This is a genomic window from Streptomyces sp. NPDC096048, from assembly GCF_044763415.1.
GTDB lineage: Bacteria > Actinomycetota > Actinomycetes > Streptomycetales > Streptomycetaceae > Streptomyces.
Genome location: NZ_JBIWGG010000008.1, coordinates 112,421 through 227,763, shown reverse-complemented (window position 1 = coordinate 227,763; position 115,343 = coordinate 112,421). Strand labels below are relative to the sequence as shown.

Annotated in this window: 85 protein-coding genes, 1 tRNA gene and 2 pseudogenes (2 of these 88 running past the window's edge); 50 read left to right on the top strand and 38 right to left on the bottom strand. The window is 72.2% G+C overall.

All coding sequences use genetic code 11. From position 1 onward, the window contains the following. Positions 1 to 2,675 carry the 3' portion of an ACP S-malonyltransferase gene (fabD, locus tag ACIQ6R_RS23545; RefSeq protein ID WP_404223162.1) on the top strand. The gene continues 592 nt to the left of window position 1, outside the view, so 2,675 of the gene's 3,267 nt are visible here — the last part of the coding sequence; its start codon lies off the left edge, out of view; its stop codon occupies positions 2,673 to 2,675. A 43-nt stretch (positions 2,676 to 2,718) separates the two neighbouring features. Here the strand turns inward: fabD and ACIQ6R_RS23540 are convergent, their stop codons facing one another. After that, positions 2,719 to 3,534, bottom strand: a complete 816-nt coding sequence (locus tag ACIQ6R_RS23540) for a helix-turn-helix domain-containing protein (RefSeq protein ID WP_404223161.1) — start codon at positions 3,532 to 3,534, stop codon at positions 2,719 to 2,721. A gap of 172 nt (positions 3,535 to 3,706) precedes the next feature. Here ACIQ6R_RS23540 and ACIQ6R_RS23535 point away from each other — a divergent pair, with 172 nt between their 5' ends. The 3 genes from ACIQ6R_RS23535 (at position 3,707) to ACIQ6R_RS23525 (ending at position 6,730) form a co-directional block, all read left to right on the top strand. Then, positions 3,707 to 4,012, top strand: a complete 306-nt coding sequence (locus tag ACIQ6R_RS23535) for a 4a-hydroxytetrahydrobiopterin dehydratase (protein ID WP_404223160.1) — start codon at positions 3,707 to 3,709, stop codon at positions 4,010 to 4,012. 5 nt (positions 4,013 to 4,017) lie between these two features. After that, positions 4,018 to 4,758 (top strand): class I SAM-dependent methyltransferase, encoded by a 741-nt coding sequence (locus ACIQ6R_RS23530; protein ID WP_404223159.1) that lies wholly within the window; start codon positions 4,018 to 4,020, stop codon positions 4,756 to 4,758. 97 nt (positions 4,759 to 4,855) lie between these two features. After that, complete coding sequence (locus ACIQ6R_RS23525) at positions 4,856 to 6,730, top strand: rhamnogalacturonan lyase (RefSeq protein ID WP_404223158.1); 1,875 nt, start codon at positions 4,856 to 4,858, stop codon at positions 6,728 to 6,730. Positions 6,731 to 6,745: 15 nt separating this feature from the next. On the opposite strand, the gene ACIQ6R_RS23520 is transcribed toward ACIQ6R_RS23525, so the two are convergent. Next, entirely contained in the window at positions 6,746 to 6,991 is a 246-nt protein-coding gene (locus ACIQ6R_RS23520; protein WP_404171271.1) for a hypothetical protein, read from the bottom strand. 203 nt (positions 6,992 to 7,194) lie between these two features. Further along, positions 7,195 to 10,116, bottom strand: a complete 2,922-nt coding sequence (locus tag ACIQ6R_RS23515; protein ID WP_404223157.1) for a glycoside hydrolase family 48 protein — start codon at positions 10,114 to 10,116, stop codon at positions 7,195 to 7,197. A 512-nt stretch (positions 10,117 to 10,628) separates the two neighbouring features. Here ACIQ6R_RS23515 and ACIQ6R_RS23510 point away from each other — a divergent pair. Next, positions 10,629 to 12,359 (top strand): glycoside hydrolase family 6 protein, encoded by a 1,731-nt coding sequence (locus ACIQ6R_RS23510; protein ID WP_404171265.1) that lies wholly within the window; start codon positions 10,629 to 10,631, stop codon positions 12,357 to 12,359. Between the two features lie 161 nt (positions 12,360 to 12,520). Beyond that, entirely contained in the window at positions 12,521 to 13,453 is a 933-nt protein-coding gene (locus ACIQ6R_RS23505; protein WP_404223156.1) for a class I SAM-dependent methyltransferase, read from the top strand. Positions 13,454 to 13,579: 126 nt separating this feature from the next. On the opposite strand, the gene ACIQ6R_RS23500 is transcribed toward ACIQ6R_RS23505, so the two are convergent. The 3 genes from ACIQ6R_RS23500 to ACIQ6R_RS23490 all read right to left on the bottom strand — a co-directional run bounded on the left by ACIQ6R_RS23500 (position 13,580) and on the right by ACIQ6R_RS23490 (position 17,459). Continuing rightward, the gene (locus ACIQ6R_RS23500; protein ID WP_404171259.1) at positions 13,580 to 14,416 is read right to left on the bottom strand and encodes an aldo/keto reductase; all 837 of its coding nucleotides are present in this window, start codon (positions 14,414 to 14,416) and stop codon (positions 13,580 to 13,582) included. Positions 14,417 to 14,499: 83 nt separating this feature from the next. Continuing rightward, the gene (locus tag ACIQ6R_RS23495; RefSeq protein WP_404223155.1) at positions 14,500 to 16,326 is read right to left on the bottom strand and encodes an AMP-dependent synthetase/ligase; all 1,827 of its coding nucleotides are present in this window, start codon (positions 16,324 to 16,326) and stop codon (positions 14,500 to 14,502) included. A 251-nt stretch (positions 16,327 to 16,577) separates the two neighbouring features. After that, complete coding sequence (locus ACIQ6R_RS23490; RefSeq protein ID WP_404223154.1) at positions 16,578 to 17,459, bottom strand: LysR substrate-binding domain-containing protein; 882 nt, start codon at positions 17,457 to 17,459, stop codon at positions 16,578 to 16,580. A gap of 153 nt (positions 17,460 to 17,612) precedes the next feature. Between ACIQ6R_RS23490 and ACIQ6R_RS23485 the strand changes: the two genes are divergently transcribed. Beyond that, complete coding sequence (locus tag ACIQ6R_RS23485) at positions 17,613 to 18,716, top strand: bile acid:sodium symporter family protein (protein ID WP_404223153.1); 1,104 nt, start codon at positions 17,613 to 17,615, stop codon at positions 18,714 to 18,716. Positions 18,717 to 18,731: 15 nt separating this feature from the next. On the opposite strand, the gene ACIQ6R_RS23480 is transcribed toward ACIQ6R_RS23485, so the two are convergent. The 6 genes from ACIQ6R_RS23480 to ACIQ6R_RS23455 form a co-directional block, all read right to left on the bottom strand. Continuing rightward, entirely contained in the window at positions 18,732 to 20,681 is a 1,950-nt protein-coding gene (locus tag ACIQ6R_RS23480) for an exo-alpha-sialidase (protein ID WP_404223152.1), read from the bottom strand. Between the two features lie 217 nt (positions 20,682 to 20,898). Next, positions 20,899 to 21,747 (bottom strand): formate dehydrogenase accessory sulfurtransferase FdhD, encoded by an 849-nt coding sequence (fdhD, locus tag ACIQ6R_RS23475; protein ID WP_404223151.1) that lies wholly within the window; start codon positions 21,745 to 21,747, stop codon positions 20,899 to 20,901. A 20-nt stretch (positions 21,748 to 21,767) separates the two neighbouring features. Continuing rightward, a complete protein-coding gene (locus ACIQ6R_RS23470) occupies positions 21,768 to 22,628 on the bottom strand; it encodes a 2Fe-2S iron-sulfur cluster-binding protein (RefSeq protein ID WP_404223150.1) in 861 nt (286 codons plus the stop codon). Next, the gene (locus tag ACIQ6R_RS23465; protein ID WP_404223149.1) at positions 22,625 to 24,463 is read right to left on the bottom strand and encodes an NADH-ubiquinone oxidoreductase-F iron-sulfur binding region domain-containing protein; all 1,839 of its coding nucleotides are present in this window, start codon (positions 24,461 to 24,463) and stop codon (positions 22,625 to 22,627) included. Before ACIQ6R_RS23465 ends, ACIQ6R_RS23470 begins: the two co-directional genes overlap by 4 nt. Beyond that, positions 24,444 to 26,366, bottom strand: a complete 1,923-nt coding sequence (locus tag ACIQ6R_RS23460; protein ID WP_404223148.1) for a molybdopterin oxidoreductase family protein — start codon at positions 26,364 to 26,366, stop codon at positions 24,444 to 24,446. The genes ACIQ6R_RS23465 and ACIQ6R_RS23460 overlap by 20 nt, the downstream gene beginning before the upstream one ends. Next, a complete protein-coding gene (locus ACIQ6R_RS23455; protein WP_404171233.1) occupies positions 26,363 to 27,334 on the bottom strand; it encodes a 2-dehydropantoate 2-reductase in 972 nt (323 codons plus the stop codon). Before ACIQ6R_RS23455 ends, ACIQ6R_RS23460 begins: the two co-directional genes overlap by 4 nt. A 221-nt stretch (positions 27,335 to 27,555) precedes the next feature. Between ACIQ6R_RS23455 and ACIQ6R_RS23450 the strand changes: the two genes are divergently transcribed. From ACIQ6R_RS23450 to ACIQ6R_RS23360, 19 genes are all read left to right on the top strand, one after another. Next, a complete protein-coding gene (locus ACIQ6R_RS23450) occupies positions 27,556 to 28,896 on the top strand; it encodes an OFA family MFS transporter (protein WP_404171230.1) in 1,341 nt (446 codons plus the stop codon). After that, a complete protein-coding gene (locus tag ACIQ6R_RS23445) occupies positions 28,865 to 29,008 on the top strand; it encodes a hypothetical protein (protein WP_404171227.1) in 144 nt (47 codons plus the stop codon). Before ACIQ6R_RS23450 ends, ACIQ6R_RS23445 begins: the two co-directional genes overlap by 32 nt. A 146-nt stretch (positions 29,009 to 29,154) precedes the next feature. Beyond that, positions 29,155 to 30,102: a beta-ketoacyl-ACP synthase III gene (locus ACIQ6R_RS23440; protein ID WP_210961133.1), complete on the top strand. Its 948-nt coding sequence runs from the start codon at positions 29,155 to 29,157 to the stop codon at positions 30,100 to 30,102. A gap of 166 nt (positions 30,103 to 30,268) precedes the next feature. After that, on the top strand, positions 30,269 to 30,946 hold the full coding sequence (locus ACIQ6R_RS23435; RefSeq protein ID WP_404171221.1) for a GntR family transcriptional regulator: 678 nt from the start codon (positions 30,269 to 30,271) through the stop codon (positions 30,944 to 30,946). Positions 30,947 to 31,185: 239 nt separating this feature from the next. Further along, on the top strand, positions 31,186 to 32,367 hold the full coding sequence (locus ACIQ6R_RS23430) for an ROK family protein (RefSeq protein WP_404171218.1): 1,182 nt from the start codon (positions 31,186 to 31,188) through the stop codon (positions 32,365 to 32,367). 167 nt (positions 32,368 to 32,534) lie between these two features. Beyond that, the gene (locus ACIQ6R_RS23425; protein ID WP_404171215.1) at positions 32,535 to 34,052 is read left to right on the top strand and encodes a sugar ABC transporter ATP-binding protein; all 1,518 of its coding nucleotides are present in this window, start codon (positions 32,535 to 32,537) and stop codon (positions 34,050 to 34,052) included. Continuing rightward, a complete protein-coding gene (locus tag ACIQ6R_RS23420) occupies positions 34,049 to 35,068 on the top strand; it encodes an ABC transporter permease (protein WP_404171212.1) in 1,020 nt (339 codons plus the stop codon). Before ACIQ6R_RS23425 ends, ACIQ6R_RS23420 begins: the two co-directional genes overlap by 4 nt. 17 nt (positions 35,069 to 35,085) lie before the next feature. Continuing rightward, the gene (locus ACIQ6R_RS23415; protein WP_404171209.1) at positions 35,086 to 36,129 is read left to right on the top strand and encodes a substrate-binding domain-containing protein; all 1,044 of its coding nucleotides are present in this window, start codon (positions 35,086 to 35,088) and stop codon (positions 36,127 to 36,129) included. Positions 36,130 to 36,217: 88 nt separating this feature from the next. Then, positions 36,218 to 37,495: a Gfo/Idh/MocA family protein gene (locus ACIQ6R_RS23410; protein WP_404223147.1), complete on the top strand. Its 1,278-nt coding sequence runs from the start codon at positions 36,218 to 36,220 to the stop codon at positions 37,493 to 37,495. A gap of 16 nt (positions 37,496 to 37,511) precedes the next feature. After that, positions 37,512 to 38,510: a sugar phosphate isomerase/epimerase family protein gene (locus ACIQ6R_RS23405; protein ID WP_404171203.1), complete on the top strand. Its 999-nt coding sequence runs from the start codon at positions 37,512 to 37,514 to the stop codon at positions 38,508 to 38,510. Positions 38,511 to 38,868: 358 nt separating this feature from the next. Beyond that, positions 38,869 to 42,501: a ThuA domain-containing protein gene (locus ACIQ6R_RS23400; RefSeq protein WP_404223429.1), complete on the top strand. Its 3,633-nt coding sequence runs from the start codon at positions 38,869 to 38,871 to the stop codon at positions 42,499 to 42,501. 109 nt (positions 42,502 to 42,610) lie between these two features. Next, complete coding sequence (locus ACIQ6R_RS23395; RefSeq protein ID WP_404223146.1) at positions 42,611 to 43,786, top strand: inositol-3-phosphate synthase; 1,176 nt, start codon at positions 42,611 to 42,613, stop codon at positions 43,784 to 43,786. Next, a complete protein-coding gene (locus ACIQ6R_RS23390) occupies positions 43,783 to 44,850 on the top strand; it encodes an SCO3242 family prenyltransferase (protein ID WP_404223145.1) in 1,068 nt (355 codons plus the stop codon). Before ACIQ6R_RS23395 ends, ACIQ6R_RS23390 begins: the two co-directional genes overlap by 4 nt. Continuing rightward, the gene (locus ACIQ6R_RS23385; RefSeq protein ID WP_404223144.1) at positions 44,847 to 45,833 is read left to right on the top strand and encodes a sugar phosphate isomerase/epimerase family protein; all 987 of its coding nucleotides are present in this window, start codon (positions 44,847 to 44,849) and stop codon (positions 45,831 to 45,833) included. Before ACIQ6R_RS23390 ends, ACIQ6R_RS23385 begins: the two co-directional genes overlap by 4 nt. A 14-nt stretch (positions 45,834 to 45,847) precedes the next feature. Further along, on the top strand, positions 45,848 to 46,615 hold the full coding sequence (locus ACIQ6R_RS23380; protein WP_404223143.1) for an EboA domain-containing protein: 768 nt from the start codon (positions 45,848 to 45,850) through the stop codon (positions 46,613 to 46,615). Then, the gene (locus ACIQ6R_RS23375; RefSeq protein WP_404171192.1) at positions 46,615 to 47,463 is read left to right on the top strand and encodes a TatD family hydrolase; all 849 of its coding nucleotides are present in this window, start codon (positions 46,615 to 46,617) and stop codon (positions 47,461 to 47,463) included. The genes ACIQ6R_RS23380 and ACIQ6R_RS23375 overlap by 1 nt, the downstream gene beginning before the upstream one ends. 3 nt (positions 47,464 to 47,466) lie before the next feature. Beyond that, positions 47,467 to 48,639, top strand: a complete 1,173-nt coding sequence (gene eboE, locus ACIQ6R_RS23370; protein WP_404171189.1) for a metabolite traffic protein EboE — start codon at positions 47,467 to 47,469, stop codon at positions 48,637 to 48,639. Then, entirely contained in the window at positions 48,636 to 50,033 is a 1,398-nt protein-coding gene (locus ACIQ6R_RS23365; RefSeq protein WP_404223142.1) for a nucleotide pyrophosphatase/phosphodiesterase family protein, read from the top strand. The genes eboE and ACIQ6R_RS23365 overlap by 4 nt, the downstream gene beginning before the upstream one ends. 114 nt (positions 50,034 to 50,147) lie before the next feature. Next, on the top strand, positions 50,148 to 51,359 hold the full coding sequence (locus ACIQ6R_RS23360) for a sugar phosphate isomerase/epimerase family protein (protein WP_404171183.1): 1,212 nt from the start codon (positions 50,148 to 50,150) through the stop codon (positions 51,357 to 51,359). Positions 51,360 to 51,437: 78 nt separating this feature from the next. Here ACIQ6R_RS23360 and ACIQ6R_RS23355 read toward each other — a convergent pair whose 3' ends face one another. The 4 genes from ACIQ6R_RS23355 to ACIQ6R_RS23340 form a co-directional block, all read right to left on the bottom strand. Next, positions 51,438 to 52,817, bottom strand: coding sequence for an OFA family MFS transporter (locus tag ACIQ6R_RS23355; RefSeq protein ID WP_404223141.1), 1,380 nt, complete (start codon positions 52,815 to 52,817; stop codon positions 51,438 to 51,440). Positions 52,818 to 52,940: 123 nt separating this feature from the next. Further along, a complete protein-coding gene (locus tag ACIQ6R_RS23350; RefSeq protein ID WP_404223140.1) occupies positions 52,941 to 55,088 on the bottom strand; it encodes an acetate--CoA ligase family protein in 2,148 nt (715 codons plus the stop codon). 1 nt (position 55,089) lies between these two features. Then, the gene (frc, locus tag ACIQ6R_RS23345) at positions 55,090 to 56,322 is read right to left on the bottom strand and encodes a formyl-CoA transferase (RefSeq protein WP_404223139.1); all 1,233 of its coding nucleotides are present in this window, start codon (positions 56,320 to 56,322) and stop codon (positions 55,090 to 55,092) included. Between the two features lie 11 nt (positions 56,323 to 56,333). After that, positions 56,334 to 58,016, bottom strand: a complete 1,683-nt coding sequence (locus ACIQ6R_RS23340) for a thiamine pyrophosphate-binding protein (protein WP_404223138.1) — start codon at positions 58,014 to 58,016, stop codon at positions 56,334 to 56,336. 143 nt (positions 58,017 to 58,159) lie between these two features. Between ACIQ6R_RS23340 and sucC the strand changes: the two genes are divergently transcribed. Genes sucC through ACIQ6R_RS23325 form a run of 3 tightly spaced genes read left to right on the top strand, consistent with a single transcriptional unit; the run spans position 58,160 to position 61,772 of the window. Further along, on the top strand, positions 58,160 to 59,302 hold the full coding sequence (gene sucC, locus ACIQ6R_RS23335; RefSeq protein ID WP_404223137.1) for an ADP-forming succinate--CoA ligase subunit beta: 1,143 nt from the start codon (positions 58,160 to 58,162) through the stop codon (positions 59,300 to 59,302). 14 nt (positions 59,303 to 59,316) lie between these two features. After that, positions 59,317 to 60,219 carry a succinate--CoA ligase subunit alpha gene (gene sucD, locus ACIQ6R_RS23330; RefSeq protein WP_404223136.1) on the top strand — a complete coding sequence of 301 codons (903 nt, stop codon included), beginning with the start codon at positions 59,317 to 59,319 and terminating at the stop codon, positions 60,217 to 60,219. Further along, the gene (locus tag ACIQ6R_RS23325) at positions 60,216 to 61,772 is read left to right on the top strand and encodes an aldehyde dehydrogenase family protein (RefSeq protein WP_404223135.1); all 1,557 of its coding nucleotides are present in this window, start codon (positions 60,216 to 60,218) and stop codon (positions 61,770 to 61,772) included. The genes sucD and ACIQ6R_RS23325 overlap by 4 nt, the downstream gene beginning before the upstream one ends. 102 nt (positions 61,773 to 61,874) lie before the next feature. Here ACIQ6R_RS23325 and ACIQ6R_RS23320 read toward each other — a convergent pair whose 3' ends face one another. Continuing rightward, positions 61,875 to 63,206, bottom strand: a complete 1,332-nt coding sequence (locus tag ACIQ6R_RS23320; RefSeq protein ID WP_404171160.1) for a DUF2254 domain-containing protein — start codon at positions 63,204 to 63,206, stop codon at positions 61,875 to 61,877. A 140-nt stretch (positions 63,207 to 63,346) separates the two neighbouring features. On the opposite strand from ACIQ6R_RS23320, the gene ACIQ6R_RS23315 reads away from it, so the two are divergent. The 3 genes and pseudogenes from ACIQ6R_RS23315 (at position 63,347) to ACIQ6R_RS23305 (ending at position 66,257) form a co-directional block, all read left to right on the top strand. Next, positions 63,347 to 63,431, top strand: a tRNA-Leu gene (locus ACIQ6R_RS23315). A gap of 140 nt (positions 63,432 to 63,571) precedes the next feature. Further along, positions 63,572 to 63,784: pseudogene (locus tag ACIQ6R_RS23310) on the top strand (carboxylate--amine ligase); the annotation flags it as partial. Positions 63,785 to 64,109: 325 nt separating this feature from the next. After that, positions 64,110 to 66,257: an elongation factor G gene (locus tag ACIQ6R_RS23305; RefSeq protein ID WP_404223134.1), complete on the top strand. Its 2,148-nt coding sequence runs from the start codon at positions 64,110 to 64,112 to the stop codon at positions 66,255 to 66,257. 232 nt (positions 66,258 to 66,489) lie between these two features. Here the strand turns inward: ACIQ6R_RS23305 and ACIQ6R_RS23300 are convergent, their stop codons facing one another. The 5 genes from ACIQ6R_RS23300 to ACIQ6R_RS23280 all read right to left on the bottom strand — a co-directional run bounded on the left by ACIQ6R_RS23300 (position 66,490) and on the right by ACIQ6R_RS23280 (position 74,097). Continuing rightward, positions 66,490 to 69,522 carry a hypothetical protein gene (locus ACIQ6R_RS23300; RefSeq protein WP_404223133.1) on the bottom strand — a complete coding sequence of 1,011 codons (3,033 nt, stop codon included), beginning with the start codon at positions 69,520 to 69,522 and terminating at the stop codon, positions 66,490 to 66,492. After that, entirely contained in the window at positions 69,471 to 70,595 is a 1,125-nt protein-coding gene (locus ACIQ6R_RS23295) for an AAA family ATPase (protein WP_404223132.1), read from the bottom strand. The genes ACIQ6R_RS23300 and ACIQ6R_RS23295 overlap by 52 nt, the downstream gene beginning before the upstream one ends. 138 nt (positions 70,596 to 70,733) lie before the next feature. After that, entirely contained in the window at positions 70,734 to 72,170 is a 1,437-nt protein-coding gene (locus ACIQ6R_RS23290; protein WP_404223130.1) for a VWA domain-containing protein, read from the bottom strand. Next, positions 72,167 to 73,591: a hypothetical protein gene (locus tag ACIQ6R_RS23285; RefSeq protein WP_404223129.1), complete on the bottom strand. Its 1,425-nt coding sequence runs from the start codon at positions 73,589 to 73,591 to the stop codon at positions 72,167 to 72,169. Before ACIQ6R_RS23285 ends, ACIQ6R_RS23290 begins: the two co-directional genes overlap by 4 nt. Further along, positions 73,591 to 74,097, bottom strand: coding sequence for a hypothetical protein (locus tag ACIQ6R_RS23280; protein ID WP_404223128.1), 507 nt, complete (start codon positions 74,095 to 74,097; stop codon positions 73,591 to 73,593). The genes ACIQ6R_RS23285 and ACIQ6R_RS23280 overlap by 1 nt, the downstream gene beginning before the upstream one ends. Before the next feature lie 232 nt (positions 74,098 to 74,329). On the opposite strand from ACIQ6R_RS23280, the gene ACIQ6R_RS23275 reads away from it, so the two are divergent. The 3 genes from ACIQ6R_RS23275 to ACIQ6R_RS23265 all read left to right on the top strand — a co-directional run bounded on the left by ACIQ6R_RS23275 (position 74,330) and on the right by ACIQ6R_RS23265 (position 77,820). After that, complete coding sequence (locus ACIQ6R_RS23275; protein ID WP_404223126.1) at positions 74,330 to 75,955, top strand: phosphodiester glycosidase family protein; 1,626 nt, start codon at positions 74,330 to 74,332, stop codon at positions 75,953 to 75,955. Between the two features lie 66 nt (positions 75,956 to 76,021). Beyond that, a complete protein-coding gene (locus ACIQ6R_RS23270) occupies positions 76,022 to 77,047 on the top strand; it encodes an alpha/beta hydrolase (protein WP_404223125.1) in 1,026 nt (341 codons plus the stop codon). A 200-nt stretch (positions 77,048 to 77,247) separates the two neighbouring features. Beyond that, entirely contained in the window at positions 77,248 to 77,820 is a 573-nt protein-coding gene (locus ACIQ6R_RS23265; protein WP_404223124.1) for a dihydrofolate reductase family protein, read from the top strand. 59 nt (positions 77,821 to 77,879) lie between these two features. Here the strand turns inward: ACIQ6R_RS23265 and ACIQ6R_RS23260 are convergent, their stop codons facing one another. Continuing rightward, positions 77,880 to 78,995, bottom strand: a complete 1,116-nt coding sequence (locus tag ACIQ6R_RS23260) for a hypothetical protein (protein ID WP_404223123.1) — start codon at positions 78,993 to 78,995, stop codon at positions 77,880 to 77,882. 334 nt (positions 78,996 to 79,329) lie between these two features. On the opposite strand from ACIQ6R_RS23260, the gene ACIQ6R_RS23255 reads away from it, so the two are divergent. The 6 genes from ACIQ6R_RS23255 to ACIQ6R_RS23230 all read left to right on the top strand — a co-directional run bounded on the left by ACIQ6R_RS23255 (position 79,330) and on the right by ACIQ6R_RS23230 (position 86,761). Further along, positions 79,330 to 79,800, top strand: a complete 471-nt coding sequence (locus ACIQ6R_RS23255) for a GNAT family N-acetyltransferase (protein WP_404223428.1) — start codon at positions 79,330 to 79,332, stop codon at positions 79,798 to 79,800. Between the two features lie 115 nt (positions 79,801 to 79,915). Further along, a complete protein-coding gene (locus tag ACIQ6R_RS23250) occupies positions 79,916 to 81,418 on the top strand; it encodes an ABC transporter substrate-binding protein (RefSeq protein ID WP_404223122.1) in 1,503 nt (500 codons plus the stop codon). Between the two features lie 15 nt (positions 81,419 to 81,433). Further along, entirely contained in the window at positions 81,434 to 83,212 is a 1,779-nt protein-coding gene (locus ACIQ6R_RS23245) for an ABC transporter permease subunit (protein WP_404223121.1), read from the top strand. Continuing rightward, positions 83,209 to 84,441, top strand: coding sequence for an MDR family MFS transporter (locus ACIQ6R_RS23240; RefSeq protein ID WP_404223120.1), 1,233 nt, complete (start codon positions 83,209 to 83,211; stop codon positions 84,439 to 84,441). Before ACIQ6R_RS23245 ends, ACIQ6R_RS23240 begins: the two co-directional genes overlap by 4 nt. Before the next feature lie 233 nt (positions 84,442 to 84,674). Beyond that, positions 84,675 to 85,484, top strand: coding sequence for an alpha/beta fold hydrolase (locus ACIQ6R_RS23235; RefSeq protein WP_404223119.1), 810 nt, complete (start codon positions 84,675 to 84,677; stop codon positions 85,482 to 85,484). Next, positions 85,484 to 86,761, top strand: coding sequence for a PP2C family protein-serine/threonine phosphatase (locus ACIQ6R_RS23230; RefSeq protein ID WP_404223117.1), 1,278 nt, complete (start codon positions 85,484 to 85,486; stop codon positions 86,759 to 86,761). The genes ACIQ6R_RS23235 and ACIQ6R_RS23230 overlap by 1 nt, the downstream gene beginning before the upstream one ends. A 330-nt stretch (positions 86,762 to 87,091) precedes the next feature. Here the strand turns inward: ACIQ6R_RS23230 and ACIQ6R_RS23225 are convergent, their stop codons facing one another. Beyond that, positions 87,092 to 87,865: a CDP-alcohol phosphatidyltransferase family protein gene (locus ACIQ6R_RS23225; RefSeq protein WP_404223116.1), complete on the bottom strand. Its 774-nt coding sequence runs from the start codon at positions 87,863 to 87,865 to the stop codon at positions 87,092 to 87,094. 109 nt (positions 87,866 to 87,974) lie between these two features. Between ACIQ6R_RS23225 and ACIQ6R_RS23220 the strand changes: the two genes are divergently transcribed. From ACIQ6R_RS23220 to ACIQ6R_RS23200, 5 genes and pseudogenes are all read left to right on the top strand, one after another. Further along, positions 87,975 to 88,955, top strand: a complete 981-nt coding sequence (locus ACIQ6R_RS23220; RefSeq protein ID WP_404223115.1) for a zinc-binding alcohol dehydrogenase — start codon at positions 87,975 to 87,977, stop codon at positions 88,953 to 88,955. Between the two features lie 149 nt (positions 88,956 to 89,104). Continuing rightward, entirely contained in the window at positions 89,105 to 89,503 is a 399-nt protein-coding gene (locus ACIQ6R_RS23215) for a 6-pyruvoyl trahydropterin synthase family protein (RefSeq protein ID WP_404223114.1), read from the top strand. Continuing rightward, on the top strand, positions 89,500 to 90,729 hold the full coding sequence (locus tag ACIQ6R_RS23210; protein ID WP_404223113.1) for a glycosyltransferase family 4 protein: 1,230 nt from the start codon (positions 89,500 to 89,502) through the stop codon (positions 90,727 to 90,729). The genes ACIQ6R_RS23215 and ACIQ6R_RS23210 overlap by 4 nt, the downstream gene beginning before the upstream one ends. Then, the gene (locus ACIQ6R_RS23205; protein ID WP_404223112.1) at positions 90,726 to 91,853 is read left to right on the top strand and encodes a trans-aconitate methyltransferase; all 1,128 of its coding nucleotides are present in this window, start codon (positions 90,726 to 90,728) and stop codon (positions 91,851 to 91,853) included. The genes ACIQ6R_RS23210 and ACIQ6R_RS23205 overlap by 4 nt, the downstream gene beginning before the upstream one ends. A 158-nt stretch (positions 91,854 to 92,011) precedes the next feature. Next, positions 92,012 to 92,761 (top strand): annotated as a pseudogene (locus tag ACIQ6R_RS23200) (YbhN family protein); the annotation flags it as partial. Between the two features lie 140 nt (positions 92,762 to 92,901). On the opposite strand, the gene ACIQ6R_RS23195 reads toward ACIQ6R_RS23200, so the two are convergent. Then, positions 92,902 to 93,660 carry a creatininase family protein gene (locus ACIQ6R_RS23195; RefSeq protein WP_404171104.1) on the bottom strand — a complete coding sequence of 253 codons (759 nt, stop codon included), beginning with the start codon at positions 93,658 to 93,660 and terminating at the stop codon, positions 92,902 to 92,904. A 64-nt stretch (positions 93,661 to 93,724) separates the two neighbouring features. Between ACIQ6R_RS23195 and ribA the strand changes: the two genes are divergently transcribed. After that, on the top strand, positions 93,725 to 94,387 hold the full coding sequence (gene ribA / locus ACIQ6R_RS23190; RefSeq protein ID WP_404171101.1) for a GTP cyclohydrolase II: 663 nt from the start codon (positions 93,725 to 93,727) through the stop codon (positions 94,385 to 94,387). Positions 94,388 to 94,401: 14 nt separating this feature from the next. Here ribA and ACIQ6R_RS23185 read toward each other — a convergent pair whose 3' ends face one another. From ACIQ6R_RS23185 to ACIQ6R_RS23175, 3 genes are all read right to left on the bottom strand, one after another. Then, entirely contained in the window at positions 94,402 to 95,637 is a 1,236-nt protein-coding gene (locus ACIQ6R_RS23185) for a serine hydrolase domain-containing protein (RefSeq protein ID WP_404223111.1), read from the bottom strand. Between the two features lie 156 nt (positions 95,638 to 95,793). Continuing rightward, positions 95,794 to 97,152 carry an MFS transporter gene (locus tag ACIQ6R_RS23180; protein ID WP_404223110.1) on the bottom strand — a complete coding sequence of 453 codons (1,359 nt, stop codon included), beginning with the start codon at positions 97,150 to 97,152 and terminating at the stop codon, positions 95,794 to 95,796. A 162-nt stretch (positions 97,153 to 97,314) separates the two neighbouring features. Continuing rightward, a complete protein-coding gene (locus ACIQ6R_RS23175; protein WP_404171092.1) occupies positions 97,315 to 97,980 on the bottom strand; it encodes a TetR/AcrR family transcriptional regulator in 666 nt (221 codons plus the stop codon). 160 nt (positions 97,981 to 98,140) lie between these two features. On the opposite strand from ACIQ6R_RS23175, the gene ACIQ6R_RS23170 reads away from it, so the two are divergent. After that, a complete protein-coding gene (locus ACIQ6R_RS23170) occupies positions 98,141 to 99,019 on the top strand; it encodes a shikimate dehydrogenase (RefSeq protein WP_404171089.1) in 879 nt (292 codons plus the stop codon). A gap of 15 nt (positions 99,020 to 99,034) precedes the next feature. After that, positions 99,035 to 100,831 carry a bifunctional sugar phosphate isomerase/epimerase/4-hydroxyphenylpyruvate dioxygenase family protein gene (locus ACIQ6R_RS23165; RefSeq protein WP_404223109.1) on the top strand — a complete coding sequence of 599 codons (1,797 nt, stop codon included), beginning with the start codon at positions 99,035 to 99,037 and terminating at the stop codon, positions 100,829 to 100,831. Here ACIQ6R_RS23165 and ACIQ6R_RS23160 read toward each other — a convergent pair. From ACIQ6R_RS23160 to tkt, 7 genes are all read right to left on the bottom strand, one after another. Then, entirely contained in the window at positions 100,818 to 102,278 is a 1,461-nt protein-coding gene (locus tag ACIQ6R_RS23160; protein ID WP_404223108.1) for a membrane-associated oxidoreductase, read from the bottom strand. The genes ACIQ6R_RS23165 and ACIQ6R_RS23160 overlap by 14 nt on opposite strands. 67 nt (positions 102,279 to 102,345) lie before the next feature. After that, positions 102,346 to 103,227: a phosphogluconate dehydrogenase (NAD(+)-dependent, decarboxylating) gene (gnd, locus tag ACIQ6R_RS23155; protein WP_404171081.1), complete on the bottom strand. Its 882-nt coding sequence runs from the start codon at positions 103,225 to 103,227 to the stop codon at positions 102,346 to 102,348. A gap of 1 nt (position 103,228) precedes the next feature. Continuing rightward, positions 103,229 to 104,881, bottom strand: coding sequence for a glucose-6-phosphate isomerase (gene pgi / locus ACIQ6R_RS23150; protein WP_404223107.1), 1,653 nt, complete (start codon positions 104,879 to 104,881; stop codon positions 103,229 to 103,231). Beyond that, positions 104,874 to 105,809 (bottom strand): glucose-6-phosphate dehydrogenase assembly protein OpcA, encoded by a 936-nt coding sequence (opcA, locus tag ACIQ6R_RS23145; RefSeq protein WP_404171075.1) that lies wholly within the window; start codon positions 105,807 to 105,809, stop codon positions 104,874 to 104,876. Before opcA ends, pgi begins: the two co-directional genes overlap by 8 nt. Then, complete coding sequence (gene zwf / locus ACIQ6R_RS23140) at positions 105,806 to 107,584, bottom strand: glucose-6-phosphate dehydrogenase (RefSeq protein WP_404223106.1); 1,779 nt, start codon at positions 107,582 to 107,584, stop codon at positions 105,806 to 105,808. The genes opcA and zwf overlap by 4 nt, the downstream gene beginning before the upstream one ends. Next, positions 107,581 to 108,726 carry a transaldolase gene (tal, locus tag ACIQ6R_RS23135; protein WP_404223105.1) on the bottom strand — a complete coding sequence of 382 codons (1,146 nt, stop codon included), beginning with the start codon at positions 108,724 to 108,726 and terminating at the stop codon, positions 107,581 to 107,583. The genes zwf and tal overlap by 4 nt, the downstream gene beginning before the upstream one ends. A gap of 42 nt (positions 108,727 to 108,768) precedes the next feature. Further along, positions 108,769 to 110,853, bottom strand: coding sequence for a transketolase (gene tkt / locus ACIQ6R_RS23130; RefSeq protein ID WP_404171066.1), 2,085 nt, complete (start codon positions 110,851 to 110,853; stop codon positions 108,769 to 108,771). Between the two features lie 157 nt (positions 110,854 to 111,010). On the opposite strand from tkt, the gene ACIQ6R_RS23125 reads away from it, so the two are divergent. Next, a complete protein-coding gene (locus ACIQ6R_RS23125) occupies positions 111,011 to 111,937 on the top strand; it encodes an AraC family transcriptional regulator (protein WP_404171063.1) in 927 nt (308 codons plus the stop codon). Between the two features lie 198 nt (positions 111,938 to 112,135). On the opposite strand, the gene ACIQ6R_RS23120 is transcribed toward ACIQ6R_RS23125, so the two are convergent. From ACIQ6R_RS23120 to ACIQ6R_RS23110, 3 genes are all read right to left on the bottom strand, one after another. Beyond that, positions 112,136 to 114,241, bottom strand: a complete 2,106-nt coding sequence (locus ACIQ6R_RS23120; protein ID WP_404223104.1) for an MMPL family transporter — start codon at positions 114,239 to 114,241, stop codon at positions 112,136 to 112,138. 146 nt (positions 114,242 to 114,387) lie between these two features. Further along, the gene (locus tag ACIQ6R_RS23115) at positions 114,388 to 115,056 is read right to left on the bottom strand and encodes a response regulator (RefSeq protein WP_404223103.1); all 669 of its coding nucleotides are present in this window, start codon (positions 115,054 to 115,056) and stop codon (positions 114,388 to 114,390) included. Continuing rightward, positions 115,053 to 115,343 carry the end of a sensor histidine kinase gene (locus tag ACIQ6R_RS23110; RefSeq protein ID WP_404223102.1) on the bottom strand. Its footprint extends 906 nt past the window's final position, so the window shows 291 of its 1,197 coding nt (coding positions 907–1,197); its start codon lies beyond the right edge, outside the window; it ends in the stop codon at positions 115,053 to 115,055. Before ACIQ6R_RS23110 ends, ACIQ6R_RS23115 begins: the two co-directional genes overlap by 4 nt.

Sequence of the window (115,343 nt, the reverse complement as noted above, 5' to 3'; positions counted from 1 at the left end):
GCGCGGCCGACGTGCTGCACCAGCGGGTGCCGGTCGAGTACGCGTACCACTCCAGCCTGATGGACGGCGTCCTCGCCGAGTGCCGGGCCGCCTTCGACGGGGTGACCTTCGCCCCACCGCGCGTCCCCTGGGTGTCGTGCGTGGACGGACGGCTCGTCGAGCGGCCCGGTGCCGACCATTTCTGGCAGGTCGCCCGCAGACCCATCGAGTTCGAGCGGGCCATGGCCGCGATGCGGGCCCGCGGCGACTTCCTCTACCTCGACCTGGGCCCCTCGGGCACCCTGCACAACTTCGTCCGCGGCAACCTCCCGGCGGGTGACCGCTCCCGCTCGCTGCCGCTGCTCAGCCCGTTCGGCCACGACCCGCGGTCCCTGGAACAGGCCCGGACACTCGCGGCACCGGCATCGTCCCCCTCCACCACCGCGGTCACACCTGCACATCCGACTCCGGTGACAGCGCAGACGGCAAGGAAGGCACACGGCATGAAGGTCTACGGTTTCCCAGGTCAGGGGTCCCAGCAGCGGGGGATGGGCAAGGAGCTGTTCACCAGATACCCGCGGGAGACCGCGATCGCCGACCGCGTGCTCGGCTACTCGATCGAGGAACTCTGCGTCCACGACCCGGAGCGCCGCCTGGGCCGTACCGAGTACACACAGCCGGCGCTCTACGTCGTCAGCGCCCTGACCTACCTCGACCGGCTCACCGAGGACGCCGAACCGGCCGACTACCTGATCGGCCACAGCCTCGGCGAGTACGTCGCCCTGTTCGCCGCCGGCGTCTTCGACTTCGAGACCGGGCTGCGGCTGGTGCAGCGGCGCGGCGCCCTGATGGCGGAGGCCGGAGGTGGCGGGATGGCCGCGGTGGTCGGCTGCGACGAGGCGACCGTGCTGCGGGTCCTCGCCGACTCCGGCATCGACGAGCTGGACCTGGCCAACTACAACGCGCCCGACCAGTTCGTACTGTCCGGTCCGGCCGAGCGCGTCGACGCCGCCCGCGCCGCCTTCGAGTCGGCCGGTGTCCGCGCGGTCCGGCTCAACGTCAGCGCGCCCTTCCACTCCCGCTACATGCGCGACACCGCCGCGGAGTTCGCCCGCTTCCTGGACGGCTTCACCCTGCGCGACCCGGCCGTCCCGGTGCTGGCCAACGTGGACGCGCAGCCGTACGTCCCCGGCACCGTCAAGGCGACCCTGACCGCGCAGATCGCCTCCCCGGTCCGCTGGACCGACACGGTGCGCCGGCTGATGGGCCACGGCGACTTCGAGTTCATCGAGCTGGGCCCGGGCCGGGTCCTGACCAATCTGGTCGCCAAGATCAGGAAGAACGCCGAGCCGCTGCCCGCGCCCGCGGTGGAAGAGCGGCCCGGCGAGCCGCTGCCCGCCCTCCCGCTGCCGTCCGCCGCGCAGCCCGTGGCCGCTACCGCCCCGACGGCCGACACCCTCGGCGCCGCGACCTTCCGCGAGCGGTACGGCCTGCGGCGCGCGTACCTGCTGGGCGCCCTGTACGGCGGCATCTCCGGCCGCGAGATGCTGGGCGCGGCGGCCAAGGCCGGGCTGCTCGGCTTCCTGGGGACCGGCGGCCTGCCCCTCGACGAGGTGGACGGCAGGCTGCGCGACCTGGCCGGGGAGCTGGGCCTGGGCGGCTCCTTCGGCGTCAACCTGCTGTACCGGCACGGAGCCCCCGAGGAGGAGTCGGCCCTGGTGGACCTGCTCCTGCGACACGGCGTCGACCTGGTCGAGGCGTCCGGCTTCCCGCTGATCACCCCGGCGCTGGTCCGCTTCCGCCTCAAGGGCGGCCGGATCATCGCCAAGGTGTCCCGCACGGACGTGGCCGCCGAGTTCCTGGCCCCGCCGCCGGAGCGGCTGGTGGCCCGGCTGCTGGAGGCGGGCGAGGTCACCGCGGAGGAGGCCCGCGCGGCGGCCGGCCGGCCGATGGCGGACGACCTGTGTGTGGAGGCCGACGGCGGCTGGCTGAGCGGCACGGCCGATCTGCTCACCCTGCTGCCCGCCGTGCTGCGGCTGCGCGACACGACCGCGACGGGCGGCCGGCGGGTGCACGTGGGGTGCGCGGGCGGCATCGGGACGCCCGAGGCGGCCGGGGCCGCGTTCCTGCTCGGCGCCGACTTCGTCCTGACCGGCTCGGTCAACCAGTGCTCCGTGGAGGCCGCCACCAGTGCGGAGGTGAAGGACATCCTCCAGGAGGCCCGCGAGTACGACGTGGACACCGCGCCCTGGGGGGAGCTGTTCGACCTCGGCGTCCAGGCCCGCTACCTCAAGCGGGGGCTGTTCTTCCCGGCCCGGGCGTCCCGGCTGCACGAGCTGTGGCGCCGGCACGGTTCGCTCGCCGAGCTGGACGACGAGACCAGGAGCCAGATCCTCGACCGGTACCTGGGCGGCGAGGCTCCCGCCCCCGCGGCGGCGGGCAGCACCCCCGAGCAGCAGCTGGCGGCTGTGTTCCGCGGCTACTTCACGCGTGGTTTCCGCCTCGCCGTGAGCGGTGACCAGCGTTCACGGGTGGACTACCTGGTGCACTGCGGCCCCGCGATGGGCGCCTTCAACCAGGTGGTCGCGGACACCGAGCTGCACCCGTGGCGGGCCCGCACGGTGGAGGCGATCGCCGACACCCTGATGGACGGCGCGGCCGTCCACCTCTCCGCCCGTCTGCGCAGTTTCGGCTGAGCCCGGTGCGGGTGACCGAGGACGCCGCGTATCCGAAGCGGCGTCAGGACACCAACGTGTGGAGGTACTTGACCGTCGCCCGGTCGGCCGGCAGCAGCGTCTCGATGGCCAGCTCGGCGACGGTCACGTCCATCGGCGTGTTGAAGGTGGAGATGGACGAGATGAAGGACAGGGTCCGGCCCTCGTGCTCGATCTGCATCGGCAGCGCGAAGTACGGCACCGGCTCGGCCGGCTCCCCGCCCGGCGCGCTGTCCGGCACCGGATACGCCGCCACCTCCTCGTACAGCGCCCGCAGCGGCTCCGAGCGGTGCAGGGCGATCTGCCGCTCCATCTGCTCCAGCAGGTGCCCGCGCCACTCGCGCAGGTTGCGGATGCGCGGCGCCAGACCCTCCGGGTGCAGGGTCAGCCGCATCGCGTTCAGCGGCGGCTCGAGCAGATGCTCCGCTACGCCGTCCATCAGCATCAGGATGCCCCGGTTGGCGGCGAGCACCTGGTACGTCGCGTCCACGACCAGCGCCGGATACGGCTCGTAACCCCGGATCAGCCGCTCCATGCCCTCACGCAGGGCGTCCAGCGCCGGGTCGTCCAACGGCGTCTCCGGATAGTGCGGGGCGTAACCCGCCGCGAGCAGCAGCGCGTTGCGCTCCCGCACGGGGACGTCCAGGTGCTCGGCGAGCCGCAGCACCATCTCCTCGCTCGGCCGCGAGCGGCCCGTCTCGATGAAGCTGACGTGCCGGGCGGAGGAGTCGGCCCGCAGCGCCAGTTCCAGCTGGCTGACCCGCCGCCGCTCCCGCCAGGCCCGCAGCAGCGGGCCCACGCCCTGGGCGGTGGGGGCGGTGGGGGACACGAGTGCGGTCATACTCCGAACGGTAGCCGACGGCCGTCGGCGCCGGGCCCCGGTCGGCGCTCCGGACCGTGCCCTGGTCGGCGCTCCCGACCGGGGCCCGGACGGCGCTCCTGACCAGAGCTCGGGTGTCCGCCCTGTGGCAGGCTGGAGAGGCAAACCGCCGCCCAGGACAGGAGCGCAGTCCATGCCCGTCGAACCGCTGTCGCGGAAGGAGATCGAGGAGCGGCTGGCCGAGCTGCCGGGCTGGTCCCTCGACGACGGCCGCCTCTCCCGTTCCTACCGCCTCGCCTCGCACTTCGCGGCGACCGCGATGGTCGTCCACATCGCCCAGGTGCAGGAGGAACTCGACCACCACTCCGACCTGACCCTCGGGTACAACACGGTCTCCCTGGCCGTGCACACCCACAGCGCGGGCGGTGCCGTCACCGAGAAGGACGTCGAGCTCGCCCGCAGGGTGGAGGACCTGGCCGCAGGCCATGCGGCACACTGACGGGTGTGCTCGACTACGACAAGGAAGCGGAACGGTACGACGCCTCCCGCGGCGGCGAACCCCGTGCCGAGGCCGCGGCGCGGGCCGTACTGAGCCTCGTACCCCGGCAGGCGCGCAGCCTGCTCGACGTCGCCTGCGGCACCGGCATCGTCCCCCGGCGCTTCGCCGCCGCCCGGGAGGGCATGCGCGTGACCGGCGCCGACCTCGCGCCCGCCATGACCCGCTACGCCGCCGCCCGGCTGCCCGGCGCCGTCGTGCTGGCCGACAGCCGCCGACTTCCCTTCCGCGACGGGGAGTTCGACGCGGTCAGCAGCGTGTGGCTGCTGCATCTCGCGGGCGGTGACGAGAACGTGCGGGCGATCGTCGGCGAGTGCGCACGCGTCCTGCGGCCCGGCGGGGTGTACGTGACCACGGTCGACAAGGGCGCCTCGCACAACGTGGGCAGCGACATCGACGCGGTGCTCGCCTCCCGCCCGCCGAGCACCGCGCACGACGCCGCCGGACTCGTCGAGTCGTACGCCCGCGCACACGGCCTGGTCCCGGCGGGGCAGGCCCGCTTCACCGGCCACGGGCAGGGCCGCAGCCCTCGTCGTACCGTCGCCGACCTGCGGCGCGGCTGGTTCGTCACGCTGCCGCCGGGCGACCCGCGCGCCGAGCACTTCGCCACCCGGCTCGCGGCCCTCCCCGACCAGGACCGGCCGCGCCCCGACCCGGTCTTCACCCTCAGGGCGTTCGCGAAACCGTAGGAGGCCCCGGGCAACCCGTGGGCCAAGGGCGGCAACCCCGCCGCCCCCGGCGGCGACCCAGAGACGGAATCCATCCGTCCTCCAGGAGGTTCGTCCCGTGAGGCACCCCCACAAGCACCGCAGACGCCCGCTGGCCCTGGGCGCGGCCCTCGCCGCCGCGGGTCTCGTCGCCACCGCTCTGACGACTCTCACCCCCGACACCGCCGAAGCCGCCACCGCCCGGCAGGTCGAGGCCCTCGACCGGGGCGTGGTCAGCGTCCACACCGGCGGCGGCAACCTGGTCAGCTGGCGCTGGCTGGGCACCGACCCGGACAACGTCTCGTTCAACGTCTACCGGGCGGGGACCAAGGTCAACGCCGCCCCGGTCACCGGCTCCACCACCTACTTCCACTCGGGCGCCCCCTCCCACGCCGACTACACCGTCCGCGCGGTCGTGAACGGCACCGAACAGGGCGACTCGGTCCACGCGATCCAGTTCCGGGCCGGCTACAAGGACGTGCCGATCTCCCCTCCCGCCGGCGGGACGACCCCCGACGGGGTCTCCTACACCTACGAGGCCAACGACGCCTCCGTCGGTGACCTCGACGGGGACGGCGCCCTGGACATCGTCCTCAAGTGGCAGCCGACCAACGCCAAGGACAACTCCCAGTCCGGTTACACGGGCAACACGATCGTCGACGGCGTCAAGCTCGACGGCACCCGGCTGTGGCGCGTCGACCTGGGCCGCAACATCCGCTCCGGCGCCCACTACACGCAGTTCCAGGTCTACGACTACGACGGCGACGGCCAGGCCGAGGTCGCCATGAAGACCGCCGACGGCACGCGGGACGGCACCGGCGCGGTCATCGGCAGTTCCTCGGCCGACCACCGCAACTCGTCCGGCTACATCCTGTCCGGTCCCGAGTACCTCACCATGTTCAACGGGCGGACCGGCAAGGCGATGGGCACCGTCGACTACGTCCCCGCCCGGGGCAACGTCTCCTCGTGGGGCGACTCCTACGGCAACCGTGTCGACCGCTTCCTGGCCGGCACGGCGTACCTGGACGGCTCCCGCCCCTCCCTGATCATGGCGCGCGGCTACTACACGCGCTCGGTGATCGCCGCCTGGGACTGGCGCGGCGGCTCCTTCACCCGCCGCTGGACCTTCGACACCAGCTCCTCCACCAACGCCGGCAAGGGCTACGACGGCCAGGGCAACCACCAGCTGTCCGTCGCCGACGTCGACGGTGACGGCAGGGACGAGATCGTCTACGGCGCGATGGCCGTCGACGACAACGGCCGTGCCCTGTGGACCACGAGGAACGGCCACGGCGACGCCATGCACGTCGGCGACCTCGACCCGTCCCGCGCGGGCCTGGAGGAGTTCAAGGTCGACGAGGACAGCTCGAAGCCGTCGTCGTGGATGGCGGACGCGCGCACGGGCCAGATCATCTGGGCCACCGGCGCGAGCGGCGACAACGGGCGTGGAGTCTCCGCCGACATCTGGTCCGGCAGCGCGGGCGCCGAGTCCTGGTCGTCAGCCGAGAGCGGCATCCGCGACCCGAAGGGCACGGTCGTCGGCAGCCGCAAGCCCTCCAGCGCCAACTTCGTGTCCTGGTGGGACGGCGACCCCGTCCGCGAACTCCTCGACGGCACCCGCGTCGACAAGTACGGCACCTCCGGCGACACCCGCCTCCTCACCGGCTCCGGCGTCGCGTCCAACAACGGCACCAAGGCCACACCGGTCCTCGCCGGCGACATCCTCGGCGACTGGCGCGAGGAGGTCGTCTGGCGCAGCACCAACAACACTGCCCTGCGCATCTACTCCACCCCGCACGACACGGACACCCGCATCACGACCCTGCTCCACGACACCCAGTACCGCACGGCCCTGGCCTGGCAGAACACCGCCTACAACCAGCCTCCGCACCCGAGTTTCTTCATCGGCGCCGGAATGGCCACGGCGCCCAGGCCGACGGTGTACACGCCCTGATCCACGTCCGCCCCTTCAGGCGGCCTCGTCCACCGGCGGGGGCTTCCCGCCGGTGACCACCGCCCTGACCCACCTCTGCGTCAGCCGCGTCCGCGACGCGAGCACCTCCACCGGTACGCCCCGCCGGTGCGCGGCGCGCAGAGCGGCGTTCCGCCAGTGTTCGAGTCTTCTCTTCGCGGCCTTGTCCGTGACCGTCCGATGCAGCAGCACCGCCAGTCCGAGCAGCAGCCGCCCTGCCGGCCCCTCCCAGGTACGTGCCACGCAGCGCCCCCTGTCCTCGCACCACTCCCACTGACACAACGGTCGAAGAGGCGCGGCGCGGCCACAAGGGCGTGAAACGGGCGCACTGGACACCGAGAGGACGGGCGGCGGAGGACGCACGGCGGCACGCGCCCTCACACGCGACGACCGGGCGGCTCCTGTGTGGGAGGAGCCGCCCGGCCCGGTACGCGGAGAGCGGGGGACTATTCGAGTAGCTCCGCGTACGAGCCCATGGCGAGGGCTATGTCCGCCTGGGCCCAGAACCGGTGGTACGTGAACGTGGGCGCGGCGCCGCCCGCGAGATAGCTCTCGATCTTCGACCAGGCCGGGTCGTCCTGGTAGAAGGAGCGGATCGAGGAGAAGGTCGACGACGCGTCGATCGTGTCGCCGTTCGGCATGGTCCCGGTCCAGCCGTTCGGCACGTGCACCGGGTCGTCGAAGCGGTTGTAGTCGGCGCGGGTCTCCGGGACGGCGATGCCGAGCGCGGTCTGGTTGTTCTCCCACATGCCGTCGAGCAGCGCCTTGGCGGTCTCGGCCGCCTCCGTGTCGCCCGAGCGGTCGGCGTAGTACGTCAGGGTCTTGGCGTACGCCGCCGCCACGCCGACGTCGTTGGTGTAGTCCGAGACGGTGACGTGCAGTTCGCTGTTGTCACCCGGCGAGGAGGCGTTCCAGGTGTCCGGCTGGCCCGACCACCGCAGCGTCGAGGGGATCCGGAAGCTGCCGTCCGGGTTGACCGTCGTCTCCGACAGCGCCCAGTCGACCCACTTGTCCAGGACCTCCTTCGCGTCGGCGTCGCCGCTCTGCTGGTAGTACTCGGCGACCCGCTCCATGGACCACGCCTGGAAGCCGAACCACTGGTTGGACGGCGGGTCGTGGTACACCGGCTTCTCGTCGTAGTACATGCCGTAGAAGGTCGGCGTACCGGCCGGCGGTGTCGCGTACCGGCCCGCCCAGCTGTTGGTCGCGCCGCCCGCGATGGCGCCCTCGTCGGACTGGAGCCAGCGGTAGAACTCCACCTGCCGGTCGAGGGACTTGGCCCAGTCGGAGGCGCCCGTGGCCGACTTGGGCTTCAGGTCGTCGTAGGTGCTCAGCGCGTAGGCCGCCAGCGGGTTCTGGTAGCCGCCGTGGGTGTGGCTGGAGCCGATGCGCCAGGCCCAGCCCGCCGAGGTGTCCACGGCGCCGCCCCAGGCGTAGTACCAGGACAGCAGGTAGTGCGACGAGTCCTTGCCCGTGCCGGCCGGGCAGCTGGTCGGCCCCACGCAGTTGCCGACCTTCTTGAAGTACTTGTCGAACATGGCGTAGCGCAGGTAGTCGCCCATCTTGGCGGCCTTGTCGAGGGTGCCGGCGATCTCGTCGCCCTTGCCCTGCTCCTCGGCCCACTTGTCCGCCCAGTACGCGGCCTGCACGGCGCGCGCGTCGGCGTCCGGGGCGTTGGTGAACTTCCACTGCTTGGCGTAGGACGCGTCACCGGTGAACAGGTCCAGGTAGCCGTTCGGACCGCCGTACTTGAACGCGTCGCAGGTCGGCTGCGGCACCGTCTCCCACACCGACTCCTGTGCGCCGCGCTGGAAGGTGTTGATGTAGGAGGGGCCGGTGTCCGACGGGCCCGCCTCGCACTTGCCGGGCGAGTTGCCGTAGCCGTAGGTGTTGTCGACGTCCTGGAGCCAGTGCATGCCGTAGACGTCGTCCGTGCCGTACGCCGACTTCAGCTCGGCGGCGATCGGGTCGGGGCCGACGGAGACCGCGCCGTCCAGGGGCGCCGGGTACTCCTCCGGCGTGTCCAGCTCGGGTGCGTAGGTCGCCGGTTTCGAGGCGTTGTAGGCCGAGTTGGTCGGCTGGTCGGCGTGCGTGGGGATCATGTACGTCTCCATGATCTCCCATGCGTTGTTGAACCGGGTCCAGTCGCCGGTCACCTTGCCGTACATGGCCTGCAGCCACAGCAGGTAGCTGTACGCCTCGGAGGTGGTCTCGTGCCCGTGGTCCGGCGCCTCGACGATCAGCGTCTCCACCGAGTGGTACGGGATGCCCTCAGGCGAGAAGTAGCCGTTCGCCGGGTCGGTGATCTTCCCGTACAGCTGCAGGAAGCGGGCGTCGTAGTCCTTGGCGGCGGCCAGCTGGGTCACGTTGACCGTGGCCTTGCCGTGGCCGGGGGCCGTGGACTCGAAGACCGCCGAGCCGGTGCCGGAGGCGTCGGCCGTCACGGTCACCCGCTGGGCGGTGGCCCAGTTCGACGGGGTGAAGGTGAGGGCCGCCCCGCCGGTGACGGTCAGGCCGGTGTTGCCGCTGGTGCGGGCCGTCGTGACGGCCACGTTCGCGGTCGGCTGCTTGGAGAGCTTGACCTCGTACGTCCCCGACTCGCCTTGCTGGACACCCAGTTGGGCGGGTGCCGCCACCACGGTCGGTCCCGAGGCGACCGTGATGCCGACCGGTGTGGAGTCCGCGGAGGCGCCCATGCTGTCGTAGGCCTTGGCCACCAGTGAATGACTGCCCACGGTCAAGCCGGAGGCGGAGTACGCGTAGGGCGAGCTGGTGTCGGTGGCCAGCAGCCTGGTGTCGTCGTAGAACTCCACCTTGCTGATCGTGGCGCCGTCGGCCGCTGCCGCCGTGGCCGCCAGCGGGACCGCCTCGCCCTGCGAGTACACCGCGCCCGCCTCCGGGCTGGTCAGCACGGTGATCGGCGGCTGGTGCGCGCCGAGGCAGGCGGTGCCGTTGATCGCGAAGTTCGTCGGCGCGGCGTTGGTGCCGCTGTACGTGAACTGCCCACCGGTGGAGACGGCGGCCCCGGCGGCGATCCGCGCGTTGTACGAGGCGTTCTGCACGGTGACGGTCCGGCCCGACTGGGACCAGGTGCCGTTCCAGCCGTTGGTCAGCCTCTGGTTGCCCGCGTAGTCGTATGTGAGCGTCCAGCCGTCGATGGCGTCGCCGCCGCGGTTGGTGAGTGTCAGCTCCGCGGTGAAGCCCGCGCCCCAGTCGTTGGTCCGGTAGTCCACGCTGCACTGAAGTGCCGCGGCCTGGGCGGGTGTCGAGCCGGTGGTCATCATCGCGAGAGGCAGCGCGAGGGCCGCCAGCGCGGCCGTCCACAGCCGCCGCGCGGTGCGGCGACCGGGTCTGTGTCGGGGATGCATGGTGCTGGTTCCTCCTTGCGGCTCGGGGAGGGGGCGGGGGAGGAGCAACAAGCCTTGAACCAGTGGGAGCGCTCCCATAGTGATGAGAGGTCCAGGAGCGGTCAAGATGTGTGGCGAGTCGAAAAGATTCGACAGGTGCCGTCGAGAGAAAGTCAGTAACTCCCCTGTTCTTTGCCGTCACTTGGCGCTACCTTCGCTGGCACCAGTGGGAGCGGTTCCATCAGTCGACGCGTCCGTCACGGCGCGCCCGAACTGCAAGGAGTCGCTCATGCGACACCCCCCGCTCCACCTCACGCGTTCAGGACTTTTAGCCGCGGTCGCGGCCCGTCCGACGCCTCTTCGGCCGGCGTGCCGGCCCGCACGATCCCCGGGCGGTCCCACCGTGCCCGCGGGCCGTTCCTGACCTCCGAACGCGACGGCACCCCATGCCGTCCGGCAGCGGGCCGCGCCCGGCATGCGCACGGCCCCGGACGACAGCACCCGCACCCCCACGAAAGAAGGAACCCGCACTCATGACCCGTAGCAGAACCGCGATGCTCGCCGCCCTGGCGCTGGTCGCCGGGGCCTCCGGCACGGCCTTCGCCGCCCAGTCCGCGAACGCCGGCGCGGCGGCCGTCCCCTGCACCGTCGACTACGAGGTGCAGAACGACTGGGGCAGCGGCTTCACCGCCGCCGTGACCGTCACCAACAACGGCGCCGCCACCTCCGGATGGTCGCTGGGGTGGACGTACGCCGGCAACCAGAAGGTCACCAACAGCTGGAACGCGAAGGTCAGTCAGAGCGGTGCCGCCGTCACCGCGGCCAACGAGTCCTACAACGGGACCCTGTCCACGGGCGGTTCGGCGAGCTTCGGCTTCCAGGGCACCTACAGCGGCAGCAACGCGATCCCGGCCACCTTCACCCTCAACGGCGTGACCTGCAACGTCGACGACGGCGGCCCGACGGATCCGCCGGGCCCGACCGACCCGCCGGACCCCGGTGGTCCCTCCGACCGGGTGAACAACCCCTACGACGGCGCCCAGGTCTACGTGAACCCGGAGTGGTCCGCCAAGGCCGCCGCCGAACCCGGTGGCGACCGGATCGCCGACCAGCCCACCGGCGTGTGGCTTGACCGGATCGCCGCCATCGAGGGCGTGAACGGCGGCATGGGCCTGCGTGACCACCTCGACGAGGCGCTGACGCAGAAGGGATCCGGCGAACTCGCCGTCCAGCTCGTCATCTACAACCTGCCCGGCCGCGACTGCGCGGCCCTCGCCTCCAACGGCGAGCTGGGCCCGACGGAGATCGGCAAGTACAAGACCGAGTACATCGACCCGATCGCCGCCATCCTCGCCGACCCGAAGTACGCGGACCTCAGGATCGTCACCACGGTCGAGATCGACTCGCTGCCCAACCTCGTCACCAACGTCTCCGGGCGGCCGACCGCCACGGAGAACTGCGACGTGATGAAGGCCAACGGCAACTACCAGAAGGGCGTCGGCTACGCCCTGAACAAGCTCGGCGACATCGACAACGTCTACAACTACGTCGACGCCGGCCACCACGGCTGGCTCGGCTGGGACAGCAACTTCGGCCCCTCCGCCGACATGTTCAAGACCGCCGCCACCACCGAGGGGGCGACCGTCGCCGACGTGCACGGCTTCATCGTCAACACCGCCAACTACAGCGCCCTGAAGGAGGAGAACTTCAAGATCACGGACTCGGTGAACGGAACCCCCGTGCGCCAGTCCGACTGGGTCGACTGGAACCAGTACACCGACGAGCTGTCCTACGCCCAGGCCATGCGCGACAAGCTGGTCTCGATCGGCTTCGACCAGAACCTCGGCATGCTGATCGACACCTCCCGCAACGGCTGGGGCGGCGCCGACCGGCCCACCGGACCGGGCGCGACGACCGACGTGAACACTTACGTGGACGGTGGGCGCTACGACCGCCGTATCCACCTCGGCAACTGGTGCAACCAGTCCGGAGCCGGCCTCGGCGAGCGCCCGCAGGCCTCTCCCGCCGCCGGGATCGACGCGTACGTGTGGATGAAGCCCCCGGGCGAGTCCGACGGCGCGAGCGAGGAGATCCCGAACGACGAGGGCAAGGGCTTCGACCGGATGTGCGACCCCACGTACGAGGGCAACGCGCGCAACGGCAACAACCCGTCGGGCGCCCTGGGTAACGCCCCGGTGTCCGGGCACTGGTTCTCCGCGCAGTTCCAGGAGCTGATGAAGAACGCCTACCCGCCGCTTTCGTGAGCGGGTTCCCGCGTAGGTGACGCCGTCGGGGTCCGGCCTTCGGGCCGGGCCCCGGTGGTGCCCGGGCGGCGCCCGGGTTTTTGCGATAGCGGCAACAAGATTTGCCCCGGCGCCGTGAGTCGTCGCACCCTGGCGGCATCGCGAACGGGAGGCTGACCACCATGGCGCACGACCACCGACACCAGCAGCACAAGCACGACCACCCCGTACCCGAGCACGGCCACGGACACGGACCCGACCACCACGACCACGACCAGCTCGACTGGGCCGAGATGGCCCCCCTGCTGGAGGCGCAGGCGGAGCTGTACACGCCGCTGTACCGGCAGGCCATGACCTGGCTCGCACGCGAGGTGCCCGAGCCCGGCCTGGTCGTCGACGTCGGCAGCGGCCCCGGCGTCGTCTCCTGCCTGTTCGCCGACACCTTCCCCGGCGCACGCGTCGTCGCCGCCGACGGTGCCGGACCGCTGCTGGACCGGGCCCGCGACCGTGCCGCCCGGCTCCGTGTCGGCGACCGCTTCTCCACCCTCACCGGCGACCTGCCCGGCGTACTGGGCGAGTTGGACTACCCGGCCGACCTGATGTGGGCCAGCCAGAGCCTGCACCACCTCGGCGACCAGCGAGCGGCCCTCGCCGCGCTCGCCGGGCACCTCGCGCCCGGCGGCACGCTGGCGGTCCTGGAGGGCGGACTGCCCGCCCGGTTCCTGCCCCGCGACATCGGCATCGGGCGTCCCGGGCTGCAGGCCAGGATGCACGCCGTGGAGGAGGAATCGTTCGCCGAGATGCGCGCGAGCCTGCCCGGCACCGTGGCCGAGACCGAGGACTGGCCCGCGATGCTGACCGCGGCGGGCCTGAAGCACACCGGCACCCGGAGCTTCCTGCTGGACCTGCCCGCGCCGCTCACGGACGGGGCCCGCGCGTACGTCACCACCTCCCTGTCCCGGCTGCGGGACCGGATCGGGGACGGCCTCGACGCCGTGGACCGGACGCCGCTCGACCGGCTGCTCGACCCGGGGGACGAGGCGAGCGTGCACCGGCGCCAGGACGTGTTCGTGCTGCTGGCGCACACGGTCTACACGGCCCAGCGGACTTCCTGAGCCGCCCTGACCGCGGTACTCGACCGCGAGAGTCGACGCCGTGGTCGTACGGCCGCTGGGGCAGCCCGACCAAGACGCGCGGGGGCCCGGTCGCACCGACCGGGCCCCCGCACGTGGGACGACGTCTCATTCCCCGTTGAACTCCGCGGGGTCGAAGCCCAGGCGCCGGTCCTCGTTCAGCGCGCTGATCGCCGCGAGGTCCTCGGTGTCCAGGGCGAAACCGAACACGTCGATGTTCTCCTTGATCCGGGACGGCGTCACGGACTTCGGGATCACCACGTTGCCGGTCTGGAGGTGCCAGCGCAGCACGACCTGGGCCGGGGTGCGGCCGTGCTTCTGGGCGATCGCCACGATCGCCGGGATCTCCAGAATGCCCTTGCCGGAGCCGAGCGGGGACCACGCCTCGGTGGCGATGCCCTGCTCGGCGTGGTACTCGCGGGCGGCGTGCTGCTGCAGGTGCGGGTGCAGCTCGATCTGGTTGACGGCCGGGACGACCGACGTCTCGCCGATCAGCCGTTCCAGGTGCTCCGGGTGGAAGTTGGAGACGCCGATGGCGCGGATCCGGCCGTCGGCGTGCAGCTTCTCGAACGCCTTGTACGTGTCGACGTACCGCTCCTTGGCCGGCATGGGCCAGTGGATCAGGTACAGGTCGACGTACTCCAGGCCCAGCTTCGCCAGCGAGGTGTCGAAGGCGCGGAGGGTGGAGTCGTACCCCTGGTCCCTGTTCCAGAGCTTGGTGGTGACGAAGAGGTCCTCGCGGGCGATGCCGGAGGCGGCGATCGCCTTGCCGGTGCCCTCTTCATTGCCGTAGATCGCCGCTGTGTCGATGCTGCGGTACCCGGCCTCCAGCGCCTGGGCGACGGCCGTCTCGGCCTCGTCGTCCGGCACCTGCCAGACGCCGAAGCCCAGCTGGGGCATCTCGACGCCGTTGTTCAGGATGATCGGGGGGACCTTGCTGCTCACGAGCTCTTGATCCTTCGGTTGTGGTCAGGTGGTACTCATATCGTCAACGATCGCGGCCGTCGACGCATTCCTGACCGGCGAACTCACGCCGTGTACAGCGCCTCGACCTCGCTGCCGTAGGCCTTCTCGATGGCCTTGCGCTTCAGTTTCAGCGACGGGGTCAGCAGCCCGTGCTCCTCGGTGAACGGCTGGGCGAGGATGCGGAAGGTGCGGATCGACTCGGCCTGCGACACCAGCGTGTTGGCGGCGACGACCGCGCGCCGCACCTCCGTCTCCAGATCGGTGTCGTGCACCAGCTCGGCCGGAGGCATCCGCGGCTTGTTGCGCATCGTCAGCCAGTGCTCGACCGCCTCCTGGTCGAGGGTGATGAGGGCCGCGATGTAGGGCCGGTCGTTGCCGACGACGATGCACTGGTTGACCAGCGGATGGTCCCTCACGCGCTCCTCCAGCAGTCCGGGGGAGACGCTCTTGCCGCCGGAGGTCACCAGGATCTCCTTCTTGCGGCCGGTGATGGTGAGGTAGCCGTCCTCGTCCAGGGCGCCCAGGTCACCGGTGGCCAGCCAGTCGTCCTGGAGGGTCTCGTCGGTGGCCTTGGGATTGTTCAGGTAGCCCTGGAAGACGTTGTCGCCGTTCAGCCAGATCTCGCCGTCGTCCGCGATGTGCACGGTGACGCCCGGGACGGGCACCCCGACGGTGCCGAAGCGGGTGCGTTCGGGCGGGTTGGCGGTGGCGGCGGCCGTGGACTCGGTCAGGCCGTAGCCCTCGTAGATCTGCACGCCCGCGCCCGCGAAGAACAGTCCCAGCCGCCGGTCCATCGCCGAGCCGCCCGACATGGCGTTGCGGATGCGTCCGCCCATCGCGGCCCGCACCTTGGCGTAGACGAGCTTGTCGAAGAGCTGGTGCTGCATGCGCAGCCCCGCCGACGGGCCGGGGCCGATGCCCCAGGCCTTCGCCTCCACCGCCTCCGCGTACTTCACGGCCACGTCGACGGCCTTCTCGAAGGGGCCGGCCTTCCCCTCCTTCTCGGCCTTGCGCCGGGCCGCGTTGAAGACCTTCTCGAAGATGTACGGCACGGCCAGGATGAAGGTCGGTCTGAAGGCCGCGAGGTCGGGCAGCAGGGCGGCGGCGTTCAGCTGCGGCTGGTGGCCGAAGCGGACCCGGCCCCGGATCGCCGCGACCTCCACCATCCTGCCGAAGACGTGGGCGAGCGGCAGGAAGAGCAGGGTGGCCGCCTCGTCGCCCTTCCTGGAGTGGAACACCGGCTCCCAGCGCTCGATGACGGTGTCCGCCTCGTACATGAAGTTGCCGTGCGAGATGACACAGCCCTTGGGGCGGCCGGTGGTGCCCGAGGTGTAGATGACGGTGGCGGGCGTGTCGGGCGTGACCGCCTTCCGGTGCCGGTGCACCACCTCGTCGTCCAGGTGGGCGCCCGCGTCGTACAGCTCCTGGACGGCGCCGGAGTCGAGCTGCCACAGACCGCGCAGGTGCGGCAGCCGGTCGATGACGGTGGCGATCGTCATCGCGTGGTCCTCGTGCTCCACGACCGCGGCCGTCACCTCGGCGTCGTACAGCATCCACATGCACTGCTCGGCCGACGAGGTCGGATAGATCGGCACCACCTGGGCCCCGATCGTCCACAGCGCGAAGTCGAAGAGGGTCCACTCGTAGCGGGTGCGGGACATGATGGCGACCCGGTCGCCGAAGCGGATGCCCTGGGCGAGCAGCCCCTTGGCGAGGGCCAGCACCTCGTCGCGGAACGCGCCGGCGGTCACGTCCCGCCACCGCCCGGCGTCGTCCTTGCGGCCGAGCGCGATGTGCCGCGGATCCTCCTGGGCATGCCGGAAGACGGCGTCGGCCAGACCGCCCACCGGTGGTGCCGACGTCGACGGAGGACTGGTGAACTCGCGCAAACCCCGCTCCCCGCTTCTGGTGACGCCCCGCGCAGCGCGGTGAAAGCTACCCCACCCGGCGTGGGTGCGGGAGGGGCGTCAAAATCGAACAGGGCTCATGTTCGCGCTGGTCAGCAAGGGAAAATGCGCCCACATGGGGAAGGGTCGGACACATTCCTGACCGTTGAGTAAGTTTCGGTGCCGTAATCTCCACGGAATCTGTACGACCCGCTTACCGCCGGTACGGTGGGTGGCTCCGACGGCTGTCCGGGTCACCCGAGGCCCGCGCTCCGAGGCCGGTGCAGCCGGTCGCCGCCCGCCAGGATCGCCGACGCGAGGGCGTCGGCCGCGCCCCGCGCCGAGGGGTGGCGCCTGCCGTGCACCAGCACGAAGTCGACACGGCCCAGTTCGGGCAGTCCGGCCCGTTCCGGCACCCGTACCAGGCCGGGCGGGACGAGCCCGCGCGAGTGCGCCATCACACCGAGGCCCGCGCGGGCCGCCGCGATCAGGCCGTTGAGGCTGCCGCTGGTGCACGCGACGCGCCACTCGCGGCCCTGCCGCCGCAGGGCCTCCAGTGCGAGCGCGCGGGTGATGCCCGGCGGCGGATAGACGATGAGCGGCACCGGACGGTCCGGGTCGACGCGCAGCCGCTCCGCGCCGATCCACACCAGCCGGTCGCGCCGGACCGGCTCGCCCCGCGGGTCCTCGGGCCGTCGCTTGGCAAGCACCAGGTCGAGCTTCCCGGCGGCCAGCTGCTCGTGCAGCGTGCCCGACAGCTCCACCGTCAGCTCCAGGTCCACCTCGGGGTGCTCGTGCCGGAAGCCCTCCAGGATCTCCGGCAGCCGGGTCAGCACGAAGTCCTCGGACGCCCCGAAGCGCAGCCGCCCGCGCAGCCGGGTGCCGGTGAAGAAGACCGTCGCCTGCTCGTGCACCTCCAGGATCCGGCGCGCGAACCCGAGCATCGCCTCGCCGTCCTCCGTCAGCTCCACGGAGTGCGTGTCGCGGCTGAACAGCTGCCGGCCGGTGGCGCCCTCCAGCCGCCGCACGTGCTGGCTCACGGTCGACTGGCGCAGCCCGAGCCGCCGGGCGGCCTGCGTGAAGCTCAGCGTCTGGGCCACCGACAGGAACGTGCGCAGGTGGGAAGGGGCGTACACCACTCCAGCCTATCGCAGAACGCGATGACAGTCAGAGCGGTATACGGGATTCCCGATCGCCCGGTGAGAGAGCAGGATGGACCGGGGACCCGTGACCCGTCCCCGACCTTCGGACGACAGTGCACAAGACAGCGAACGAGCAAGTGGAGCACCGTGAAACGCCTGCGATGGCCGCGTCGGCTGCCGATCGACCCGTACATCCTGCTGCTGCTCGGGACGGTGGGCCTCGCCGCGCTGCTGCCGGCCCGCGGCACGGGAGCGGATGTCGCCTCCGGTGCCTCCACCGCCGCGATCGCCTTCCTCTTCTTCCTCTACGGCGCCCGGCTCTCCACCCGTGAGGCGATGGACGGCCTGCGGCACTGGCGGCTCCATGTCACCGTGCTCGCCTGCACCTTCGTCGTCTTCCCGCTGCTCGGCCTCGCCTCGCGCGGACTCGTCCCGGTCTTCCTGACCGACCCCCTCTACCAGGGGCTGCTCTTCCTCACCCTGGTCCCGTCGACCATCCAGTCGTCGATCGCCTTCACCTCCATCGCCCGCGGCAACGTGCCCGCCGCGATCTGCGCGGGTTCCTTCTCCTCGCTGGTGGGCATCGTCGTCACGCCGCTGCTGGCCGCCGCCCTGCTGGGCGGGGGCGGGGGCGGGTTCTCCGCCGACTCGGTCGTCAAGATCGTGCTGCAACTGCTGGTGCCGTTCGTCGCCGGGCAGGTGCTGCGCCGCTGGATCGGGGGCTTCGTCGCCCGGCACAAGAGGGTCCTCGGCCTCGTCGACCGCGGCTCGATCCTCCTCGTCGTCTACACGGCGTTCAGCGAGGGCATGGTCCAGGGCGTCTGGCATCAGGTCAGCCCGGTCCGGCTGGCCGGGCTGCTCGCCGTCGAGGCCGTGCTGCTCGCCGTGATGCTGCTGCTGACCTGGTACGGGGCGAAGGCGCTGCGCTTCGGCCGGGAGGACCGGATCGCGATCCAGTTCGCCGGGTCGAAGAAGTCCCTCGCCGCGGGGCTGCCGATGGCGAGCGTCCTGTTCGGCGCCCAGGCCTCACTGGCCGTGCTGCCGCTGATGCTCTTCCACCAGATGCAGCTGATGGTGTGCGCGGTCATCGCCAAGCGCCGGTCGCAGGACCCGGAGGCGGTCGCCTCGGAGCAGTCGGAGCAGTCGGAGCAGTCGGAGCAGGCAGGGCAGCCGGGGCAGCCCGAGGAGGCCGGGGCGTCCGGGAAGCCCGCCGCCCCGGCGCGCACCAGGGTCGGCACCGGGAGGCGCTGAGCGGCGAGGGCCCTCTCAGCCGCCCGCCGTCACGCTGTCCATGGGCAGGTGCAGCACGGTGTTCCCGAGGGCCGACGGCGGATTACCGGTGGCGATCTCCTCGTCGGTCAGTGCCCGGTTCCAGACGTGCACCTCGTCGATCGAGCCGGTGAAGCGGGCCCGGCCGTCCACGCGCTCCCCGATGTGCACGCCGAACGGCGAGTTCCGGCTGACCGAGCCCGGCACGTCCGCCGCGTCGACCGTCGTACCGTCGACGAACAGCGTGAGCCTGCCCTCGCCGCGCCGCAGCGCGAGGTGGTGCCAGCGGCCGTCGTTGTGGGCGCGGTCGGTGCGCACCCACGCCGAGCGCGGGGCCGCCCCGCCCTCACGCGTGGTGATCAGCCCCTGGACGCGGCCGTTGCCGGGCTCGGCGCGCAGCCACACCTGGGGCTGCGTGGTGCCGACCCCGCCCATCCACAGCAGCGGCTGCTCCCCGTCGTCCGCCGAGTACCGGAACCACAGCGACGCCGTGAAGTCCCCGGCCCCGAGCGGCAGCCGCTCGTCGTACGGCAGCCGCACCGCGTCGTCGGCCCCGTCGAAGGAGAGCGCGCCGCCCACCGCGCCGCCCACCGCGCCGCCCACCGCGCCGCTCACCGCGCCGTCCGTCGTACCGGCGCCGCCGAGCACGACCGCGGGCGCGGCACCCGCGGCGAGGTCGGGGGTGGTGGGGTCGGCGGCCCGGCGCGGCTGGAGCCAGTCCTCGGTGAAACGGGCGAAGCGGATCTCGTCGCGGGCGTCCACCGCCCCGGCCTCGTACAGCAGGCCCACCGCCGCGTCGTCGACGGCCACCATGTCGGAGTAGCCGGACCAGTCCCGGGTGACGACCGTGCCGCGGTCCACGCTGTCCCAGGTGGCGCCGCCGTCGTAGGAGGAGCGGACCGTCATCGTCCGGCGGCGGTCGGGGTCGGCGGGGGCGGACAGCAGCATCCGGTCGCCGAGGCGGAGCACGGCGCCCTGCACCTGCGGGGTGTACAGGTCCGGGAGGGCCTGGAAGGGCGCGGCGAAACTGTCGCCGCCGTCTCGGCTGACGGCCAGGGTGCGGTGGCCGAGGTCGGTGCCGTTCTCCTCCCGGCCGCTGACCAGGAGCGACCCGTCGGCGCGTTCGGTGAGGGTGACCTCGGACGGCTTCTGCCGGAACGTGCCGTCGGCGGCGACGGGCCAGGTGTCGGTGGCCCCGACCTTCCAGTGCTCGCCCCCGTCGTCGCTGACCACGAGCGCCGCGTGGTTGGCGGTGACCCTCCCCCAGCCTCCGGCCGGGGGGACCCCCATCTCGCTTCGCTCACCGTCCCAGGTCTCGGCGTTGACGCCGACGACGAGCCGTCCGGGGTGGCTGCCGCCGGTGAGCTGGATGCCGTGCACGGGGCCGGTCGCGTACCAGGAGTCCCAGTCGGGCGGCAGGATGTCGGCGCTCAGGTCGCGGGGCGCGGACCAGGTGCGGCCGTCGTCGTCGCTGTACTGGAGGTGGGGGGTGCGGGCACAGGGCACCGCGCAGCCGGCGGCGTCCGTACGGCCGGCGTTGTACGTCTCGACCAGCAGGATCCGGCCGGTGGTGCGGTCCACGACCGGGGCGGGGTTGCCGTGGGTGTCGCCGCCGCCGTCGTTGACGACCTGGAGCGGCCCCCAGGTGCGTCCGCCGTCGGTGGACCGCTTGACGACGATGTCGATGTCACCGGCGTCCCCGCAGTCGAGGACGCGGCCCTCGGCGAAGGCCAGCAGGGTGCCGTCCGTCGTCCGCACGATCGCGGGGATGCGGAAGCAGGCGTAGCCGCCCGGGTCCTGGTCCGCCTTGAAGAGGACCTGCTGCTCGAACTCCGGCGCCCGGACCCCGGATTCGGCGTGGGCGGGGAGCGTGGAGGCGGCCAGGGCGAAGAGGGAGGCGAGGGCGAGCAGGGGGGAGCGCGGGAGCGCGCGGGGAGGTGACGGCATGGAACGGTCTGCCCTTCAAGCGGCTGGTCGGGAGCCGGTCGTCAGGACATCAGTACATCAGGACGTTCCCGCCCGATACGCCCCGTGTGATCCACGCGCGTGTCGCCCGACGGCGCCTGGGAAGGCGCCCGGGAAAAGGCACTCGAGACGGGGCCCCTGCGGCGCAGGGGGCGCTCCCCGCCGGTCGGGGCCCCGCCGCCGTGACGCGGGAACCGGGTCAGCCCCGGGCGGCCGCGGCCCGCAGGGCGACGCGGTCCTCACCCGCGTACACGTTCATGGAGCTGCCGCGCAGGAAGCCCACCAGCGTCAGCCCCGTCTCGGCGGCCAGGTCCACCGCGAGCGAGGACGGCGCCGACACCGCGGCCAGCACCGGGATGCCCGCCATCACGGCCTTCTGCGCCAGCTCGAAGGAGGCCCGGCCCGACACCAGCAGGACCGACCGGGACAGCGGCAGGTCCCCGTTCTGGAGGGCGCGGCCGACCAGTTTGTCGACGGCGTTGTGCCGGCCCACGTCCTCCCGTACGTCCACCAGCTCACCGTCCTCGGTGAACAGGGCCGCCGCGTGCAGGCCGCCGGTCCGGTCGAAGACCCGCTGGGCGGCGCGCAGCCGGTCGGGCAGGTCCGCCAGCAGCTCGGGGGTGACGCGTACCGGGGGAGTGTCGGCGATGGGCCAGCGGGCCGTCGTGCGCACCGCGTCCAGGCTGGCCTTGCCGCACAGGCCGCAGGACGAGGTCGTGTAGACGTTCCGCTCCAGCGTGATGTCCGGGACCGGGACGTCCGGGGTCGTCCGGACGTCGACGACGTTGTACGTGTTGGCTCCGTCGGCCGTGGCGCCCGCGCAGTAGACGATGTTCTGCAGGTCGCCCCGCTCGGCGAGCACCCCCTCGCTGACCAGGAAACCGGCCGCGAGCGCGAAGTCGTCGCCCGGAGTGCGCATCGTGATCGCGAGGGGCTTGCCGTTCAGCCGGATCTCCAGCGGTTCCTCGGCGACGAGCGTGTCCGGGCGGGTGGAGACCGCGCCGTCCCGTACGCGGATCACCTTGCGTCGTTCCGTGACTCGTCCCATGTCCGTGCCCCTTGTGCCGGTCAGTCCCGGTTCTGTACGTGCTGGTAGCCGAAGCGGCCCTTGATGCAGAGGTTGCCGTGGGTCACCGGGTTGTCGTGCGGCGAGGTGACCTTCACGATCTCATTGTCCTGCACGTGGAGGGTGAGGTTGCAGCCCACTCCGCAGTACGCGCACACCGTGGTCGTCTCCGTCTGCCGCCCCTCGTCCCAGGTGCCCGCCGCGCGCATGTCGAACTCGGATCTGAACGACAGGGCGCCCGTGGGGCAGACCTCGATGCAGTTGCCGCAGTAGACGCACGCCGAGTCGGTCAGCGGGGCGTCCCGCTCGACCGAGATCCGGGCGTCGAAGCCGCGACCGGAGACGGAGATCGCGAACGTGTTCTGCCACTGCTCGCCGCAGGCGTCCACGCACTTGTAACAGAGGATGCACTTGCCGTAGTCGCGCACGTACAGGTCGTTGTCGATCCTGGGTTCCTCGTCGACGCGGGCGGCGTCCGGGCCGAAGCGGTCGGGCTTCGCCTCGTACTCCTTGATCCACTGCGCGACGGCGGGGGTCGTGGAGAGGTCGACCGACGAGGCGAGCAGTTCGAGGACGACTTTGCGGCTGTGCCGGGCGCGCTCGGTGTCCGTCCGCACCACCATGCCCGGCTCGGCCCTGCGCGAGCAGGCGGGCGCGAGGGTCCGGGCGCCCTCGACCTCCACCACGCAGACCCGGCAGGCGTTCTTCGGGGTGAGGGTGTCGCCCTCGCACAGGGTCGGGACGTCCGTCCCGGCGGCCCGGCAGGCGTCGAGGATCGTCGACCCCTCGGGGACCCGGGCCTCCTGGCCGTCGAGGGTGAACTCCACCAGCCGGCGCGGCACTCCGAGCGGTATCGCGGTCATTCGTACGCCCCCAGACGGTCGATGGCGGATTCCACGGCGTTCCACGCGGTCTGCCCGAGACCGCAGATCGAGGCGTCCCGCATCGCGCGGCCGACCTCGCGCAGCAGGGCGATGTCGTCGGCCGCGGCGGCACCCGTGCGCTCCACGATCCGGCGCAGCGCCTCCTCCTGGCGCACGGTCCCGACCCGGCACGGCACGCACTGCCCGCACGACTCGTCGCGGAAGAACTCCGCGACGCGCAGCAGCAGCCGGGGCAGCGGGACGGTGTCGTCGAAGGCCATGACGACTCCGGAGCCGAGCGTCGTGCCGGCCTGTCGGGTGCCCTCGAAGGTGAGGGGGATGTCGAGTTCGTCGGGGCGCACGAAGCCGCCCGCCGCGCCGCCGAGCAGTACCGTCCGCAGACCCCCGCGCACTCCGGCGAGCGTGAGCAGCTCGCCCAGAGTGGCGCCGAACGGCAGCTCGTAGACGCCGGGGCGGTCCACGCTGCCCGACACGCAGTACAGCTTGGGGCCGGTGGAGGTCGCCGTGCCGATCGCCGCGTACGCCGGGGCGCCCATGGTCAGGATCGGCAGCACGTTCACCAGTGTCTCGACGTTGTTCTCCACCGTCGGCTTGCCGAACAGCCCCTTCTCCACGGGGAACGGCGGCTTGGAGCGGGGCTCGCCCCGGTAGCCCTCGATGGAGTTGAACAGGGCCGTCTCCTCACCGCAGATGTACGCGCCCGCGCCCCGCCGGATCTCGATGTCGAAGGCGTAGCCCTGACCGAGGACGTCGTCGCCGAGCAGGCCCCGGGTGCGGGCCTGCGCGATGGCGTGGGTGAGGCGGGCGAGGGCGCGCGGGTACTCGCCGCGCAGGTAGAGGTAGCCCTTGTGCGCGCCGGTGGCGTACGCGGCGATCGTCATCGCCTCGACGAGCGCGTACGGGTCGCCCTCCATGAGCACGCGGTCCTTGAAGGTGCCGGGCTCGGACTCGTCGGCGTTGCAGACGAGGTAGTGCGGGTGGTCGGGCTGGGCGGCCGTCGCCTGCCACTTGCGTCCGGTGGGGAAGGCGGCGCCGCCGCGGCCGACCAGGCCCGCGTCGGTGACCTCGCGGATGACGCCGGCCGGGCCCAGCTCGAAGGCGCGGCGCAGGGCCGTGTAGCCGCCGTGGGCGCGGTAGTCGTCCAGGGCGGCGGGGTCGGTGGTGCCGACGCGTGCGAGGAGGGTCAGGGGGGACTCGCCGGTCTGGGGGACCGCCGCGGCGGGCGGGGGTTCGGCGGGGGCGGATTCGGGGGCGGTGGCGGCGCGGACGGCGGTGTCGGGAGTGGCGGGGGCGCATACGGCGGTGGCCCGCTGCCCCGATCGGCCCGCGCGGACCGCCAGAGCCGCCGGGGCCCGCTCGCACAGGCCCAGGCACGGGCCACGCTCGACCCGCACCCCGCTTGCCGGTCCCAGTCGCGTCTCCACGGCCGCGCACAGGTCGCCCGCTCCGGCTGCCGCGCAGGCCAGGTCGGTGCAGAGGTGGAGCACCGTCGCCGGGCGGGGGCGGACCGAGAACATCGCGTAGAAGGTGGCGACCCCGTACGCCTCCGCAGGCGGCACCGTCAGGCGTCGGCACAGGTAGTCCAGGGCGCCCTCGCTGATCCAGCCGACCCGGTCGTTCAACGCGTGCAGCCCCGGCAGGAGCAGGTCGCGGCGGTCCCGGGCCGCCCGTCCGCCGCGCGCCCAGCGCAGGTCGGCGGCGTCCGTCCCCTCGCGGGCGGCGCCCTCCCAGGACGACTCGGGCGGGCCGAGCAGGGCGTCGACGGCCGCGCGTTCCTCGTCCGTCGGCTCGCTGTCACCGAAGCGCAGGTCCACCGGTGCTCACCTTCTCGATCCGGATCGCCGAGGCCTTGAACTCCGCCGTCCCGGCGATCGGGCAGTTGGCCTCGATGGTCAGCTGGTTGGTGTCCACCTCGTCGGGAAAGTGGAAGCTCATGAAGGCGAGCCCGGGGCGGAGCGCGGTGTCGACCCACACGGGCGCGACCACCGAGCCGCGCCGCGAGGCCACCCGCACCTCCTCGCCGACCACCACTCCGTAGCGTTCGGCGTCCTCCGGGCACAGCTCGACGGACTCGCCGCGGCGGAGAGGAGACGAGTAACCACCGCTCTGCACACCGGTGTTGTAGGAGTCGAGCCGCCGGCCCGTGGTCAGCCTGATCGGGTACTCCTCGTCGGTGAGGTCCACGGGCGGGTCGTGCCGGACGATGCCGAAGGGCGCGCGCGGGCCGCGCCGGTCCGGGTCCGGCTCCCACAGCCTGCCGTGCAGGTAGGTCGGTTCCAGCTCCTCGGTGCTCGGGCACGGCCACTGGATGCCCTGGTGCTCCTCCAGGCGCGCGTACGTCATCCCGTGGTGGTCCGGCGACAGGGACCGCAGCTCGTTCCAGACGGCCTCGGCGTCGGCGTACTTCCAGTCGTGGCCGAGGCGGGCCGCCAGGTCGCAGAGGATGTCGACGTCCTCCCGTGCCTCCCCGGGCGGGGTCACGGCCTTGCGGACGCGCTGCACGCGCCGCTCGCTGTTGGTGGTGGTGCCGTCGGTCTCGGCCCAGCCGGCGGTCGCCGGGAGGACCACGTCGGCCAGTTCGGCGGTCTTCGTCAGGAAGATGTCCTGCACGACGAGGAAGTCCAGCGCCCGCAGCCGTCGTACCGCCTGTTCGCCGTCCGCCTCCGACTGCGCCGGGTTCTCGCCGATGCAGTAGACGGCCCGCAGCGTGCCGTCGTCCATGGCCTCGAACATCTCCGTCAGAGTGAGGCCGTGGTGCGGCGGGACGACCGTGTCCCAGGCCGTCTCGAACTTCGCCCGGACCTCGGGGTCGAGCACGTCCTGGAAGCCGGGCAGCCGGTTGGGGATCGCGCCCATGTCGCCGCCGCCCTGCACGTTGTTCTGGCCGCGCAGGGGCTGGAGCCCGGAGCCGTAGCGGCCGACGTGGCCGGTGAGCAGGGAGAGGTTGATCAGCGCGCGGACGTTGTCGGTGCCGTTGTGGTGCTCGGTGATGCCGAGGGTCCAGCACAACTGGGCGCGCTCGGCGCGGGCGTAGGCGTGCGCGAGGTCGCGGATCGCGGCGGCCGGTACGCCCGTCACCTTCTGGGCGAGGGAGAGCGTCCACGGCTCGACCAGGGCCCGGTACTCCTCGTAGCCGGTGGTCGCGCGCCCGACGAACGCCTCGTTGACGAGCCCGGCGTGGATGATCTCGCGGCCGATCGCGTGCGCCAGCGGGATGTCCGTGCCGACGTTCGGGCCGAGCCAGCTCTCCGCCCACTCGGCGGTGGAGGTGCGGCGCGGATCGACGGCGTACATGCGGGCGCCGCCCTGGATGCCCTTCAGCACGTGCTGGAAGAAGATCGGGTGGGCGAAGCGGGCGTTGGATCCCCACATCACGATCACGTCGGTGTGCTCGATCTCCTCGTACGAGGAGGTCCCGCCGCCCGAGCCGAAGGCGGCCGACAGGCCGGCGACGCTCGGCGCGTGGCAGGTGCGGTTGCAGGAGTCGACGTTGTGGGTGCCCATGACGACCCGGGCGAACTTCTGCGCCACGTAGTTCATCTCGTTGGTCGCCCGCGCGCAGGAGAACATGCCGAACGCGCCGCGCGCCGCCGTCAGGCCCCGGGCGGTCCGGTCCAGGGCCTCGTCCCAGGTCGCCCGGCGCAACGGCGCGTCGCGGGAGTCGCGCACCAGCGGGTGGGTGAGGCGGGTGTAGGTCTTCGGTTGCCGTTTCCTCATGCGGCGCTCCTCAGCGCGAGCAGGTCCGAGATGGCGTGCACGGTGCGCAGGGTGGGCACGTCCACGCCGGTGATCTCCGCCAGTTCGACGACGGCCGCGAGGAGCACGTCGAGTTCGAGCGGCTTGCCGCGCTCCAGGTCCTGGAGCGTGGAGGTGCGGTGGTCGCCGACCTTCTCGGCGCCCGCGAGGCGTCGCTCGATGGAGACGCCGACCTCGCAGCCGAGGGCCTCGGCGACCGCCAGGGTCTCGGCCATCATGGTCTCGATGACCTGGCGGGTGCCGCCGTGCAGGCACATCTGCCGCATGGTGGCGCGGGCCAGGGCGCTGATCGGGTTGAAGGAGATGTTGCCGAGCAGCTTCAGCCAGATGTCATTGCGCAGGTCCGGTTCGACCGGGCACCGCAGGCCGCCCGACCGCATCGCCTCGCTGAGCGCCAGACACCGGGCCGAGACATCGCGGCCGGGCTCGCCGATCGAGAACCGGGTGCCTTCCAGGTGCCGGACCACACCCGGCTGTTCGAGTTCGGTGGCGGCGTAGACGACGCAGCCGACGGCCCGTTCGGGCGCGAGCACCGCACTGACCGCGCCGGACGGGTCCACGCTCTCGAGGCGGCGTCCGTCGTACGGGCCGCCGTGCCGGTGGAAGTACCACCAGGGGATGCCGTTCTGGGCGGCCACGACCGCCGTGGAGTCGTGCAGCAGCGGCTCGATCAGCGGCCCGCACGCCGCGTACGAGTTGGCCTTCAGGCCCAGGAACACATAGTCGACCGGGCCGACTTCGGCCGGGTCGTCGGTGGCGTGGGCGTGCGCGGTGAAATCGCCGCGCGGGCTGCGCACCCGTACCCCGTACTGCCTCATGGCCGCCAGATGCGGTCCACGGGCGATCAGATGCACGTCGGCGCCCGCACGGTGGAGCGCGGCGCCGACGTAGGCGCCGATCGCCCCGGCGCCGAGGACTGCGACTTTCATGGCGAGGGAGCTCCGTTCGGTCGAGGGATACCGAGGAACCGCCGACCGAACCCGATTCCGACCCGGCGTCGGGTTCTGCGGTACTGTCGACGAAATATTGTCTACAGTATGGAAGTTGACCCAGCAAGGCTTCGCGCAAGGGCAAGGCTTTGTGCAAGGACGGTGGTTGTCTGCTCAACTGCCTTCTCAACCGCTTTCCCGCTGCCTACGGTTGGGGACTCATGAGTCCCCCCGTCGCACCCCCGGGCTGGAGCCGCTGGCTCGTTCCCCCCGCCGCCCTCTCGGTCCACCTCTCCATCGGCCAGGCGTACGCCTGGTCCGTGTTCAAACCGCCCCTCGAGTCCGCGCTCGGCCTCAGCGGCACGCAGAGTGCGCTCCCCTTCCAGCTCGGCATCGTCATGCTCGGGCTCTCCGCCGCCTTCGGCGGCACCCTCGTGGAGCGCCACGGACCGCGCTGGGCGATGACCGTCGCCCTGGTCTGCTTCTCGTCCGGCTTCCTGCTCTCCGCGCTCGGCGCGGCCGTGGAGCAGTACTGGCTGATCGTCCTCGGCTACGGCTTCGTCGGCGGGATCGGCCTCGGCATCGGCTACATCTCGCCCGTCTCCACGCTGATCAAGTGGTTCCCGGACCGCCCCGGCATGGCCACCGGCATCGCCATCATGGGCTTCGGCGGCGGCGCGCTCATCGCCTCGCCCTGGTCGGCGCAGATGCTGGAGTCCTTCGGCACCGACAGCTCGGGGATCGCCCTGGCCTTCCTCGTGCACGGACTGACGTACGCCGTCTTCATGCTGCTGGGCGTCCTGCTGGTACGGGTGCCACGCCCGAAGGAACGGGCGGACGGCGGGGCGGTCGCGCTCGACGGCGTCCAGGTCTCGGCGCGCGGCGCCGTGCGCACCCCCCAGTTCTGGCTGCTCTGGGTCGTGCTCTGCATGAACGTCACGGCCGGCATCGGCATCCTGGAGAAGGCCGCGCCGATGATCACGGACTTCTTCGCCGACACCTCGACGCCGGTGTCGGTGACCGCCGCCGCGGGATTCGTCGCCCTGCTCTCGGCGGCCAACATGGCGGGCCGGATCGGCTGGTCCTCGACCTCCGACCTGATCGGGCGCAAGAACATCTACCGCGTGTACCTCGGCGTCGGCGCGCTGATGTACGCGCTGATCGCCCTGTTCGGCGACTCCTCCAAGCCGCTGTTCGTCCTGTGCGCCCTGGTGGTGCTGTCCTTCTACGGCGGTGGCTTCGCCACGATCCCCGCCTACCTCAAGGATCTCTTCGGCACCTACCAGGTCGGGGCGATCCACGGGCGGCTGCTCACCGCCTGGTCGACGGCCGGCGTCCTCGGGCCGCTGATCGTGAACTGGATCGCCGACCGGCAGGAGGAGGCCGGTCGGCACGGCTCCGCCCTGTACGGAACGTCCTTCGTCATCATGATCGGGCTGCTGGTCGTCGGCTTCGTCGCCAACGAACTCGTCCGTCCGGTCCACGCCCGCCACCACGTATCCGCCGCCCCGGCACCGAAGGAGGGCAACGATGTCCGACGACAGCAGCCAGAGTCCGCCTGACCTGCCCGACCGCCGCCCGCTGATCGCCTTCACCTGGTTCTGGGTGGGCGCACCGCTCGCCTACGGACTGTACGAACTCGTCCGGAAGGCGACCCAGCTGTTCACCGGCTGAGGTCAGGACGCGGGGGAGGGCGCCCGGGATGCTGACCGAAGCCGACAAGCCGGGCGCCCGTTTCCTGTCGTATCACCTGCCGTCGTACCCGTCGGTCACTGATCACACTGGTGGATCCCGTACCCGAGGCAACGAGGACACCACCCATGCACGGCTCCCGCATCAGCGCCCTCGGCCATTACCAGCCCGCCCGGGTCCTCACCAACGAGGACCTGGCGGGAATGGTCGACACCAGCGACGAGTGGATCAGAAGCCGGGTCGGTATCCACTCCCGCCGTATCGCCGGCCCCGACGAGCCGGTCGACGAGCTGGCCGGGCACGCCGCCGCGAAGGCGCTCGCGTCGGCCGGGCTGACGCCCGCGGACGTGGACATGGTCGTGGTCGCCACCTCCACCGCGATCGACCGCTCCCCGAACACCGCCGCCCGCGTGGCGGCCCGCCTCGGCATCCCCGGGCCCGCCGCGCTGGACCTCAACGTCGTGTGCGCCGGCTTCACCCACGCCCTGGCCACCGCCGACCACGCCGTGCGGGCCGGCTCGTCGAGCAGGGCCCTGGTCATCGGCGCGGACAAGATGTCCGAGGTGGCCGACTGGACCGACCGCACCACCTGCGTGCTCGTCGGCGACGGGGCGGGGGCGGCCGTCGTGGAGGCCTGCGCGCCCGGCGAGGAGGCGGGGATCGGCCCCGTGCTGTGGGGGTCGGTGCCCGAGATGGGGGACGCGGTCCGTATCGAGGGCACACCGCCCCGCTTCGCGCAGGAGGGGCAGAGCGTCTACCGCTGGGCGACCACCCGGCTGCCCGCCATCGCCCGCCAGGCCTGCGAGCGGTCCGGGCTGGAACCGGCCGACCTCGCCGCGGTCGTCCTGCACCAGGCGAACCTGCGCATCATCGAACCCCTCGCCGCGAAGATCGGCGCCGTCAACGCCGTCGTCGCCCGCGATGTCGTCGAGTCCGGCAACACCTCGGCGGCGAGCATCCCGCTCGCGTTCTCCAAGCTGGTGGAGCGCGGCGAGATCACCACCGGGGACCCGGTGCTGCTCTTCGGCTTCGGCGGGAACCTCTCCTACGCCGGGCAGGTCGTCCGCTGTCCCTGAACACCCCCGGCGGAGCTCGGAGCGTGACGTGGACCACTCTCGGCCCCGCGACGCCCGGGCGCCGTAGACTGTAGACGAAAGACAATCGATACTCGGCGTACCGGTACGGGTCGTTGTCGTTGCTTGTGTCGTACCGCTCGCGCAGGATCGCTTTCGAGGGGGACCGATGTTGTCCGCAGGACTGCCGCAGGGCGCGGTGCCCAAGCTCGAACGACCCGGCCCGCTGCGTGACCGCGTCTACGAGGCGCTGCTCGAACTGATCACCACCCGGGCCCTCCAGCCCGGCCAGCATCTCGTCGAGAGCGAACTCGCCGGTCACCTCGGTGTGTCCAGGCAGCCCGTGCGGGAGGCCCTGCAGCGGCTCAACACCGAGGGCTGGGTCGATCTGCGTCCCGCGCAGGGTGCGTTCGTGCACGAGCCGACGGAGGAGGAGGCCGACCAGCTCCTGACGGTCCGTACGCTCCTGGAGGCCGAGGCGGCCCGGCTCGCCGCGGCCAACGCGTCCAGCGCCGGCGTGGCCGCCCTGGAGGAGCTGTGCGAGGAGGGGGAGCGGGCGGTCGCCGCCGACGACGTGGACGCCGCCGTCGCCGTCAACGCCCGTTTCCACGCGAAGATCATGGAGCTGGCCGGCAACGCCGTCCTCGCCGAACTCGCCGCACAGGTCGACCGCCGGGTCCGCTGGTACTACACGCCGATCGCCCGGCAGCGCGGCAAGCAGTCCTGGATCGAGCACCGCGGCCTGATCGCCGCCATCACCGGCCGGGACGAGCAGGCGGCGACCCGGCTGATGCGCGAGCACACCGAACATACCCGGCGCTCGTACCACGCGCGCGAGGAATCGTAAGGTCAGAGGCTGTTCGCAGGCCGCCCGGCGCGATGTCCGGGCGGCCCTGTCGGGTTCCGCGGAGTCGAGCACTCCGCACTTCTTTGTCCACTCAGTGGAGAAAGTTCGCAGTAATTCGTGCGTGACTTCTTCCCACGCCCGGCGCCCACTGCTACGTTCCCTCCGAAAGCAAGCCACGGACGTGGCCGGGAACCGGCACACACAAGGCCGATCGAGGCGGGGAGGGGCTCGTGAGACGCATGACGGCACGACCCGCGAACGCCCACCAAGCGCGACTGCTCCAGCTGTTGCGTGACGGAGGGCCCAACTCCCGTGCCCAGCTCGGCGATCAGGTCGACCTCTCCCGGTCGAAGCTGGCCGTCGAGGTGGACCGGCTGCTGGAGACGGAACTGGTCGTGGCCGACGGGCTCGCCGCCTCGCGCGGCGGGCGCCGCAGCCACAACATCCGTCTCAACCCCGAGCTGCGCTTCCTCGGCGTCGACATCGGCGCGACCTCGGTCGACGTCGCCGTCACCAACGCCGAACTGGAGATCCTCGGGCACATCAACCAGCCCATGGACGTACGCGAGGGGCCGGTCGCGGTCTTCGAGCAAGTACTGGCCATGGCCGCCAAGTTGCGTGCATCGGGGCTCGCGGAAGGCTTCGACGGCGCCGGCATCGGCGTCCCGGGGCCGGTCCGCTTCCCCGAGGGGGTGCCGGTGGCGCCGCCGATCATGCCGGGCTGGGACGGCTTCCCCGTGCGGGAGGCGCTCAGCCAGGAACTCGGCTGCCCGGTCATGGTCGACAACGACGTGAACCTGATGGCGCTGGGGGAGCAGCACGCGGGCGTCGCCCGCACCGTGCACGACTTCCTCGTCGTCAAGATCGGTACCGGTATCGGCTGCGGCATCGTCGTCGGCGGGGACGTCTACCGCGGGACGACGGGCAGCGCGGGCGACATCGGGCACATCCAGGCCGTGCCCGAAGGGCGCCCGTGCGCCTGCGGCAACCGGGGCTGCCTGGAGGCCCACTTCAGCGGCGCGGCACTGGCCCGCGACGCCACGGAGGCCGCTCAGCAGGGCCTGTCGGCCGAGCTCGCGAGCCGTCTGGAGACGAACGGGGGCCTCAGCGCCGCCGACGTCGCCGCCGCGGCCGCCGCGGGCGACGCCACCGCACTCGACCTGATCCGGGAGGGCGGCCGCAGCACCGGCCAGGTCATCGCCGGCCTGGTCAGCTTCTTCAACCCGGGTCTGGTGGTGATCGGCGGCGGGGTGACCGGCCTCGGCCACAATCTGCTCGCCGCGATCCGCACCCAGGTCTACCGCCAGTCACTGCCGCTGGCGACCGGCAACCTGCCCATCGTACTGGGGGAGTTGGGTCCCACCGCCGGAGTCATCGGCGCGGCCCGGCTGATCAGCGACCACCTGTTCTCACCCGCGTAGGCACCACCTTTCACCCGCGTAGCACCCCTTTCACCCGCGTAGCACCGCCTTTCACCCGCGTAGGCACCATTCGGTTGCCGAGCTCCACCAGCACAGCGCCCTGCTCTGCCCTGCCCTGCTCCGTTCTGCCCTGACACCGGCCCGCATGCCCGCCGAGGGGACCTCACATGGCACCAGAACCACCGCTGCTCAGTATGTCCGGCATCACCAAGTCCTTCCCCGGAGTCCGGGCCCTGGACGGCGTCGACCTCGACGTCCAGGCCGGCGAGGTGCACTGCCTGCTCGGCCAGAACGGCGCCGGGAAGTCCACCCTCATCAAGGTGCTGGCCGGCGCCCACCAACCCGACACCGGCACCATCCGCTGGCGGGGCGAGGACGTCACCCTGCGCTCGCCCATCGCGGCCATGCGGCTCGGCATCGCCACCATCTACCAGGAACTCGACCTGGTGGAGGACCTCTCGGTCGCCGAGAACGTCCACCTCGGCCACGAGCCGACCGCCGCCGGCTTCGTCGTCCGGGGCAGAGCGGCCAAGGCGTCGACGGCGCGGCTGCTCGAGCGACTCGGCCACCCGGAGGTCGATCCGGGCAGGCCGGTCGGCGAACTCTCCGCGGCGCAGCAGCAGATCGTGTCCATGGCGCGGGCGCTCTCGCACGACGTACGGCTCATCGTGATGGACGAGCCGTCCGCCGCGCTCGACCCGGACGAGGTCGACAACCTCTTCCGCATCGTCGCCGACCTCACCGCGGAGGGCGTCGCCGTCGTCTACATCTCGCACCGCCTGGAGGAGATCCGCCGCATCGGCGACCGGGTCACCGTCCTCAAGGACGGCCGGGCCGTCGCCGGCGGGCTGCCCGCCGAGTCGACGCCGACCCGCGAGGTGGTGGCGCTGATGACCGGGCGCAACGTCGAGTACGTCTTCCCGGACCGGCCGGCCGGGCCGTCCGGGGGCGAGCCCGTACTGAGCGTGCGGGGACTGACCCGGGAGGGCGAGTTCGCCGCCCTCGACCTGGAGATCCGCCCCGGAGAGATCGTCGGCCTCGCCGGCCTCGTCGGCTCCGGCCGCTCCGAGATCCTGGAGACGGTCTACGGTGCCCGCAAGCCGAGCGCCGGCCAGGTCCTCGTCGAGGGGAGCCCGCTGCGCCCCGGGAGTGTGCGCGCCGCCGTGCGCGCCGGCCTCGGGCTCGCCCCCGAGGAACGCAAGGCGCAGGCACTGCTGATGCTGGAGTCCGTCACCCGCAACGTGTCGGTCTCCGCCATGTCCCGCTTCTCGCGCGGCGGCTGGATCGACCGGGGCGCCGAACTGCGGGCCGCCCGGAAGGCGACCCGAGAGCTGTCGCTGCGGCCCGACAACCCCTCCGCGCCCGTGCGCACCCTGTCCGGCGGCAACCAGCAGAAGGCGGTCCTGGCCCGCTGGCTGCTGCGCGGCTGCAAGGTCCTGCTGCTCGACGAACCCACCCGCGGCGTCGACGTCGGCGCCCGCGCCGAGCTCTACGCGGTCATCCGCCGCCTCGCCGACGAGGGCCTCGCCGTCCTGCTGGTCTCCAGCGAGGTGCCCGAGGTCCTGGGCCTCGCCGACCGTGTGCTGGTGCTGCGCGAGGGCCGTGTCGTGCACGAGGCCCCCGCCCGTGAACTCGACGAACACCGCGTACTCGACCTCGTGATGGAAGGAAGCCCGGCGTCATGACGCAGCACGTGTCCCCGCCCCGGGACGACACCGGCAAGGCGGCACCGGTGGACGGTCCGCCCGCCTGGCGGGTCCAGTTGGGCCGCGCCGACGTCCGCACCCTCACCCTGCTCGGGGTGCTCGCCGCACTGGTCCTGATCGGCGGCATCACCCAGCCCGACGCGTTCCTCGACACCCGCAACCTCCAGCTGGTGCTCACCCAGGCGTCCGTGATCGGCGTCGTCACCGTCGGCATGACCTTCGTCATCGTCTCCGGCGGCATCGACCTGTCCGTCGGCGCCATCGTGGCCCTGGCCTCGGTGTGGGCGACCACGGTCGCCACCCAGGAGTACGGGTTCGTCGGCATCCTCTTCACGGCGGTCGTGGTCGGCGTGGGCTGCGGTCTGGTCAACGGGGTGCTCATCGCGTTCGGCCAGATGGTGCCGTTCATCGCCACCCTCGCCATGCTGGCCTCGGCGCGCGGCCTCGCGCTCCAGATCACCGACGGCCGCACCCAGGTCGTCACGGTCCCCAGCGTCCTGGACCTCGGCGAGCGCGACTCCTACGTTCTCGGCATCCCGCCCCTGGTCCTGGTGTTCGCGGCCGTCACCGTCATCGGCTGGCTGGTGCTCAACCGGACCACCTTCGGCCGCCGCACCGTCGCCGTCGGCGGCAACGCGGAGGCCGCCCGCCTCGCCGGCATCGATGTCCGCCGCCAGCGGCTCTACCTCTACCTGCTGTCCGGCCTGTGCTGCGGCATCGCCGCCTTCCTGCTGATCGTCCTGGCCGGCTCCGGCCAGAACACCAACGGCAACCTCTACGAACTCGACGCCATCGCCGCCGCGATCATCGGCGGCACGCTCCTGACCGGCGGGCGCGGCCACATCCTCGGCTCCGTGCTCGGCGTCCTGATCTTCACCACGATCACCAACATCTTCGCCCTGAACAACCTGCAGACCGACGTCCAGCAGATCGCCAAGGGCGCGATCATCGTCGCTGCCGTGCTGGTCCAGCGCCGTACCGCAAGCACGCATTGAGGAAAGGGTTCACCGTCATGACGCAACTCACGAGCCGCAGAGGACTGCTCTTCGGAGCCGCCGCCGTGTCCGCCGGTGCCGTCCTCACCGGGTGCACCAGCAACGACCCCGACGACGGCGAGGACAAGGCCGCGGACACGCAGCCGGCCGCCGACGACAAGCCGGGCAAGCCGGTCACCATCGGCTACGCCGGGCCGCAGGCCGACCACGGCTGGCTCAACGCCGTCAACGACCAGGCCCAGAAGCGCGCGGAGAAGTACTCGGAAGTCACCCTGGAGGTCACCGAGGGCTCCAACGACACCGCGCAGCAGATCGGCCAGATCGAGACCCTCATCAACAAGAAGGTCGACGTCCTGGTGGTGCTGCCGGCCGACGGCAAGGCGCTCACCCAGGTCGGCCTGAAGGCGATGCGGGCCGGCATCCCGGTCATCAACCTCGACCGGATCTTCAACAGCCCCCAGGCCTACCGCTGCTGGGTCGGCGGCGACAACTACGGCATGGGCCTCAACGCCGCCCACTACATCGGCGAGAAGCTCAAGGACACCCCGGACGCCAAGGTCATCGAGCTGGCCGGCCTGGACAATCTGGAGCTGACCAAGCAGCGCACCCAGGGCTTCGACGACGGCCTGAAGAACTACCCGAACATCAAGAAGGTGGCCCGCCAGGCCGCCGAGTTCACCGTCGAGTCCGGCCAGGCCAAGATGGCCCAGCTGCTCCAGGCCCAGTCGGACTTCGACGCCCTGTGGAACCACGACGACGACCAGGGCGTGGGCGCCCTGCGCGCCATCGAGCAGGCCGGGCGCGACGACTTCCTGATGGTCGGCGGCGCGGGCGCGCTCTCCGCCTTCCAGGCCATCAAGGCGGACAGCGGCGTACTCAAGGCGACCGTGCTCTACCCGCCGACCATGGCCGCCTCCGCGATCGACCTGGCCCGCGCCCTCGGCCAGGGCAAGGGCATCAGCGGCCTCGCCGAGTTCGAGATCCCCTCGACCGTCACCTGCTACTCGGCCGTGGTCGACAAGGAGAACGTCGACCAGTACATGTCCACGGGCTTCAAGTGAGGGCCGCCGCCCCACGGCCGGCCTGACCAGCCGGCCGTCGGGCGGGGCCCACCCCCCACCGCGCCATCACGACGAGGAGGACATCCGCATGGGACAGCCGCAGCAGCCCGAGGGGGCCGGGGCGGAGGCATCAGCCGCCGGAACCGGGACCGACAGCGGGACCGGGACCAGGGCGACGGGGGCATCCGCGACCAGACCGGCGCTGCGCGTCGGCATGGTCGGCTACGCCTTCATGGGTGCCGCACACTCCCAGGGCTGGCGCACCGCCGGCCGGGTCTTCGACCTGCCGCTCAACCCCGTACTGGCCGCGATCTGCGGCCGGGACGCCGACGCCGTCCGCACCGCGGCCGACCGGCACGGCTGGGCGAGCACCGAGACCGACTGGCGGGCCCTGCTGGAACGGGACGACATCGACCTCGTCGACATCTGCACCCCCGGCGACAGCCACGCCGAGATCGCGCTGGCCGCGCTCGCCGCCGGAAAGCACGTCCTGTGCGAGAAGCCGCTGGCCAACACCGTCGCGGAGGCCGAGGCGATGACCGTCGCCGCCGACCAGGCGGCCGCGCGCGGGCAGCTCGCGATGGTCGGTTTCAACTACCGCCGGGTGCCGGCCACCGCACTGGCCCGGCGGATGGTGGCGGAGGGCCGCGTCGGCCGGCTGCGGCACGTGCGGGTGACGTACCTCCAGGACTGGCTGGTGGACCCGAAGGCGCCGCTGACCTGGCGGCTGCGCAAGGAGCTGGCCGGGTCCGGAGCGCTCGGCGACCTGGGCGCGCACATCGTCGACCTCGCGCAGTACCTGACGGGGGAGCGGATCGCGGGCGTCTCCGCCCTCACCGAGACCTTCGTACGGGAGCGTCCGCTGCCCGACGGAGCCGCCCGCGGTCTGTCGGCGGGCTCGGTGGACGGTGTCACGGGCCAGGTCACCGTGGACGACGCCGCCGTCTTCACCGGCCGCCTCACCTCCGGCGCCCTGGTCTCCTTCGAGGCCACCCGGTACGCCACCGGCCGCAAGAACGCCCTGCGCATCGAGCTCAACGGCGAGCGCGGCTCCCTCGCCTTCGACCTGGAGCGGCTCAACGAACTGTCGTACCTCGACGGTACGGAGCCGGGGGAGCACGCCGGGTTCCGCCGCATCCTCGTCACCGAACCCGAGCACCCCTACCTGGACGCCTGGTGGCCGCCGGGCCACGGACTCGGCTACGAGCACACCTTCGTCCACCAGGTGCGCGACCTCGTCCACGCCGTCGCGGAGGGTCGTCGGCCCGAGCCCTCCTTCGCCGACGGGCTGCAGGTGCAGCGTGTGCTCGCGGCGGTGGAGGAGAGCGCCGAGAAGAACTCCGTCTACACCCAGATCGCCCCCTGAGGAGGCTGGCAGCGACATGCCGCGCAACTTCACTCTCTTCACCGGCCAGTGGGCGGACCTCCCCCTGGAGGAGGTCTGCCGCCTCGCCCGCGACTTCGGTTACGAAGGACTGGAACTCGCCTGCTGGGGCGACCACTTCGAGGTCGACAAGGCCCTCGCGGACCCCTCCTACGTGGACTCCCGCCACCAGCTGCTCGACAAGTACGGGCTGAAGTGCTGGGCGATCTCCAACCACCTCGTCGGCCAGGCCGTCTGCGACGCCATCATCGACGAACGCCACCAGGCCATCCTGCCCGACCGCATCTGGGGCGACGGAGACGCGGAGGGCGTGCGGCAGCGCGCCGCCGCCGAGATCAAGGACACCGCCCGGGCCGCTGCGCGCCTCGGCGTGGACACCGTCATCGGCTTCACCGGGTCGGCCATCTGGCACCTGGTCGCCATGTTCCCGCCCGCCCCCGAGTCGATGATCGAGCGCGGCTACCAGGACTTCGCGGACCGCTGGAACCCGATCCTCGACGTCTTCGACGCCGAGGGCGTGCGGTTCGCCCACGAGGTCCACCCCAGCGAGATCGCCTACGACTACTGGACGACCCAGCGCGCCCTGGAGGCGGTCGGCCACCGGCCCGCCTTCGGCCTCAACTTCGACCCGTCCCACTTCGTGTGGCAGGACCTCGACCCCGTCGGCTTCCTGTGGGACTTCCGCGACCGGATCTACCACGTCGACTGCAAGGAGGCCCGCAAGCGCCTCGACGGCCGCAACGGGCGGCTCGGCTCCCACCTGCCGTGGGGCGACCCGCGCCGCGGCTGGGACTTCGTGTCGGCCGGCCACGGCGACGTGCCCTGGGAGGACGTCTTCCGGATGCTGCGCTCCATCGACTACCGAGGCCCCGTCTCCGTCGAGTGGGAGGACGCCGGCATGGACCGGCTCCAGGGTGCCCCCGAGGCCCTCACCCGCCTCAAGGCCTTCGACTTCGAGCCGCCCAGCGCGTCCTTCGACGCCGCGTTCAACAGCTGAGCCGCGGCGCGTCGGCAGCTGATCCGCGCACCCGACGGCAGGTCGGGACCGGGGGCCGGAATGTCCGCCGGTCCCCGGTCCGGCCTGCCCGAATCCTGCTTTGTCCTGTATTGGGGAAAAGTTCAACCGGTTCTGATCCAAGGGGTGTTGGCCCAGGAAGAACGCGGTTACCGTCCCTGAAGTGTTCAGGACACCCACACCTCCGGGGTGACGGCGCACCCCGGCGCCCGCACCGCACGTCTTCGCACCCATCCCGTACGGCCCATCCCGTTCCCGGAGGGACTTCGTGCACAGAAGCAGAACCGGAAAGTCCAAACCCACGAGGCTTCGCACCACCCTCGCCCTGTTCACCGGCCTGATGCTGGCCGTGGGCACCCCGGCGACCGTCGCCGGCGCCCACCCGGAGCACGACGAACCGGCAGCCGCCGAGGGGCAGTTCCAGCAGGTGCCGCTCGCCAAGGGCGAGCCCGAGACGGGCGAGCCGATGTCGCTCGCCGTGCTCCCGGACCGCAGCGTCCTGCACACCTCGCGCGACGGCACACTGCGCCTCACCGACCAGGGCGGCGTCACCAAGGTCGCCGGCAAGCTCGACGTCTACAGCCACGACGAGGAGGGCCTGCAGGGCGTCGGCGTCGACCCGGACTTCGAGAACAACCGGGCGATCTACCTCTACTACGCCCCGCCGCTGGACACGCCCGCGGGCGACGCCCCCGAGACCGGCACCGCCGAGGACTTCGAGAAGTTCGACGGCGTGAACCGCCTCTCCCGCTTCGTCCTCAACGCCAACGGCACCCTGGACCTGGCCAGCGAGAAGAAGGTCCTGGACGTCGCGGCCTCCCGCGGCACCTGCTGCCACGTCGGCGGCGACATCGACTTCGACGCCGAGGGCAACCTCTACCTGTCCACCGGCGACGACACCAACCCGTTCGCCTCCGACGGCTACACGCCGATCGACGAGCGGCCGAACCGCAACCCGGCCTTCGACGCCCGCCGCAGCTCCGGCAACACCAACGACCTGCGCGGCAAGATCCTGCGCATCAAGGTCGCCGAGGACGGCTCGTACACCGTCCCGGAGGGCAACCTCTTCGCCCCGGGCACCGAGAAGACCCGCCCCGAGATCTACGCGATGGGCTTCCGCAACCCCTTCCGGATGAACATCGACGAGAAGACCGGCACCATCTACGTCGGTGACTACGGCCCCGACGCCGGCGCCGCCGACCCGAACCGGGGCCCGGCGGGACAGGTCGAGTTCGCCAAGGTGACCGAGCCCGCCAACTTCGGCTGGCCCTTCTGCACCGGCGACAACGACGCCTACGTCGACTACGACTTCGCCACCAAGACCTCCGGCGAAAAGTTCGACTGCGCCGCCCCGAAGAACACCTCGCCGTACAACACGGGCCTCACCGACCTGCCGCCCGCGCAGGCCGCCTGGATCCCGTACGACGGTGACTCCGTGCCCGAGTTCGGCAGCGGTTCCGAGTCCCCCATGGGCGGCCCGGTCTACCGCTACGACCCGGACCTCGACTCCTCCGTGAAGTTCCCCGAGGAGTACGACGGCGACTTCTTCGCCGGCGAGTTCGGCCGCCGCTGGATCAAGCGGATCGAGCAGACCGACGACGGCGCGGTCGCGAAGATCAACGACTTCCCGTGGACCGGCACCCAGATCATGGACATGGAGTTCGGCCCGGACGGCGCGCTCTACGTCCTGGACTACGGTCTCTCCTGGTTCCAGGGCGACAAGGACTCCGCGCTCTACCGGATCGAGAACGCCGACGACGGCTTCTCCCCGATCGCCGAGGTGAGCGCCGACAAGACGTCGGGCGCGGCCGGCCTGAAGGTCAAGTTCACCGCCTCCGCCAAGGACGCCGACTCCCCGGACCTCACCTACAGCTGGGACTTCGGCGACGGCACCAAGGGCGAGGGCCTCACCCCCACCCACAAGTACAAGAAGGTCGGCACCTACACCGCGACCTTCACCGCGAAGGACCCCGAGGGCAACACCGGAAACGCCAGTGTCCGGATCGTCGTCGGCAACACCGAGCCCACGGTGAAGATCCAGATCCCGGGCAACGGCACCCTCCTCCCGATGGGCGAGCCCATCCCCTTCAAGGTGAAGGTCACCGACCCCGAGGAGACCGTCGACTGCTCCAAGGTCAAGGTCGCCTACAGCCTCGGCCACGACTCCCACGCCCACGAGCTGACCAGCGAGATGGGCTGTGAGGGCACCCTCAAGCCGCCGCCGGGCGACGGAGGCCACGACCCCAACGCCAACATCTACGGCGTCGTCGGCGCCAGCTACACCGACGGCGGGGCCAAGGGCCAGGAGGCCCTGACCGGCACCGCGCGCACCGTGATCCAGCCGCCGCACCGCCAGGCCGAGCACTTCACCACCCAGCAGGGTGTCGCGGTGATCGACAAGACCGGCGCCAACGGCGGCAAGACCGTCGGCAACATCGACGACGGCGACTGGATCTCCTTCAGCCCCTACAAGTTCGACGGGCAGAAGAAGCTGACCGTCCGGGCCTCCTCCGGCGGCGCCGGCGGCTTCGTCGAGCTGCGCACCGGCTCGCCCACCGGCAAGCTGCACGGCTCGGCGTACATCCCGCCGACCGGCGGCTGGGAGACGTTCCAGAACGTCGACGTGCCGCTGCGGTCGCTGCCGAAGCGCACCACGGAGATCTACCTGGTCTTCCGGGGCGGAGACGGCGCGCTGTTCGACGTGGACGACTTCGAGTTCTCCAAGGAGCCGTTCAAGAAGGGCAAGAAGGTCCTCGTCTTCTCCAAGACGGCCGGCTTCCGCCACGACTCCATTCCGGAGGGTGTCGCCGCGCTGAAGGAGCTGGGCACCCCCGCCGGTATCTCGGTCACCGCGACCGAGGAGGCCGGGCAGTTCACCACCGCCAACCTCGCCAAGTACGACGCGGTGGCCTTCCTGTCCACCACCGGTGACGTCCTGAACGCCGACCAGCAGAAGGCGTTCGAGAACTACGTCAAGAACGGCGGCGGCTACATGGGCATCCACGCCGCCGCCGACACCGAGTACGACTGGGAGTTCTACGGCGGCCTCGTCGGCGCCCACTTCGACTCGCACCCGGCCATCCAGAAGGCCACCGTGCGCGTCGAGGACCACGACCACCCGTCGACCGCGCACCTGGACGACGCGTGGGAGCGCACCGACGAGTGGTACAACTACCGCACCAACCCGCGTGAGCAGGCCAAGATTCTCGCCACCCTCGACGAGACCACCTACGACGGCGGGAACATGAAGGGCGACCACCCGATCGCCTGGTGCCAGAGCTACGGCGGCGGCCGCTCCTTCTACACCGGCGGCGGTCACACCAAGGAGTCCTACGCGGACGAGGCCTTCCGCACCCACCTGCTCGGGGGCATGCAGTACGCCACCGGCCAGGTCAAGGCGGACTGCAAGCCGAGCAAGGGCTACCGGGACATCTTCAACGGCCAGACCAGGGACGGCTGGAAGCAGGCCGGCCCCGGCACGTTCGACGTCAAGGACGGCACGCTGGAGTCCAACGGCGGCATGGGCCTGCTCTGGTACCAGGCCAAGGAGCTGAAGTCGTACTCCCTCAAGCTCGACTGGAAGATGCGGGGCGACGACAACTCCGGGATCTTCGTGGGCTTCCCGGCCTCCGACGACCCCTGGTCCGCGGTGAACAAGGGCTATGAGATCCAGATCGACGCCACGGACGCGCCGGACCGCACCACGGGCTCCGTCTACTCCTTCAAGTCGGCGAACATCAAGGCCCGTGACCAGGTCCTGCGGCCGCCCGGCCAGTGGAACTCCTACGAGATCAAGGTCCAGGGCGAACGCCTCCAGGTGTTCCTCAACGGAGTCAAGATCAACGACTTCACCAACAAGGACCCCGAGCGGAGCCTGACCGACGGCTACATCGGCCTCCAGAACCACGGCGCCGACGACCAGGTCTCCTTCCGCGACATCCAGCTGAAGGAACTGCCCGCCAAGGGCGACTAGAACGGCGGCGGGCGGAGGACGCCGGACCTCCGCCCGCCGTCTCCCCGGGCACCGCCCGGGCCCCGCTTCCGGCATCGCACCCGGTTCGCACACGACAAGGAGGCTGCCCATGTCCGCCGAACCGTCCCCGCCCACCCCCTCCTCGGCCCCCCGCCTCGGTGTCTGGCTCATCGGTGCGCGCGGTTCCGTGGCCACCACCGCCGTCGCGGGCTGCGCGGCCGTCGCCGCCGGGCTCCATCCGCCGACCGGGATGGTCACCGAGACCGCTCCCTTCGCCGCGAGCGGCCTGCCATCGTTGTCGTCCCTCGTCTTCGGCGGTCACGACACCGTCGACTGCCCGCTGCCCAAGCGTGCCGAGCACCTCGCCGCCGGTGGCGTCCTGCCGCACGGCCTGCCGTCCGCCGTACACGCCGAACTCGTCGCCGCCGACCAGGAGATCAGGCCCGGCGGCCCCCTTCCCGGGGGCACGGACGGCGGTCCGGACCGCACCCAGGACGAGTGGATCGACGTGTTCGCGGCCGACATCCGCGACTTCGTGCGGCGCCAGGACCTCGCGGGCGCCGTCGTGGTCAACGTCGCCTCCACCGAACCCGCCCCCACCGACGGCACGCTGCCGCCCAGCTCCCTCTACGCGGCCGCCGCCCTGCGTGCCGGCTGCCCCTACGTCAACTTCACGCCCTCCACGGGACTGCACCACCCGGCGCTGGCCCAGCTCGCCGACTCCTCGGGCCTGCCCTACGCGGGCCGCGACGGCAAGACCGGGCAAACCCTGCTGCGATCGGTACTCGGCCCGATGTTCCTCCAACGCGCCCTCGCCGTGCGCGCCTGGTCCGGCACCAATCTCCTGGGCGGTGGCGACGGCGCCGCCCTCGCCGACCCCGCGGCGGCCGCCGCCAAGAACGCGGGCAAGGAACGCGTCCTCGCCGACACCCTCGGCGCCGCGCCCGAGGGCGAGGTCCACATCGACGACGTGCCCGCGCTCGGCGACTGGAAGACCGCCTGGGACCACATCGCCTTCGACGGCTTCCTCGGCGCCCGCATGGTCCTCCAGACCACCTGGCAGGGCTGCGACTCGGCGCTCGCCGCGCCGCTCGTCCTCGATTTGGCGCGGCTGGTCGCCCGCGCCCGGGAAAGAGGGGTGTCCGGCCCGTTGGGCGAACTGGGTTTCTATTTCAAGGACCCGGTGGGCGACGGTCCGTCGTCCCTGGCCGAGCAGTACGCGGCACTGGTGGGCTTCGCCGAGCGGCTGCGGGACGATGCCGACGCCCCCGGGGCCCGGCGGTGAGCCGCACGGCCACCGCGGCACGGGACGCGTCCGCACCCGCCGGACCCGCGGGGCACGGCGCGAACGACGCCTCGGCCTCTGGCGGCGGCACGCCCGGCGCGCCCCGCCCGACCGGCTCCGGCCGCGCGGGCGCCTGGGCCGAACTGCTGCGTCTGCCCGCGCTGTTCACCGTCCCCGGTGACGCCCTGGCCGGTGCGGCGGCGGCCGGCGTGCGCCCGGGGCCCCGCACCCTGCTCGCCATCGGTTCCTCCCTGTGCCTGTACGAGGCCGGCATGGCCCTGAACGACTGGGCGGATCGTGAGGAGGACGCCGTGGAACGCCCGCACCGCCCCCTTCCGTCCGGCCGTATCCGCCCCGCCACCGCCCTCACCGCGGCCTGCGGCCTCACCGGCGCCGGTCTGCTGCTCGCCGCCCGGGCCGGCCGACCCGCCCTCGCGGTCGCCGCGCCGCTGGCGGCGACCGTCTGGGCCTACGACCTGGCACTGAAGCACACGCCGGCCGGTCCCGCGGCCATGGCCGCCGCCCGCGGCCTGGACCTGCTCCTGGGTGCGGCCGCCACCGGCGGCGGCACCCGGGCCGCACTGCCCTCCGCCGCACTGCTCGGCAGCCACACCCTCGCGGTCACGGCCGTCTCCCGCCGGGAGACCATCGGCGGCTCGGCCCTGGCCCCGCTGGCGGCCCTCGCGACGACGGGGGCACTGACGCGGCTGGTCACCCACCGCCGCACCCGACTCCCGGCAGGCCGGCGGGCAGCAGCCGCCCCCGGTCTGCCGGGCTCCCACCCCGCTGAGGGCCGGCCCCGGAGCGCCGCAGCCCTCGCCACCGCCCTGGGCGCCGCCTACGCCGCCACGGCCGCCCGTCCCTACTTCCACGCCACGCTCAACCCCTCACCCCCGCTCGTCCAGCGGGCCGTCGGCGGCGGCATCAGGGCCACCGTCCCGCTCCAGGCCGCGCTCGCCGCCCGGTCCGGCGCGACCGCCACCTCCCTGCTGGTCGCGGCCCTGGCCCCGGCCGGCCGGATGTTCGCGAGAAGGGCGGCCATGAGGAAGGTGAGCATCACATGAACCGCGACCCGCACCAGGAGCCGGACGCGGGCGCGGACGGCCCCGCGGACGTGACCGTGGGCCCGCACCCGGACCGGGACGGTGCCGACCCGTCCCCTCTCCGCTTCGGCTACGGCACCAACGGCCTCGCCGACCTCCGCCTCGACGACGCCCTCGCCCTCCTCGCCGACCTCGGTTACGACGGCGTCGGCCTGACCCTCGACCACATGCACCTCGACCCGCTCGCCGACGACCTGGCCGCCCGCACCCGCCGGGTCGCCCACCGGCTGGACGCGCTCGGGCTGGGCGTCACCGTGGAGACCGGCGCCCGCTATGTGCTCGACCCGCGGCGCAAGCACGGCCCCTCGCTCCTCGACCCGGACCCGGACGACCGGGCCCGCCGCGCCGACCTCCTCGTCCGCGCCGTCCGGGTCGCCGCCGACCTGGGGGCCCACGCCGTGCACTGCTTCAGCGGCATCACCCCGGCCGGGACGGACGAGGACACGGCGTGGAAGCGGCTGGCCGAGTCGCTCTCCCCGGTCCTGGACGTCGCCGCCGCCGAGGGCGTCCCGCTGGCCGTCGAACCCGAACCGGGCCACCTCCTCGCCACCCTCGCCGACTTCCACCGGCTGCGCCGCACCCTCGGCGACCGGGAGCACCTCGGCCTCACCCTGGACATCGGCCACTGCCAGTGCCTCGAACCCCTCCCGCCCGCCGACTGCGTGCGCGCCGCCGCCCCCTGGCTGCGCCACGTACAGATCGAGGACATGCGCCGCGGCGTGCACGAGCACCTCCCCTTCGGTGACGGCGAGATCGACTTCCCGCCCGTCCTCGACGCCCTCGCCGCCACCGGCTACCAGGGCCTGACCGTCGTCGAACTGCCGCGCCACTCCCACGCGGGCCCCCACTTCGCCGAACGCTCCCTCCCCTTGCTCCGCGCGGCCGCGGCAGCGTCCGCGCCCCGTCTCACGAACCGCTCCGGCGAGCCCTTCGCCACCCACTGAAGGGAGCCACACCCATGACGCAGCCACACGCCACCCACGTCACCCCGAGCACCCAGGACGCGGATGGCACCCCCGCCGGAGGGGGCTCCCAGGGCACCACCCCCGCCGGACGGGACCCCCAGGGCACCACCCCCGCCCACATCCCGCCGGCCGACCTGCGTGCCACACTCACCGCCGAGCTCGGCGGAGCCGCCCGGGCCTGGCTGGACCAGGCCCTGGACGAGGCCGCCGCCCACCCCGGCGGTCACGGCCCCATCTCCGTCTGGGAGCTGCGCCTGGCCGAGGCGGGCCGCCGCTGCGGTCCCGCCCACGCCGACGCCGCCCGCGTCCTCGTCCTGCACGCCGCCCAGGCCGACCCGGAGGCGCTGAACCGGGTCTACTCCCAGGGCACCGCCGACGAACGCCGCGCCGTCCTGCACGCGCTGCCCCACCTCGTGCCCGGCCCCGACGCCCTCCCGCTCGTCGAGGACGCCCTGCGCACCAACGACACCCGTCTGGTCGCCGCCGCCCTCGGCCCCTACGCCGCCCGGCACCTGGACCCGCACCAGTGGCGGCACGCCGTTCTGAAGTGCCTGTTCACCGGCGTCCCCGTCGACCACGTGGCGGACCTCGACCGGCGGTCCCGCGCCGACGCCGAACTCGCCCGCATGCTCGCCGACTACGCCGCCGAACGCACCGCCGCGGGCCGCCCGGTCCCCGAAGACCTGCACCGCGTCCTGGCCCTGACCGAGTCCGCGCGCTCCTCGCACGGCACGGCCGACCCCCACGGCAAGGAGTCCTGATGCGCATCTTCGACCCCCACATCCACATGACGTCCCGGACCACCGACGACTACCAGGCCATGTACGCCGCCGGTGTCCGCGCCGTGGTCGAACCCTCCTTCTGGCTCGGCCAGCCCCGCACCTCTCCCGCCTCCTTCCGCGACTACTTCGACGCCCTCCTCGGCTGGGAGCCCTTCCGCGCCGCCCAGTACGGCATCGCCCACCACTGCACCATCGCGCTCAACCCCAAGGAGGCCAACGACCCCCGGTGCCTGCCCGTCCTCGACGAACTGCCCCGCTATCTCGTCAAGGACCGCGTCGTGGCGGTCGGTGAGATCGGCTACGACTCGATGACCCCGGCCGAGGACACCGCCCTGGCCACCCAGCTCCAGCTCGCCGCCGAACACGGCCTGCCCGCCCTCGTGCACACCCCGCACCGCGACAAGCTGGCCGGCCTGCGGCGCACCCTGGACGTGGTGCGCGAGTCCGCGCTGCCCACGGACCGGGTGCTGGTCGACCACCTCAACGAGACCACCGTCAAGGAGGCCAAGGACAGCGGCGCCTGGCTCGGCTTCTCCGTCTATCCGGACACCAAGATGGACGAGGCGCGGATGGTCGCCCTCCTGCGCGAGTACGGCCCGGAACAGGTCCTGGTGAACTCCGCCGCCGACTGGGGAAAGAGCGACCCGCTCAAGACCCGCAAGGTCGGCGACCTGATGCTCGACGAGGGCTTCACCGAGGACGACGTGGACCTGGTGCTGTGGCGCAACCCCGTCGCCTTCTACGGACTCAGCGGGCGGCTGGTCCTCGACGTGACCTCGGCCGACGCCACGCACGAGGGCAACTCCATCCTGCGCGGCGGGGAGTGAGCCATGCGTTTCCGGCACCCCGACGGCTCCACCGTCCACCTCGCCTACTGCACCAACGTCCACCCCGCCGAGACCCTCGACGGCGTCCTCGCCCAGCTCCGCGACCACTGCGAGCCGGTCCGCCGCCGGCTGGGCCGCGACCGCCTCGGCATCGGGTTGTGGCTCGCCCGGGACGCCGCCCACGCCCTGGTCACCGACCCCGCCGCACTGCGCGGGCTGCGCACCGAACTCGACCGGCGCGGCCTGGAGGTCGTCACCCTCAACGGCTTCCCCTATGAGGGCTTCGGCGCCGAGGAGGTCAAGTACCGCGTCTACAAACCGGACTGGGCCGACCCCGAACGCCTCGACCACACCACGTCCCTGGCCCGCGTCCTCGCCGGCCTCCTGCCCGACGACGTCACGGACGGCACCATCTCCACCCTGCCGCTCGCCTGGCGCACCGCGTACGACGACACCCGCGCCGACAAGGCCCGCACCGCCCTGGTCACCCTCGCCGAACGCCTCGACGCCCTTCAGGAACTGACCGGCCGCTCCATCCGCGTCGGCCTCGAACCCGAACCCGGCTGTGTCGTGGAGACCACCCGCGACGCCATCGCCCCGCTGACCGCGATCGCCCACGACCGCATCGGCATCTGCGTCGACACCTGCCACCTCGCCACCTCCTTCGAAGACCCGCACACCGCCCTGGACGCCCTCACCGACGCCCGCGTCCCCGTCGTCAAGTCCCAGCTCTCCGCGGCCCTGCACGCCGAGCAGCCCTCTCTCCCCGAGGTCCGGGAAGCTCTCGCCGCCTTCGCCGAACCCCGCTTCCTGCACCAGACCCGCGCCGCCACGCCCGCCGGCCCGCACGGCACCGACGACCTCGACGAGGCCCTGGCGGACGGCGGCACCCTGCCCGGCACCGTGCCCTGGCGCGCGCACTTCCACGTCCCCCTGCACGCGGCCCCCGCCGCGCCCCTCACCTCCACACTTCCCGTGCTCAAGGCAGCGCTGACCCGGCTGGTCGGCGGCCCGCACCCGCTCACCCGCCATCTGGAGGTCGAGACGTACACCTGGCAGGCCCTCCCGCCCGAGCTGCGGCCCCGTGCCCGTGCCCAGCTCACCGACGGCATCGCCGCCGAGCTCACTCTCGCCCGCGACCTGTTGACGGACCTCGGCCTGAAGGAACTGCCATGACCCCAGCGACCCACTCCGGCGGACCGACCCCTCTCCTCGTGCTGGACGTCGTCGGGCTCACCCCCCGTCTCCTCGACCACATGCCCCACCTCAAGAAGCTCGGCCAGACCGGCTCCCGCGCGCCGCTGGGCACCGTCCTGCCCGCCGTCACCTGCGCGGCCCAGTCCACCTTCCTCACCGGCACCCACCCGTCCGAGCACGGCATCGTCGGCAACGGCTGGTACTTCCGTGAACTCGGCGACGTCCTGCTGTGGCGCCAGCACAACGGACTCGTCGCCGGCGACAAGCTCTGGGACGCCGCCCGCCGCGCCCACCCCGGCTACACCGTCGCCAACATCTGCTGGTGGTACGCCATGGGCGCCGACACCGACATCACCGTCACCCCCCGTCCCGTCTACTACGCGGACGGCCGCAAGGAACCCGACTGCTACACCCGGCCCCCGGCCCTGCACGACGAACTCACCGACAAACTCGGCACCTTCCCCCTCTTCCACTTCTGGGGACCCGGCGCCGACCTGGTCTCCAGCCAGTGGATCATCGACGCCACCCGCCACATCATGGCGACCCGCCACCCTGACCTGACGCTCTGCTACCTCCCTCATCTCGACTACGACCTGCAGCGCTACGGCCCCGACGACCCGCGCTCCCTGAAGGCGGCGGCCGACCTGGACACCGCCCTGGCCCCCCTCCTCGACGACGCCCGCGCCGAGGGCCGCACCGTCGTCGCGCTGTCCGAGTACGGCATCACCCGCGTGAACCGGCCCGTCGACATCAACCGCGCCCTGCGCCGCGCCGGCCTGCTCGAAGTGCACACGCAGGACGGCATGGAGTACCTCGACCCGATGGCCTCCCGCGCCTTCGCGGTCGCGGACCATCAGATCGCCCACGTCTACGTCCGCCGCCCCGAGGACCTCGACGCCACCCGCGCCGCCCTCGACGGACTGCCCGGCATCGAGCAACTCCTCGGCGACGAGGGCAAGAAGGCCCACCACCTCGACCATCCGCGCGCCGGCGAGCTCGTCGCCGTGGCGGAGCCGGACGCCTGGTTCACGTACTACTACTGGCTCGACGACGACCGCGCGCCCGACTTCGCGCAGCTCGTCGAGATCCACCGCAAACCCGGCTACGACCCGGTCGAGCTGTTCATGGACCCCCTCGACCCCTACGTCAAGGTCAAGGCGGCCACCGCCCTGGCCCGCAAGAAGCTCGGCATGCGCTACCGCATGGCGGTCGTGCCCCTGGACCCCTCACCTGTTCGAGGCAGCCACGGCCGCCTCCCGGCGAGCGACGACGACGGTCCGCTCCTCATCTGCTCCACCCCCCACGCTGTCGGCGACCGCGTCGCGGCCACCGATGTGAAACAACTCCTGCTCCAGCTGGCCGGACTCGGCTGACGCGACACCACGTACGGCCCCCGAGATCCAGCTACCGAGAGTGAAACACACGGCACTGACAACGGCCCGTCCCAGCCGCATCAGGGCAGGCCACGACCCAGAAGGCAGGCACCCGTGACCCTGTTCTCCGACCCGTCCCGCACCGACGCCACCACGGACCCGGCCGTCGACGGCCCGGGCGAAGGCCTGCGCCGCACCCTCGGCGTGGACCGGCGCCGCTTCCTCAGCACGTGCACCGCCGTGGCCGCCGGAGCCGTCGCGGCCCCCGTCTTCGGCGCCGCCCCCGCCCTCGCCCAGGACCGGGGCAGAGACCACGGACACGGGCATGGCCACGGACACGGCGGGCCCGTCCTCGTCCCGGCGGACAAGCGCGGCATCATCCTGTACACCGTCCGTGACGCCACCGGCCGCGACCCCCTCGCCACCGACCTGCCCTCCGGCTTCCGCGAGGTGTTCAAGCAGCTGGCGCGCCACGGCTACCGGCAGGTGGAGTTCGCCGGGTACCGCCAGCACGCCAACGCGCCCGGCGGCGCGGACCTGGAAACCGTCAAGGGCGCCAGGCTGCTGCGCTGCTGGCTCGACGACTACGGCCTGCGCGCCCAGGGCAACCACGGCTTCATCCCGTCCTCCTGGCCGCTGACCACGGCGGACAAGGACACCTTCAAGAAGCACCTGGAGATCGCCAACATCCTCGGCCTCGACCACATGGGCACCGGTGGCGACCCCACCGGCAGCTCCTACCGCGCCGACTGGGACGTGGCCGCCGACAAGTGGAACGCCCTCGGCGCGATCGCCCGCCGCGAGGGCGTCAAGCTCTACACCCACAACCACGACAGCGCCTACGGCTTCCTGCTCGACGGCGGTCCGCTGGACGACCAGGGCCGGCCGACCCGCAGCTCGGGCATCCGGAAGCTGGAGTACTTCCTGAAGGTCACGGACCCGAGGCTCGTATGGCTGGAGATGGACATCTTCTGGGCGCACGTCGCCCAGTACAAGTTCCGCACGTACACCGCACACGACGGCTCGACCCGTGAGCAGGTCTTCGACCCGGCCGGTCTCGTCGCCCGCAACAACAAGCGCTACCCGCTGTTCCACGCCAAGGACGGCGTCGTCAGCACCACCAACGGCATGGGCTACGACATGGTGCCCTTCGGAACCGGTGTCATCGACTACACGACGTTCTTCTCGCGGGTCGGGCAGCGGAACTACCACAACCCGATGATCGAGGACGACAACTCGCCGAGCGCCACCGACCCGGCGCAGTCCCTGCGGGAGGCCAAGATCAGCTACGACAACCTGGCGGCCCTGCGCAAGCGTCGCCACTGACCCGCGACACGGACCGGGCGGCCCTTTCCGCGTGCTGCGGGAGGGGCCGCCCGGTCCGTGCGAGGAGGCTAGGTCAGGTCACCCCTCACCCAGGGGCCGGGGATTGGGCGTGACGCGCTTGCTCTTCGGGCGCCCCGGCGGACGCAGGAACAACGCCATGAAACCGGCGAAGATCGAGATGCAGCCCGCCAGGGTGAAGGCGCCGTTGTAGCCCCAGGCGGCGACGACCACGGAGCCCATGCCCGCGCCCAGACCGGAGACGAGCTTGGAGCTGTAGACCATTCCGTAGTTGGTGGCGTTGTTGTTCTCGCCGAAGTAGTCCGCCGTCAGTGCCGCGAACATCGGGAAGATGGCACCACCGCCGAAACCGGAGACGGCGGAGAAGACCAGGAACAGCGGCAGGTTCTTGATCTCGGCCGACCAGATGATGCCGAACTGGGCGAGGCCCAGGATCGCGCACACGTAGAGCAGGCACTGCTTGCGGCCGTAGAGGTCGGAGAGCCAGCCGATGACGCCGCGCCCCGTGCCGTTGACGATCGCCTTCAGCGACATCGCGGCGGCCACGATCCCGGCCGCGAAGCCGGCCTCCTCGCCGATGTCGACCTGGAAGGCGATCCCGAAGATGTTCACGCCGGAGGTGCAGGCGAGACAGAACCACATCAGCGCGACCCGGCCGGTTCGCCACGCCTCCATCGGGGAGTACTGCTTGACGGCCGGGGGGTTCTTCTCCAGCGAACGCCGGGCCCGCGGGTCGGCCGGTGGGTTCAGCGGGTCGACGGCGGACGGCCACCAGTTCTTCGGCGGGTCCCGGAAGAAGAAGCCGGCCACGGCCACCGTCGCGGCGAGGAAGACACCCGCCGAGACCAGCACCCAGCGGAAGTTGGAGGTGTCCATGTAGCCGTGGAAGATGAAGACGAACGGCACCGAACCATAGGCGAAGCCGCCGTTGACGAAGCCGGTCTTCCCGCCCCTGCGCTCCGGGTACCACTTGCCGACCATGTTGACGCAGGTCGCGTACACCATGCCCGCGCCCATGCCGCTGAACACGCCGAACCCGATGAAAGCGAGCGTGACATGCGGCGCGAAAGCCAGCGACACATAGCCGAGCAGCGTGCCGACCGAACCCAGCATCATCGCCCAACGCGCCGGCAGCCTGCCGCTCTCACGCAGCCGGCCCGCCGGAAACGCGACCGCGGCCTGGCAGAACACCCAGGCGGTCATCATCCAGTAGATGCTGCCGCTGGACCAGTGGTGGGCCTCGTGGAGCGTGTCCTCGGCGGACGCGAAAGCGTACTCGGCGGAGGAGATGCCCATCATGCCGACCCAGGGCAGAATCACCATCCACTTGCGCTTGCGCCCCATGATGTCGATGTCGGACTCGCCGACGCGATAGACGCGTCCGTTCTTGTCGGTCACCTCCCGGTAGGTGACTGACCCTGTGACCTCGGTGGTTGTCATCTCGCTTGCACCCCTTGCGTCGAAAGTTCTGGCCAGCGCCCCCTGTCCAATGCCTTCCGTGCGCGCGCGGGTCCCCGGGGCCGGCCGACGCGCACCCGTCGCCCGGCCCCTCGCTGCCTCACGTCATGAGCCGCCCCCCAACAACCCCGCGGCCCGCGCCCACCGGTACTTCGCGCCCAGCACCGCCACCGGCTTCTCCGTCGTGTACGGATACGCCACGACCCCGCGCTCGAAGAGGTACTGGCACGCCTCCTCCACCTCCACGTCGCCCGCGAGGGAAGCCACCACGGGCTTCTCGACGCCCCGTTCACGGAACTCGGCCACCACGCGCGCGGTGAGTTCGGCGAACACCATGGGAGGCGTGACGATGGTGTGCCAGTAGCCGAGGACCAGCGCGTGGACGCGCGGGTCCTCCATACCGAGCCGGATCGTCGCCTCGTACGTCGACGGCGGCTCGCCCCCGGTGATGTCCACCGGATTGCCCGCCGCCCCGAACGGCGGGATGAACGCGCGGAACGCCGTGTCCAGATCCTGCGGTATCTCCATCAGCGACAGCCCGTTGTCCGTCACCGCGTCCGAGAGCAGCACCCCGCTGCCGCCGGCCCCGGTGATGATCACCACGTTGTCGCCCGCGGGGGTGGGCAGCACCGGCAACGCGCGCGCGTACTCCAGCATCTCGTTGAGTCCAGGAGCCCTGATGACCCCGGCCTGCCGCAGGATGTCGTCGTACACGGCGTCGTCCCCGGCGAGCGCCCCGGTGTGCGACCCGGCGGCCTTCGCCCCCGCCGCGGTCCGCCCGGCCTTCAGGACCACGACCGGCTTCCTCGGTACGGTCGCCCGCGCGGCCTCGACGAACGCGCGCCCGTCCTTGAGGTCCTCCAGGTGCATCGCGATGCACTCGGTGTGCGGGTCCTCGCCGAACCAGGTGAGCAGGTCGTCCTCGTCCAGGTCCGACTTGTTGCCGAGGCCGACGATCGCCGACACGCCCGTCTTCGTGGTCCGCGCGAAGCCCAGGATCGCCATCCCGATGCCGCCCGACTGGGAGGTCAGCGCGACGCCGCCCTTGACGTCGTACGGCGTGCAGAACGTGGCGCACAGGTCATGCCACGTCGAGTAGTAGCCGTAGATGTTCGGACCCAGCAGCCGGACGCCGTGCCGCTCGGCGACCGCCACGATCTCGTCCTGGAGCGCGTGCTCACCGGTCTCGGCGAACCCGGAGGGGATCAGTACGGCATTGGGGATCCCCTTGCGTCCCACCTCCTCCAGAGCGGCGGCCACGAACCGCGCGGGGATCGCGAAGACCGCCACATCCACCTCACCGGGAACGTCGGTGACACTCTTGTACGCCTTGAGGCCCAAGATGTCATCGGCCCTGGGGTTCACCGGGTGGATCTCGCCCGCGAAACCGCCGTCGACCAGGTTGCGCATCACCGAGTTGCCGATCTTCCCCGGCTCACCGGAGGCGCCGATCACGGCGACCGAGGAGGGCTCCATCAGGCGGCGCATCGAGGTGAGGATCTCCTCGCGCGTGTACCGGCGGCGCTCCTTCGGCGTGCCGGTCGCGAGGATCACCCGGATGTCGGCGGCGACCGCGCCCTCGGGCGTGGCGACCACCGGGTTGAGGTCCACCTCGGCGATCTCCGGGAAGTCCGCGACGAGTTCGGAGACCCGGCGGATCTGCTCGGCCACCGCCCACCGGTCCACGCCGGCCTGCCCACGGACCCCGCGCAGCACCTCCGCCGCCCGGATCGAGTCCAGCATGGACAGCGCCTCGTCGGCGTCGACGGGAGCGAGCCGGAAGGTGACGTCCTTCAGCACCTCGACGAGCACCCCGCCGAGCCCGAACGCCACCACCTTCCCGAACGTCGGGTCGGTCACCGCGCCGACGATGACCTCCTGCCCCTTCGGCAGGAGTTCCTGGATCTGCACGCCCTCGATGCGCGCCGACGCGTCGTACGCGCGCGCGTTGTCGACGATCCGGCAGAACGCGGCCCGTACGTCCGCCGCGCCCTCCACCCCGACGACCACACCGCCGGCGTCGGTCTTGTGCAGGATGTCCGGCGAGACGATCTTCATCACGACGGGCCCGCCGAACCGCGCCGCGCACGCCACCGCCTCGTCGACGTCCCGCGCCAGCTCCTCGCCCGGTACGGCGATCCCGTAGGCGTCGGCGAGCACCTTGCCCTCGGGAGCGGTCAGCGCGGTGCGCCCCTTCGCCCGTACGGAGTCCAGGAGCCCGCGTACCCGCGCCACCCGGTCTTCGGCCGTCACCTCAGATCACCCCGTTCGACTTGAGCAGGCGCAGTTCCTCGTCGCCGATGCCCAGCTCGCCGACGTAGACCGCTTCGTTGTGCTCGCCCAGCAGGGGGGAACTGGTCACCTTCACCGGGGAGTCGGAGAGCTTGAGCGGACTGCCGACGGTCACGAACTCGCCCCGCTCGGGGTGGGGGACGGTCACGACCATCTCGTTGGCGGCCAGGGACCGGTCCTCGATGATCTCCTTGGTGGACAGGATCGGTCCGCAGGGGATGTTGTGCGCGTTGAGCCGTTCCAGCACCTCCCACTTGGGGAGGGTGGACGACCACTCCTCGATGAGCTGGAACATCTTGTTCAGCTTCGGCAGCCGGGCCTGGGGAGTCGCCCACTCCGGGTCCTCGGCCAGCTCGGGCCGGCCGATGAGTTCGCTCAGCGGCTGCCAGCCGACCGGCTGGACGATGACGTACACGTAGTCGTTCGGGCCGCCCGGCGCGCACTTGACCGCCCAGCCCGGCTGCCCGCCGCCGGACGCGTTCCCCGACCGGGGAACCTCGTCGCCGAAGTCCTCGTTGGGATATTCGGCGAGTGGACCATGGGTCAGGCGCTGCTGGTCGCGCAGCTTCACCCGGCAGAGGTTGAGCACCGCGTGCTGCATGGCCACGTTCACCCGCTGACCGCGTCCGGTGTGCTCCCGCTGGTACAGCGCCGCGAGGATGCCCGCCACGACGTGCACGCCCGTACCCGAGTCCCCGATCTGGGCCCCCGTCGCCAGCGGCGGCCCGTCCTCGAAACCGGTGGTGGACATCGATCCGCCCATGGCCTGCGCGACGACCTCGTACGCCTTGAAGGCGGTGTAGGGGCCCTCGCCGAACCCCTTGACGGAGGCGTAGACGATCCGTGGATTGATCTCCCTGATGCGGTCCCAGGTGAAACCCATTCGGTCGACCGCGCCCGGTCCGAAGTTCTCGACCATGACGTCCGAGCGCCGGATCAGCTCGGTGAGGATCTCCTTGCCGCGCTCGGTCTTGGTGTTGAGGGTGATGCTCCGCTTGTTGCAGTTGAGCATCGTGAAGTAGAGGGAGTCGACGTCCGGCAGATCGCGCAACTGCTTGCGCGTGATGTCACCGCTCGGCGCCTCCAGCTTGACGACGTCCGCGCCGAGCCAGGCGAGCAGCTGGGTCGCCGAGGGCCCGGACTGCACATGCGTCATGTCCAGGACGCGGACGCCCTCAAGAGCCTTCGCTGTCATGAGTGTTCACCTCACTTGTACATCGTCTGGTTCATGGTTCCGGGGGCGTACGCGTCCGGGTCCACCCAGACGTTGACCAGGGACGGCTTGCCGGACTCGCGGGCCCGGCGCAGGGCGGGGCCGATGTCGGCGGGGTCGCGGACCTCCTCGCCGTGGCCGCCCAGCATCCGCGCGAACCGGTCGTACGGAACGTCGCCGAGGGTGTTGCCGACCCGCTCGCGCTCCTTGCCGTACTTGGCGGCCTGGCCGTAGCGGATCTGGTTCATGGAGGAGTTGTTGCCGACGATGCCGACGAAGGGGAGGTCGTAGCGGACGAGGGTCTCGAAGTCCCAGCCGGTGAGCGAGAAGGCGCCGTCGCCGAAGAGGGCGACGACCTCCTTGTCGGGCCGCGCCTGCTTGGCCGCGAGCACGAAGGGGACGCCGACGCCGAGCGTGCCCAGCGGACCCGGGTCCATCCAGTGGCCCGGTGACCTGGGCTGCACGACCTGCCCGGAGAAGGTGACGATGTCGCCGCCGTCGCCGATGTAGATCGAGTCCTCGGTGAGGAAGTCGTTGATCTCGCTGACCAGCCGGTACGGGTGGATGGGGGAGGCGTCCGACCTGAGCTGCGGCAGCCGCTTGTCCAGCGCGGTCTGCTCGGCAGCGCGCAGCTCGTCGAGCCACTCCTTGCGCTTCGACGCGCCCCCGTCGACCCGTCCGGAGGCGGCCTCGGTCACCGACTTGAGCACGAGTCCGGCGTCGCCGACGATCCCGAGGTCGATGTCGCGGTTCTTGCCGACGGTGCGGTAGTCGAGGTCGATCTGCACGACGGTCGCGTCCGGGGAGAGCCGCTTGCCGTAGCCCATGCGGAAGTCGAAGGGCGTGCCGACGATGACGATGACGTCGGCGTTGGAGAAGGCGTAGCGGCGCGACAGCTGGAAGTGGTGCGGGTCGCCGGGGGGCAGGGTGCCGCGGCCGGCGCCGTTCATGTAGGCCGGGACGTTCAGCGTGCGGACCAGTTCGACGGCCGCTTCGGTCGCGCGGGTCGTCCACACCTGGCTGCCGAGCAGGACGGCCGGCTTCTCCGCGTGGACCAGCAGGTCGGCGAGCCGCTCGACGGCCTGAGGATCGCCGCCCGAACGGGTCGAGGCGCGGTAGGCCCCGGCCTTGGGGACCCGCGCCTTCGCGGTGGGCACCTTGGCGTCCAGCACGTCGCGCGGAATCTCCAGGAAGGAGGGTCCGGGCGCACCGTGGTAGCACTCGCGGAACGCCATCGACACCATGTCGGCGGCCCGGGCCGTGTCCGGCACGGTCGCCGCGAACTTGGTGATCGGCGTCATCATGTCGACGTGCGGCAGGTCCTGGAGGGACCCCATCTTGTGCTGGGTGTGGGCGCCCTGACCGCCGATCAGCAGCATCGGCGACTCGGCGCGGAAGGCGTTGGCGACACCGGTGACGGCGTCGGTCGTACCCGGTCCCGCGGTGACCACCGCGCAGCCGGGCTTGCCGGTGATGCGGGCGTAACCGTCGGCGGCGTGCGCGGCGACCTGCTCGTGGCGTACGTCGACGACCTCGATGCCCTCGTCGACGCAACCGTCGTAGATGTCGATGATGTGGCCGCCGCACAGCGTGTAGATGCGGTCGACCCCCTCGGCCTTGAGTGCCTTGGCAACGAGGTGACCGCCGGAAATGACGTCCTGGGTGTCGTCGGGCATGGCGAAGTCCTGTCCCTTCACGAGGGGTCGGGGGGCTCTCGCGGTACATTGCATACAGTCGACGAATACTGTATGAAGCTTGTTATCCCGCATCCGGTGGGTGGTGTCCAGGGGGCGTGCGGCACTTTCAGTCAGGAGCCGAAATGGACCTGTACGAACACCAGGCAAGGGAACTCTTCGAGAAGCACGGCATCGTGGTGCCGCGGGCCGAGGTCACCGACTCGCCCGAACGGGCCCGTGCGATCGCCCGCGCACTCGGCGGACGCGTCGTCGTCAAGGCGCAGGTGAAGACCGGTGGGCGGGGCAAGGCGGGCGGCGTGCGGCTCGCCGCCGACCCGGCCGCCGCCGAACACGCGGCACGCCGGATCCTCGGCATGGACATCAAGGGGCACACCGTCGGCACGGTGATGCTCGCCGAACCGGTCGACGTCGACCGCGAGTTCTACGTGTCCTACGTCCTCGACCGCGCGGCCGGTCGCTTCCTCGCGATCGCCTCCGCCGAGGGCGGCACGGAGATCGAGGAGGTCGCGGCCGAGCGGCCGGAGGCCGTGGCGCGGATCCCCGTCGACTCGGCCGAGGGCGTGACCACGGCCACGGCGGCACGCATCGCGGACGCCGCAGGCCTGCCCCCGCAGACCGTCGACGTACTCGTACGGCTCTGGGAGGTACTGGTCCGGGAGGACGCCCTCCTCGTCGAGGTCAACCCGCTCGTCCGGACGGCGCGGGGCGGCATCGTGGCCCTCGACGGCAAGGTCACCCTGGATGACAACGCCCTTTTCCGCCAGTCGCGTTGGGGTGGCGAGCGGGCGGCGTCGGCGGACCCGCTGGAGGCGCGGGCCGCTGCCAAGGGCCTGAACTACGTCAAGCTCGACGGCGAGGTGGGCGTCATCGGCAACGGCGCGGGCCTGGTCATGTCGACGCTGGACGTGGTCGCCGGCTGCGGTGCCAGGCCCGCGAACTTCCTCGACATCGGCGGCGGCGCCTCGGCCCGGGTCATGGCCGACGGCCTCTCGGTCGTCCTCTCCGACCCCGCCGTGAAGTCCGTCCTCGTCAACGTCTTCGGCGGCATCACCGCCTGCGACGCGGTCGCCGACGGCATCGTCCGGGCTCTGGAGGAGGTCCGGCTGACCAAACCGCTCGTCGTGCGCCTCGACGGCAACAGCGCCGCCCGGGGCCGGGCCCTGCTCGACGCACGCGCGCACCCGCTCGTCGAACAGGCCTCCACCATGGACGGCGCCGCCCGCCGTGCCGCCCGACTCGCCGCCGCGGCATCCATCGCCGGATAAGGAGACAGGACGACATGGCGATCTACCTCACCAAGGAGAGCAAGATCCTCGTCCAGGGCATGACCGGCGCCGAGGGCATGAAACACACCCGCCGCATGCTGGCCGCCGGTACCGACGTGGTCGGCGGCGTCAACCCGCGCAAGGCGGGCCGCACCGTGGAGTTCGACGAGCGGGCCGTGCCGGTCTTCGGATCGGTGCGCGAGGGCGTCGAGCGCACCGGCGCGGACGTCACCGTCGTGTTCGTGCCGCCCGCCTTCGCCAAGGCGGCGGTCGTCGAGGCCGCCGACGCCGGCATCGGCCTCGCCGTCGTCATCACCGAGGGCATCCCGGTCCACGACTCCGTCGCCTTCACCGCGTACGCCAGGACCCGGGGCACCCGGATCATCGGCCCCAACTGCCCCGGCGTGATCACGCCCGGCCAGTCCGACGCGGGCATCATCCCGCCCGACATCACCAAGCCCGGCCGAATCGGACTGGTCTCCAAATCGGGCACGCTGACCTACCAACTCATGTACGAGCTGCGCGACATCGGCTTCTCGACCTGCGTCGGCATCGGCGGCGACCCGGTCGTCGGCACCAGCCACATCGACTGCCTCGCCGCGTTCCAGGACGACCCCGACACCGAACTGATCGTCCTCATCGGCGAGATCGGCGGCGACGCGGAGGAGCGCGCTGCTGCCTACGTCCGCGACCACGTCACCAAGCCGGTCGTCGGCTACATCGCCGGCTTCACGGCGCCCGAGGGACGGACCATGGGCCACGCCGGCGCGATCGTGTCCGGGTCCTCGGGCACCGCGCAGGCGAAGAAGGACGCGCTGGAGGCCGCCGGGGTGCGGGTCGGGAGCACACCGGCCGAAACGGCACGGCACGTCGTCGCCGCACTGGGAGACGAAACACGGGACGGAGCGCCCGCATGACACCCACCGCCACCGCATCCGCCCTCATCCTCAAGCCCGGCACATCCTGGGCCGACGCCTGGCGGCGCTGCCTGGCCGTCGCCCCCGAGGCGTTCCGCGACGACCGTGTCCTCAACCTCTGGTACGCGGGCTGGCGGGCGGACGGCCGTGTCCTGCCCGCCATCAGCCCCGTGGACGGCACCCCGATCACCGGCCCGCCCCGGCTGGACAGCGCTACGGCACACCGAGCCGTACGCGCTTCCCTCGACCAGCACCGTGCCTGGCGCCACGTCCCCCTGACCGAACGCCGCGCCCGCGTCGCGGCCACCCTCGACGCACTCGCCCAGCACCGCGAACTGCTCGCGCTGCTGCTCGTCTGGGAGATCGGCAAGCCCTGGCGGCTCGCGCAGGCCGACGTGGACCGGGCCGTCGACGGTGTGCGCTGGTACGTCGACGGCATCGACGAGATGGTCGAGGGCCGGGCCCCGCTGGACGGGCCGGTGTCCAACATCGCGAGCTGGAACTACCCGATGAGCGTGCTCGTTCACGCATTGCTGGTGCAGGCACTGGCGGGCAACGCGGTCATCGCCAAGACCCCGACCGACGGCGGCGTCGCCTGTCTGACCCTGGCCTGCGCACTCGCCGCCCGCGAGGGGGTTCCCGTCACCCTCGTCAGCGGCAGCGGGGGCGAGCTGTCCCAGGCGCTGGTGCGGGCGCCCGAGATCGGCTGCGTCTCCTTCGTCGGCGGACGCGACACCGGAGCCGCCATCGCCACCGCCGTCGCCGACCTGGGCAAGCGGCACATCCTCGAACAGGAGGGACTCAACACCTGGGGCATCTGGAACTTCACGGACTGGGACGCGCTCACGGCGGTGGTCCCGAGGCTCTTCGACTACGGCAAGCAGCGCTGCACGGCCTACCCGCGCTTCGTCGTCCAGCGCCGGCTGTTCGACGCGTTCCTCGCGGCCTACCTCCCGGCGGTCCGCACGCTGCGCGTCGGCCATCCGCTCGCCGTCGGGACACCGGAGGACCCGTGCCCGGCGCTCGACTTCGGGCCGGTGATCAACGCGGCGAAGGCCAAGGAACTGCGGGACCAGGTCGCCGAGGCCGTCGAGCGCGGCGCCGTACCCCTGCACCGCGGCAGTACGGCCGACGCGCGGTTCCTGCCCGGCCAGGACACCTCGGCCTACGTCCAGCCGGTCACGCTCCTCGACCCGCCCAGGTCCTCGCCGCTGCACCACGCGGAACCGTTCGGCCCGGTCGACACCATCGTCCTGGTCGACACCGAGGCCGAGCTGCTCGCCGCGATGAACGCCTCCAACGGCGCGCTGGTGGCCACACTGTCCACGGACGACCCGGCGACGTACGACAGGCTGGCGCCGCAGATCCGCGCGTTCAAGGTCGGCCACGGCGTGCCCCGCTCGCGCGGCGACCGTGACGAGCTGTTCGGCGGGCACGGCGCGTCCTGGCGCGGGGCCTTCGTCGGCGGCGAGTTGCTGGTGCGCGCCGTCACGCGAGGCCCGGCGGGGGAGCGGCTGCCCGGAAACTTCCCGGACCACCACATCATGCCGTGACGCCATGGCTGCCGTGACGCCCTGATCGTCGTGGCGGCCGTGACGCCCTGACCGCCGTGACGCCGTGTCCGCCGTGAGCCGCGCGCACGCGGCGTCCGACGGTCAGCCGATGCCCTGTCGGTCCGGCTGAAGGCCGAAGGCCCGGTCCGCCGGGGTCGGTGCGGACCGCTCGACGGCCTGCCGCAGCAGCTCGCGGTGGCGCAGCAGCGGCTCGCGCCGGTCCGGCGGGGCGAGCCGCAGCAGGTCGTCGAGACCGGCCAGCATGCGCCGTGTGACCTGCGACATTCCCGCGCCGCAGGCGCGGATCTCGGCGAACCCCAGATCCACCAGCTCGGTCCAGCCCGGCACGGGCTGCACCAGCCGGACCGCCCCGCGCCGGTCCCGGTGCACTACGGCGTCCAGCGGCCGCCGGGACAGGGTGGCCAGGATCTGCACGACGCGGTCCAGGGCCTGCACGGCGGTCGTCGGATCGTTGACCGCGCTGGACAGGGCCCGCAGCGCGATGTCCGAGAGCTGGCGGAGCCCGAACGCCAGATCCTGGTGGAAGGTGCGCTCCACCCCGACGGACAGGGCGTACCGCAGCGCCCTGCGCGGCGGGGCCTGCCCGCCGTGCACCGCCAGGACGGGTGTGCCGGGTACCAGGAAGTCACCGATCCGCGGGATCAGCCGCAGCACGACGCCATGCTTGCGCGCCACCCGTACCAGCCGCGCGATGTGCACGTCCCGCAGCACACCGGCCTGCCCGTCGTGGGCGACCCACGCGGTCGCGGACCCGAGGGTCGGCGCCTCCCCGCCGTCCACCGGCACGGGCATCAGCGCGGCCACCCGGAAGGACTCCGCGGCGATCCGGGCGATCACATGACTGACCCGCATCAACCGCAGCGTCGCGTTCACGTACATCACGAACAGCAGCAGGCTCAGCGCGACCATGACGAGCGTGAGCACCGACTGCACCAGGGGGACCGATGTGACGAGGTCGGGGTCGGCGCCGCTGTCGTAGGAGGTCAGGACCAGCAGCGTCAGGACGAAGGTGGCGAGGAAGACCGCGAAGGTCGCCTTTGTGATCCGGCTGCGGACGAAGAGCCGCACCACTCGCGGGGTGAACTGCCCGCTCGCCATCTGCACGGCCACCAGCGAGATGCTGAACACCACACCGATGAACGTCATCATCGCCGAGCCGACCGCGGACACCACCGTCTTCGCGTCGTCCGCGAACCTCAGCAGCTCGGCCAGTGTGTCGTAGTCGCCCTCGTCCCGCAGCGACCGGACGAGGGCGGCATCGAGTTCCTGGGCCACCAGCCACACCACGAAGACGCCCACCATGGCCGCGGTGGGCGCGAACCAGAACGTGTCCCGCAGATGCTCCCTGAGCGGCGACAACGCCCGCGGCCGACGACGCGGAAGCGGGCTCTGGGTAACCAGCCAGTCACTCATGGTGCGACCCTAGGCGCAGTGGGGCCGCCGGTCCCGGACCGCCGCTCAGGGGAAGGAAACGCAGGTGAAAGGCACTGCGAAACCTTGGTATGGTTGTCCATGTCGCCACGGGGAACGCCCCGCGCGGCGACAGACACCTGGTCCGGGTGGCGGAATGGCAGACGCGCTAGCTTGAGGTGCTAGTGCCCTTTATCGGGCGTGGGGGTTCAAGTCCCCCCTCGGACACAAGATCAGGCAGAGGTGAGATGCCGGTCGGGAGAGATCCCGGCCGGCATCTCGCGTTTTCCGGCATCCGGCGCCGCACGGCACGCACGGCACCACCAGCCGGCCCCTTCGGGCGATCCCTCGGCGCCGCACACTCACGTGAGGGCACCGCGCACCCGCTGCTCGGGGCCCGCGACGTGCTCACCGCCGACACCGACGACGCCGGGACGCTGCTGCCCCTCGTCCAGCGGCTGCACGACCTGCTGGCCTTCGACGGAGTGCTGACCTCCTGCGACTACCACCTGCCGACGGTGGCACGCATCGCCGCCCGCCTGGGCCCGCCCGGCCCGCGCTTCGCCGTCCACGAGGAGTGGAAATGTGGTGCGGCACCTCTCCCGGCTTCCCTACACTCACCACGACATCGAGATCGAGTGAGGGGAGCCGGGCCGTGCGTATCCGCACCGCTGCCGTCGTTCCCCCGTCCCGGTACGAGGTGATCCTGGTGTCTTCGGCCGTCCGGTGTCCGCTGCGCGGCCGGCACCGGAAGTCCGCGACGAGCATCTGACGAGGCAGTCCTCACGCCCGTGCCACGCCACGGCGGGCCGTCGCCCCGTTCAGCCCCTCCTCCCGACAATCGCGCCGCCCTGTTCACAGATCGGTCTCACCGATCTCTCACAGACCAGCGAAAGGCCACGGGCCGTGCGCAACCACACCAACCCCCTCACCACCGTCCGCAACCTGGGCATCCTCGCCCATGTCGACGCCGGCAAGACCACCGTCACCGAGCGGATCCTCTACACCACCGGCACCACCTACAAGCGCGGCGAGGTCCACGACGGCACGACCGTCACCGACTTTGATCCGCAGGAGCGGGACCGCGGCATCACCATCTTCGCCGCGGCCGTCAGCTGTTCCTGGGACGGTCACCGGATCAACCTGATCGACACCCCGGGACACGTCGACTTCGCCGACGAGGTCGAGCGTTCCCTGCGGGTGCTGGACGGCGCGGTCGCCGTCTTCGACGCGGTCGCCGGTGTGGAACCGCAGAGCGAGTCGGTGTGGCGGCAGGCCGACCGGCACGGCGTGCCGAGGATCGCGTTCGTCAACAAGATGGACCGGGCGGGCGCCGACCTCGACACGGCCGTCGCCTCGATCCGCGAGCGGCTGCACCCGGTACCCCTGGTCGTGCAGCTGCCCATCGGCGCGGAGGACGGCTTCACCGGCGTCGTCGACCTGGTCCGCATGCGCGCCCTGGTGTGGGCCGACGGCGCGGAGACGGCCGAGGAGGGGCCGGTGCCCGACGCCCTGCGAGAGGAGGCGGCACACAGGCGGCGACTGCTGGAGGAGGCGGTGGCGGAACGGCATCCGGCCGCGCTGGAGGAGTTCTGCGACCGGGAGACGCTCACCGCGGCCACCCTCGCCGACGCGCTGCGCGACCTGACCCGCGGCGGCGACGGCGTGGTCGTACTGTGCGGCTCGGCCTATCGCAACCGCGGCGTCGAACCGCTGCTGGACGCCGTCGTCGCCTACCTGCCGTCCCCGCTGGACGTACCGCCGGTACGGGGCACCCACGACGGTACGGAGCGGGAGCGGCCCGCCGACCCGGCGGCTCCGATGGCGGCACTGGCGTTCAAGGTGAACGCCACCCCGACGGGGCGGCTCACGTACCTGCGGGTGTACTCGGGCACGATCGAGAAGGGAGACACCGTGTGGGACGGGAGCACGCGCCGCACCGAGCGGATCGGCCGCATCCTGCGGGTACGGGCCGACCGCCACGACCCGCTGGAGCGGGCGATCGCCGGGGACATCGTCGCCGTGGTCGGGGTGAAGTCCGCCCGCGCGGGCTCGACCCTGTGCGCACCGGGCGCCCCGCTCGTCCTGGAGCCTCCGGGCGTGGCCGAACCGGTCGTGCACGTGGCGGTGGAGGCCCGGCGCTCCACCGACACCGACCGGCTGGCGTCGGCGCTGGCCCGGCTGACCGAGGAGGACCCCTCACTGGCCGTGCGGACCGACCCGGAGACCGGTCAGACCCTCCTGTCGGGCATGGGGGAACTGCATCTGGAGGTCGCGATGGAACGCGTCCGGCGCGAGCACGGCCTCGAGGTCGCCGTGGGCCGCCCGGGCGTGGCGTACCGCGAGACGGTCGGTGAAGGTGTGACCGGCTTCGTCTACCGGCACGTCAAACAGGACGGCGGGGCGGGGCAGTTCGCGCATGTCGTGCTCGACGTGGAGCCGTGGGACGAGGACCCTGAGGAGGACCCTGAGGAGGACGCGGTGGTGGGCTGGACGGACGGCTCGAAGCACGGCTCGAAGCACGGCTCGAAGGGGGGCTCGAAGGGGGGCGGTTTCGTGTTCCGCTCGGCGGTCGTCGGCGGGCGGGTGCCGCAGGAGTTCGTGCGGGCCGTCGAGGCCGGCTGCCGCGACGCCCTGGCCGAGGGCCCGCTGGGCGGCCACCCGGTGACCGGCCTGAGGGTCACGCTCACCGACGGCCAGACCCATGTGAAGGACTCCTCGGACACGGCCTTCCGCACCGCCGGCCGGTTCGGTCTCCGCGACGCCCTGCGCGCCTCGGAGATGGTCCTGCTGGAACCGGTCGTGGAGGTGACGGTCACCGTCCCCGAGGACGCGGTCGGCGGAGTGCTCGGCGACCTCGCCGCGCGGCGCGGCCGGGTCACCGGCTCCGACACGCGGGGCGGCGCCGCGGTCGTCTCGGCCACCGTGCCGCTGGCCGAGCTGTTCGGCTACGCGACGCGGCTGCGCAGCCGCACCCAGGGTCGCGGAACCTTCACCGCCCGGCCCACCGGCTACGCACCGGCACCCGCCGGCGCGGCGACACCGGCGCGGTAGCGCGCCGGGCTGCCCCCCTCCTCCGGCCGGGCTGCTCCCTCCGGCCGGGCTGTCCCCTCTCGCCGGGCTGCCCCCTCCGAACGTGGGAGGGGGCAGCCCGGTGCCGGTACCGGCGTCGTGCGCCGTGCGCCGGGTCAGGGATCCGGGGCCGGGGCCGGGGCCGGGGCCGGCTGAGGAGGACTGGGGCAATGGCACGGGGGGCGGGAGCCGGGGTACGGCACCGCCTCCGCCGTCAGGCTCCGGCGAGCAGCGTCTCCCAGGCGACCGCCGCGTCCGGATGACGAGCCGTCAGCACGGCGCCGACACGGGAGGAAGCGACCTCAGTGACCCACGCCCCGTCGCAACCGATCAGGTCCGCCACCGCGTCGCAGGTCGCCGGATGGGCGGCCACCAGCCCGGCGCCCGAGGGCCCGGCCGGGGCTCCGGGGCGTGCCCACTCCCCGGTGCAGCCCAACAGCTCCGCCACCGCGTCGCAGGCCGCCGGATGCGCCGGCAGCAGCGCGGCACCCCGGCGGACGGACTCCTCGGCCGCCGCCCGGCGGGCCACGGGCGGGACCGGCGGCGTCCGCCACGGCGGCACCCACGCGTCCAGGGCCGCCAGCCGGCCCGGGAAGATCCGCCCCGCCTCGCGGATCAGCAGCGGGGCGAGTTCCCCGGCACCGGACCGCAAGGTTGTGATCAGCAGCGGCAGCCACGGCAGCAGTACCGCGTCCGGCAACCGCCCGAAGGCGTTCGACACCGCCTCCACGACCACGTCCGCGAGCCCCGGCACGGGCTCCAGCGCGTGCACGAAGCCACTGAGGTAGCGCGGATAGGCGGGCACCACCAGCGGGTTGTCCAGCAGCGCGTCGCACCGTGCCCGCAGCTCGGCCCGCGACAGGGTGCCGAGCTGCACCCGCGCCGCCCACAGCAGGGCCGTCTTCGACGGGTCGTCGGGGTGCGACTGGGCGACCGCCAGCTCCAGCTGCGCGCGGTCGCAGCCCAGCGACAGCGCGAGGCTCTCCATACTGAACAGGAAGCCGAGCATCGCCGCGACCTGCCCGACCGTCGCTTCCTCGTCCCGGAACGCCGTCGGCAGCAGCGTGCAGTAGTGCGCGTAGCCGGTCTTGACGAACGACTCGATCCACGCCGGCAGCACCGGCTCGCTGGTCCGGTAGTACCCCAGCAGCGCCCGCACCCGGCGCAGTACCTCCGGCGCGCCGTCGACGCTGCGCTCGGTGGCGAGCACCTTCAGCGCGTGGCTGCCGAGTTCGTCGGCGAGGCGCCGGCTGCGCAGATACAGCGTCGCGTCCTCGACGGCGGCCAGCACGGTCGCCGTGGTCGCCTGAGGCCCGTACGCGTCGCGCCGCAACCGCTGCTCCAGGACCTGCTCGATACTGACGCCCTCGTAGCCGAGCTCGATCAGAGCCCGCTGGTGGGTGCCGATCGCCAGGTCCCACGACTCCTGGATCGAACGCTCACCGAGCCGCCGCTCACCCATGATCGGCCGTGCCGCCCCGTGCGGCAGCAGCCGTCGCAGCATCCACAGCACGTCGGAACACGCCTGGAGTTCCGGCCGGGAGACCATGTCGAGCAGCGCCCGCTGCACGCCGCGCTGCTGGAGCTTCAGCCCGAGCGGCTCCAGCCGGTCGTGCACGTCCCGGGCGAGCGGCGGCAGTGCCTCGTAGCCGACCTGGCCGATCCGGTCACCGCCCATCATGATCTCGACGAGGCGCCGCACGTCCCGCCGCCCGGGCACGGTGTCCTTCTCGATGCAGGTGACCGCCGCGTCCTGGAAGTCGTACGGCGTCGGCTTGGCCCGGTCCCGCATGCCGGCGAGCAGGATCGACGTCTCGAAGACCGCGATGGCGTCGGCGGTGGAGGCGAGATAGCCGCCTCGCCGGGCCGCGCGCACGATGTCCACGGACCAGCCGAGCAGTTCGGCCTCGTCCAGCCCGTCGAGCACGGGCGGCCTGCGCAGGAAGCCGGACAGCCGGTCCGCGGCGTCGGGCTCCGTCGGCGGGGCGCCGGCTCCCTTCCCGGGAAGCTCCTTCACCGGGGCCTGCTTCGCCGAGACCTTCTTGGCCGAGGCCTTCTTGGCCGAGGACTTTCCACCGGCCTGGCCCGTCAGCCGGTAAGGCTGTACCCGGGTGCGCTTGAGGCTCTTCGCCCACTCCGTCGAGGCGATCGACACGGACCCCGCGGCGAGGCCGAACTGCGCCTCGATGGCCGCGTGGCTGGACGGAATCAGCCCGTACTGCCAGGTGGTACCGGTACGCGGGGAGATCGTGAACGTGTCGGTGCCGTGCACCCCGAACTCCGCCACCCGGCTGGCCGCGTGGAAGGCCCCGCAGACGTACAGGCAGTCGTCGGGATCGGCCCCCGTGGCCGCGAGGTGCTCGCGCATCCGGGTCCACATGTACCGCTCGCGGTCCTCGTCCACGCGGACCCGGGCGCCGTCGCCCGGGGCGAGCCGGCGGAACAGGCTGCCGATGAGGAACATGACCTGGCGGTAGGTGTCGTGGTCGGCGGTGCTGTCGCCGAGCGGTACCTCGACGTACTGGTGCCACCATTCCGACCAGTGCCGCACCTTGCCGTGCCGCAGCAGGTGCTCCTCCAACTCGGCGAAGCGCGGCCGCAGGTCGCCGATCTCGACCCCGACGGCCTCACCGTGCAGCCCGGCCTCGGGCTCGGTCGCGGCGTCGGCCGCGGGGTCGGCGCCCTCCGTCGCGGCCTCCCGGGCCTGCTCGCCTCTGCTGTCCCACTGGAAGACGTGGTCCGAGGAGCGGTCGACGAGGACCAGCTCCACCCCCGGCGTGTCCAGCGCGTAGGCGATGGCCTGGTACTCGGCGGACGCCTCGGTGATCGGCGCGACGACCGACAACGGCGCCCAGTCGACGGGAAAACCGTCGACGTCACCGGCGAAGGCCTGTACCGCCACCGGCAGCCGGCAGTTCCGCAGCTCGGTCAGGAGCGGCGCCATGTCCTCGCACAGCTCCAGATACACGACCTTGGGCTGCTTCTCGCGCAGCCGCCGGGCCATGGCGGTCGCCGAGGCGGGGGAGTGATGGCAGACGGGGAAGATCTCCAGCGGCTCGCGCGCCGCGCGGTCGACGTCGTCCACCATGCCGAGGAGGATGCCCTGCAAGGCGTCGGGCCCGCCCGCGAACTCCGCGGCGGCCTCCTGGAGCTGCCCGCGGAGGGCGGCGAACGAGGTGCTCTCCCGAGACGTACTCACGACAGCGTGGCGATCGCGTCGCGGCCGCCCTCCAGGAACTCCGGCCATGAGCCGCCCTCCTCCTTGCTGCGCGGCTCGACGACGCCGTGCAGGTACTTGTTGAGGATGGCCAGGTCCTCGGGCTCGCGGCGGGTGAGCGAGCCGACGAGCGAGGAGGCCAGGGTGCGGGCGGTCAGGGCGCGCTCGCCGAAGAAGTTGCTGTGCAGGACGGCGTCCTCCAGCACACCGATCTGCTCGGCCGTCGACAGGGCCGACTCCAGCTTCTCGTCGTCGCTGCCGGCCGCGGCGGCGGAGGCGCGCAGGTCGGCGAAGCTCTGCAGGAGCACGTCGAGCAGGGTCGGAGGCACGTCGAGGTCGATCGAGTGCCGGCGCAGCAACTCCTCGGTGCGGAAGCGGACGATCTCCGTCTCGCTCTTCTTGTTGGTCACGACCGGGATGCGGACGAAGTTGAAACGGCGCTTGAGCGCGGAGGACAGGTCGTTCACACCCCGGTCGCGGCTGTTGGCCGTGGCGATGATGGAGAAACCGGGCTTGGCGAAGACGATGTTGTCGTCCCCACCGCCGCTCTCCAGCTCGGGCACGGAGATGTACTTCTCGGAGAGGATCGAGATCAGCGCGTCCTGCACGTCACTCGTGGACCGGGTCAGCTCCTCGAAGCGGCCGATCGAGCCGGTCTCCATCGCGGTCATGATCGGCGAGGGAATCATCGACTCCCGCGACTGACCCTTGGCGATGACCATGGAGACGTTCCACGAGTACTTGATGTGGTCCTCGGTGGTGCCGGCCGTGCCCTGCACCACCAGCGTGGAGTTGCGGCTGATCGCGGCGGACAACAGCTCGGCCAGCCAGCTCTTGCCGGTGCCCGGGTCGCCGATGAGCAGCAGGCCGCGGTCGGAGGCGAGCGTGACGATGGACCGCTCGACGAAACTGCGGTCGCCGAACCACTTCTGCGAGACCTCGCGGTCCAGGCCGTCGGAGCGCTCCGAGCCGAGGATGAACAGGCGGACCATCTTCGGCGACAGGCGCCACGAGAACGGCTTCGGACCGTCGTCGATCGACTCCAGCCAGTCGAGCTCCTCGGCATACTTGATCTCGGCGGGCGCGCGCAGCAGGTCGGACATGAGGGGAGGGCCTTTCCGTACGGTGATCAGGACGACGTAGACGCCACGGACGACAGGGGCGACACGGACGACACACGCGACATGGGCGACGCAGGCGTCATGGACGACACGGACGCCATGAAGGGGCGTGTCCGGTGATCAGGTGAGAAACGTCTTGAGTTCGTGCACGAGCTTCTTGATGTGACCGGAGATGACCGGAGTGCCGAGGTCCTTGAACCGCTCCCGGAACCACGGGTTGACGCTGCCGCGCCCGGAGCTGGTCACCGAGCCCACCGGGATGAACTTCGCCCCCGAGCGGTGAATGGCGGCCATGCTGTCGAACAGCTCCTGGTGACGCCACTCGTAGAAGTCGGAGATCCACACCACGACGGTGTTGCGCGGCTCGGAGATCTTCGGCTGGGCGAGCGCCATGGCGACCGTGCCGTCGGTGCCGCCACCGAGCTTGGTGCGCAGCAACGTCTCGAACGGGTCGTGCGCCCAGGGGGTGAGGTCCAACGCCTGTGTGTCGTACGCGATCAGGTGGACGTCCACCTTCGGCAGCCCGGCGAATATGGAGGCCAGGATGGTGCAGTTGACCATCGAGTCGACCATGGAACCCGACTGGTCCACGACCACGACCAGCCGCTGGGGCGTCGTCTTGCGGCTGGTGTGCCGGTAGTAGAGGCGGTCGACGTAGAGCCGCTCCTCCTCCGGACTCCAGTTGGTGAGGTTCTTCCAGATGGTGCGGTCGATGTCGAGGTTGCGGAAGACGCGCTTGGGCGGCACGGACCGGTCGAGCTCGCCGACCGTGGACTTCTCCACCTGGGTGCGCAGCACTTCGGTGACCTCGTCGACGTAACGGCGGATGAGTGCCTTGGCGTTGGCCAGGGCCACACCGGAGAGGTTGTTCTTGTCCCGCAGCAACTGCTCGATCAGGGACATGCTCGGCGTCAGCCGGGAGGCCAGCGCGGGGTCGGCCAGCACCTCGCGCAGGTGCATGCGCTTGACGAGACCGGCCTCGATGGAGCCCAGCTCCGGCCCGATCGCGGGGATGAGGCGGCTGAGGTCGGGCGTCTGCCCGCCGCCCCCGGTACCGGTCGGGCTGACGCCGCCACCGGAGCCTGCCGGGCGCGTGCCGGCCCCTTGCCCTCCCCGCCCGCCGCGCAACTCGCCGGGCCGGCAGCCGAGAGCACGCTCGAACCACTCGGCGTCGGACTGCCAGCGCGCCAGTTGCTCGGCGGTGACGTTGCCGGGGCGGGAGGCGAAGACGTTCAGCAGCACCTTCGACGCGAGCGCCGCACGCCGCACCTCGGCGGCCCGGTCCCGCGCGCCGTCCTCCTCCGGCTCGGGCACCATCAACCCGTCGAACTCGGCGGCCAGTTCCGGATGCCGCTGCACGACGGAGCCGACGGACGCGTCTGGGTCGAGGAGCGCGGGAGGCAGGCCGATGTCCTCGACCACGGCGAGACTCGCCGACTCCAGGGCGGCCTGCTCCTCGGGGTCGAAGAGCCGGGCCAGCAGCCGCCAGTAGAGAACCTGCCGCCGGTTGTCGTGCGGGTCGGGAGCGGGAACGTCCCCGCTGGTGGGCCGGGTCATTTCCGCAGCAGCTTTCCGGCGCGCTCGCGCAGCACCGTGACGGCGTCGGTGGCGGCCTTCTCGGCCCGGACCCCCGCCTTGTCGGCCGTCCCCCCGGCCCAGGCCCCGGCGTGCACGGCGACGGTCTTCTTCCGCACGGTCCGCTCGACGGCGAGCGGCTGGAGCAGGAACTCCCCGGCATCCCAGCGCAGCAGCCCGAGGCAAGCGGACGACGAGGCGACGACCTCGGGGGTGAGCGGCCCGGCGGCCGGCACGCGCTCCGTGTCCACCTCCAGACGGTGCCCGGCGACCTGGAGAACGAGACCATCGGCCCCGCCTTCCACGCCGTCCCCCTCCGTGCGGTGCCCCTCCACGCCGTATCCCTCCACCAGGACGGGCACCGCGATCCGGGCCGGATGCCGGTCCAGCGGCGACACGTCGAACGGGGCGGCCGTGGGCAGCGCCACCCGGGCGGTGACGAAGGCATCGGCGGGCTCACCCGCACGAGCACACGCGTCGTCCCACACCAGATCACCCTCGGCGGTGACCGGCATCGCGTCGAGGTCCATGGAGCGCCCCTCGCTCACGGCGCCGAGCAGGGACATGTGCGGCCGCAGAAGCTGCCACAGACCGGCCCCGACGACCGTGTCGGGCTTCGGCGCGGACACCGAGGCCCGCACCAGCCGCGGCGCACCGCCGTCCGCGGGCTCGAACACCGCGTGCACCTGCGCCTGGACGGCGGTGGCGTGCTCCTGGACGTCGACACCGAGCGGCAGCAACCGCCCGGTCACCTCTCCCACGGCGGACGCGGAGACAGCCCCGGGCAGCGTCAGCAACAGGGCACGCGCCCACAGATCGGCCCAGCGACGCACCGGAACCCGCTCCTGTGTCGCCCCGGGACAGCAGGCGGCAAGCTCGGCGGCGAACCCGTCGAGCAGCGTGGCGAGTCGGCGCAGCGCGGGGTCGGGCAGCATCGCGGAGACGACGGGCGCAGCCCCGCCGACGAGCTCGTGGTCGATGCCCTGCCACCCCGCCCGCGCCAGATCGCACAGCCAACCGCGAGCGGCGGCGAGCAGGTTCACCGCGCCCTCCTCGCCGGCCACCGAGCCCGCGGGGGAATCGACCGCACCCGGCCGACCGACAGCCTCCGCCACCCTGACGACCAGCGCGTCGTGCACAGACCCGAGCAGCGCGGTACGGGCGGCGGCGAGCGCGACGAAATGCCCCTCGTCACCGGCCCCGGCGGCCGTCCTGTCGGCGGCCTCGGCGACCCGCGAGGCCAGCGGCGTCCCGGCGACGGCGTCGGCGATCCCGGCCAGCCCCCCGGCCTGCCCGGGCCGCGGGCGGAGCAACCCGCCGACGAGGACCTCGTCGAACCCGTCCACGGCCGCGAGGGCCTCATCAAGCCCGTCGACGGCATCGAAAAGCAGATCGGCACGCATCAGGCCGCCACCGCCCTGGAGGTCGGGAACCACTGCATCTCGGGCAACGGACCGGTGGTGGCCGCGAGTTCGAGATAAGCGAGATGCCGCAGGAACCGGCTGAACACCTGGGCCGCCGCGGAGGCGTCATCCGACCCGGGCCGAGTGGACGTCATGGCGGAGGTGAGCGACTGCGCGTCGGGTTCCCCGTCGCCGACCTCGACCTTCAGACAGCGGCCCACGCGCTCGGCCCCGTACTGGAGCACGGCCTCGCCGACGAGTGCGCGTATGTGGTTGCAGAACGAGCCCCGCGCCCCGCCGCAGGGACGGTTGTTGTTGGTGCTGCACGAGTACGCGTACGACCCCGCCGCGATCGAGGACACGTACACCCGCCCGATGTCCGACCCGCTGGACACCACACCCTGCAACCGCCCGTCGGCCAGCTCCACGAACGGCACCTTGGAAAGCTTCCGCGGCCGCGCGGCCGGCACCACCCGCGCCGTGCTCGACTTCTCCCAGACGGACAACGCACCATCTCCCATGCATGCGAAAGGGGGTGTTCACGCCACCTCGGCGGAACGGGACCGAATCTATCGGCGGCCACTGACAACGGCCCCGGACACCACCGCGACCTTGACGTTGCGCCGGAACCGGTCGCTACTTGTGCAGTGGACGTTGGGCGGCTGTCCATCTCTGTGTCAGCGGTGAGCGGAGAGGATGGCGCGTGTCCGTCCCCGGCCCCCGATCCAGGCGGTGCAGATGAAGAAGAGACTGTGCGGTACGGCTGCCGTCCTCGGCGTCCTGGCCACGGTGGGCGCCCTGCCGGCACAGGCATCGCCCCCGGCGCCGGAAGCGAAACCGCACACCCTGCCCCTGGGCCCCTCGAACCTGCCCGAGACCCGAACCACCACGACCCTCCAGCCGGGCGTCACCCTCACCCGCATCGTGCGCGGGAACGCGGCCGACCCGGCCCTCCACTGGACGGTCGAGGTCTCCATCCCCGGCGGCGACACCTCACCGGACCCCGACGCGCCGCCCACCGCCCTGAAGGACAGGGCGAGCGCCGACGAACTGGCCGCCGAGCTGAAACGGGACGGCTTCCGGGCCCGGGTGGAACAGGTGACGACGCCCAAGGCGGCCGACTACGCGGGCGGCACCCTCGGCTGGCGGGTCCGCGTCGGAACCTACGGCTCACAGGCCGACGCGACATCCGAACGCGCACGCCTGAGAGCGGCCGGGCACACCGGATCCGCCGTGTACACCGGCTGGGACGGCGACCCCACGGACAGCGGCCCCTGGCACGTCGACGTGCTCACCATCGACCCCCGCGGATTCCGCGGCAGCCTCGACGCGTCGTACGGCCCGGACCTGGAGAACCGCGAGACGACCAGCGAACTGTCCACGACGGCGGGCGCAACAGCAGCGGTCAACGCCGGCTTCTTCGTCCTCGACCCCAAGGCGGGCGCACCGGGCGACCCGGCAGGCGTGGGCGTGTACGACGGCCGCCTGCTGAGCGAACCGGTGGCCGGACGCCCCGGCCTGGTGATCCACGACCACGGCCGGCGAACACAGGTCACGCGTCTCACCTGGCACGGCGAGGCCACCGGCCGCGCGACCACCCTCCGCCTCAACGGCGTCAACCGCGTCCCGGGCCTGATCCGGAACTGCGGCGGCACCGAGGGCGACGCCCCCACCGTGCTGCCCCTGCACGACGTCACGTGCACCAACCCCGACGAACTGGTCACCTTCACACCGGACTACGGCCGACACACGCCCCAGGGCGAGGGACTGGAAGCCGTGATGGACGCCCATGACCGGGTCGTGGAGCTGCGCTCACCGCGCGGCGGAGAACTCCCGCCGGGCGGCAGCTCCCTCCAGGCGACCGGCGCCCGAGTCGCCGACCTGACCGCCCTCGCACACGTCGGCCACCGCCTCCACGTCACCACGACCCTGCTCGACGAACGCGGCCACCGCCTCACCCCCTCGCCCCGCACCGACATCCTCAACGCCGGCCCCGAACTGGTCCGCGACGGACGCCTCCACGTCACCCCCGCCACCGACGGCATGGTGCACCCCGGCGACCCGAGCTGGTACTACGGCTGGGTCCACAAGCGCAACCCACGCACGCTGGCCGGAGTGGACACCGCCGGCCGCACCGTCCTCGTCACCGCCGACGGCCGCAGCACGAACTCCCTCGGGCTCAGCATCGGGGAGAGCGCCGAGGTCGCCAGGTCACTCGGCCTGCGCGACGCGGTCAACCTCGACGGCGGCGGCTCGACGACGATGGTGACCAACGGCGACGTGATCAACGACCCGTCCGACGCCACCGGCGAACGCCCCGTCGGCGACGCCTTGCTGATCGTGCCGCGCAGGCACGCGAACTGACCCGCACCTCACGCACGAAGCCCCGCACCACAGCGCGACAAACAGCAACCCACCCAGGGAGCCGCCGTGTCCGCGAACGTGCCAGCCGTCCTGATCTTTGTCAGGACCAGATTCCTCCTGGTCCTGTCCCTGCTCCTCTCCGTACTCCTGGCCACCCTCTCCCCGACCGCCCCGGCGCTGGCCGCAGCAGAGACGGGCGCCCCCGGCGCGCAGGTCGTCGCCGTGACCCGGGTCGCCGAGCGGCAGGTCGACCTGACGGTACGGTCACCCGCCCTGGGCGGCCGGACCGTGAACGTCCGCCTCCTCACCCCGGACGGCTGGAACCCGCACGACCACCGACACCGGCAACACTGGCCGACCCTCTGGCTGCTGCACGGCTGCTGCGGCGACTACACGTCCTGGACGAGCAGGACGGATGTGGCGGAGATCGACAGTCTCCGCGACGTCCTCGTCGTCATGCCCGAGGCCGGCTGGAACGGCTGGTACAGCGACTGGTGGAACCACGGCCGGGGCGGCGACCCGGCCTGGGAGACCTTCCACACCAAGGAGCTGCGCCACCTCCTGGAACGCGACTGGGGCGCCGGCCGCGACCGCGTCGTCGCCGGCCTGTCGATGGGCGGCCAGGGCGCCCTCCTGTACGCCGCCCGCCACCCCGGCATGTTCAAGGCGACAGCGGCCTACTCCGGCTCCGCCCACCCCCTCCTGAACGACGAGTCCGTCGACCGCGTCATGGGCTTCTTCGCCGGCCAGGACGACGACCCCCTGCGCGTCTGGGGCGACCCGGTCGCCCAACGCCGCGTCTGGCGGGCCCACGACCCCTTCCACCTGGCCAAGCGACTCAGGTCGATCCCCGTGTACCTGTCCTGCGGCGACGGCACCACGGGCCCGCTGGACCCACCCGGCAGCACCAGCGCGCTGGAGGCCGACTTCAACCGGCAGAACCATGCGCTGGCGGCGGAACTGCGACGCGTGGGCGCGAGGCACGTGACCACCGATTTCTACGGCCCGGGGACCCACGGGTGGGCGTACTGGGAGCGGGAGCTGCACGCTTCGCTGCCGATGCTGCTGGGGGCGCTGGGGGACGGCAGGTGAGGCGGGACCGGATCGTCGGCGTCGGTACTCGCGAACAGGTTCTCGACAGGTTGCCGGAAGGTGGGCGGGCGACGACCGATGAGTTTCCACGTGATCCGCGGTCAGAGTTCACGGTTGGCGCGCCGCAGCCATGAGCGCGGGCGAAAGGTGCACCGACCGACCCCGCTGAGAACCGGACACGAGATACCGAGGAACCCCGAATGCGTACTCTGATCAGCACGGCTTTCATCTCGCTCGACGGCGTCGTGGAGGCCCCGGGCGGCGAGCCCGGTTACCGGAACTCGGGGTGGACCTTCAAGGACGTCGAGTTCCTCCCCGAGGCGTTCGCCATCAAAGGGGAGGAGCAGAAGACCGCCACCGCCATGCTCATGGGCCGGCTCAGCTACGAGGCGTTCAGCCCCGTGTGGCCCGACATGGAGGACTTCGCCGACTACAAGGTGATGCCGAAGTACGTCGTCTCCACCACCCTCACCGGGGACGACCTGGTGTCGAACTGGGGCGAGACGACGATCCTGCGCTCGCTCGACGAGGTCGCCGCGCTGAAGGAGACCGAGGGCGGCCCGATCATCGTCCACGGCAGCGCCTCCCTGAACCAGGCCCTCTCGGACGCCTGCCTGATCGACCGCTACCACCTGATCGTCTTCCCGCTGCTGCTCGGCGCGGGCAAGCGCCTCTTCAGCGGGTCGGACAAGGACACGCAGAAACTGAGGCTCGTCGAGCACGAGGCCTACGCCAACGGTCTGCAGAAGAACGTCTTCGACGTTGTCCACTGACGAGATCCCGCGCTCGTCCCTCCGTCGGTCACCGCGATCTCCGCTCGCGCGGGACGGCGTCAGACTCGGACGCAGCGGTCTCGAAGCTCGGCGATGACGGCTTTCTCGCGCGCGTTGGCGGTACCGTCCACCGCGGCCACCCGCTCGGCCGCGTCGACGATGTCGCTCAGATCCCCCGACTCGGCGTCCATGCGCCGCCACACCTCGGCCGGGTCGATGTCGACAAGGTGAGCGAGCTCTTCGTCGACCACCTGATGCTGCTCCCGGACCAGGCTCACCAGGTGCCGCATCAACAGTGTCTCGTCGTCGGTCGTCTTGCGGTTCGCCCTGATGACGAGCCACGCGACCCACAGCATCAACCGCGGGTGCTGACTGCTCCTGCTCAGGTTCTCGGCAAGTTCGATCACCCGCGCCTCGTTCCGGAAGACGGCCTGCGCGTGCCGTCCCGCGAGCAGCGTCGTGTAGCGGTTCAGCAGCACCGCGACGGGAACGCCGACCAGGGGGATACCGATCTTGATGACGTTGCGCTGCAGTAGGTGCTTCCCGACGACGGGGAACCCCTTCGCGGCGGCCAGTACCGTTTTGGAGTAGTAGCGCTTGATCACCGGCCGCACCACGGCCGGGACCGCCTTGATCACGCCCTCCCGGACCACTTCTCCGCTCTTGATCGTGAAGGCCACCCGAATGAGCTTCCACATGTCCTCGGGGTCGGACAGGTCGAGCGGGACCCGGTAGAGGACTGAGATGTCGTAGGCCAGGCGCAGCTGGAGCCGGGTGATGAACGCGACATCGACCATCAGCGTCGCGACCGCGGCCGGCACGGTCGCCGGCGAGGCACCACCGAGGCTCCCGAGGGTGGCGACGACGGCCGCCGAGTAGGCACCCGCGGAGAGGCCGCCTTCGAGCGCGGCGTACCGAGCCGCCATCTTGATCCGCTGATCGGCAATGCCATCCGCGGGTACGCCGTCGTACCGCTCTTGGAAGTACTGCCAGTCGACTTTGGTGGTGTAGGAACTCATGGCCTGAGCGCTGAGCTTGGTGAACCAGTTGCCCGACTTGATGTCGTCCGCGCTCAGGCCCTTGATGAACTCCCGTAGCTCGGCCTGCTCTTGTTCGACAACCTTCCGGTCGGCCTCTTCGTCGGCGTCGGCGGCGTCGATCGGTGCTTCGGTCATGGTGGCCCCCCCCGGGCGGTTCAGTGTGTAGCCAGGTCATCCGGTCGCTGCCACTCAGCCCTTCTCGGCACAGCCGCACCGGCGAGGCTTCGTCATGACCTCACCGTAGGCTGGCGAGGGCGGACCGCCATGCCTTTCGGGACTTTTGGTCTTGATCACGACACGCCTCCTCTGCGCCTGCGGGGCGCGCTCGGTGACCGCGCCGTGGCTTTGAGCCGTCGATGCCCCCGTTGATCAGCACAGAAGGCTTAATGCGTACGATGTGCAAGTGCAGGATCGTGACTACAGCCTCAGGACAGCCACCCCCGCCGACCTCGACGGCGCCCGAGCCGTCATGCTCGACACCGTCTACCGTGACTTCGGTACGGGCTATGTCCCGCGCTGGCACGGTGACATCGTCGACCCGGCCGGGGCGTATCTCGCGTCGGAGCGGCACACCCTGTTGGTCGTGGTCGACGGGGGCGGTGAGGTCGTGGCCACGGGTGCCCTCGACTCCCGCGGCCCCGCGCACCCCCCGAACCCGCGCCACGTCGCCGAGCGCTACCCCTCCGGCGTGACCGCGCAGCTGCGCCGGGTGTACGTCCGGCCCGAGCACCGCCGGCGCGGGCTGGCCCGTCGGCTCGTCGACGAGTTGCTGGCGTTCGCCGCCGCCGACGGCGGATACCGGGCCGTGTATCTGCACACCGACCCGGCCGTGACCGGCGCGGAGCCGTTCTGGCGGTCGCTCGCCAAGGTCGTGCACGACGAGCGGGAGGACGCGGGGGGCGGGCAGGGGATCGTGCACTTCGACGTGCCGATGGCTTGAGGGGCGGGAAGGCTCTGGCGGCACGATGGAAATGATTGTCATGTAAGATCCCGCTCGCTGCCACCGCCGCCTGCCCCGCCCGCTCGCTCGCACACACCCGATCGATCCGAGGACCATGCGCTCCCACCGTCGCCCCCGGCTGCTCGCCCCCCTCCTGCTCATCCCGCTGATATCGAGCTGCTTCGCCTCGGGCGGTGGTGACGATTCCGGCTCCGGCGACGCAGGTGACGGCTCCCGCCTCCGCGTCGCCCTCGCGTTCCCGCCCGCCGAGGGACTCTCGCCCTACGGCGCCGACGCCACCCTCCTCAGCCGCCTCGCCGTCACCGAGGGCCTCACCGCGCTCGACGCCAACGGCAGTGCCGCGCCCGCGCTCGCCGAGTCCTGGCGGCAGGACGGGGAGAAGACCTGGGAGTTCACCCTCCGCGACGCCACCTTCCAGGACGGCAGCGAGGTCACGCCGGCCGCCGTCGCCGGCTCGCTCACCCACGCCACCGACGCCGAGCCCGCGCCCGCCGCCCTGGCCGGGGTCACCCTCACCGCCAAGGCTGAGGGCGACCGAGTCGTCCGGATCACCACCGCCGAGCCCGACCCCGTACTGCCGCTGCGGCTCTCCAGCCCCAGCCTCGCCGTACTGTCCGCCAAGGCCTACGCCGACAAGGACCGCGTCGACCCGGTCGGCACCGCCACCGGTCCCTTCGAGTTGACCAAGGTCAACGGCGCCACCTCCGCCTCCCTCGACCGGTTCGACGACTACTGGGGCGGCCGCGCCCAGGCCTCCGGTATCGACGCCCGCTTCATCGCCGACGGCACCGCCCGTGCCAACGCCCTGCGGACCGGCGAGCTCGACATCGCCGAGGCGATCCCCGTCGCCCAGGCGGCGACCCTTGAGAAGGACACCCGGCGCGACACCGCCACCACCCGGACCACCAGCCTGCTCTTCAACGCCTCGTCCGGGACCTTCGAGGACGCGAGGCTGCGGGCCGCCGCCCGTGCCGCCGTCGACACCTCCGTGTTCGCCAAGGATGTCTACGAGGGCTATGCCGACCCCGGCGCGGGGATCTACGGGCCCGCCGTGACCTGGGCCGAGGGGAAGCGGACCGCGCCCGTCGGGCGGGCGGAGGCCAAGAAGCCCAGCGGCGCCACCATCGACCTCGCCACCTACGACAACCGGCCCGAGCTGCCCGAGGTCGCCCAGGTGGTCAAGCAGCAGCTGGAGAAGGCCGGGTTCAAGGTGAAGCTCACCGTCCGCGAGTACTCGCGGTTGGAGGGGGACGCCCTGGCGGGGAAGTTCGACGCGTTCGTGCTGGCCCGGAACACCCTGGTCGACACCGGTGACCCCGTCGCCGTCCTCGCCAGCGACTACACCTGCGACGGCGGCTACAACATCGCCCAGCTGTGCGACAAGGGCGTCGACCGCGCCGTCGCCGAGGCGGAGAAGACCGCCGACACCGCGAAGCGGCAGGACGCCGCCATGGCCGCCGAGGCCCGCGTCCTCGGCAGCGACGCCGTCGTGCCGCTCGTGCACCAGCGGATCATCACCGGCGTCGCCGGCTCCGTTCAGGGCGTGATCCTCGACCCGTACGAGCGCACCCTCGTCGGCACCGGCACGCGGCGCTGAACCGTGCGGCGGCAGGTGGCCACCGTCGTGTGGCGGGTCGTCCTCGCGGCCGGGCTGGTGTGCGGGATCGGGCTGCTGCCGTGGCTGACGCGGACCGATCCGGCCCACACCGTTCTCAAGGCGCGGTCGGCCGAGCGTGATCCCACGCCCGAGGTGCTCGCCGACATCCGCGCGCGGCTCGGGCTCGACGACGGGCCGCTGCACCTGCTCGGGCAGTGGTTCGGCGGGCTCGTGCGCGGCGATGCCGGGCGGTCGTGGATCTCCGGGAGCGACGTCCTGCCCGACGTGCTCCAGGCGCTCGGGGCCTCCCTGCTGCTCATGGCCGTCGCGCTCCTCGTCGCCGCCCTCACCGCCGGGCTCATCTGCGCCCGCACGCTCAGGCTCGGCGCCCGTCGGCGGCTCGGTGGGCGGCGGCGTGGCGGCACCGCCTCCGCCGTGGTCGCCTCGCTGCCCGAGTTCCTCGTCGCCTCCGTGCTCGCCACCGTCGTCGGGGTGCAGCTGGGATGGCTGCCCGCGCTGGGGTGGTACGGACCCCAGTGGACCGTGCTGCCCGCGCTCGCCCTCGGGCTGCCCGCCGGGGCGGTGCTCGGGCGGCTGCTCGACGACCTGCTGCCCGGCGCGTTCGGTGAGCCGTGGGCGCTGGCCGCCGCCGCCCGTGGGCTGACCGGCCGGCGCATCGCACGGCAGGCGCTGCGGCGGTGCGTGCCCGCGCTGCTGCCCAACCTGGGGCTGTTCGTCGTCGGGCTGACCGGCGGCGCCGTCGCCGTCGAGCAGGTCTTCGACATCCCCGGGCTCGGCCGCACCACCCTCCAGGCCGCCCTCGCCCAGGACCTGCCCGTACTCCAGGCCGGCACCCTCGCCCTCGTCCTCCTCGCCGCGCTCGCGACCGGCGCCACCCGCATCGCCGCCCGCCTGCTCACCGGCCCCGCCCTGCGCGACGGCGCCCTCTCCTCCCTGCACCGGCCCGCCCCGCCCGCCGGCGGGCCGCTGCCCCTGCTCTACGGCGTCGTCCTGCTCGCCGTCATCGGATTCGGGCTGTCGCGCGACCCGCTCGCGCTCGACACGGGGGAACGGCTGCGGGCACCCTCCCTCGACCATCCCTTCGGCACCGACGCCCTCGGCCGGGACCTGCTCGCCCGCGTCGGCCACGGGGCCCTGGACACGCTGCTCCTCGCCTCCGCCATCACCGCCGCCGCGCTGCTCGCGGGCGTACTCCTCGGGCTCGTACCCCGGGTTTCGGCACCGCTCGTGGACACCGTCAACGCGGTACCGCCGGTGCTGGCCGCCCTGCTCGTCACCGCCGTCGCGGGAAGCGGAACGGCCACGCCCGCCCTCGCCGTGGCCGCCGTCGCGTGGGCGCCGCTCGCCGCGCACACCACCTCGCTGCTGCGGCAGGAACGCGCCACCCTGCACATCACCGCCACCCGGGGGCTGGGCGCCGGGCGCTGGTACCTGCTGCGCCGCGAGCTGCTGCCCGCCGTCCTGCCGCCCGTCGTCCGGCACGCCCTGCTGCGGCTGCCCGGCGTCGCCCTCGCGCTCGCCTCCCTCGGCTTCCTCGGCCTGGGCGCCCAGCCGCCGTCCCCCGAGTGGGGCCTGCTCCTCGCCGAGAACCAGCCCTACGCCGAGCGCGCCCCCTGGGCCGTCCTCGCCCCCGCCGCCGTCCTCGCCCTGCTCGGCGCGCTGGCCGTCACCGCCGCGGGCGGGCTGCGTAGGCCTCGGCGCCGGACTCGACGTACCTCCCCGGTCGTCAGCGGAGCGGCCGTCGAAGAGAAGGAACCGGTCGGAGCCCGATGACCGCACCGTCCATCGGCCGGCTCGTGGGGAATCCCGGTCGCGGGGCCCCGCTCTCCCCACTGCTCCGGCTGCTGATCGTCACCCAACTCGCCTTCAACATCGGCTTCTTCGCGGTCCTGCCCTTCCTCTCCGAGCATCTGGGACAGGGCATCGGCATGGCGGGGTGGCTGGTCGGCTTCGTGCTGGGGCTGCGGACCTTCAGCCAGCAGGGGTTGTTCGTGGTCGGCGGGGCGCTGACCGACCGGTACGGCATCCGGCCGGTCGTACTCGCCGGATGCGTGCTGCGGATCGCCGGGTTCGGCTGGCTCGGGTTCGCCGAGCGGACCTGGGCCGTGGTCGGTGCCGTACTGCTGATCGGGTTCGCCGCCGCGCTCTTCTCGCCCGCCGTCGAGTCCGAGGTCGCCAGGCAGGCTGTCGTCCGGGAGGAGGAGGGCGGCGGGGACCGGACCCGGGTGCTCGCGCTGTTCACCGTCGCCGGGCAGGCGGGGGCCTTCGTCGGGCCGCTGCTGGGGGCCCTGCTGCTCGCCGTCGACTTCCGTACGGCGTGCCTGGCCGGCGCCGGCGTCTTCGTGCTGGTCCTCGCCGGGCACGCGTGGCTGCTGCCGCAGCGCGTTCCCGGGCGCGCGCGGGTCCGGGTCAAGGGCGGGGCGCGGCTGCTGCTGCGCAACCGGCGCTTCCTCGCGCTGTGCTGCGCGTACGGCGCCTATCTGCTCGCCTACAACCAGCTCTACCTCGCGCTGCCCGCCGAGGTGGAGCGCGCCGCCGGTTCGCAGGCGCCGCTGGCCTGGCTGTTCGCGCTGTCCTCGGTGCTGGTGGTGACCGCGCAGTTGCCGGTGACCCGGTGGGCGGGGGAGCGGCTGACCCCGCGCCGGTCGATGGTGGCCGGGCTGGTGCTGATCGCGGCCGGGTTCGCCGTGGTCGCGGTGGCGCGGCCCGCCGGGTGGACGGGCACCGGTGGGCTGGTGCCCGCCGCCGGGTTCGTCGTGCTGCTCACCCTCGGGCAGATGCTCGTCGCGCCCGTCGCCCGTGCCTGGGTTCCCGACCTCGCCGAGGACGGACGGCTCGGGCTGTACACCGGGGCGTTGTCCTCGGTCTCCGGGCTCATCGTGCTGGCCGGCAGCTCCGCGACCGGACTGCTGCTGGACAGCGGTCTGCCGGTCGCCGTGCCGTGGCTGGTCCTGGCCGCCGTACCGCTGGCGGCGGTGGGATTGCTGCCCCGGCGTCGCTGAGTCCTTCAGGGGCATCGGCCACGCCGGTCCGGTGGGCGACGCCGCGGCCTCGGCGCCCACGGCGCCTGCCCGGCCCCGCTTCCGTGCTCTGTCCGGTGGTTCGCCCGGGTGCCGCATCGGTGGCGCGCGGACGGGCCTGCTGTCAGGCCGCCGCGGCGCCGGGTGAGATCGCCGGTGACCGTGCCCGGGCGCCGAGGATGTCCGGGTCCGGGGGTATCTGCGACCATTGCCGCATGGATGTGCGAAGCAGGAACCATGTGACGGTGACCGGGCGTCCCGGGGCTCCGGTGGTGATGCTGGCGCATGGGTTCGGGTGTGATCAGAACATGTGGCGGCTGGTGGTGCCGACGCTGGAGCGCGACTTCACCGTGGTGCTCTTCGACCACGTCGGCGCGGGAGGATCCGACCTTTCGGCGTGGAGCCGCGACCGCTACTCGACGCTCGACGGATACGCCGACGACGTGCTGGAGCTGTGCCGGGAGCTGGCGCTGGGCCCCGTCACGTTCGTAGGACATTCGGTGAGCGCCATGATGGGTGTACTGGCCGCCGCACGGGAGCCCGAGGCGTTCGCCGGGCTGGTGCTGCTCGCCCCTTCGCCGTGCTTCATCGACGATCCCGAGGCCGGTTACCGGGGCGGCTTCAGTGCCGAGGACATCAACGAGCTGCTGGAGTCACTGGAGGCGAACTATCTGGGCTGGTCGGGCGCGATGGCACCGGTCATCATGGGCAATCCGGACCGGCCGGAACTGGGCGAGGAGCTGACCAACAGCTTCTGCCGCACCGATCCCGAGATCGCGCGGCTCTTCGCCCGGGTGACCTTCCTGTCCGACAACCGCACCGATCTCGCCGAGGTCGCGGTGCCCACACTGGTCGCCCAGTGCTCCAGCGACGCGATCGCCCCGCCCGAGGTGGGCGCCTTCGTCCACGCGCGGATCCCGGGGAGCCGGCTGGTCACGCTGAACGCCACGGGACACTGCCCCCAGCTCGCCGCCCCGGAGGAGACCGCGGCAGCCATCGCCGCCTTCGCGGGAGCCTCCCGGTGATGTGCGGACTCGACGGCGACGAAGAGGGCGGTCCGACCGGGGACGAGGGCGCGGGAGACGAGCAGGCGCAGTTCTCCGCCCTGCTGGAGGACAGCGCCGAGGACCTGTACGAGCACGCGCCCTGCGGCTACCTGTCGACCCAGCTGGACGGCCGGATCGCGAAGGTCAACGCCACCCTGCTGAACTGGCTCGGCTACCGGCGCGACGACCTGGTGGGCCGCACCCACTTCTCCGACCTGCTCACGGTCGGCGGCCGGCTCTACCACGAGACCCACTTCGCCCCGCTGCTCAGGATGCAGGGCGAGATCAGCGGCATCGCCCTGGAACTGAAGGCCGCGGACGGCTCACGGCTGCCCGTCCTGGTCACCTCGACGGTGAAGACGGGCAGCGACGGACAACCCCTGCTGATCCGCACCACCGTCGTCGACGCCCGGGACCGCCGCGCCTACGAGAGCGAGCTGCTGCGCGCCCGCGAGGAAGCCGACCGGGAACGCGACCGCCTCCAGACCCTGGCCAGCACCCTCCAGAAGACGCTGCTGCCGCCGACGCTGGTGGATGTGCCCGGACTGGAAGTAGCCGCGCACTACCACGTCGCCTCCGTGGACGAGGTGGGCGGTGACTTCTACGATCTCTTCCCCCTGGCAGGCGGGACCTGGGGACTCTTCCTGGGCGATGTGTGCGGCAAGGGCGCCGCCGCCGCGGCCGTCACCTCGCTGGCCCGCTACACTCTGCGCGCCGCCGCCGTCTACGATCCCGACCCGGCCGCCGTGCTCGGCAACCTCAACACGGTCCTGAACCACGAGTACAACGGCACCGACCCCCGTTTCTGCACCGTGGTCTTCGGCCTGCTCACCCCCGACCCCGCCCCCGACCGGGCCGGCTTCCGCATCACCCTGGCCGGCGGCGGTCACCCGCCCGCCCTGCTGATGCGCGCCGACGGCACCGCGGACTTCCTGCCCACCCCCGGAGGGCAGCTCATCGGGGTCCTTCCCGACGCCGAGATCGCCACCACCACCGTCCACCTCGACCCCGGCGACACCGTGCTCCTGTACACGGACGGCCTGACCGAAGCCCACACCAACGCCACCGCGGGCGGCGGGGAGCGCTACGGCGACGACGCCCTCCTCGACTTCGGCCGCGCCCTCGCCCCCAGCACCGCCTCCGGCACCATCAGCGCGGTCCGTGACCTGCTCGACGCCTTCGGCAGCGGCGTGGACGACGACACCGCCGTCCTCTCCATCCACGCGCCACGACCCGACAGTGAAGAGCGGCAGTGACCAAGCAGCTGTCCGTCCACACCCGCACCACCGCGCCGCCGAGGCCGCCTGGCGGTCCACCGGCAACTGACCGGCCGCCGCCGAGCCCGACGAGCCGGACGCAGACCCCGGCCGGGCCGGCCGGCTGTGTCCTGATGGCGTCATCTCCCGCCCAGGCTTCACCACCTTCCGGGGATGATCCCGGCGCGGTCAGGCGAGTGCGATGATCCCAACAGCCCGGGGCGAGCCGGGTCTCCCGGTTGCCGCTGGCCGACGTGGAGGCCACCACGTGGATGAGATCATCGAGCGCCCACATCCCGGCTCCCGGCTGGCCTCCTGGCGGGGACAGCCTCACTGAGCGACGAGTTCGCGCACCGCCTCGGCCGCCGGGGCGCCGCTCCGCGTCCGCGACGTCCGCCGCAGCCACAGCACATCCCGGCCGAAGGACCACACCAGCAGCCCCAGCGCCAGCAGCGCCACACCCGTGTTGACCGCGTGCGGCAGCAGGTCGGCGCCCGCCAGCAGCAGCAGCACGCCCTGCAGCGCGGCCACCGTCTTGCGGGCCGTGCTCGGCGGCAGCGGGGCGGTCAGCCACGGCCATACGCGGGCGGCGGCGACGAACACGTAGCGCATGCCGCCGATCAGCAGGACCCACGGGCCCAGGTCCATCGCGACGTACACACTGAGCACCAGGATCAGGAACGCGTCGACCTCCATGTCGAACCGGGCGCCCAACGGCGACGACGTGCCGGTGCGACGGGCGACCTTGCCGTCCACGCCGTCCAGGATCAGGGCCACGGCGGTCAGGCCGACGAGGAGGGAGACGGGCGGCGCGCTCCGGAAGGAGTCCGCGACCAGAGCCGTGACCCCGCCGACCAGGGTGGCCCGGCCGAGAGTGACCCGGTTGGCCGGGCCGAACGACGGCAGCCGGGAGCGGTGCAGGGCACGGGAGAGCACCGCCCAGGTCGCGAACGCGAACGCGAGGCCGGTCAGCCAGCCCGCCGTGCCCATGCCGATCGCCGTACCGAGCAGCGCCAGGAGCAGGATCTGCGCGCCCGCCCCCGCCGCGGTCTCCTGCTGAACGGGCCTCGCGTCGTACGCGTCGTACGTGTTGTTCAGGGCCACCGAACACCCTCCGGCCGTGTGACAGAGTCGATCAACGCCGCCACCTTGTGCGCGGCTTGTGCATCCCTCGGTACGTGGGCGGCTTCCCGATCGTTCAGGAGGACATCCGATGACAGGCATGGCACGTGCGTTCTGGCTCGAATCGCCAGGCCGGGGCGCGATCCGCGACGCCGAGCTGGCCGCGCCCGCGGCGGACGAGGTGCTCGTGCGTACGCTCTTCAGTGGCGTGAGCCGGGGTACGGAGACGCTCGTCTTCGGCGGCCGGGTGCCCGAGAACCAGTACGCGGCCATGCGCGCGCCGTTCCAGGAGGGCGACTTCCCGGGGCCCGTGAAGTACGGCTACCTCAACGTCGGCGTGGTGGAGGAGGGCCCGGCGGACCTCGTCGGCCGTACCGTCTTCTGCCTGTACCCGCACCAGACCCGGTACGTCGTCCCGGCCGCCGCGGTCACCCCGGTGCCCTCGGCGGTCCCCGCCGGGCGGGCGGTGCTCGCCGGCACCGTCGAGACCGCCGTCAACGCCCTGTGGGACGCGGCGCCCCTGGTCGGCGACCGGATCGCCGTGGTCGGCGGCGGCATGGTCGGCTGCTCGGTGGCCGCCCTGCTCGCCCGCTTCCCCGGCGTCCGTGTCCAGCTGGTCGACGCCGACCCGGCCCGGGGCAAGGTCGCCGAGGCACTCGGCGTCGGTTTCGCGTCCCCCGCCGACGCCCTCGGCGGCCTCGACCTCGTCGTCCACGCCAGTGCGACGGAGGCGGGCCTCGCCCGGTCACTGGAGCTGCTGCGGCCCGAGGGCACGGTCCTCGAACTGAGCTGGTACGGCGACCGGCGCGTCGCCCTCCCGCTCGGCGAGGCCTTCCACTCGCGGCGCCTGACCCTGCGCAGCAGCCAGGTCGGCACCGTCTCCCCGGCGCGCGGCGCCACCCGCACGTACGCCGACCGGCTCGCCCTCGCCCTCGACCTGCTCGCCGACCCGGCGCTCGACGCGCTCGTCACCGGCGAGTCCGCGTTCACCGAACTGCCGGACGTGCTGCCGGGACTGGCCTCCGGTGAGATCCCCGCGCTGTGCCACCGGATCCGGTACCCCGACGGGTGACCCCTCACCCGCCGCGGACGGCATCGGCGCCTGACCTTGAGAAAAGACGTACGGGTCGCTGAACAAGGGAAGGCACCGAGCCGTAATAGACGGCACCCCGCGCAGCGATCGGCGGGGGGTCAGACGTGCCACACCTGGAGGGTCGTCCGTTGTTCAGCATCACCGTCCGCGATCACATCATGATCGCCCACAGCTTCCGCGGCGACGTCTTCGGGCCCGCGCAGCGCCTGCACGGAGCGACGTTCCTGGTGGACGCCACCTTCCGGCGCGAGCAGCTGGACGAGGACAACATCGTCGTCGACATCGGACTGGCCACCCGGGAACTGGGCGCCGTCGTCAGCGAGCTCAACTACCGCAACCTCGACAACGAACCCGACTTCGCCGGCGTCAACACCTCCACGGAGTTTCTGGCCAAGGTCATCGCCGACCGGCTCGCCGAGCGCGTCCACAAGGGCGGGCTCGGCGAGGGGGCCAGGGGCCTGGCCGGCCTCACCGTGACCCTGCACGAGTCGCACGTCGCCTGGGCGAGTTACGAGCGTGCGCTGTGACCGGGACGTCCTTCGAAACGGCGGCCGGCGCGACCGCCGGGCGCGCCCGGCTCACCTACGTCCCGGCGCAGGCGTCCGCGCAGGCGTCCGCGCAGAATTCGTCCCCGAGGAACGGGGGGATCGTCCCCATGTCCCTGCGCTCCGTGCACTTCGTCATGCCCGGCGGAGTCGACGACCCGGCCGCGCCGAGCGGCGGCAACGCCTATGACCGGCGGGTGCGGCTGGACCTGCCGGGCTTCGGCTGGCGGGTACGGGGACTGCCCGTGGCCGGAGACTGGCCGCAGCCGGACGACGCCGCCCGCGCGGAACTCGCGCGCGTCCTGCGCCGGTTGCCGGACGGCGCCGTCGTCCTCCTCGACGGCCTGGTCGCCTGCGGGGTGCCGGAGATCGTGGTCCCGGAGGCCGAACGGCTGCGCATGGCCGTCCTCGTCCACCTCCCGCTCGGCGACGAGACGGGCCTCGACCTCGCCGTGGCCGCCGAACGGGACGCGCGTGAACGCGCGGTGCTGCGGGCCGTTCCGGCCGTCGTCGCCACCAGCGACTGGGCGGTCCGCCGCCTCGTCTCCCACCACGGCCTCGACCCGGCCCGTGTCCACGTCGCCGCCCCCGGCGCCGACATCGCGCCCCTCGCGCCCGGCACCGACGGCGTCTCCCGGCTGCTGTGCGTCGCCGCCGTCACCCCCCGCAAAGGCCAGCACCGGCTGGTGGAGGCCCTGGCGGCGGTCGCCGACCTGCCGTGGCACTGCGTGTGCGTCGGCGGCCTCGGACAGGACCCGGAGTACGTCGACCGGCTGCGGGCGCTGATCGCGCGGCACGGTCTGGAGGACCGGCTGGTTCTCGCGGGACCGCGGGCCGGCGCGGAACTGGACGCCACCTACTCCACCGCCGACCTGATGGTCCTCACCTCGTACGCCGAGACGTACGGCATGGCGGTGACGGAGGCCCTCGCGCGCGGCATCCCCGTGCTGGCCACGGACGTCGGCGGTCTCCCGGAGGCGGTCGGGCGCGCTCCCGACGGCGGGGTGCCCGGCATCCTCGTCCCGCCGGAGGACCCCGTCGCGCTCGCCGCCGAACTGCGCGGCTGGTTCGGGGAAGCGGACGTACGACGCCGGCTGAAGGCCGCGGCACGCGGCCGCCGCGCCGCCCTCGACGGCTGGGCGACCACGGCCCGGAGCCTGGCCGGAGTACTGCACCGACTGCCGAGCGAACCCCGGAGGGTGGCATGAGGAAGACCACGGCACCGGCCACCCGGGCGATCCCCTCCCAGCCCGGTCCCCAGGGCGCCCCCGAGTCGGCGAACGGCGTGATCCCGGGCGCGGGCCCGTCCGAGCCACCCACCGACCGCCTCGAACCGTCCTCCGCCGAGCCGCTGACTGGCGGCCCTGGGCAGTCCTCCGCCGAGCCACTCACCGGCCGTCCCGGGCAGCCTTCGGCCGCCCCGCTCACCGGCCGTCCCGAACAGCCCTCCGCCGAGCGCGCCACCCTCCGTCTCCGCGACGTCCCGGGGCGTCCCGGCGAACCCCCGCGCTATGCCCCCGAATGGCTGCGGCTGCGGGAGCCCGCCGATGCCGCCGCGCGGGCGCGCGAGCTGCTCGACCCGCTGCGGATCCGCCTGGCCAACCTGCCGAGGCGGGCGGACGGGCTGGTCGTGCACGACGTGGGCTGCGGCACCGGTTCGATGGGACGCTGGCTCGCCCCGTTGATCGACGGTGCCCAGCACTGGGTGCTGCACGACCACGATCCCTACCTCCTGCACTTCGCCGCCGTCGCCGCCCCGCGTTCGGCCGCCGACGGCAGCCGCGTCACGGTCGAGACACGGCGCGGCGACCTCGGCCGCCTCACCCCGGAGGCGCTGGCCGGCGCCGCGCTGGTGACGGCGTCCGCGCTCCTCGACGTCCTCACCGTCGAGGAGGTCGGCACGCTCGCCGCCGCCTGCGCCTCGGCCGGCTGCCCGGCCCTGCTCACCCTGTCCGTCGCCGGGCGCGTGGACCTCACCCCCGCCCACCCCCTGGACGCCGAGATCGCCGACGCGTTCAACGACCACCAGCGGCGTACCGGCATGCTCGGGCCGGACGCCGTGACCGCCGCGGCGGAGGCCTTCGCCGAGCACGGCGCCGCGGTACGAACGCACCCCAGCCCCTGGCGGCTGGGCCCCGGCGAGGCCGCGCTCACCGCCCAGTGGCTACGGGGCTGGGTCGCCGCGGCCGTCGAACAGCGCCCGGAACTGCGTGAACCGGCCGGCCGGTACCTGGACGAGCGCCTCACGGCCTGTGCCGCGGGGGAGTTGCGTGTCGTCGTCCACCACACCGACCTGCTGGCCCTGTGCCGGCCGACGGGCGGGGTCTCGTGAGCGCACCGACGGTACCGGCGGGGACCGGGGGCCTGCCGACGGCGGTACGCCGGGACGCGACTTCCGCCAGCGCCGGCGACCACCCCCGCCGCCGCGCCCTGCGCACCCACCTCGGCACCCTCGCCGGCGTCGCCATCATCGCCGTACTCCTGTGGCGCATGGGGACCGGTGTCTTCCTGGACGGGCTGCGCCGGATCGACGCTCCCACGCTGCTGACGGCGCTCGGGATCGGACTGGTCACCACGGTGTTCAGTGCCTGGCGCTGGGCCCTGGTCGCCCGGGGACTGCGCATCCGCCTGCCCCTCGGACCGGCCGTCGCCGACTACTACCGCGCGCTGTTCCTCAACGCCGCCCTCCCCGGCGGCGTACTGGGCGACGTGCACCGCGCGGTACGGCACGGGCGGAGCGCCGGCGACCTGGGGCGGGGCGTGCGGGCCGTCGTCCTCGAACGGGCCGCCGGCCAACTGGCGCTGATCGGCGTCGGAGCCGTCGTGCTGCTCACCATGGAGTCACCCGTGCTGGCCGGGATCCGGCACCTCGCACCGCTCGTGGGAATGGCGGTGCTCGGCGCGCTCGCCGTCGTCCTCGGCGTGCGCATGAACCGCGCGCCCTCCCGCCGGGGCCGGGCAGCGGCCGGGGCCCTGCGGGCGACGCTCCGCGAGGCGCGCGAGGGGCTGCTGTCCCGGCGGAACCTGCCGGGTGTCGCCGTGTCGTCCGTCGTCGTACTGGCCGGGCACCTCGCGATGTTCGTCCTCGCCGCCCGGGCGGCCGGCAGCGGCGCCTCCGTCGCCGTACTGACGCCGCTGGCCGTGCTGGCGCTGCTCGCCATGGGGCTGCCGCTGAACGTCGGCGGCTGGGGCCCCCGGGAGGGTGTCACCGCCTGGGCGTTCGGCGCGGCCGGGCTGGGCGCGGGCGCCGGGCTGGGCGTGGCCGTGGTCTACGGGGCGCTCAGCTTCGCGGCGAGCCTGCCCGGCGTCGTCGTGCTCGTGGTCCGCTGGTACGAGGGGCGGCGGGCCCGCTCCGAGCCGCGCCGCGCGCCCGACCGGCACTACCCGCGCTCACCGCCCGGCGCGGTGACCGTCGCCGACGTCAGCAGTGAGAAACACGCCCCGAAGGAATCCGCGAGACTCGCCAGCAGTTCCTTCCCCTTTTCCGCCGAACCCAGTGAAGGACGCCCGATGACACCGGAATCGGTATAGGCGGACATACCGAGGGAGAGCAGATGACGCCGGTCGTCCGCGACGAAATCGGCGGCCTCGTAACCGGGCCGGACGTATTCGGGATGCGTGTGCAGAAGAATGGAGGTCTCGATTTCCCCCGCGTGCATGTCGGTGAGCAGCGAAGTGGTCACCCCCGCCCGTACCCGAGCCGTCTCCCAGTCCTCCGCGGCCGGGAAGAGCGCCATCCGTTCGCCGCGTGCGGAGGACTCCTGAACGACGTTGCCCAGTACGTAGTTTCCGCCGTGTCCGTTGACCACCGCCAGGGCGTCGACGCCCGAGCGGCGCAGCGAGTCCGCTATGTCCCGCACCACCGCGTGCAGGGTCACCGAGGAGATGCTGACGGTCCCCGGCCAGTCCGCGTGCTCGTGGGAGCAGCCGATCGTCACCGGTGGGAGCAGGTGCACCGGATACGCGGCGGCTATCTCCCGGGCGACGGCGCACGCGACGAGCGTGTCGGTCGCCAGCGGCAGGTACGGGCCGTGCTGTTCGAAGCTTCCGACCGGCAGCACCGCCACCTGTCGCGGAACCCCGGAGCCCCGCCCGCGCACGTCCTCGCTCGTGTCCGCCGGCACCAGTGAAACATCCATAGCCGCACGGCCTTTCGTCTCGGTCGAGAAACTGTTGAGCAGTCTGTTGAGGAACGCGAGAATCATGACAGAAAAAATTGGTGTACTCGGCAAGAAAGCATCACAGCGCACGGATGTGGAGCGGGTCGTGGTGACGCCTCTGCCCACCGTGTACGGCGAATTCCGGGCTTTCGGCTATGTCGACCACGAGCGCGGTGAAGAGCAAGTGGCCCTGGTCCACGGCGATCCGGGCGCCGACGGCGTGCTGACCCGGCTGCACTCGGAGTGCCTGACCGGTGACGCGTTCGGCTCCCAGCACTGCGAGTGCGGCGCCCAACTCGCCTGCGCACTACGGGAGGTGGCCGCCGCCGGCAGCGGCGTCGTGGTCTATCTGCGCGGGCACGAGGGGCGCGGCATCGGGCTGCTCGCCAAACTGCGCGCGATGGCGTTGCAGGCGGAGGGCCTCGACACGGTGGAGGCGAACCTCGCCCTCGGCCTGCCGGTGGACGCCCGCGACTACGGCGTCGCCGCCCGCATCCTGGACGACCTCGGGGTGCGGTCCGTGCGCCTGATGTCCAACAACCCGCGCAAGCGGGAGGCGCTGGTGCGCCACGGCATCGAGGTCACCGAGCAGGTGCCGCTGCTGATACCGCCCTGCGAGAGCAACATCACCTATCTGCGCACCAAGCGGGAGCGGCTCGACCATCATCTGCCCCACCTGGACGCGGTGGCGCATGTGTCGTCCTGACCCCGGGGGCCGGCTCAGTCGGTGACGGCCTCGTGCACGAGGCGCTTGAGGTCCGGGTAGACCGTGTGCGAGGACTTCGGCCGTACCTGGGTCATGAACTGCACCGTCAGGTCACGGCTCGGGTCGACCCAGAAGGTGGTCGTCGCCACCCCGCTCCAGCCGTACGTGCCGAGCCCGGAGGGGGCCTGGGTGCGGGCGGGGTCGATCACCACGGAGACGCCGAGGCCGAAGCCGACACCGTCGTTGCCCGGTTCGTCGTGTGCCGGGCGGCTGCCGTAGGCGCGCAGGTCGGCGTCGCCGGGCAGGTGGTTGCGGGTCATGAGGTCCACCGTCCCGGGGGCGAGCAGGCGGACGCCGTCGAGTTCGCCCCGGCGCCGCAGGAGTTCCGCGAAGCGGTGCACGTCGTACGCGGAGGAGACCAGGCCGCCGCTGCCCGACAGGAACCGCGGCCGGCCCCGCAGCGGCAGCCCGGGGACCGGTTCGGTGCCACCGCCGGCCGTCTCGCCGTACAGCTCGGCCAGCCGGCCGGCCTGCTCGTCGGTGACGTGGAAGCCGGTGTCCGTCATGCCGAGCGGCCCGAAGATCCGCTCGGCGCAGTACATGTCGAGCGGCTGCCCGGACACCACCTCCACGAGCCGCCCCAGCACATTGCTGGCCACCGAGTAGTTCCACTGCGTGCCCGGCTCGAACTGCAACGGCAGGCTCGCGTACAGGTCGACCGTCTCGGCCAGGCCCGCGCCGGGCCGCACCGACGACTCCAGGCCGGCCGCGCGGTACAGCCCGTCGACGGGGTGGGCGTGGTAGAAGCCGAAGGTCAGCCCGGCGGTGTGGGTCATCAGATGCCGGACGAGGACCGGCCCGGCGGCCGGCCGGGTGACGACGTCGTCCGCGGACCCCTCCACGTACACTCGCGGCTCGGCGAAGGCAGGCAGGTGGCGCGCCACCGGGTCGTCGAGCGACAGCCGGCCCTCCTCCACCAGCATCAGCGCGGCCACGGCCGTGACCGGCTTGGTCATGGAGTAGATCCGCCACAGCGTGTCGGCCGCCACGGGCAGCCCGGCCGCGATGTCCCGCCGGCCGTGCACGGTCAGGTGGGCGACCCGCCCGCCGCGGGCGACGGCCACCAGGAACCCGGGCAGCCGGCCCTCGTCCACCTGCCGGGCGAAGTGCAGGTCGAGCCGGTCCAGCGCCTTCGGATCCAGCCCGGCCGCACCCGGGTCCACCTCCTGCCGCAGGGGTGCCGTCACCATCGCCCTCCTTGGTCGTACGTCGGGGTGGGTCCGGCATACCCCGCGCACGCCACTTCAGACCTGATGACCCGCCGTACGCGCCGGGGTGCACCGGCGCGCGCCCCGCCGCGTGACGTTCCGGCACCCACGACCCCCCGGGGCAGCCGTCCGAAGGCCTCAGGCCCTCACCGTCTCCGGCTGTGCCGCCTCAGGGCGGGCACGCTCGCCGAGATCCTCCGTCGGGACCCGGTGGGTCTCCCGGGCCGAGAGCGCGGCGATCACCGGCGGGACGCACAGCGCCGCCGTGAACAGCGCCACCGCGAACCAGTCGTCTCCGTCCGGACCGGCGATCTGCGCGGCGAAGGTCACCGCGAACCCGGCCACCGCGAAGCCGATCTGGGTACCGATCGCCACGCCGGACAGCCGGACCCGGGTGGAGAACATCTCGCCGTAGAAGGCGGGCCACACGCCGTTCGCGGCGCTGTAGACGACACCGAAGGCGACGATGCCCGTGAGGAAGGTGAGGGCGTAGGAGCCGGTCGAGATCGCCCACAGGTACAGGACCATCGTCACCGCGCTGCCCACCGCGCCGATCAGGAACACCGGGCGCCGGCCGATGCGGTCGGACAGCATCGCCCACAGGGGGATCGCGGCGAGCGCGACGACGTTGGCGAGTGCGCCCACCCACAGCATCGCGGTACGGGACATGCCGACCGAGTCACTGGTGGCGTACGCCAGCGCCCAGACCGTGAAGATCGTGCTGACCGAGGCGATGAGCGCGCCCGCGACCACCCGCAGTACGTCCGCCCAGTGATCGCGCGCCAGCACCGCCAGCGGCATCTTCGCGACGCCCTCGGTGGCGGCCTGCTGTGCGAAGGCCGGCGTCTCGTCCAGCTTGCGGCGGATGACGTAGCCGACGATGGCGACCACGACGCTCAGCCAGAACGGCACGCGCCAGCCCCAGGACAGCAGCTGGTCCTCGGGGAGCGCGGCGACGGGGAGGAAGACCAGGGTGGCGAGCAGCTGCCCGCCCTGGGTGCCGCTGAGGGTGAAACTGGTGAAGAAGCCGCGTCGGTGCGGTGGCGCGTGTTCCAGCGTCATGGAGTTGGCGCTGGCCTGCTCGCCCGCCGCCGAGATGCCTTGAAGGACGCGGCAGAGCACCAGCAGGACCGGGGCGAGCGTGCCGACCTGGTCGCGCGTCGGCAGACAGCCGATGAGGAACGTCGAAACGCCCATCAGGATCAGCGTGAAGACCATGATCTTCTTGCGGCCCATGCGGTCGCCGATGTGGCCGAGGAAGAACGCGCCGACCGGGCGGGCGGCGTACGCGACACCGAACGTGGCCAGCGACAGCAGGGTCGCGGTGGCCGGGTCGGACTCGTCGAAGAAGACCTCCGGGAAGATCAGCGCGGCGGCGCTGCCGTAGATGAAGAAGTCGTAGTACTCCAGGGCGCTGCCGATCCAGGCGGCGGTCGCCGCCTTCTTCGGCTGGCCGGGCGGGGCGGCGCCCTGGGAGGCGGGAGCGGGGACGGACACGGCGTTGCTCCTTCGGGGGACTCCACGGTGGGCGGAGTGAGCGGAGGGGAGATGTGCCGATCGGCTAATTAACCCACTGGGTAGTTAGTCGCGGTTGGGAAGGGATGTTGCGCGCACGTTTCCCTTGTGTCAAGAGGTCCCGTCGTCCCGCCGCCCCCGCGGTCAGTGCGCCGCGCGCTCCGCCGTGAGGTAGGCGATCACCATGTCGCCGAGCATGGTCCGGTAGTGCTCGCGCTGGTCCGGGGCGACCAGGTCGCGGCCGAACAGGGCGCCGAAGGTGTGCCGGTTGGCGACCCGGAAGAAGCAGAAGGAGCTGATCATCGCGTGCAGGTCGACGGCGTCGACGTCGGCCGTGAACAGCCCGGACCGCTGCCCGTCCTCCAGGATCCGGCGGATCACGTCGAGCGCCGGGGAGCCGATGCTGGCCAGCATCTCCGAGGACGCGATGTGCTGGGCGTCGTGGATGTTCTCGATGCTGACCAGGCGGATGAAGTCGGGGTGCCGCTCGTGGTGGTCGAAGGTCACCTCCGCGAGGCGCCGGATGGCCGCCACCGGGTCCAGGTGCTCGACGTCGAGCTGCTGCTCGGCCTCCCGGATCACGCCGTACGCCCGCTCCAGCACGGCCGTGAACAGCTGTTCCTTGCCGCCGAAGTAGTAGTAGATCATCCGCTTCGTGGTGCGGGTGCGGGCGGCGATCTCGTCGACGCGGGCACCGTCGTAGCCGGCCCGGGCGAACTCGCGCGTCGCCACGTCGAGGATCTCGGCCCGGGTGCGGGCGGCGTCACGGGTGCGGGCGGCGGCTCGTGCCGGTTCGTCGACGCTGGTCATCGGGTTCCTCCGGCTGCGGGGCAGGGGCTGCGGGCTGGGGCGTGCCGGTGATTCTAGAAGCCTCCGCCTTCCCACACGCCCCACCCTCCTGCTATGACTAACGTACTGGTTCGTACATTGATCTCTCGGGCAGCAGCCCGAGTCGCTCAGGAGGTCCCCGGTGGCCAAGGACTCGTATCTCGTCGGGCTGATCGGCTCCGGCATCGGCCCGTCGCTCAGCCCGGCTCTGCACGAGCGGGAGGCCGCCCGGCAGGGTCTGCGCTACCTGTACCGGCTGATCGACATCGACCCCCTCGGTGTCCGGCCCGAGGCGGTGGGCGACCTGCTGCGCGCGGCCCGGGACCTGGGCTTCGACGGACTCAACATCACCCACCCCTGCAAGCAGCTCGTCATCGAGCACCTGGACGCCCTCGCCCCGCAGGCCGAGGCGCTCGGCGCGGTCAACACCGTCGTCTTCGACGACACCGGCCGCGCCACCGGCCACAACACCGACGTCACCGGCTTCGCCGCCTCCTTCGCCCGCGGGCTGCCCGACGCGCCGCTGGAGCGGATCGTGCAGCTCGGCGCCGGCGGCGCGGGCGCGGCCGTCGCCCACGCCACGCTCACCCTGGGCGCCGGACGGGTCACCGTCGTCGACGCGATGCCCGAGCGCGCCGCCGCCCTCGCCGCCCAGCTGAACCGCCACTTCGGGGACGGCCGCGCCGCCCACGCCACCCCGGACCGGCTGGCCGGGCTGCTGACCCGGGCCGACGGCATCGTGCACGCCACCCCCACCGGCATGGCCGCCCACCCCGGCCTGCCGCTGCCCGCCGGACTGCTCCACCCCGGGCTGTGGATCGCCGAGGTCGTCTACCGCCCGCTGGAGACCGAGCTGCTGCGCACCGCCCGCGCGCTGGGCTGCGCCACGCTCGACGGCGGCGGCATGGCCGTCTTCCAGGCCGCGGACGCGTTCCGGCTGTTCACCGGGCGGGAACCCGACGCCGTGCGGATGCTCGCCGACATCACCGACCTGGCGGGCGCCCTCGGGACCCCGCAGTAGGAAAGAGGTAGCCACGTGCGGACGTCCATCGCCACCGTCTCCCTCAGCGGATCCCTCACCGAGAAGCTCACGGCCGCCTCCCTGGCCGGCTTCGACGGCGTGGAGATCTTCGAGAACGACCTGCTGGCCAGCCCCCTGACCCCCGAGGAGATCCGCGCCCGCTGCGCCGACCTCGGCCTCACCATCGACCTCTACCAGCCCATGCGGGACGTCGAGGCGCTCCCCGAGGACGAGTTCGCCCGCGCCCTGCGCCGCGCCCGGCACAAGTTCGAGCTGATGCGCAGGCTCGGCGCGGGCACCGTCCTGGTCTGCTCCAGCGTCTCCCCGCACGCCGTGGACGACGACGCCCTCGCCGCCGAACAGCTGAGCCGGCTCGCCGGCCTCGCCGAGGACCACGGCATCCGCGTCGCCTACGAGGCGCTCGCCTGGGGCCGGCACATCAGCACCTACGACCACGCCTGGCGCGTCGTGGAGTCCGCCGGGCACCCCGCGCTCGGTACCTGCCTGGACAGCTTCCACATCCTCTCCCGGGGCAGCGACCCCAAGGGCATCGAGGACATCCCGGGGGAGAAGATCTTCTTCCTCCAGCTCGCCGACGCCCCGCTGCTCGCGATGGACGTCCTCCAGTGGAGCCGCCACTACCGCTGCTTCCCCGGCCAGGGAGGTTTCGACGTCGCCGGGCTGCTGCGGCACGTCATGCGCGCCGGTTACGACGGTCCACTGTCCCTGGAGGTCTTCAACGACGTCTTCCGGCAGTCCGAGGCCGGCCCCACGGCCGTGGACGCCCAGCGCTCCCTGCGGACGCTCCAGGAGACGGCCGGCCTCGCCGCGCCTCCCGCCCCCGCTCCGCCCACCGGGGTCGCCTTCGCCGAACTGGTCACGCCCGACGCCGCACCCGTCTCGGCCGTCCTCGGCGCGCTGGGCTTCGCCCGCACCGCCCGGCACCGCGGCAAACCCGTCGACCTGTGGCAGCGGGGCGACGCCCGGGTCCTGGTCAACACCGGACCGGCCGAACGCCGCGACGGCACCCGGCTGGCCGCCGTCGGCCTGGAGTCGCCGGACCCCGCCGGGGCGGCCGGCCGCGCCGAGGCCCTGCTCGCTCCGGTACTGCCACGCCGCCGCGCCCCCGGGGACGCCCCGCTGGAGGCGGTCGCCGCCCCCGACGGCACGGAGCTGTTCTTCTGCGCCACCCGGCGCCCCGGACCGCCCGACTGGCGGGCCGACTTCGCGGACACCGGCGCGGACGCCGCGACCGGGGCGGCCTGGCGCGTCGACCATCTCTCCCTCACCCAGCCCTGGCACCAGTTCGACGAGGCGGTGCTCTTCCACCGCGGCGTCCTCGGGCTGCGCCCGCAGGAGAGCGTGGACGTCGCCGACCCCTACGGCCTGCTGCGCAGCCGCGCCGTCACCACCGACGACGGCGGGGTCCGCATCGTCCTGACCGTCGGCGCGGCACCCACCGACGACACCGCGCACGCCCAGCACATCGCCCTGGCCACCGACGACGTGGTCGCCGCCGCCCGCCGCTTCCGCGCCGCCGGCGGCCCGCTGCTGCCGATCCCGGCCAACTACTACGACGACCTCGCGGCCCGCTTCGAGTTCGCCGACGGCGAGCTGGAGACGTACCGGGAGCTGGGCATCCTCTACGACCGCGACGGGCACGGCGTCTTCCGGCACTGCTACACGCACACCGTCGGCCGGGTCTTCTTCGAGCTCGTCCAGCGGGACGGCGGTTACCGCGGCTACGGCGCGGCCAACGCACCGGTCCGGCTGGCCGCGCAGCACGCGGTGCGGGGGTTCACTGGCGGCTGACGGTGCGGGTGACACCGGCGACGACGGTGGTGGCCAGGATCCAGCCCATGACGATCAGGAGATACGAGAGGTACTGGTGCCAGCCCTCGGGCGCGAACGCGCTCTCCTGACCGAAGGAGATCACCGGCAGCAGCAGGTCCAGCGTGTAGAACACCGGGTTGAAGTCCGGGGACTCCGCGGGCTTGAGCGGCGGCGGGTGCCGCAGGCCGTACGCGACCGAGCCGGCCGCGAGCAGCGACAGCAGCCAGCCGCCGGCCCGCAGCGGACGGAAGCCGTAGCCGACGGCGGCGTCCTGGAGCAGCCCCCAGACCCGGCCGTACCAGGGCAGGGTGCGGCGGTGCCGGCGCTGCTTGGCGAGCTGGACCAGCCGGGCCGCGTCGTCGTCGCCGATCCGGCGGTAGGACGCGGTCAACTGCTCGTAGACGAAGGGCAGATAGCTCTCGCCGCGCTCCAGCATCGGCAGCCGCCTCTGGGCGGGCTCGTGCGGGATGAGCGACGTGTAGGTGAGGTCGTTCAGCTGGACCCAGTGCGGCACCACCTCCGGTTCGACGAACAGCACGTCCACCTGGGAGCGGCGCAGATTGAGCGTGCCCTCCACCTTCGGGCACTGGCGCAGCCACAGTTCGCCGATCACACAACTGCTCGCGCGCAGCGCGGTCCCCGCGGGATTGACCAGGCGCGCCTGCGACAGGTCCAGCCGGCCGGGTATGCGCGCGCCGCGGAACTCCAGCCGGCCCCGCACCTCGGCGTGCCGCATGAGCACATCGGCCTCCGCCGCGAGCGTCTCGGCCTGCAGGGCGGTGCCGTCCGGCCGGTCGAGTACCGCGTCGGTGAGGTTGACCGTCCCGGCCACCCGCGCGCCGTCGAGCCGCACGGTGCCCCGGGCCCGCAGCCCCGGCGCCCACAGGTCGGCACCCAGCACCGCCTGGTTCAGCTGGAGCACCGGCCCCTCGGTGTCCGGCGCGTGGATCTCCGTGCTCTCCAGGTAGAGGCTGCCGGTGATCTCCGCACCGCCGAGCCGCACCGTCCCGCCGAACCGGGCGCGGGTCAGCCGCAGTACGCCGTCCACCCGGACGGCATGCGAGACCAGGCCGGGCAGGACGGACTCGCTCAGGTTCACTTCGCGCAGCCGGGCCGCGTAGAGCCTGGGCACGTCGTCGAAGTGGCAGTGCCGCAGCCGCACGGGGTGTTCGACCGTCGCGTACTGCAACTCCAGCGGCCCGGTGACGCGCGCGCCCGCCAGGCTCAGCGCGGCCACCTCGCCGTCCTTGCGCGGGCCGTTCAGCAGCAGCGCCCGCAACACGCCGGCGCGTACGGTCCGTTCGGGGCCCCAGGAACCGCCGCCGGCCGGGTCCTCGTCGTCGGCGGCGCGGAAGTCCACCGCGGTGCCCGTGGCGAACGCCCGCCAGACGCGCGCCTCGGCCGGTGTCAGGTCGTTGATCTCCATCAGGGAGGGACTCTGACCCGAACCGGCCGATCACGTCAACGCGCTTTCCGGACCACCCGGGGAGCGCCTACTTCTTGGCGGCCTCCACCGCGTGGCCGCCGAACTGGTTGCGCAGCGCGGCGATCATCTTCATCTGCGGCGAGTCGTCCTGCCGGGACGCGAACCGCGCGAAGAGGGAGGCCGTGATCGCGGGCAGCGGCACGGCGTTGTCGATGGCCGCCTCGACGGTCCAGCGGCCCTCGCCGGAGTCCTCCGCGTAGCCGCGCAGCTTGTCGAGGTGGTGGTCCTCGTCGAGGGCGCTGACGGCCAGGTCGAGGAGCCAGGAGCGGATGACGGTGCCCTCCTGCCAGGACCGGAAGACCTCGCGGACGTTGTCCACGGAGTCGACCTTCTCCAGCAGCTCCCAGCCCTCGGCGTACGCCTGCATCATGGCGTACTCGATGCCGTTGTGGACCATCTTGGAGAAGTGGCCGGCGCCGACCTTGCCCGCGTGGACGTAGCCGTACGGGCCGTCGGGCTTGAGCGCGTCGAAGATCGGCTTCAGGTCCTCGACGGTCTCCTTCTCGCCGCCGACCATCAGGGCGTAGCCGTTCTTCAGGCCCCACACACCGCCCGAGACGCCCGCGTCGACGAAGTTGATGCCGCGCCTGCCCAGCTCCTCGGCGTGCTTCTCGTCGTCCGTCCAGCGGGAGTTGCCGCCGTCGATGACGGTGTCACCCGGCTTGAGCAGCGTGGCGAGCTGGTCGATGACGTGCTGGGTGGCGGCGCCGGCCGGGACCATCACCCAGACCGCGCGCGGCCGCTCCAGCTGGTCGACGAGGTCGACCAGGCTGTTGACGTCGGCCTTCTCCGGATTGGTGTCGTATCCGACGACGGTGTGGCCGGCGTTGCGCAGACGCTCGCGCATGTTGCCGCCCATCTTGCCGAGACCCACAAGACCGATCTGCATGTCAGTGCACTTCCTTCAGTTCACGGTAGGCGGCCACCAGCGCGGCCGTGGACGGATCGAGACCGGGCACGTCAGCGCCCTCGGTGAGGGCGGGCTCGACGCGCTTGGCGAGGACCTTGCCGAGCTCGACGCCCCACTGGTCGAAGGAGTCGATGTTCCAGATCGCGCCCTGTACGAACACCTTGTGCTCGTACAGCGCGATCAGCTGGCCGAGGACGGACGGGGTCAGCTCGGTGGCCAGGACGGTCGTGGTGGGGTGGTTGCCCCGGAAGGTGCGGTGCGCCACCTGCTCCTCGGGCACGCCCTCCGCCCGGACCTCCTCGGCGGTCTTGCCGAAGGCCAGCGCCTGCCCCTGGGCGAAGAGGTTGGCCATCAGCAGGTCGTGCTGGGCCTTGAGTTCGTCGCTCATTTCGGCGACAGGCCGGGCGAAGCCGATCAGGTCGGCCGGGATGAGCTTGGTGCCCTGGTGGATCAACTGGTAGTAGGCGTGCTGCCCGTTGGTGCCGGGCGTGCCCCAGACCACCGGACCGGTCTCCCACTCCACCGGACGCCCGTCGCGGTCGACCGACTTGCCGTTGGACTCCATGTCCAGCTGCTGGAGGTAGGCCGTGAACTTCGACAGGTAGTGGCTGTACGGCAGTACGGCGTGCGACTGGGCGCCCATGAAGTTGCCGTACCAGACGCCCAGCAGACCCAGGATCAGCGGGGCGTTGGCCGGGGCCTCGGTGTTGCGGAAGTGCTCGTCGACGATGCGGAAGCCGTCGAGCATCTCCCGGAAGCGGTCCGGGCCGATGGCGATCATCAGGGAGAGGCCGATCGCCGAGTCGTACGAGTACCGGCCGCCGACCCAGTCCCAGAACTCGAACATGTTGGCCGTGTCGATACCGAACGCGGCGACCTTCTCGGCGTTCGTCGACAGCGCGACGAAGTGCTTGGCGACCGCCTTCTCGTCGCCGTCCAGCCCGGCCAGCAGCCAGGAGCGCGCCGAGGTCGCGTTCGTGATCGTCTCGATCGTGGTGAACGTCTTGGACGCCACGATGAACAGCGTCTCGGCCGGATCCAGGTCCCGGACCGCCTCGTGCAGGTCGGCGCCGTCCACGTTCGACACGAACCGGAACGTGAGCGAGCGGTCGCTGAAGGCCCGCAGCGCCTCGTACGCCATCGCCGGACCGAGGTCGGAGCCGCCGATGCCGATGTTGACGACGTTGCGGATACGCCGGCCGGTGTGCCCGGTCCACTCACCGGAACGGACCCGGTCGGCGAAGTCGGTCATGCGGTTCAGCACGGCGTGCACCTTGGGGACGACGTTCTCGCCGTCGACCTCGATCACCGCGTCCCGCGGGGCGCGCAGCGCGGTGTGCAGCACCGCCCGGTCCTCGGTGATGTTGATCCGCTCACCGCGGAACATGGCGTCGCGCAGGTCGAACACGCCGGTGGCGGCGGCCAGTTCCCGCAGCAGGGCCAGCGTGTCGTCGGTGACCAGGTTCTTGGAGTAGTCGATGCGCAGGTCACCGACGCGCACGACGTATCGCTCCGCCCGCCCGGGGTCCGCGGCGAACAGCTCGCGCAGGTCCGGCCGCGGCAGCGCGTCCTCGCGGTGGTCCGCCAGCGCGGTCCACTCGGGCCGCCGGTCGAGCTTCGGGGTGTCAGACATGGACGGGGGTCTCCTTGCCGGCCTCGCCACGCAGGGCGACGGCGTACATATCGTCGGCGTCGAGGCGCCTGAGCTCCTCGGCGATGAGTTCGGCGGTCGAGCGGACCTTGAGCGCGAGGGAGCGCGGGGGCTGGTCGGGCAGGGTCATCGTGGCGAGCGGGCCCTCCGGCCGGTCGATGACGATCTCGCCGTTCGCGGTGCCCAGGCGGACGGCCGTGACGACCGGTCCGTCGGTGATCACCCGGTCGACCCGGACGTGCAGCCGCGCCTCCAGCCAGCGGGCCAGCAGCTCGGCGGCCGGGTTCTCGGCCTCGGCCTCGACGGTCGCCGAGGTCACCGGCACCCGGGCCTGGTCGAGTGCCGCGGCCAGCATGGAGCGCCACAGTGTCAGCCGGGTCCAGGCGAGGTCGGTGTCGCCGGGCGTGTACGCGCGGACCCGGCGCTCCAGGACCTCCATCGGCCTCTCGACCGCGTACAGGTCGGTGATCCTGCGCTGCGCCAGCGCGCCCAGCGGGTCCCCCGCGGGGTCGTCCGGCGCCTCCACCGGCCACCACACGACGACCGGGGCGTCCGGCAGCAGCAGCGGCAGCACCACCGAGTCGGCGTGCTCGGACACCTCCCCGTACATGCGCAGGACGACCGTCTCGCCGGTGCCGGCCTCGGAGCCCACCCGGACCTCGGCGTCGAGGTGCGAGCGGGTGCGGTCGCGCAGGTTGCGGGGGTGACGCTTGATGACGACCAGGGTCCGCGAGGGGTGCTCGTGCGAGGCCTCCTCGCCCGCCTTGACCGCGTCGTAGGCGTTCTCCTCGTCGGTGACGATCACCAGCGTGAGCACCATGCCCACGGCCGGGGTGCCGATGGCCCGGCGGCCCTGCACCAGCGCCTTGTTGATCTTGCTTGCCGTGGTGTCGGTCAGGTCGATCCTCATGGCCTGCGCCAGCTCCGTCCGTCTCGTGCGAGCATCTCGTCGGCTTCCCGCGGTCCCCAGCCGCCCGCGGGGTACTGTGCGGGCCTCTCGTGCGCGGCCCAGTACCCCTCGATCGGGTCGAGGATGCGCCAGGACTCTTCCACTTCCTGGTGACGGGGGAACAGGTTGGCGTCGCCCAGAAGGACGTCCAGGATCAGCCGTTCGTACGCCTCCGGGCTGGACTCCGTGAAGGACTCGCCGTACGCGAAGTCCATGGACACGTCCCGGATCTCCATCGACGTGCCCGGCACCTTGGAGCCGAACCGCACCGTCATGCCCTCGTCGGGCTGGACGCGGATGACGATCGCGTTCTCGCCCAGCTCCTCCGTCGCGGTGGAGTCGAAGGGGGAGTGCGGGGCGCGCTGGAAGACGACCGCGATCTCGGTGACCCGGCGGCCGAGCCGCTTGCCGGTGCGCAGGTAGAAGGGGACGCCCGCCCAGCGGCGGTTGTCGATGCCCAGCTTGATGGCCGCGTAGGTGTCGGTGGTGGAGGCCGGGTCGATGCCCTCCTCCTCCAGGTAACCGGGCACCTGCGCGCCGCCCTGCCAGCCGCCCGCGTACTGACCGCGCACGGTGTGCTCGCCGAGGTCGTCCGGCAGCCGTACCGCCTTCAGCACCTTCAGCTTCTCGGTGAGCAGCGACGCCGCGTCGAAGGAGGCGGGCTCCTCCATGGCGGTCAGGGCCATCAGCTGGAGCAGGTGGTTCTGGATGACGTCACGGGCGGCGCCGATGCCGTCGTAGTAGCCGGCCCGGCCGCCGATGCCGATGTCCTCGGCCATCGTGATCTGCACGTGGTCGACGTAGGACCGGTTCCAGATCGGCTCGTACATCTGGTTGGCGAAGCGCAGCGCCAGGATGTTCTGGACGGTCTCCTTGCCCAGGTAGTGGTCGATGCGGAAGACCTGCTCCGGGTCGAAGACCTCGTGCACCAGCGCGTTCAGGTCCCGGGCGCTGTCCAGGTCGTGCCCGAACGGCTTCTCGATCACCGCACGGCGCCAGGAGCCGTCCGGGGCGTCGGTCAGCCCGTGCTTCTTGAGCTGCTGGACGACCTTCGGGAAGAACTTGGGCGGCACCGAGAGGTAGAAGGCGTAGTTGCCGCTGGTGCCGCGGGAGGCGTCCAGCTCCTCGACGGCCTTGCGCAGCTGTTCGAACGCGTTGTCGTCGTCGAAGTCGCCGGGGATGAAGCGCATGCCCTCGGCGAGCTGCTGCCAGACCTCCTCGCGGAACGGCGTGCGCGCGTGCTCCTTGACGGCGTCGTGCACGACCTGGGCGAAGTCCTGGTTCTCCCAGTCCCGGCGGGCGAACCCGACCAGGGAGAAGCCCGGCGGCAGCAGGCCGCGGTTGGCCAGGTCGTAGACGGCGGGCATCAGTTTCCGGCGGGACAGGTCGCCGGTGACACCGAAGATGACCAGTCCGGACGGGCCCGCGATGCGGGGGAGGCGTCGGTCCTGGGGATCGCGCAGGGGGTTGCTCCAGTCGAGCGGCGCCACGGGCGTGACGCCCTTCTCGCCGGCCCCTTCCGCCTTCGCGCCCTTGGCGCCGCGGGCCGCCCGGGACTTCTTGGCGGTCCGGGCGGACCCGGCACCCTCGGCGGCCTTCGGCGCCCCGGCGGTCCGGGACCTCTCGGCCTCCTCGGCGTGCGACGGCCCCGCCGCCTCCTGGGCGGTCCTGGCCTCCTTGGCCTCCTTCGTCGCCTTGGTCTCGTGGACCGTCGTAGCGGGAAGGTCCTCGCTCATTCCCCGTCAACTCCCTTGCTGTCGAGGGACTTCGTCACGGCGTCCAGCAGGTCCTGCCAGGCCACCTCGAACTTGGCCACGCCCTCCTGCTCCAGCTGCTGCACCACCTCGTCGTACGAGATGCCGAGCCGCTCCACGGCCCCGAGGTCGGCCCGGGCCTGGGCGTAACCACCGGTGACCGTGTCGCCCTGGACGTCACCGTGATCGGCGGCGGCGTTCAGGGTGGCCTCCGGCATCGTGTTCACGGTGCCGGGGGCGACCAGCTCCTCCACGTACAGGGTGTCCCGGAATGCCGGGTCCTTCACCCCGGTGGACGCCCACAGGGGGCGCTGGGGGTTGGCGCGGGTCCCGGCGAGGGCGGTGAAGCGGTCACCGGCGAAGACGTTCTCGTACGCCTCGTAGGCCAGTCGCGCGTTGGCCAGCGCCGCCTTCCCCCGCAGCGCGAGGGCGTCGTCCGTGCCCAGCAGCGTCAGGCGCTTGTCGATCTCGCTGTCGACGCGGGAGACGAAGAAGGAGGCGACGGAGTGGACGGCCGCGAGGTCGAGTCCGGCCGCCTGCGCCTTCTCCAGACCGGCGAGGTAGGCGTCCATGACCTCGCGGTAGCGCTCCAGGGAGAAGATCAGCGTGACGTTGACGCTGATCCCGGCGCCGATGACCTCGGTGATCGCCGGGAGACCGGCCTTCGTCGCCGGGATCTTGATCATCACGTTGGGGCGGTCGACCAGCCAGGCCAGCTGGCGGGCCTCGGCGATCGTGGCCCGGGTGTCGTGGGCGAGACGCGGGTCGACCTCGATGGAGACCCGGCCGTCCCGGCCGCCGGTGGCGTCGTACACGGGACGCAGCACGTCGGCGGCGGCGCGGACGTCGGCCGTGGTCATCATGCGGACCGCCTCGTCGACGGTGACGCCCCGGGTCGCCAGGTCCGCGAGCTGCTCCTCGTAGCCCTCGCCGGAGCCGATGGCGGCCTGGAAGATCGACGGGTTGGTGGTGACGCCGACGACGTTCTTCGTCGCGATCAGTTCGGCGAGGTTGCCGGACTCGATCCGCCGCCGCGACAGGTCGTCCAGCCAGATGGAGACGCCCTGGTCGGTCAGGCGTCGCAGTGCTCCCGCGGTCGCGGTTGCTTCGGTCACAGTGATCATCTTCTCTTTCTGCGGTGCTTCGTGCGGTCGGGTCCGGTCGGCTCAGCCGCGGGCGGCGGCCAGGGACTCCCTGGCGGCGGCGGCCACGTGCTCCGCGGTGAAGCCGAACTCGGTGAACAGGGTCTTCGCGTCGGCGGAGGCGCCGAAGTGCTCCAGGGAGACGATGCGGCCCGCGTCCCCGGTGAACCGGTGCCAGGTGAGTCCGATACCGGCCTCCACGGCCACCCGGGCCTTCACGGACGGCGGCAGCACGCTCTCGCGGTACTCCCGCGGCTGCTCCTCGAACCACTCCACGCACGGCATCGACACCACGCGCGTCGGCGTGCCCTCCGCCTCCAGCGCCTCCCGCGCGGCCATGGCCAGCCGCACCTCGGAACCGGTGGCGATCAGGACGACCTCCGGGGCGCGGGTGGAGGCGTCGGCGAGCACGTACCCGCCGCGCGCCGCGTCCGGATCGGGCTCGTACGTCGGTACGCCCTGGCGGGTGAGGGCGAGGCCGTGCGGGGCCGGGTGGGTGGAGTGCCGCTTGAGGATCTCGGCCCAGGCGGTGGCGGTCTCGTTGGCGTCCGCCGGGCGGACGACGTTCAGACCGGGGATGGCGCGCAGCGCGGCCAGGTGCTCGACCGGCTGGTGGGTCGGGCCGTCCTCGCCGAGGCCGATCGAGTCGTGCGTCCACACGTAGGTCACCGGCAGCTGCATCAGGGCGGACATGCGCACCGCGTTGCGCATGTAGTCGGAGAAGACCAGGAAGGTGCCGCCGTAGACGCGGGTGTTGCCGTGCAGGGCGATGCCGTTCATCTCCGCGGCCATCGAGAACTCGCGGATGCCGAAGTGCACGGTGCGGCCGTACGGGTCGGCCTCCGGCAGCGGGTTGCCCTCGGGGAGGAAGGAGCTGGTCTTGTCGATCGTGGTGTTGTTCGAGCCGGCCAGGTCGGCGGAGCCGCCCCACAGCTCGGGCAGGACCGGGCCGAGGGCCTGGAGAACCTTGCCGGAGGCGGCCCGGGTGGCGACGGACTTGCCGGTCTCGAACACCGGCAGCACGTCCTCCCAGCCCTCGGGCAGCCGGCCGGCGAGCACGCGGTCGAACAGCCCGGCGCGCTCCGGCTGGTCGGCGCGCCACTTGGCGATCCGCTTGTCCCAGGCGGCGTGCGCCTCGGCGCCCCGGTCCAGGGCCCGGCGGGTGTGGGCGAGGACCTCGTCGGCGACCTCGAAGGAGCGCTCCGCGTCGAAGCCGAGGACGCGCTTGGTGGCGGCGACCTCGTCCTCGCCGAGGGCGGAGCCGTGGGAGGCCTCGGTGTTCCGGGCGTTGGGGGCGGGCCAGGCGATGATCGTGCGCATGGCGATGATGGAGGGGCGCCCGGTCTCGGCCTTCGCCGCCGTCAGGGCCGCGTACAGGGCGCGCACGTCGACGTCGCCGCTCTCGGCGGGCTCGACGCGCTGCACGTGCCAGCCGTAGGCCTCGTAGCGCTTGAGCACGTCCTCGGAGAACGCGGTCGCGGTGTCGCCCTCGATGGAGATGTGATTGTCGTCGTAGAGGAAGACGAGGTTGCCGAGCCGCTGGTGACCGGCCATCGACGACGCCTCGGCGGAGACGCCCTCCTGGAGGTCGCCGTCGGAGACGATCGCCCAGACGGTGTGGTCGAACGGTGACTCGCCCTCGGCCGCCTCCGGGTCGAACAGACCGCGCTCGTAACGGGCGGCCATCGCCATGCCCACCGCGTTGGCCACGCCCTGGCCGAGCGGGCCGGTGGTGGTCTCCACGCCCGCGGTGTGCCCGTACTCCGGGTGGCCGGGTGTCTTGGAGCCGTGCGTGCGGAACGCCTTGAGGTCGTCCAGCTCCAACTCGTACCCGGCGAGGTAGAGCTGCGTGTAGAGGGTCAGCGAGGTGTGGCCGGGGGAGAGGACGAAGCGGTCTCGGCCGGTCCACTCGGGATCCGCGGGGTCGTGCCGCATCACCTTCTGAAAGATCGTGTACGCCGCCGGGGCCAGGGCCATCGCCGTACCCGGATGGCCGTTCCCGACCTTCTGCACGGCATCGGCCGCGAGAACCCGGGCGGTGTCGACGGCACGCCGGTCGAGTTCGGTCCATTCGAAGCGGTCCGCGCCGTCCACTGTGTGCGTACTCATCTTCAAGAAATCCTCGATCGGAGCGAAGGAATGGGTCTGGCGTGTTCAAACTTAAAAGTCTGACTTTTGAGAGTGAAGGTCGAGGTGTGCCAGCCTGTGGTGAAAGTGGGACACGCCCCGGCGCCCGGGCGTACGGGCGGGACGGCACGAGAAGGACATGGCGGACGAAAACAACCAAGACGGCGGCGGCGGTGACGCCAGGGACGGCGACGGGATCAGAACGTTCCCCTTCCCGGTCGATCTCAGCCTCCTCGGCGTCGGCATGCAGGTCGGTCCCATGGGCGCCGGCCGCACCTGGCACGCGCAGGCCCCGCTGCACCGCGTGCACCGCATCGACTTCCACGTCGTCATGCTCTTCACCGGCGGCCCGGTCCGACACATGATCGACTTCGCCGAGTACGAGGCGACGGCCGGCGATCTGCTGTGGATCCGTCCCGGACAGGTCCACCGCTTCTCGCGGACGAGCGAGTACCGCGGAACGGTGCTGACCATGCAGCCCGGCTTCCTGCCCCGCGCCACCGTGGAGGCCACCGGCCTCTACCGCTACGACCTGCCGCCCCTGCTCCACCCCGACGAGACACGGCTCGCCGGGCTCACCGCCGCACTCGACCAACTGCGGCGCGAGTACGAGGACGCCACCAGCCTGCCCCTCAGCCTGCACACCGCCGTACTGCGCCACACGCTGTCCGCGTTCCTGCTGCGCCTCGCGCATCTCGCGGTCAGCTCCGCCGAGGCGGCGCGTCACGGGCGGGCGGACGCGCCGGGCGACACCACCTTCACCCTCTTCCGGGACGCGGTCGAGCGGGGCTTCGCCACCAACCACAGCGTCAGCGCCTACGCCGACGCGCTCGGTTACTCCCGTCGCACCCTCGTCCGCGCGGTGCGCGCCGCGACCGGCGAGACGCCCAAGGGCTTCATCGACAAACGCGTCGTCCTGGAGGCCAAGCGCCTTCTCGCCCACACCGACATGCCGATCGGCCGGGTCGGCGCGGCGGTCGGTTTCCCGGACGCGGCGAACTTCTCCAAGTTCTTCCAGCAGCACACGGAACAGACCCCGGCGGCCTTCCGGGCCGAGCTGCGCTGAGCGGCCCCTCGGGGATTGAGGGATCACGACGCAGGGGCCCCACGCGTGCGTGGAGCCCCTGCGCCCTCCTGCGGGGAGCCGTTCGCCGCTCAGCGGCCGAAGCCGAACCAAGAGAAGCACGACGGCCGGACCGCGACCGCACGACGGCCGGACCGCGACCGCACCACGGCCGGATCGTGGCGGCCGGCATCTCGCGCCTCAGTGATGCATCGGCTGCGGCGCGTCCGGGGCGGCGGCCTCCTCGCGCACACCGAACCGCTCGTGCGCCCGGCGCAGCGGCCGCGGAGCCCACCAGGCGCGGCGGCCCAGCAGCGCCATGGTCGCCGGCACCAGCAGCATCCGTACGACCGTGGCGTCGATCAGCACCGCCAGCGTGAGGCCCAGCCCGATCTGCAGGATCGGGGAGAAGCCGCCCGTCATGAACGCGCCGAACACGACCGCGAGGAGCAGCGCGGCACAGGTCACCACCCGGCCCGAGCGGCGCAGCCCGGTCACCACGGCCTCCCGGTCGTCGCCGGTCCGCTCCCGGGCCTCGCGCATCCGCGCCAGGATGAACAGCTCGTAGTCCATGGCGAGTCCGAACGCGATGGCGATGATGAGCGGCGGGGCGGTCAGACTCAGCGCGCCCAGCCCCTCGGCCCCGATCAGCCCGGCGAGATGACCGTCCTGGAACACCCAGACGACGGCGCCGAGCGCGGCGGCGAGACTGAGCAGCGTGGTCGCGACGGTGCGCAGCGGCAGCAGCACCGACCCGGTGAAGGCGAACAGCAGCACGAAGATGCCGGCCAGCACGGTCAGCGCAGCCCAGGGCGCCCGGTCGGCGAGCATCTGCCGGAAGTCGACCAGCTGGGCGGCGGTGCCGGTGACCTGGACAGGGGCGTCGCCGCGGATGTCCCGTACCCGTTCGACCAGTTCGGTGGCGGCCCTGCCGTCGACGGTGCCGGCCGGGGGCAGTTCGAGCACGGTCGCCCCACCGGGCAGGTCACGGCTCTCGGTGCCCGGCGCGAGCGCGCGGATCCGGTCGGCCGTCGCCGCGTCGGTGCCCGGCCGCAGGACCACGGTGACCGGCGAGACCCCGGTGCCCGGCGGGAAGTGGGCGTCCACGGCGTCGTACAGCTGCCGAGCCTCGGTGCTCTCGGGGAGCTGCTGCGCGTCGCCGATGTTGATGCGCATGCCGGTGACGGGCAGCGCCAGCACCAGCAGTGCCGGGACGGCCACCGCGAGGACGGCCACGCGCCGCCGGGCCGCGAAGCGGGCCAGGCGGGCGAAGAGCCGGCCCTCCTCGCCCTCCGGACGCACCTTCGCCGGGGCGATCTTCCCGCCGAACCGCGCCAGCAGCGCGGGCAGCAGCGTCAGCGCGGCGAGCATGTCGACGACGACCACCGCGGCCACCGCCAGACCCATGCTGCGCAGGAACGTACTCGGGAAGACCAGCAGCCCGGCCAGGCTCACCGCCACCGTCAGCCCGGAGAAGAGCACGGTCCGCCCGGCCGCGGCCACCGTGCGGTGCACGGCCTCCACCACATCGGTGGTGTCCCGCCGTTCCTCCCGGAAGCGGACCAGCATCAGCAGGGCGTAGTCCACGGCGAGGCCGAGCCCCAGCATCGTCGTGACCTGGATCGCGTACACGGAGATGTCCGTGAACTGGCTGAAGGCGAACAGGCCCAGGAACGCGCCCGCGATGCCGGCCACCGCGACCAGCAGCGGCAGCCCCGCGGCGCGCAGCCCGCCGAAGATGACCAGCAGCAGCACCAGTACGACCGGCAGTGAGATCAACTCCGCGTTCTTCACGTCCTCCTGGGCCCGTTCGCCGAGCTGCTCGCCCAGCAGCGGTCCGCCGCTGACATGAACCCCGGAAGCGTCGATCTCGTGCAACCGGGAGGCCGCCGCGTCCACCGCGGCCTCCTCGGCGTCGTCGTCCAGACTCCCCTCGAGAAAGACGGGCACGATCAGCGCCCGCTCGTCCTCGGCGACCAGGCCGCGCGTGGCGTACGGGTCGGGCACCGCGGCGACGCCCGCGATCTCCCTCAGGTCCGCGACGGCCCGCTCCACCTGGGCGCGCACCCCGGGCTCGGAGACGGCGGCGGCCTCGACGACGGCGGTGATCGACTCGCCCGCCGGATCGAGGCCGTCCAGGTACTCGGCGGCGACCTCCGACTCGGTGCCGGGGACGTCGGGCACGTCGTCGGAGAGCTTTCCGAAGACACCCGTCCCCAGGCCGAAGCCGAGCAGCAGGAACAGGCCCCACAGGAGCATCACGGTCAGTGGGCGGCGGGTCGCCGCCCGGGCGAGTGTGGACAGCACGGTGCCTCCCGGCAATCGTCATCCGGCTGGGGATGCGTCTTTCGGCATCGCCAACAGACTCGTGCCGGCGGCACGGTGCCGGATCGCCGGAGGGAGTGGTTTGCGCAACTCGCCCTGACGGGGGAGTCCGCCGCCCGCCTCACCCGTCAGGGGGAGCCCGGGGCCACCAGGCCGGTCTCGTACGCGCAGATCACCGCCTGCACCCGGTCCCTGAGACCGAGCTTGCTCAGCACGTTGCTGACATGGGTCTTGACGGTGTGTTCGCTCACGAACAGGGTCGTGGCGATCTCGGAGTTGGACAGCCCGCGCGCCAGCAGTCGCAGCGTCTCCACCTCGCGGGCGGTCAGCACCTCGAGGCGTTGCGGGGTGACCTCGGCGGTGGCCTCCTCCCGCCGGCGCCGCACGATGTCCGCGACGAGCCGGCGCGTCACCGCCGGTGCCAGCAGCGAGTCGCCGGCCGCGACCACCCGTACCGCGTGCACCAGGTCGTCCCGGCGCACGTCCTTGAGCAGGAAGCCGCTGGCGCCCGCGTACAGCGCCTCGTACACGTACTCGTCCAGATCGAAGGTGGTCAGCATGACGACCTTGCAGGCGGACCGCGCGCACACCCGCCGGGCCGCGTCGAGGCCGTCCATGACCGGCATGCGGATGTCCAGGAGCAGTACGTCGGGCGCGTGCCGCTCGACCGCGGCCACCGCCTCGGCACCGTCGCCCGCCTCGGCGACGACCTCGATGTCGGCCTGTGCCTCCAGGATCATGCTGAACCCGCTGCGGACCAGCTCCTGGTCGTCCGCGACGACCACCCGGATACTCATCCGAGCGCCGTCCGCCGTCCGGCCGTGACGGGCAGGCGTACGACGACACGGAAGCCGCCGTCCGGCCCGCCGCCGGCGACGGCCCCGCCCCCGCAGGCGGCGGCCCGCTCCCGGATGCCGATCAGCCCGTGTCCGCCGCCGCCCGCGGCCGACGGGCCCCGTCCGTCGTCCGTCACCGTCAAGGTCACTTCGTCCTCCGCCCAGTCGAGTCCGACCGTCGCGGAGGAAGCGTACGCGTGCTTGACCGTGTTGGTGAGTGCCTCCTGCGCGATGCGGTAGACGGCGAC

Bases quoted from the DNA above. Each gene is read 5' to 3' on its own strand.
- ACIQ6R_RS23540 (WP_404223161.1), bottom strand. From the start codon at position 3,534: ATGACCGCACTCGTGTCCCCCACCGCCCCCACCGCCCAGGGCGTGGGC.
- ACIQ6R_RS23535 (WP_404223160.1), top strand. From the start codon at position 3,707: ATGCCCGTCGAACCGCTGTCGCGGAAGGAGATCGAGGAGCGGCTGGCC.
- ACIQ6R_RS23515 (WP_404223157.1), bottom strand. From the start codon at position 10,116: ATGCATCCCCGACACAGACCCGGTCGCCGCACCGCGCGGCGGCTGTGG.
- ACIQ6R_RS23510 (WP_404171265.1), top strand. From the start codon at position 10,629: ATGACCCGTAGCAGAACCGCGATGCTCGCCGCCCTGGCGCTGGTCGCC.
- ACIQ6R_RS23505 (WP_404223156.1), top strand. From the start codon at position 12,521: ATGGCGCACGACCACCGACACCAGCAGCACAAGCACGACCACCCCGTA.
- ACIQ6R_RS23480 (WP_404223152.1), bottom strand. From the start codon at position 20,681: ATGCCGTCACCTCCCCGCGCGCTCCCGCGCTCCCCCCTGCTCGCCCTC.
- fdhD (WP_404223151.1), bottom strand. From the start codon at position 21,747: ATGGGACGAGTCACGGAACGACGCAAGGTGATCCGCGTACGGGACGGC.
- ACIQ6R_RS23470 (WP_404223150.1), bottom strand. From the start codon at position 22,628: ATGACCGCGATACCGCTCGGAGTGCCGCGCCGGCTGGTGGAGTTCACC.
- ACIQ6R_RS23460 (WP_404223148.1), bottom strand. From the start codon at position 26,366: ATGAGGAAACGGCAACCGAAGACCTACACCCGCCTCACCCACCCGCTG.
- ACIQ6R_RS23455 (WP_404171233.1), bottom strand. From the start codon at position 27,334: ATGAAAGTCGCAGTCCTCGGCGCCGGGGCGATCGGCGCCTACGTCGGC.
- ACIQ6R_RS23450 (WP_404171230.1), top strand. From the start codon at position 27,556: ATGAGTCCCCCCGTCGCACCCCCGGGCTGGAGCCGCTGGCTCGTTCCC.
- ACIQ6R_RS23445 (WP_404171227.1), top strand. From the start codon at position 28,865: ATGTCCGACGACAGCAGCCAGAGTCCGCCTGACCTGCCCGACCGCCGC.
- ACIQ6R_RS23440 (WP_210961133.1), top strand. From the start codon at position 29,155: ATGCACGGCTCCCGCATCAGCGCCCTCGGCCATTACCAGCCCGCCCGG.
- ACIQ6R_RS23435 (WP_404171221.1), top strand. From the start codon at position 30,269: ATGTTGTCCGCAGGACTGCCGCAGGGCGCGGTGCCCAAGCTCGAACGA.
- ACIQ6R_RS23430 (WP_404171218.1), top strand. From the start codon at position 31,186: ATGACGGCACGACCCGCGAACGCCCACCAAGCGCGACTGCTCCAGCTG.
- ACIQ6R_RS23425 (WP_404171215.1), top strand. From the start codon at position 32,535: ATGGCACCAGAACCACCGCTGCTCAGTATGTCCGGCATCACCAAGTCC.
- ACIQ6R_RS23420 (WP_404171212.1), top strand. From the start codon at position 34,049: ATGACGCAGCACGTGTCCCCGCCCCGGGACGACACCGGCAAGGCGGCA.
- ACIQ6R_RS23415 (WP_404171209.1), top strand. From the start codon at position 35,086: ATGACGCAACTCACGAGCCGCAGAGGACTGCTCTTCGGAGCCGCCGCC.
- ACIQ6R_RS23410 (WP_404223147.1), top strand. From the start codon at position 36,218: ATGGGACAGCCGCAGCAGCCCGAGGGGGCCGGGGCGGAGGCATCAGCC.
- ACIQ6R_RS23405 (WP_404171203.1), top strand. From the start codon at position 37,512: ATGCCGCGCAACTTCACTCTCTTCACCGGCCAGTGGGCGGACCTCCCC.
- ACIQ6R_RS23400 (WP_404223429.1), top strand. From the start codon at position 38,869: ATGCTGGCCGTGGGCACCCCGGCGACCGTCGCCGGCGCCCACCCGGAG.
- ACIQ6R_RS23395 (WP_404223146.1), top strand. From the start codon at position 42,611: ATGTCCGCCGAACCGTCCCCGCCCACCCCCTCCTCGGCCCCCCGCCTC.
- ACIQ6R_RS23385 (WP_404223144.1), top strand. From the start codon at position 44,847: ATGAACCGCGACCCGCACCAGGAGCCGGACGCGGGCGCGGACGGCCCC.
- ACIQ6R_RS23380 (WP_404223143.1), top strand. From the start codon at position 45,848: ATGACGCAGCCACACGCCACCCACGTCACCCCGAGCACCCAGGACGCG.
- ACIQ6R_RS23375 (WP_404171192.1), top strand. From the start codon at position 46,615: ATGCGCATCTTCGACCCCCACATCCACATGACGTCCCGGACCACCGAC.
- eboE (WP_404171189.1), top strand. From the start codon at position 47,467: ATGCGTTTCCGGCACCCCGACGGCTCCACCGTCCACCTCGCCTACTGC.
- ACIQ6R_RS23365 (WP_404223142.1), top strand. From the start codon at position 48,636: ATGACCCCAGCGACCCACTCCGGCGGACCGACCCCTCTCCTCGTGCTG.
- ACIQ6R_RS23355 (WP_404223141.1), bottom strand. From the start codon at position 52,817: ATGACAACCACCGAGGTCACAGGGTCAGTCACCTACCGGGAGGTGACC.
- frc (WP_404223139.1), bottom strand. From the start codon at position 56,322: ATGACAGCGAAGGCTCTTGAGGGCGTCCGCGTCCTGGACATGACGCAT.
- ACIQ6R_RS23340 (WP_404223138.1), bottom strand. From the start codon at position 58,016: ATGCCCGACGACACCCAGGACGTCATTTCCGGCGGTCACCTCGTTGCC.
- sucC (WP_404223137.1), top strand. From the start codon at position 58,160: ATGGACCTGTACGAACACCAGGCAAGGGAACTCTTCGAGAAGCACGGC.
- sucD (WP_404223136.1), top strand. From the start codon at position 59,317: ATGGCGATCTACCTCACCAAGGAGAGCAAGATCCTCGTCCAGGGCATG.
- ACIQ6R_RS23325 (WP_404223135.1), top strand. From the start codon at position 60,216: ATGACACCCACCGCCACCGCATCCGCCCTCATCCTCAAGCCCGGCACA.
- ACIQ6R_RS23320 (WP_404171160.1), bottom strand. From the start codon at position 63,206: ATGAGTGACTGGCTGGTTACCCAGAGCCCGCTTCCGCGTCGTCGGCCG.
- ACIQ6R_RS23300 (WP_404223133.1), bottom strand. From the start codon at position 69,522: ATGGCCGGAGTTCCTGGAGGGCGGCCGCGACGCGATCGCCACGCTGTC.
- ACIQ6R_RS23295 (WP_404223132.1), bottom strand. From the start codon at position 70,595: ATGTCCGACCTGCTGCGCGCGCCCGCCGAGATCAAGTATGCCGAGGAG.
- ACIQ6R_RS23290 (WP_404223130.1), bottom strand. From the start codon at position 72,170: ATGACCCGGCCCACCAGCGGGGACGTTCCCGCTCCCGACCCGCACGAC.
- ACIQ6R_RS23285 (WP_404223129.1), bottom strand. From the start codon at position 73,591: ATGCGTGCCGATCTGCTTTTCGATGCCGTCGACGGGCTTGATGAGGCC.
- ACIQ6R_RS23275 (WP_404223126.1), top strand. From the start codon at position 74,330: ATGAAGAAGAGACTGTGCGGTACGGCTGCCGTCCTCGGCGTCCTGGCC.
- ACIQ6R_RS23265 (WP_404223124.1), top strand. From the start codon at position 77,248: ATGCGTACTCTGATCAGCACGGCTTTCATCTCGCTCGACGGCGTCGTG.
- ACIQ6R_RS23260 (WP_404223123.1), bottom strand. From the start codon at position 78,995: ATGACCGAAGCACCGATCGACGCCGCCGACGCCGACGAAGAGGCCGAC.
- ACIQ6R_RS23255 (WP_404223428.1), top strand. From the start codon at position 79,330: ATGCTCGACACCGTCTACCGTGACTTCGGTACGGGCTATGTCCCGCGC.
- ACIQ6R_RS23250 (WP_404223122.1), top strand. From the start codon at position 79,916: ATGCGCTCCCACCGTCGCCCCCGGCTGCTCGCCCCCCTCCTGCTCATC.
- ACIQ6R_RS23240 (WP_404223120.1), top strand. From the start codon at position 83,209: ATGACCGCACCGTCCATCGGCCGGCTCGTGGGGAATCCCGGTCGCGGG.
- ACIQ6R_RS23235 (WP_404223119.1), top strand. From the start codon at position 84,675: ATGGATGTGCGAAGCAGGAACCATGTGACGGTGACCGGGCGTCCCGGG.
- ACIQ6R_RS23230 (WP_404223117.1), top strand. From the start codon at position 85,484: ATGTGCGGACTCGACGGCGACGAAGAGGGCGGTCCGACCGGGGACGAG.
- ACIQ6R_RS23220 (WP_404223115.1), top strand. From the start codon at position 87,975: ATGACAGGCATGGCACGTGCGTTCTGGCTCGAATCGCCAGGCCGGGGC.
- ACIQ6R_RS23205 (WP_404223112.1), top strand. From the start codon at position 90,726: ATGAGGAAGACCACGGCACCGGCCACCCGGGCGATCCCCTCCCAGCCC.
- ACIQ6R_RS23195 (WP_404171104.1), bottom strand. From the start codon at position 93,660: ATGGATGTTTCACTGGTGCCGGCGGACACGAGCGAGGACGTGCGCGGG.
- ribA (WP_404171101.1), top strand. From the start codon at position 93,725: ATGACAGAAAAAATTGGTGTACTCGGCAAGAAAGCATCACAGCGCACG.
- ACIQ6R_RS23185 (WP_404223111.1), bottom strand. From the start codon at position 95,637: ATGGTGACGGCACCCCTGCGGCAGGAGGTGGACCCGGGTGCGGCCGGG.
- ACIQ6R_RS23175 (WP_404171092.1), bottom strand. From the start codon at position 97,980: ATGACCAGCGTCGACGAACCGGCACGAGCCGCCGCCCGCACCCGTGAC.
- ACIQ6R_RS23160 (WP_404223108.1), bottom strand. From the start codon at position 102,278: ATGGAGATCAACGACCTGACACCGGCCGAGGCGCGCGTCTGGCGGGCG.
- gnd (WP_404171081.1), bottom strand. From the start codon at position 103,227: ATGCAGATCGGTCTTGTGGGTCTCGGCAAGATGGGCGGCAACATGCGC.
- pgi (WP_404223107.1), bottom strand. From the start codon at position 104,881: ATGTCTGACACCCCGAAGCTCGACCGGCGGCCCGAGTGGACCGCGCTG.
- opcA (WP_404171075.1), bottom strand. From the start codon at position 105,809: ATGAGGATCGACCTGACCGACACCACGGCAAGCAAGATCAACAAGGCG.
- zwf (WP_404223106.1), bottom strand. From the start codon at position 107,584: ATGAGCGAGGACCTTCCCGCTACGACGGTCCACGAGACCAAGGCGACG.
- tal (WP_404223105.1), bottom strand. From the start codon at position 108,726: ATGATCACTGTGACCGAAGCAACCGCGACCGCGGGAGCACTGCGACGC.
- tkt (WP_404171066.1), bottom strand. From the start codon at position 110,853: ATGAGTACGCACACAGTGGACGGCGCGGACCGCTTCGAATGGACCGAA.
- ACIQ6R_RS23125 (WP_404171063.1), top strand. From the start codon at position 111,011: ATGGCGGACGAAAACAACCAAGACGGCGGCGGCGGTGACGCCAGGGAC.
- ACIQ6R_RS23115 (WP_404223103.1), bottom strand. From the start codon at position 115,056: ATGAGTATCCGGGTGGTCGTCGCGGACGACCAGGAGCTGGTCCGCAGC.